The organism is Stenotrophomonas sp. 364 (genome assembly GCF_009832905.1).
GTDB classification, from domain to species: domain Bacteria; phylum Pseudomonadota; class Gammaproteobacteria; order Xanthomonadales; family Xanthomonadaceae; genus Stenotrophomonas; species Stenotrophomonas maltophilia_AP.
The window spans coordinates 4,253,003-4,345,000 of the sequence record NZ_CP047135.1; the positions used below are offsets into that span (position 1 = coordinate 4,253,003).

Sequence of the window (91,998 nt, forward strand, 5' to 3'; positions counted from 1 at the left end):
GTGCATCAGGCCCACGTGGCTGGCGAAGCTGAGCTGGACCAGCCGGCGGGCCAGCGTGCGGCGCCGGACCGGGTTGCGGACCAGGAACAGCAACGGGAACAGCACCCCGCCCAGCACCAGCCCGCCGATGCCGAACACGGCAAAGCTGAGCCCGGTGCCGAACACCCGCCAGGCATGGTTGAGACGGCCCGGCCGGGTCTCAGCCATGGCGGCGCCAGGTCCACTGCTGGCCGTCGGCGGCCAGCGTCAGGGCCGGATCGCCGGCCAGCAGGAAGCGCAGCGCGTCCAGCCCGTGCGGCAGGGCGCCGGCCGGGCTGTCGGACCCAGCCGCTCCCCAGCCCAGCGAGAGCCGGGTGCCGGGGCGATCGGCCCGGGCCAGCCGCCAGCACCAGGCGTAAAAGGGATCGGGCTCGTCGGCAAACCCGGCATACACCGGCGGCAATTGCGATTCATACACGATCACCCGCACCTCGGCGGCGCCATCGGCCAACAGCCCGTAGGCCTCCACGCAGGCGGTCTCGACCGTGGCGCGGCCGGCGGCCAGGGCCAGGTAGTTGCCGCGGTGGCCGCGGGCAATCGAATACAGCGCGGCCACCGCGTTGTGCACCGACAGGCCAAACGCGGTAGGGGACATGCCGTGGTCGGCGCACAGGCTGTCGAGCAGTTCCATCGACCGGGCCACGTCGCCATGGCGCGAGGCGAAAACCAGCGGCACCTGGCCGACGTCGTCGGGTTGTTCACACCAGCAGGCGGCCTGGATGGCCATGCGCCCCAGCCGCTCGATGCGGCGTCGCTGCATGGCCGGCACCTCGGCCAGCGCCGGGGTGTCATCGCCCTGCGGCAACGCGGGGGCCTGTGCCCAGGCCTGCCACTGTTCTTTCGACGTCAGTCCCGGTGCCCAGGCCGACCAATCCACCACGGAGAACTCGATCATTCACGCCAACATGTTGATGGGCACCAAGGCATCGCAGCGCACCGCCGTAAAAAGGAGCGCACGCTATCATGACACCCTTGGCACTGGCAGCTTTCACAATCTGAAATGAGCAGCACGATCCACGACGCAACGGCCCCGGCGGTCGCTTCCCCCCCAGGTGCGGCGGTGTTCAGCGCCGCCTACCTGCCGGCAGAACTGCGCGATGCGGCCCTGGCCGACCCATGCACCTTGGCGGTGTTCGGGTTTGGCGCGCCTGCGCCCTCCCCGGGCAACGATCCGCGCTGGCTGCAGGTGCCCCTGGCCGAACACGGCCCGGCGCAGGTGGAAGTGTGGCGGGGGTCGACCCCGGTGCAGTCGGGCGTTACCGACGGCGTGCGCTGGTCGCACAATGCCACGCTGCTGTTCGGGGTGCTGGAGATCGACGAAGCCGAGGGCGACATCGAGACGGCTGCCGCCGACGCCTATGCGCGGATGAGCAGCTTCCTGGCGCACTGCGGGTTTCCGCACCTGCTGCGGACCTGGAACTACCTGGACGCGGTGACCGAAGGCGACGGCGACCAGGAGCGCTACCGGCGCTTCTGCGTGGGCCGGGTACGTGGGCTGCGCGAGCTGGACGAAGCGGCCCTGCCGGCCGCGACCTGCATCGGCCGCTTCGACGGGCGCCGACGCCTGCAGGTGTACTGGCTGGCCGGTCGCGAACCCGGCCTGCCCCTGGAAAACCCACGCCAGGTCAGCGCGTTCCGCTACCCGCGCCAGTACGGCCCGCAGTCGCCCAGCTTTTCGCGGGCGCTGCTGGCGCCGGCAGCCACCGGGCTGCCGTTGCTGCAGTCGGGCACGGCGGCGATCGTGGGCCATGTGTCCCAGCACTCCGGTGCCGTGGAGGAACAGCTGCGCGAAACGCTGACCAACCTGCAGAGCCTGGTGGATGCCGCCCGGCGAGAGCGGCCGTCGCTGGCCGCCCAGCTCGGCGCCGGGTCGGTACTTAAAGTGTATGTGCGGCGTGCCGAGGACATGCCGGCGGTGGCCGCCCAGATGGCCGCATTACCCGGTCCACCGGCCTACGTGGTGCTGCATGCCGAAGTCTGCCGCGCCGAACTGCTGGTCGAAATCGAAGGCCTGCACGCGTAACGCGGGGCGCTGCCCCGCTGCCCCGCTGCCCCTTTACCCCGCTGCCGGGCAGAGCCCGGCACTACGGTTGCGGTCGTGCCCCTCAGTGATACCCCGCATCCGCCCGCACCTTGCCGCGGAACACCCGGTACGACCATGCCGTGTAGCCCAGGATCACCGGCAGCAGCACCACCAGCCCGACCAGGCTGAAGCCCAGTGACGACGCCGGGGCGGCCGCCTCCCACAGCGTCATGCTCGGCGGCAGCAGATAGGGCCACATGCCCAGCACCAGGCCGATGAAGCCCAGGATGAACAACGCCAGGGTCAACAGGAACGGCGGCAGGTCGCGGCGCGGGTGCATCGCACTGCGCCACAGCGCCACCGCCACGCCCAGCGTCAGCAGCGGCACCGGCGACAACCACCAGAAGTTGCCATCGCTGAACCAGCGCGCCATCAGGCGCGAATCCAGGAACGGCAGCCAGGTGCTCACCAGTCCCATGAACACGATCACCGCCACCACCAGCGGCCGCGTCAGCGTGCGCGCGAACGCCTGCTCACGGCCCTCGGTCTTCAGGATCAACCAGGTGCTGCCCAGCAGCGCGTAGCCGAACACCACCGCTGCACCGGTCAGCATCGAGAACGGACTGAACCAGCTGAACGCCCCACCGGCATAACGGCCATCCACGATCTGCAGGCCTTCCACCAGCGCCCCGAGAATCACCCCCTGCGCGAACGCGGCCAGCAGCGAGCCCAGCCCGAACGCCACGCTCCACAACCGCCGCGAACGGTGCGCCTTGAAGCGGAATTCGAACGCCACCCCGCGGAACACCAGTGCCACCACCAGCAGCAGCACCGGCAGGTACAGCGCCGACAGCAGCGCCGCGTAGGCCTTGGGGAAGGCCGCCATCAGCCCGGCCCCGCCCAGCACCAGCCAGGTTTCGTTGCCGTCCCAGATCGGCGCGGCGGTGTTCATCATGATGTCCAGCTGTTCTTCGTCCTCGGCCATCGGCGCCAGGATGCCGATGCCCAGCACGAAACCGTCCAGCACCACGTACATCAGCACGCCAAAGCCGATCACCGCAAACCATGCCACCGGCAGCCAGGTTGTCATCTCCATGTCAGCGCTCCTCCAGCGGTTCGTCGGCACCGGACAGCGGCCGCGCCGGGGTATGGCTGCCCGCGTCCAGCGCCGGCGCCGGTTCGTGCGGCTTGGGCCCGGTGCGGATGATCTTCACCAGGTACCAGATGCCCCAGCCGAACACGAACGCATAGCCCACGATGTAGACGCCCAGCGACAACGCGGTCATCCACGCGCTCTGCGGGCCCACCGCGTCGGCGGTGCGCAGCACCCCGTACACCACCCACGGCTGGCGCCCCATCTCGGTCACGAACCAGCCCGATACCAGCGCGATGAAGCCGCTGGGCAGCATCCAGTTCCAGCCGCGCACCAGCCAGCGCGACTGCAGCAGCTTGCCGCGCCACCACTGGAACGCCGACACCCAGGCCAGCAGCAGCATCAGCGTACCCAGCCCGACCATGATCCGGAACGCGAAGAACACCGGCACCACCGGGGGCCGATCGCTGGCCGGTACCGAGGTGAGCGGATCGAACGTACCCTCCAGCGAATGGGTCAGGATCAGGCTGCCCAGCCGGGGAATGGCGATTTCATAATCGTTGCGCTCGGCTTTTTCGTTGGGCACTGCGAATACCACCAGCGGCACGCCCTCGCCCTGCCCTTCGGAATGCCAGTGCGCTTCCATCGCGGCAATCTTCATCGGCTGGTGCTTGAGCGTGTTCAAGCCATGCATGTCGCCCACGAAGATCTGCACCGGCACGGTCAGCGCGGCGAACGCCACGGCTGCCAGCAGCATCGTGCGCCCGGCTTCCACGTGCGTGCCCTTGCGCAGGTACCAGGCGCCCACGCCACCGATCACGAAGCAGGTGGTGATGAACGAGCCCAGCGCCATGTGTGCCAGGCGGTACGGGAAGGAGGGGTTGAACACCACCTGCCACCAGTCCTGCGGGTGCACGATGCCGTCGATCAGCGCGTAGCCGGCCGGTGTCTGCAGCCAGCTGTTGGAGGACAGGATCCAGAACGTGGAGAACAGCGTGCCCAGCGCCACCATGCAGGTGGAGAAGAAATGCAGCCGCGGCGATACGCGGCCCCAGCCGAACATCATCACGCCCAGGAAGCTGGCCTCCAGGAAGAAGGCGGTGAGGACTTCATAGGTGAGCAGCGGCCCGATCACGCTGCCGGCCACCTCGCTGAGACGCGGCCAGTTGGTGCCGAACTGGAAGGCCATGACGATGCCGCTGACCACGCCCATGCCGAAGGACACCGCGAAGATCTTCTGCCAGAAGAAATACAGCTCGCGCCAGACCGGGTTGCCGGTGCGCAGCCAGCGTGACTCCACGAAGGCCAGCCAACTGGCGGTGCCGATGGTGAAGGCGGGGAACAGCACATGGAAACTGATGACGAACCCGAACTGGATCCGCGACAACAACAACGCGTCCACGTGACGCCTCCGACTGGTTTCTGAAATCCGCACCAGTCTGGGCCGGTATCCGTGAAAGGCACATGCGACCCGGTGACGCGCTGCTTCACTTTGTCGCAGGTGGAGCCCGGTTCTGGGGTGGTGGGTGGTTCGGTGGGCGTGGCCCTTCGGCCGGGGCTACCGCGAGCGTGAGGGCCCCTTAGCGGCCGGTAGGGGACGCCTGGCTTTTCGGGCCCTGTCGGTGGGTCGGGCGCTGGGACCCCATACCCTTGGAGGCGAAATAAAGGGGGAGGCGGCGGCCGCAGGCCGACGCCGGAGGACATTCGCCGGAAAGGGTATGGGGTCCCAGCGCCCGGCCCACCGACCACCGCTTGCCTCCCGCGCGAGCACACGCCCATGACCTGTGGCCCCTTCCTGCCGCCCTGGCGGCTGCTACGCTTGCCGGGTTTTCTACTACGGTGCCGCCCGCAATGCCCAGAACGCTGCCCTTGTCCCTGCTGCTGCTCGCCGCCCTCGGCGGAACCGCCCACGCGGCGCCGACGCCGATCACCATCGAGCAGGCCATGGCCGACCCCGACTGGATCGGCCCGCCGGTCGAAAGCGCGTGGTGGTCCTGGAACAGCCAGCAGGTCGAGTACCAGCTCAAGCGCACCGGCAGCCCCGTCCGCGACACCTTCCGCCAGCCGGTCAGCGGTGGCGTGGCCACCCAGGTGGCCGATGACCAGCGCAGCAGCCTGGACGTCGACAGCCCGGTGTACGACACCACCCGCCAGCGCGCGGTCTTCGTGCGCAACGGCGACGTGTTCCTGCGGGACCTGCGCAGCGGCGCGCTGACCCAGCTGACCCGCAGCAGCGAAAAGGCCAGTGCGTTCAACTTCGCCCGCGACGGCGGGGTGATCTGGCAGACCGGCCAGACCTGGTTCCACTGGACCGCCACCGGTGGCGTCCAGCAGGTGGCCAGCCTGAAGGCCGAAAAGAACCCCGACGATGCCCCCAAGGCCGACGTCCTTCGCGACCAGCAGCTACGCACCCTCGCCACCCTGCGCAATGATCGTGCCCAGCGCGACGCGCTCAAGGCGCAGGAAGCCAGCTGGCGCCGCGCCGACGCCACCCGTGCACCCGGCCCGGTTTACCTCGGCGCCGACGTGGAGATCGTCGGCAGCGCCCTCTCGCCCGACACCCGCAGCCTGATCGTGGTGACCAAGCCGAAGAGCTTCGACGAAGGCCGCGGCGGCAAGATGCCCAAGTACGTGACCGAATCGGGCTACGAAGAGTTCGAGGACACCCGCACCCGCGTGGGCCGCAACGATCCCGAACCGCATGCCCTGTGGCTGGTCGATGCGGTCACCGGCACGGTCAAGCCGCTCTCGCTGGACAACCTGCCCGGCATCGGCACCGACCCGCTGGCCGCGCTGCGCAAGGCCGCTGGCAAGGACGCGCTCAAGGGCAACCGCCCACTGGAAGTGCTGGCCGGCCCCGGCAACCCCGGCATCCGCTGGAGCGCCGACGGCCAGCAGGCCGCGATCATGCTGCGCGCCAACGACAACAAGGACCGCTGGATTGCCAGCGTCAGCCCGGCCAGCGGCAAGCTGGAAAACCGCCACCGCCTGACCGACAGCGCCTGGATCAACTGGGGCTTCAACGACTTTGGCTGGTCCAACGACAACCGCACGCTGTGGCTGCTGTCCGAGGAATCGGGCTACGCGCACCTGTACACCCAGCAGGGCACCGCCAAGCCGCAGGCACTGACCGGCGGCAAGTGGGAAACCTCGATGCCGGTGCCCAGCGCCGACGGCCGCGGCTTCTACTTCCTCTGCAACCAGCAGAGCCCGGGCGACTACGAGGTCTGCGCGGTCGACACCGCCAGCAGGCAGGTGCGTGAAGTGACCGCGCTCAATGGCGTGGAAGACTTCTCGCTGTCCCCGGATGGCCAGCAGCTGCTGGTGCGTTACTCCGGCGCCTACCTGCCGGCGCAGCTGGCCGTGGTGCCCACCACCGGCGGCCAGGCCAAGTTGCTCACCGACACGCGCACCGCTGCCTACAAGGCCCGCGAGTGGGTGCAGCCCAAGCTGGTGCAGGTGCCGTCCAAGCATGGCGCGGGCGTGGTCTGGGCCAAGTACTACGGCCCGGAGAACCCCGAGCCGGGCAAGCAGTACCCGATCGCCATGTTCGTGCACGGTGCCGGCTACCTGCAGAACGTCCACCAGCGCTACCCGGCCTACTTCCGCGAGCAGATGTTCCACAACCTGCTGGTGCAGCAGGGCTACATCGTGCTGGACATGGATTACCGCGGCAGCGAAGGCTACGGCCGCAACTGGCGCACCGCGATCTACCGCAACATGGGCCACCCGGAACTGGAGGACTACAAGGACGGCCTGGACTGGCTGGTGGACACCAAGCAGGGTGACCGCGCCAAGGCCGGCATCTACGGCGGCTCCTACGGTGGCTTCATGACCTTCATGGCGCTGTTCCGCTCGCCGGGCACGTTCAAGGCCGGTGCCGCGCTGCGCCCGGTGGTCGACTGGCACCAGTACAACCACGGCTACACCGCCAACATCCTCAACACCCCGGACATCGACCCGGAGGCGTACCGCACCTCGTCGCCGATCGAATACGCCGACGGCCTGCAGGACCACCTGCTGATCGCACACGGGATGATGGACGACAACGTGTTCTTCCAGGATTCGGTCAACCTCACCCAGAAGCTGATCGAGCTGCACAAGGACAACTGGTCCATCGCGCCGTACCCGCTGGAACGCCACGGCTACGTGCGTCCGGATTCGTGGCTGGACCAGTACAAGCGCATCCTCAAGCTGTTCAACGACAACCTGAAGTAAGTGGCGGCGCAGGCCAGCCACGCCGCGGCGCCGATCGAGATCGTCGCCGCGGTCATCCTGGACGCCGCCGGCCAGGTACTGGTGGTGCGCAAGCAGGGCTCGGAAACCTTCATCCAGCCCGGGGGCAAACCCGAGCCGGGTGAGGCCCCGCTGCAGGCGCTGGCGCGTGAGCTGCAGGAGGAACTGGGCGTGCACATGGACCCCGGCAGCGCCCAGCCAGTGGGCCGTTTCGAGGCCTGGGCGGTGCATGAACACGGCCGCCGGGTGCACGCGCAGGTGTGGCGGGTGCAGGTCACCGGCACACCGCAGGCGCAGGCGGAAATCGCCGAGTTGGCCTGGGTTCCCCTGCAGCCGCCGCATGGGCGGCGCTTGGCAGCCTTGAGCGAAGACCATATCCTGCCCGCGGCCGCACGCGCGGTGGCCGCGGGCTGATGCCCGTGGTCGACTCCCACAGGACACCGGATGTCATCGCCCCCGCAGTTGCCCCATGCCCAGCCGCCCGTAGACCCGCTGGCGCCCCCGAAATTCCTGTCGCCGATGACCAAGTCGGTGCTGCTGGTATGCGTGGCCTCCGCCGTGGGCTGGGCCATTGCGGCGCTGGTCGCCGGCCCGCTGTCGATCGGCGCCTTCCTGCAGGAACAGGTAGACACCCGCGATGTGGCCTGGCTGTCACCGCCGCTGCAGTGGCTGACGACACACGCGCTGGGCATCTGCGTGGCCATGCTGCTCACCTGCCTGGTGGGCGTGGTGGCGTGCGTGGGCATGCTGCGCCGCGAACAATGGGCGCTGTGGTTGTTCATCGTGCTGCTGGTGGTGACCGCGCTGATGAACTTCGTCGCCGCCTGGGCGGTGGATGATGGACTCGCGCACCTGTCGCAGTATCTGACGCGGCACGGCGACAACCCCGACATGCGCCAGCTGCGCCACGACCTGCAGCTGCAGCGCATCGTTCTGAGCGGCATGCTGGTGCTCACCGCCGTGGGCTTTGCCGGCCTGCATGGCTGGTTGGCGGTGCGCCTGCTGCGTGCCGACGTACGCACCTGGATGCAGCGCTGACCCCTGCCCCGGCCGGTCCCTGCGCCCGTGCCGGCGCTCCCCGATTTCCACCCAAGGATGCTGTTGTGACTTCTGTTGTTTCCGCGCGCCGCCGCGTCATCGGCTGGCGTGCCCTGGCCGTCCTCGTCCTGGCCGCCGCCAGCCTTCCCGCCGCTGCCCAGTCCATGGCCTGCGGCACGTACAAGCAGGACGATGGCAACGCCACCCTGATCCTGGAAAGCGAGGGCCACGGCTTCCTGACGTCGGCCCACTCGCCCACCGAGGAACTGCGCATCGCACGCAGCGAGGATGTGTTGGGCATGGTCAACCTGGCCACCGGGCGCATGGAGAACTGGACCTTCGGCGACGGCGACCGCACCCTCACCGGCGGGTACCATGATTTCGTGCGCGAGAAGGCCGCGGCCTGCAAGCCGTTCTACCCCGTCGAAGAAGGCAGCTGCCGCGCCGATCCGGTGGGCTGCCTGGAGCACTACCTCGAAGCCGAACCGGTGCAGCTGCGCCAGTGGTGCAGCGAAGACGTGCCGGTGGCCTGCAAGCGCCTGGTGGAGCTGTACGAGCGCCAGGCCAATGAAGCGGCCCCGAAAGAGCCGCCGCCCTTCCCCCTGCCGACGCAGTGCGATGAAGCCGCCAAGGGCCACGATCCGGCGGTCTGCATGCGCCTGCTTGAAACAATGGCGGGCGAGGTCATGGGCAAGGCGATCATGGGGCTGAGCCACGCGCCGCAGGCCGTCCTGCCCCCGGAACAGCTGGTCGAACTGGCGAGCCTGTGCCAGCAGCACCCGCGCGAGGAATTCTGCCAGCGCGTGGCCGAGGCACAGTGGAACGCCGGCCGGTTGCTGGAGGCCCGCGACGCGCTACATCACGCCTGCAGCACGCGCGCCGACGCCTATGCCTGCACACTGGTCGCCCCACTGGTCGGGTTGCCGCCGGCGGCGTTGTCGCCGGTACCCACCACCGCCCTGCCCTGTGGCCTCTATGTGGCCGAGCACGGTCTCTTCTCGGACCTGCAGTTCGGCGATGCCGGCGTGGTCCAGGTGAGTGGCTACGCGGCGCGCCTGCGTGCCCGCGTAGAGGACGGGCGCGTCCACCTGCGCCGCGACATCGGCGACGATATCGTGCTGCAGACCGTGCGCGACGGCAGCCTGGTGGGCATGGACGGCACCACCCGTTTTGCCCATTACACGCGCCAATCGGGCGCCGCCGGTGGCTGCAGCGCACCACTGAGCTTCACCGAGATTCCGCAGCCGCTGGACTGCCCCACGCTGGACCGCGAAGGCGGCCCGGAGGCCTGCTGCAAGGCCGGCCAGCTGCTGGGCTGCAAGCTGGCCGCCAGCGCGCGTGCACGTGACGAGGACTGGAAAAGCACGCCGCCGTACTACGCCGCGCTGTGCACCGCCGGCGTGCGCGATGGCTGCGTAGGCCTGGCCGAGGTCTATGAACACACCGGGGACGAGGCGCTGCCGACCCTGCTGGCGGCCATCTGCGCCAAGGGCGGCGCTACCCACATTGCCTGCGACGTGGACGCCACCCGCGACTGGCCGGCGCTGCGCGCGATGGTGCGTGCGATCGCGGAGGACCCTGCACCCCGCGAGTGACAGAAGCGCTGATGGCATGCCGCCAGCGGCTGGACGCGACGCATCCCATTGCCAGCGCCGGCCGCCCCGCTATCCTGCAGCCCTTCACAGATGGCGCCGGCGTCCTTGTACGACCGGTGCCGTCCTTCGCGGCCTGCGACCGGACAGGTCGCGTCAAGGATCGAACATGCTGCCCTGCCATTCACGCTTCCCACTCCGCGCCGCAACGGCGGCACTGCTGCTCGCGCTGGCGCCCACCGCCGTCGCCCAGCCGCTCACCTGCGGGCGCTTCATCAACGACACCGACAGCGCCGAGCTGGTCCTGGAGGGCCCCGACCGCGGCTACCAGATCGACTACAGCGGGGAGCGCAGCGATTTTCTCGTGCAGCTGCAGGAGGGGCAGCCGCAGGTGATCGATCTCGGATCGGGCAGCATCGAGACGCTGAAAGCGAGCCAGCGGGGGCGCGTCCTTGAACTGGGCTGGAACCGCTTCGTACTGCGTACGCCCGCCCAATGCAGCGCGCCGGTGCCCCATGCCGACGGCAGCTGCCTGGCCGATCCGCTGCATTGCCTGGCCGATCGCTACGACAAGGACACCGCCGCGCTTGAAGCAGGCTGCAGTGACGGCATGCCGGCCCTGTGCCGGGACCTGCCCGGTCGCTATCGGAAGGATGCGCAGGCCCGCCAGCAACGCGACGGCGACGATGACACCGGCTTCTCCGAAAAGCAGCGGGTCGCCATGCGCGCGTACATGGAAAAGGCCTTCGACGAGATGGACCTTCCCGCCCTGTGCCGCGAAGACAGCGCTGTGTTCGATGAGGCGGCGTGCAGGAATACGCTGGCGTCCCGGCCGGAGCTGGGCGAGAAAATCGCCGATGCCCTGCAGGGCGCTGCGTTGGCGGCTGGGATGGTCGAGGTGTTCGCCCCCGAACCGGAGCGCCCGCTGCCGGAGACGGACCGGATGAAGCTGCAGGGGTACTGCCAGGCACGTCCGCATGGTTGGTTCTGCACCGAGGTCGCCGAGCAGCAGTGGGACGCCGGCGACCTGCAGCACGCGACGGCGGCGCTGGCGCTGGCCTGCACGGCAGGCGACGCGCGCGCGTGCGCATTTGCGCCCCCGTTGCAGCAGCTGGGTGCGGACCTCGCCCCGCAGGCCGCGGCAACGCTGCCGTGCGGCGCGTACGTCTCCCAGGCTGCCTTGATGGACTCCCTTCGTTTTGGTGACCGTGGCCTGGTCGACATGGGCATGGGCCAGCTGCGCGCCCGCCTTGAAAATGGCGCCATCCGGATCCGTCACGAACAGGGCGGCGACTTCGTACTGAAATCCCTGCCCAACGGCGACCTGCTCGGCATGGATCAGTGGACGCGCTTCCAGCGCTTCCAGCGCACGCCGGCTGACGGGGATCCGGCCCATTGCGCGCCACCGGTGCAGTTCACCGAGGTACCGCTGCCGGAGGATTGCCCCAAGGCGCTGGTAGACGGCGGGGCGGAAGCCTGCTGCGCCCGCGGCAGCATGCAGGGCTGCAACGTGCTGGGCACGCGGCTGGGCTTGAAGGGGCAGTGGGAGCAGGCCAGCGTGCATTACCTGCAGGTGTGCCGTGCAGGCATCCGCGAAGGCTGCGAAAACCTGGCCACCGCACAGGAAAGAAACGGTGACGTGGATGCGCATGGCATGCTCCAGGCGCTGTGCCAGGCCGATGCGAGCGGGCGCCACGTTGCCTGCGACCTGCTGGACACGCGCAACTGGGCCATGATGTCGGCCGGGCATGCGCTTGAGCAGGCACTGCAGAACAGCGGCGACGATGCCGATGAGGACATCCCGCCGGCACGGCGCACCCCCAATCACAAACGGTGATCCGCTGCAGCTGCGTCCACGGCCCGGCTATCCGGCCTGCGGTAAAGTAGCGCCATGAACGAATTCGAGCGCGTACGCAGCTACCTGACCGACCTGCAGGACCGCATCTGTGCGGCCATCGAGGCCGCCGACGGCCAGGCCCGGTTCGTCGAGGACCAGTGGCAGCGCGCTGAAGGTGGCGGCGGCCGCACCCGCATCCTGCGCAATGGCGCGGTCTTCGAGCAGGCCGGCATCGGCTTCTCCGACGTGGCGGGCACCCGCCTGCCGCCGTCGGCGTCGGCCAACCGGCCGGAACTGGCCGGTGCCTCGTGGCGCGCCACCGGGGTATCGCTGGTGTTCCACCCGGCCAACCCGTACCTGCCCACCACCCATGCCAACGTGCGCTATTTCCGCGCCGAGCGCGATGGCGTGGAAGTGGCGTCGTGGTTCGGCGGCGGCTTCGACCTGACCCCGTTCTATCCGTTCGACGAGGACGTGCAGCAGTGGCATCGCGTGGCGCACGACCTGTGCGCGCCGTTTGGCGAAGCACGTTACGCCGACCACAAGCGCTGGTGCGACGAGTACTTCTTCCTGCGCCACCGCAATGAAACCCGGGGCGTGGGCGGGTTGTTCTTCGACGACCTGCACGGTGACTTTGAACGCGACTTTGCCTACCTGCGCGCGGTCGGCGATGGCTTCCTCGACGCGTACCTGCCGATCGTGGCGCGTCGCAAGGACATGCCGTTCGGCGAGCGTGAGCGCGAGTTCCAGCTGTACCGCCGCGGGCGCTACGTGGAATTCAACCTGGTCTACGACCGCGGCACGCTGTTCGGCCTGCAGAGCGGCGGGCGCAGCGAGAGCATCCTGATGAGCCTGCCGCCGCGGGTGCGCTGGGAATACGGTTTCCAGCCCGAGGCCGGCAGCGACGAAGCCCGCCTGGCCCACTACCTGGTGCCGCGCGACTGGGTGTAACCCAACGCGGCACCGCGTGGGCCGGCATCCATTTCGCATGCGGCTGATGGTCGCCCCGGCGGAGGGTAGAGCCACCCCATGGGTGGCGCTACCCCTTCTTCGGCACGATGGTGATGTGGCCGTTGATTTCCAGCACCGCCAGCGCGACGTCGTCGATCGACAGGCAGCCTTGTTGGCGCAGCGCCGCATCGAAATCGGCCGAGGTGACCATTTCGCGCCGCAGCACCGAATCCAGCAGTTTGCCGTCGCGCGCGATCAGCACCGGCTCGCCTTCGACCAGGCGTTCTACACGCCGGCTGCGCGTGCTCAACCACCCCACCCCGTAGTTGAGCAGGATCAGCGTGGCCGCCAGCAGCAGCCCGCCGCCCAGCGAGGTGTCCTTGCCCAGCAACGCGTTCTGCACCGCATTGCCCAGCAGCACGATCAGCAGCACGTCGAACGGGGTGATCTGGCCCAGCGCGCGCTTGCCCGACAACCGCACCATGCCCAGCACCAGCACGTACACCACCACCGCGCGCAGGATGAATTCCCACCACGGCATGGCCAATGCAAACAGATCGCTCATGCGGTTCTCCCCGGGTCCAGCCCACAGCATGGGCCGCGCGCAGGGCAAACGGCAATTGGCAGCGCGGGGTATGTCATCGGGCGGGCGGCACCGGGTTTACGGCGGCCCAAATAAAAAGCCCCGCCGACCAGGGGGAGGTCAGCGGGGCCGGGGAACGGGCGCTTGGGGAGGAGCCCCCGTTCCGAGATCTGCTCCAGGGGATGGGAGAGATCCACAACAGGCGTTGCGCCTGTCGAGGTCTATAAAAGCACCCCGAACATTGATAGTTCGTGAAGGGGCCCAATTAATGAAAGGCGCTTAGGGGAAACATTCATCCGACAGTCAGTTTTTCAGGCAGCTATGAACCAATTCAGCTGTTTGAGCGTGATTTACGTCTCAGTGCGCCTCATCCCAGTTATCACCCACGCCCGCATCCACGACCAACGGCACCCGCAACTGGGCTGAAGACGACATCAGTTCCACCACCTTCAAACGCAAGGTGTCGAGAAACTCACTTTCGGTTTCGAATACCAATTCATCGTGCACCTGCATGATCATGCGGGCCTGGTCGCCCTGGCCCTGCAGCCACCCGTCCACTCTCACCATCGCCCGCTTGATGATGTCGGCCGCGGTGCCCTGCATCGGCGCGTTGATCGCCGCCCGTTCAGCCCCGGCACGCAGGCCTTGGTTGCGGGCGTGAATGTCGTTCAGGTACAGCCGGCGGCCTTCCAGGGTTTCCACGTAGCCCTGGTCGCGGGCCTGCTGGCGCATGCGCTCCATGAAGTCGCGCACGCCCGGGTAGCGGCTGAAGTACAGCGCCACGTAATCCTGGGCCTGGCCACGGTCGACGCCCAGGTTGCGGGCCAGCCCGAACGCGCTCATGCCGTACATCAGGCCGAAGTTGATGGCCTTGGCCGCGCGGCGCTCGTTCGGGGTGACCTCGTCCAGCGCGCGCCCGAACACCTCGGCCGCGGTGGCCCGGTGCACGTCCACGCCCTGCTCGAAGGCGCGCACCAGGCCCGGGTCTTCGGACAGGTGGGCCATGATCCGCAGCTCGATCTGCGAGTAATCGCAGGCCAGGATCTTGCGCCCGGGCGGGGCGACGAAGGCGCGGCGGATGCGGCGGCCGTCGTCGGTGCGGATCGGGATGTTCTGCAGGTTGGGGTCGGAGGAGGACAGCCGGCCGGTGGCCGCGCCGGACTGGTGGTAGCTGGTGTGGACCCGGCCGGTGTCCGGGTTGACCATCTCCGGCAGCTTGTCGGTGTAGGTGCTGCGCAGCTTGGCCAGCCCGCGGTACTCCAGGATCACCCGCGGCAGCTCGTGCTGCTCGGCGATGGCCTCCAGCGCCTCTTCATTGGTGCTGGGCTGGCCCTTGGGGGTCTTCACCAGCGCCGGCAGCTTCAGTTCGTCGAACAGCACCGCCTGCAGCTGCTTGGGCGAATCCAGGTTGAAGGTGTGGCCGGCCAGCTCGGTGGCCTTCTGCTGGGCGGCCAGCATGCGCACGCTCAGGTCCTGGCTCTGGCGGCGGAGTTCGGCCATGTCGATGTGCACGCCGTTGGCTTCGATCCGGGCCAGCACCGGCACCAGCGGCATTTCGATGTCGCGGTACACGCCGTCCAGCGACGGCACGGCCAGCAGCTGCGGCTGCAGCACGCGGTGCAGGCGCAGGGTGATGTCGGCGTCTTCGGCGGCGTAGCGGCCGGCCTCGTCCAGGCCCACCTGCGAGAACGGGATCTGCTTGGCACCCTTGCCGGCCACGTCCTCGAACTTGATCGTGGTGTAGCCCAGGTAGCGCATCGCCAGCGAATCCATGTCGTGGCGGGTGGCGGTGGAATTGAGCACGAAGCTCTCCAGCATGGTGTCGTCGTGGTAGCCCTGCACGTTGATGCCATGCCGGCGCAGCACGTGCAGGTCGTACTTGCCGTGCTGGCCGAGCTTCTTCTTGCTCGGGTTTTCCAGTACCGGGCGCAGCGCGGCCAGCACCTGCTCGGCGCCCAGCTGGGCCGGCGCGCCGGGGTAGGTGTGGCCCACCGGGATGTAGGCGGCCCGGCCCGGCTCGACCGCCAGGCTGATGCCCACCAGGTTGGCGCGCATCGCATCGAGCGCGTCGGTTTCGGTGTCGAAGGCGATCAGGTCGGCCGCCTCGGCGCGCTGCACCCACGCGTCCAGCTGCTCGGTGGTCAGCACGGTCTCGTAGTCGCCAGGCGCGGACAGCGCCGGATCGACCTCGGCCGCCGTTTCCGCCGGCGCGCTGCGTGCGTACCCGGCGGCAGTGCCACGCAGGCTCACCGTGGCGTCGCTGGCAGCCACCGCAGCCGCAGCCGGGCCACCGAGCTCCTTCAGCGCCTGGGTGAAGCCGTAGCGCAGGTACAGCTCGCCCAGGGTGGGCACGTCCGGGTCGCGCAGTGCCAGCGTGCGCGGGCTGGCGTCCAGCGGCACATCGGTGCGGATGGTGACCAGTTCGCGGTTGAGCGGCAGGCGCTCCAGCGCCGCGCGCAGGTTCTCGCCGATCTTGCCCTTCATGCCCGGTGCGGCGGCCATCACCCCGTCCAGGTTCTGGTACTCGGCCAGCCACTTGGCGGCGGTCTTGGGGCCGCACTTCTCCACGCCGGGCACGTTGTCCACGGTGTCGCCCATCAGCGCCAGCAGGTCCACGATCTGGTCGGCGCGCACGCCGAACTTGTCCATCACCGCCGCATCCGAATCCATCCGGCTGCCGGTCATGGTGTTGACCAGTTCGATGCCCGGGCGGACCAGCTGGGCGAAGTCCTTGTCGCCGGTGGAGATGGTCACCTGCAGGCCGTCCTGCTGGCCCTGCAGGGCCAGCGTGCCGATCACATCATCGGCTTCCACGCCGGAAATGCGCAGGATGCTCAGGCCGAGTGCTTCGACGATGCGGCACATCGGCTCGATCTGCGGACGCAGGTCGTCGGGCATCGGCGGGCGGTTGGCCTTGTAGTCGGCATACAGGTCGTCGCGGAAGGTCTTGCCGGGCGCATCGACCACGAACGCCACGTATTCCGGGCGCTCCTTCAGGGTGGCGCGCAGCATGTTGACCACACCAAACAATGCGCCGGTGGGCTCACCGTGGGCGTTGGTCAGCGGCGGAAGCGCGTGGAACGCGCGGTACAGGTAACTGGACCCGTCAATCAGGACTAATCGGCTCATGCGACGATTCTACGCGCCCGCCCGCGCCGACCCCAGACACGCCGACGACGACGCGTGGGGCATAATCGACCCTCACTTGTACAAGGACCACGGCCCATGAAGACCCTGTTGCTGGTTGGCCTGCTCGCGCTGGCCGGTTGTGCCACCACGGGCGGCGGCGGTACGCCCCCGGTCGATGTGAGCGGTGCCGATGTGTCCAGCAAGACCCTGGCCAACGGCGACACCGTGCAGGAATACCGCGTGAGTGGCCAGCTGCGGATGGTCAAGGTGACGCCGGCGCAGGGTCCGGCGTTCTACATGTACGACCGCAACGGCGATGGCCGCATGGACAGCGACAAGGACGGCGTGTCGCCGGTGTATTGGAAGCTCTACAGCTGGTGAGGGCAGGCATACCTTCCGCCCCGGGGTTGGAACGCCGCTTGCATCGCCAGGTCACCCGGACTTTGCCTTGTTTCAGTAAATGAATACGCCCGAACGCCGCCAGCCGCCCGACCCCGCCCAGCTGCGGGCCGGACTCACCGCCGAGCAACGCCAGGCCGTGGACACGCTGGAACATTTCGGCTGGCAGCTGCGCTTCGTGCGCCGCCCGCTGTTCCGCGACCCGATCCCGGTGCTGTTCGACCGCAGCGGCGAACGCTACGTGGTGCTGCAGCCCGACGGCAGCCTGGATGAGTCGCAGACCCTGAAGCTGCGGCCGTAGGCCCCGCGGCGGGTCCACCGCTGTGTGCGTTGCTGCCGCTGGCCGGCGTCTCGGGAAACCCTACCAACACGGTAGTGGCGGCCGCTGGCCGGCACTACCGGTCCCTGTGTGCGGGGCTACGCAGCGGCGGCGCGCTCCCTCAACGGATCACAAGCACCGGCACGGTGCTGCGCGCCAGCACTTCGGCGGTCTGGCTGCCCAGCAGCACGCGGGTGACGCCACGGCGGCCATGTGAGGTCATCACGATCAGGTCGCTGTTGCGCTCCACCGCCGTGTCGATGATGCCGTCGGCCGCATAGCGGTCCAGCACATGCACCACGTTGGCATGCAGGCCCTGCGCCTCGGCGGTCGCCCTGGCCGGCGCCAGTACCTTCTGCGCGGTCTCTTCGCGGTCGGCCTTGTACTCGGGGCTGTTCATGTAGCCCACGCTCCAGCCCATCGCGTCGTACATGCCCACCGCCCACGGCTCGGACACGGTCACGATGTCGACCTCGGCATTGAGATCCTTGGCCAGTTCCAGGCCTTTGAGCAGGCCCTTTTCAGACAGTTCCGAGCCGTCGGTGGCAATCAGGATTCGCTTGTACATGGCAGGGCTCCTTGCGGTGCAGTGTGGTGGCCACCATTGCACACCCGGCGTGGAGGCCGCGCCTTGAGCCGGATCAATCGCGCGGTGGCACCACGCGTGCGGGGTTGCCCACCACGGTGGCACCGGCCGCCACGTCGCGGGTAACCACGCTGCCAGCGCCCACCACCGCATCGTCGCCGATGCTCACCCCCGGCAGCAGGATGGCGCCACCGCCGATCCATACATTGCGCCCGATCCGCACCGGTCGTGCCAGCTCCAACCCCTCGGCCCGCGCCTGCGGGTCACGCGGGTGGTCGGCCGCATAGATCTGCACCGCCGGACCGATCTGGGTGCCATCGCCGATGCGCACCTCGGCCACGTCCAGAATCACGCAGTTGTAGTTGAGGAACACGCCGGTGCCCAGGTGGATGTGGCTGCCGTAATCACAATGGAACGGCGGGCGGATCACCGTGCCGTCGCCGACCGCACCGAGTCGCTCGCGCAGCAGCGCACGGCGGACATCCGGGGCTTCGGCAAGGGCGGCGTTGTAGCGCACCATCCAGGCCTTGGCCGCCGCCATCTCGGCCTGCAGCTGCGGGTCGCCGGGCCGGTAGGGGTGGCCAGACAGCATCTTGTCCTTCTCGCTCAGCGCCATGGTTGATCCTGCAATACGGCTGCTGATGATGCCGCTTCTGCGCGATGCCGGTAAGCCCGCGACCCGCGCGGTTCAGCGCAGGCCCAGCAGGCGACGCGGTCCGTGCGTGGCCACCAGCGTAGCTACCGCCAACGCAACCGCGGTGGCCCAGAACGGCCAGGACGCCAGCAACGCGCACAGGCCATCCGGGCGCGGTTCGCAGCGCAGCCGGACCAGGTCCAGGCCGCCGCCGTGCTGCAGGCAGGCGTAGGCATGCTCGAACAGGGCCAGCACCGGTGCCACCCAGCCCGCCGACAGCGTCAGCGCAACCAGGACAGCCAACAGGTACGGAGTTCCCTTGTTCATTTGCGCGCTCCCAGCGGACAGCGCCAGACTCTGGGCGCGGTGCCGGACGGCTACAAGCGGCACGCGACGAAGCGGCTGAAATGCGGGATGAGTGCCGGGCCATGGCCGACGAGTGCGGGTGACTGTGGCGGGGCCGGACGTCACTGCGCCGTCCTACCGTCCGTCGGCGCGTGACTTCCGGCAGTCACCGCGGACCCACCCGCCCCGTACGGTGACGGCAACCGGTCCTTCCACACCGGTATCCGGAGCGGCACGATGGCAACGCAGCAGCGGACCGGTCGCCTGGCCGGCGTGGTGTACCTGGTGGTGATCGCCACCCGCATCTTCAGCCTGGCCTATGTGCCCTCCCGGATCAGCGTGGGTGACGATCCCGCCGCCACCCTGGCCAACGTGGTCGCGCATGCCGACCTGTTTCGTGCCGGCGTCGCCGCCTTCGCCCTGGAGCAGATCGCCTTCCTGCTGCTGCCGCTGCTGTTGTATCGCGTGTTCGCTGCGGCGCATCGCCCGGCCGCCACGCTGATGGTGGCCCTGGCGGTCACCGGTGTTCCGATCGCGCTGGCCGCACTGGCCCACCGGCTGGAGGCGGTAACCCTGCTCACCGACCCGGCGCTGGCGCGGGCGCTGTCGGGCGGGCAGCTGCAGATGCTGGCGATGGGCGCACTGAAGAGCTGGAGCAGCCACGTTTTCCTGGCCAGCCTGTTCTGGGGCCTGTGGCTGCTGCCATTCGGCTGGCTGGTGTGGCGCACGCGCGCCATACCGCGTGCACTCGGCGTGCTGCTGATGCTCGGCGGCATCGGCTACCTGCTCAACGTGTTCGGCGAGCTGCTGATCCCCGGCTACGCCACAACCGCACTGTCCCACTACGCCACGCTGCCCGCTTCGCTCGGTGAGATCGGCAGCGGCCTGTGGCTGACTGTGTTCGGGGCGCGCGCCCCCGACCTTGTCCCGCCCCGGGTGGCGCGCGCGGTCAACGGCTGACCGTCACCCGCCACCCACCCGCATGCGGCTGCCAGTCGAACTCGACCGGCAGGAATTTCTCGATCAGGCGCGCGTTGCTGACCAGATGCTCGCTGATCGCCGCGGTGGTGAAGCTGCCGGCACCGGCCAGCGCCATCGGCAGCAGCAGCTGGTCGGACAGGTGCTCGCCCACGCAACCGCTGCCCTGCAGATACTGCTGCACCTGCCCGGCCAGGCGCGCGCCGACCTGTTCGGCCGACACGCCGCGCTCGCCGTGCCCGCTGAACACTTCGACGTGGGCGTCATGACGCACATGCACCAGCGCCACGTTGCCCGGGCCCAGCGCCGGGCGTACCGAGCGCACGTGGCGTGGATGCGGATCCACGCCCAGGATGTCGGCCAGCACCTGCAGCTCGCGCAGGCCGATGCTGCTGGACAGGCCGGACATCAACACCGTGGCTTCCATCGACGCCAACGTGCCGCGGTCCTGGAAGTCGCAGGCCTGCAAGGCCGCGCACGGCGCGACCTCGACCTGCAACACCCCGCCACCGGCCGGATGGAAGCCATGCTGCTGCAGTTCCAGCGATGCCTGCACCCCCATTCTGGCCAGCGCGGGCAGGTAAGCATCGGCGATGAAATCGGCGCTGGGTGCCAACGGGTTATGGGTACCGCCTTCCAACCGCACCCGTGACGGCGCTGCGGCCTGCCACAGCGCCGGCAGCACGGTCTGCAGCACCAGCGTGGCGGAGCCGGCGCTGCCGGTGGCGAACTGGTAATCGCCCGCGCACACCGGGCCGGGCTCGAAGCGTAGCGAGGTGGCGCCGAGTTGCACGCCCTGCGTGCAGGCGTTGCCCACCCGCGCCGCGGCCGTGACCGCGGTGAGATGCTGGCGCATCAGGCCGGGGCGACGGCGTTGCGCGCGGATGTCGTGCATCGTGAAGCCAATGCCGGTGCACAGGCTCAAGGTCAACGCCGAGCGCAGCAGCTGCCCGCCGCCCTGGCTGCCATCCAGTTCCATCATGTCCATGTGTGTCGTCCTCCTTGCCGGCGCGCGGCGCAGTGTACGCCGCGCGGCCGGCGGTTCATCCCTTTACGCACACCACCTGGCGCAGCGTATGCACGATCTCGACCAGGTCGCGCTGGGCCTCCATCACCGCTTCGATCGGCTTGTAGGCCGCCGGTGACTCGTCCACCACCTCCACGTCCTTGCGGCATTCCACGTGCGCGGTGGCTTTGGCGTGGTCGTCCACGCTGATCAGCTTGCGCGCCTGGGTACGGCTCATCACGCGGCCGGCGCCGTGGCTGCAGCTGTGGAAGCTGTCCTCGTTGCCCAGCCCGCGCACGATGAAGCTCTTGGCCCCCATGCTGCCCGGGATGATGCCCATCTCGCCCTTGCGCGCACTCACCGCGCCCTTGCGGGTGAGCATCACGTCCTTGCCGAAGTGGTGCTCGCGGCTCACGTAATTGTGGTGGCAGTTGACCGCCTCGGCCTGCGCCTCGAACGGCTTGGTGATCACCGTGCGCACCGCGGCCACCACGTTGCGCATCATGATCTCGCGGTTCATGCGGGCGAAGCGCTGCGCCCAGTCCACGGCGAACACGTAGTCGCCGTAGTGGGTGCTGCCCTCGGGCAGGTAGGCCAGGTCCTGGTCGGGCAGGTTGATCATCCAGCGACGCATTTCCTGCTTGGCCAGCTCGATGAAGTAGGTGCCGATGGCATTGCCCACGCCGCGGGAGCCGGAGTGCAGCATGAACCACACGCGCTGGTCTTCATCCAGGCAGATTTCCACGAAGTGGTTGCCGGTGCCCAACGTGCCCAGGTGCTTGAGGTTGTTGGTGTTCTTCAGCTTGGGGTGGCGCTCGCAGATCAACGCGAAGTCATCCACCAGCTGGGTCCAGCCGTCCACCGCCAGTTCCGGCGGCGTCTCCCAGCTGCCCTTGTCGCGGCCACGGCCCACGCTGCGGCCGTGCGGCACCGCGCGCTCGATCGCGCTGCGCACCGCCGACAGGTTGTCGGGCAGGTCGCTGGCGGTCAGCGTGGTGCGGGTGGCGATCATGCCGCAGCCGATGTCCACGCCCACGGCCGCCGGGATGATCGCGCCGATGGTGGGCACCACCGAACCGATGGTGGCGCCCTTGCCCAGGTGCACGTCGGGCATCACCGAGATCCAGCGGTGGATGAAGGGCAGGCGCGCGATGTTCTGCAGCTGCTCGCGCGCCGCATCTTCCAGCGGCACGCCGCGGGTCCACAGCTTGATCGGAACAGCGCCGGGCTGCTGGATGACGTCGTAGGTGATGCTCATGGTTCGTTTCCTTGTTCGATATGCCGGAAGGCGGCGCGGTACAGCGTCCGGCCCGGCCCGGCTGGCCCCATTGCCAGCCGGGCATTGCCCATGCCGCATCCCTGCGGCGTGCACCTGCGCTGCGATGGGGCCGGTGGGCGGCCCGCATCGCGTCCTGCCAGGGATAGAGCAATCGGCGTGCCAACCTTTGCAGAAGACGCCCAAGCATATGTTTTCAAACACTTTTAGTTGCAATCACGGCCACCTCTGCTTCTACCGCACGGGAGATTTCTGTATATTGACAGCGCGCCTCTTATAAGGATGGATATGGCCAAGCGACAGGTGGTGTTCGGCATGCTCGGGATCCAGCTTGATGCCGGGACCGGTCCAGGCCGCTGGCAGAAGTGGCGGCCGACGGTCGCGCTCGGCATGCATGAGGACTTCGTGCCTGACCGCATCGAACTACTGGTGGACGCACGCCGCTTCGGCACGCTGACCGCGCTGGTGCGCGAGGACCTGGCGCTGACCGCGCCGGACACCGCGGTGCACATCCACGACACCTACATGGCCGACCCGTGGGAGTTCGAGGGGGTCTACGCGTGCCTGCACGATTTCCTGGCCGACTATGCGTTCCAGCCGGACGAGGAGGACTACTACATCCACATCACCACCGGCACGCACGTCAGCCAGATCTGCTGGTTCCTGCTGACCGAGAGCCGGCACTTCCCCGGCCGGCTGCTGCAGACCTCACCGCCGCGCAAGCAGCACGTGGGCGACCCGGGCACCTACGCGGTGATCGACCTGGACCTGTCGCGCTACGACCACATCGCCCAGCGCTTTGCCCAGCAGCAACTGCAGGACCGCGACCTGCTCAAGGGCGGCATCGCCACCCGCAACCCGGCGTTCAACCGGATGATCGAGCAGATCGAAACCGTGGCCACCCGCTCGCGCGCGCCGATGCTGCTGATGGGGCCCACGGGCGCGGGCAAGAGCCAGCTGGCCAGGCGGGTGTTCGACCTGAAGAAGCTCAAGCATCAGTTGCCGGGGCGGTTTGTCGAAGTGAACTGCGCCACCCTGCGCGGCGACGGTGCGATGAGCACGCTGTTCGGCCATACCAAGGGCGCCTACACCGGGGCGGTCAGTGACCGCGCCGGCCTGCTGCGGTCGGCCGACAAAGGCCTGCTGTTCCTGGACGAGATCGGCGAGCTGGGCCAGGACGAACAGGCGATGCTGCTGCGTGCGCTGGAAGAGAAGCGCTTCCTGCCGGTGGGCAGCGACCGCGAGGTGGAGAGCGATTTCCAGCTGATCGCCGGCACCAACCGCGACCTGCAACAGGCCGTGCGCGCGGGCCGCTTCCGCGAGGACCTGCTGGCCCGGCTCAACCTGTGGACCTACCCGTTGCCCGGCCTGGCCGAGCGCCGCGAAGACATCGAACCCAACCTGGACTTCGAGCTGGAACGCTGGTCGCGCGAGCAGCACGAGCGGGTGCGCTTCAATGCCGAGGCGCGCAGCCGTTACCTGGCCTTCGCCACCAGCCCCGACGCCACCTGGCGGGGCAACTTCCGCGACCTGGGCGCGTCGCTGATGCGGCTGGCCACGCTGGCCAACGCCGGGCGCATCCAGACCGATGGGGTGGAGGAAGAGATCGCGCGATTGCGCGCGCAGTGGCATGGCAGTGCAGATGCGTCGCCGTTGGACGCGCTGCTGGGCGAGGCCGCCGCGGAACTGGATCGCTTCGACCGTGTGCAGCTGGAGGACGTGGTGCGGGTCTGCGCCCGCTCCGCATCGCTGTCAGCCGCCGGCCGCGAGCTGTTCGCGGTGTCGCGCACGCAGCGGGCCAGCACCAATGATGCGGACCGGCTGCGCAAGTACCTGGCCCGGTTTGGATTGGACTGGGAGCAGGTGCGCGCAGTGTCGCGCGGGGGTGTTGCGCCGTAGACGTCGGGGGGCCGACGTGGGGCCGCCTGGTTACGTGCAGCCGACCAACGGTCGGCTCTACCGGGTTGGCGGCCTTCCAACGGTCTGCGGCTCGGTAGAGCCGACCGTTGGTCGGCTGAACTGGGAGCAGGTGCACGCGGTGTCGCGCGCGGGTGTTGCGCCGTAAACGCCGGGGGGCCGACGTGGGGCCGCCGGGTTGCGTGCAGCCGACCAACGGTCGGCTCTACCGGGTTGGCGGCCTGCCCACGGTCTGGGGCTCGGTAGAGCCGACCGTTGGTCGGCTCCTCGCACATCCGGCACCGTTACACGGTGATCAGGCGATCTTCACCACGCGCGCGCCCTGGCACAGCGGGTAGGTGGCGACCAGGTCGGCGATGCGCTCGCTCAGCGTCTCGAACGATACGCCGTACAAATACAGCGCGGTCTCGGTCGGGCCCTGCCACCAGCTGCAGATTTCGCCCACGCCTTCGATGCGCTCGACGATCTGCTCGAACACGTAATTCGAGTCGCACTGCTCGTAGACCTCATCGGGCAGGTCGGTGCCGTTGAGGTACAGCGCCAGGCCTTCGGTGACACCGAACGGCTGGTCTGGTTCGCCTGCACGCTGGATCAGCGAGCCCTTCGGCGCGCCCAGCTGTTCCAGCAGTTCGATCACGCCCGGCAGCGAGGCTGGATCGGTCAGGGCAATCTCGATATCGCCATAGTCCACTTCGCCCTCGTCGGTCAGCGCGGTGCCGCCGCCGGTAAGCTGGCCCAGCTCAGCGCTTTCCAGCAGCGCATCGAGCGGATCCTCGAACAGCTCATGCCGATGCTCGGGTTGCAGCCTGGCATTCAATTTTACGGTGACGTGCAGCGGGGAATCGGTCATCGGGGTGGCCTGTGCCAACGGGATACGCACCATTGTAGTGCCGGCGGCTGGCCGGCTCCCGGTAACAACCGAGCGAAGAGCAGCCGGCCAGCGGCCGGCACTACCGCGGCAGGGCCACCCGCGCCGGCTGCAAGACCCGGCGCGTCATCCGTGGCGCGCCGGGCTCAGAGCACGGTGAGGTTGGCGTAGGCCATCACCAGCCACTTGCTGCCGGCGTCGGCGAACTCCACCTGCACGCGCGCGTGCTGGCCGTTGCCTTCGTAGTCGGTGACCATGCCTTCGCCGAACTTCGGGTGGTTGACCAGCGCGCCCAGCTTCAGCGGCGGTGCTTCCAGCGCGGCGTGGCCCATCACCCGGTTGGCACCGAGCGAGGCGGTGCGCGAGACCTGCACCTTGGGCCGCACTTCGTTGAGCAGTTCACGCGGGATCTCGCGCAGGAAGCGCGACGGCACGTTGTAGTTTTCCTGGCCGTGGATGCGCCGCGATTCGGCGTAGCTGAGCACCAGCTTCTGGCGCGCGCGGGTGATGCCCACGTACGCCAGGCGGCGCTCTTCCTCCAACCGCCCGCTTTCTTCCAGCGAGCGTGCGCTCGGGAACAGGCCATCTTCCATGCCGGCCAGGAACACGATCGGGAATTCCAGGCCCTTGGCCGAGTGCAGCGTCATCAGCTGCACGCCCTCCTCGCCCGCCTGGGCCTGGCCTTCGCCGGCCTCCAGCGAGGCGTAGGACAGGAACGCGACCAGCTCACTCATGGTCTCGCCGGTCTCTTCGATGTCGTCCTCGCGGCGCACGAACCGCGAAGCCACCGACACCAGTTCGTCCAGGTTGTCCGCGCGCGATTCGGAATCCAGCGCGTTGCGGCTTTCCTTGGACCAGTGTTCGCGCAGGCCCGAACGCACCAGCACGTGGTCGATGCGCTCGGCCAGGGTCATCTCGCCGGCTTCGCCATGCAACTGGTTGACCAGGGTCAGGAAACCGGCCAGCGCGTTGCGTGCGCGCGCCGCCAGTTCGTTGCCCTGGGTGGTGAGCATGGTGGCCTCCCACAGCGAAATCGCGTGGCTGCGCGCCAACCGCCGCACTTCATCCAGGGTGCGGTCGCCGATGCCACGCGTGGGCGTGTTGACCGCGCGCTCGAAGGCGGCGTCATCGTTGCGGTTGGTCATCAGCCGCAGGTAGGCCAGCGCGTCCTTGATTTCGGCACGCTCGAAGAAGCGCATGCCGCCATACACGCGGTACGGCACCTGCTCGGAGATCAGGGCTTCTTCAAACGCACGCGACTGCGCGTTGCTGCGGTAAAGCACCGCGGCATCGCCATAGCTGCCGCCGTCGCGCACCCATTGGCGCGCGCGCTCGACCACATAGCGCGCCTCGTCCATTTCGTTGTAGGCCGCGTACAGGTCGATCGGATCCCCGTCGCCGCTGTCGGTCCACAGTTCCTTGCCGATGCGGTCGGGGTTGTGCGCGATCACCGCGTTGGCCGCGCCCAGGATGTTGGCGCTGGAGCGGTAGTTCTGCTCCAGGCGCACGGTCTGTGCGCCGGGGAAGTCCTTCAGGAAGCGCTGGACGTTCTCGACCTTGGCGCCGCGCCAGCCGTAGATGGCCTGGTCATCGTCGCCGACCACGAACACGTGGCCGCTGTCGCCGGCCAGCACGCGCACGAACGCGTACTGGATGGCGTTGGTGTCCTGGAACTCGTCCACCAGGATTTCGCGGAAGCGCGAGCGGTAATGGGCCAGCAACGCCGGGTTGTCGCGCAGCAGCTCATGCGCGCGCAGCAGCAACTCGGCGAAGTCGACCAGACCGGCGCGATCGCAGCGTTCCTGGTAGGCCGCGTAGGCCTGGCGCATGGTTTCCAGCCACGCGTCGTGCGGCTCGGGCTGGATGTGCTGCGGGCGGCGGCCCTCGTCCTTCTGCTCGTTGATCCACCACGCGATCTGCTTGGGCGGGTGCTTGCTGTCGTCGATCTCCAGCTGCTGCACCACGCGCTTGACCAGCCGCAGCTGGTCGTCCGAATCGAGCACCTGGAAGCTGTCGGGCAGCTTGGCGTCCTGGTAATGCAGGCGCAGCAGGCGGTGGGCCAGCCCGTGGAAGGTGCCGATCCACGCGCCGCGGCTGCCCTGCGGCAGCTGCAGGTCGATGCGGTGGCGCATCTCGCCGGCGGCCTTGTTGGTGAAGGTCACCGCAAAAATGCCATGGGTAGGCACGCCGCAGACTTCATTCAGCCAGGCGATGCGGTGGATAAGTACGCGGGTCTTGCCGGAACCGGCACCGGCAAGCACCAGATGGTGGCCGGGCGGGGCGGACACAGCTTCGCGCTGGGCGGGGTTGAGCCCGTCGAGCAAGTGGGAGACATCCATGCCGCCATTTTACGCCCTCCGCGTCCTCCCTGCGTCAGGGTTTGCGGCCGGCGGCCTCCTCCTTCAGGCGAGCGTCCAGCTGGGCACGTCCGTTCTGCGCGTAACGCTGGCAGGCCCCCGCGTCCACCAGCGGCGGCGTCCCATCGCCTGCCAGGCGGGCGAACAGATCGCTGCCCAGCGGATGCGGTGTCACGTGGATGTCGCAGGGCAGCGCGGCCAGCGTGTCCAGGCCGTGGCGGAAGGCGGCCACCCCCTGCGGATGATCCAGGTAGCGGTACTGCGCATCGGAGATGGCGCTGACGCTGTCGGTGTAGGCGATGTCCAGACAGCGTGCGCCCTCGCAGGAACGCCATGTCCAGCTGGTGCCGCCCGGCGTGTGGCCCGGCGTGGCATGGGCGGTCAGCGCCAGGGGGCCAACGCGGACCGTCTCGCCGTCGGCGATCACCACCACGTTGGCCACGGGCGGGAAGGTCCCACCGGGTTCGAGGTACTGCGGGTCGCTGCGATCGCTCTTCCCCCTGCGCAGCGTGGCTACCGCCGGCGCACGCGCCAGCAGCGGCGCCCCGGTGGCCGCTTGCAGGTGGGCCAGGCCGCCGGCATGGTCGGAATGCTCGTGCGAGTTGAGCAGGTACTTCACTGCGTGCGGATCGAAACCCAGCGCGCGGATGTTGGCCGCGATCAGGGGACCGGCCGCCACGGTGCCACCGTCGATCAGCACATGCCCCTGGTCGGAGGTCACCAGCACCGCCGACAGCCCGCAGGTGCCCACATACCACGTGTTGCCGAAGATGCGGCGCGGCGGTGCGCGATCGTTCCAGCCGTCCATGACGCTGGCACCGGCCGGGCAGGCCGGCATGTGATCGACTGCGCTGGCAGCGGGCAGTGCGGCGCCGGCCGGTGCGGCGGGTGTGGCGGCATCGGCACTGACGTCGGGCTGGCAGGCAGACAGCAGCATGCCGATGCCCAGTACGGCGATTACGCGGCCCATCACGGCCGGGGCAACAGGGCCGCGCGGGGCGGTCGGGTCTGAGGTAGGCGTCATGTGCATTCCCGGTCTGAAAGGCAGCAGCCTAGAGCGGTAGGCGCACCGTCACCAATGCGAAGATCAAGACAGAGGCATGAGCCTTTTCGATACCTCGCGTCAGCCGTTGCCGCGCGGTGTCACAGCTGGCCCACCCACACAGGGCGTCAGCCCAGCGCGCGTGCTGCGGCCTGCTGCGCCTGCACCCGCAGCTCGGGAATGGCCAGGCTTTCCCACAGCGTGCCGATGCGCAGGCTGCCCACCACCTGTACACCGGGATGCGGCTGGCCGTTGGCGGCGAGCAGCCCGGCATGCGCCACCGAGGTATCCAACCCCAGGCCGTGCGGCCCTGGCCTGGCGTGGCCGTCGGCCAGCAACTGCTGCACCAGCGGATTGCGCATCGCGGTGGCGCGGGTCTCCACGCCGGTGGCATTGATCAGCGCGCCCACGCGCAACGGCGGCAGGCCACCGCCGGCGCCGTGCGCATGTATCTGCAGGGTGCCGTCGAGCACCAGTACGGTATCGAGCCGGGCGCGATGACGCTGCAGCTGGCCCGACTGCTCCAGCGCGGCGACCTGCGCCTCGACGCTTTCGGCAATGCGGTGGCGGTGCACGTCCCAGTACCGCACCACGTGGCGCAGGAAGCGGCGCTGGTCGGCGGCCTCCAGACCACGCCACAGTGCCTGGCCCAGCGGACGGATGCGATCCATCACGCTCTGCCAGGGCAGGCCCTGGGCGACAGCGTCGCGGGCGTGGCCGCGCAGCGCGCGCAGCGCCTGCCGCAGCGGCAGGCCCGGCAGCGGGCCCGGATCGAAACTGGCCGTGCCGCCATGCGCGTGTGGCAACGGCAGCAGTGCATGCCGGGACAGCACGTGGATGCGGCCGCGGTGCCCTGCATTGGCCAGCGCCACCACGCTGTCGGCCATGCTCAACCCCGAGCCGATGATGGCCAGATCGCCGTCGCCGGCCAGCAGCCGCACACCGTCGTAATCCCAGGCGTCGACCACTTTGCCCGGGGGCAGCGCGTCGGCGCCGGTAACCGGCAACGGGCGCATGCTGTTGCCACAGGCCAGCACCACCTGGCGCGCCTGCCAGGTGTCGCCATCGGCCAGCGTCAGCTGCTGCATGGCGATGCCAGGCTGCAACGCGGTGACTGCCTCATGCACCACGCTGAGCTGCGCGGGGCTGGTGGCCTGGGCCTGCTCCAGGCGGGCCTGCAGGTAGGCGGCATAGCAGCGGCGCGGCGCGTATTCGGCGGCAACTGCGTCGCGCGGCATGCCGGGAAACGCGTCCACCTGCAGCAGGTAATCGAGGAAATCGTCGGGCGCATCGGGCAACGCGCTCATCCTGCCGGCCGGCACGTTGAGCAGGTGCTCGGGCCATGGCGTGGCGTAGGCGATGCCCTGGGCCAGCGCCGAGGCCGGCTCGAACACCACGACATGGAGCGCGGCGGTTGCCGTGCGCAGCGCATGCAACGCCACCAGCACGCCTGCCGCACCGCCGCCGACGATGGCCAGGTCACACTGGCGAGGGGATTGGGTTGCGGTCATGCCCCGATTGTAGGCGATGCCGGCGATGGCCCCGTGTCGGCCGTCACCGCAGCACTACATCAGCGCATCGGCCAGGCGCGCGATGCCTTCGCGGCTGCGCCGCCAGGTCGGGCGCTTGCGCCAGCTTTTCAGGTCCAGCTGGCGCGACCGCAGCAGGTAATCGTTCTCGATCTGCAGCAGCTGGGTGACGATGCCGCGGTCATAGCAGAGCATGCCGATTTCCGCGTTGAGCGCGAACGAGCGGATGTCCAGGTTGATCGAGCCGACCAGCGCGATGTCCTCGTCCACGGTGAGGTGCTTGGCGTGCAGGAAGCACGGTTCGTACAACGCGATACGCACGCCACTGCGCAGAAGTTCGTCGTAATAGGCCTCCTGCGCCCACGCAGTGAGCCGCTGGTTGCTGCTGGCCGACAGGATCAGCTGCACCTGCACGCCGGACAGCGCGGCGATGCGCAGCGCGCTGAGGGTGGCCTCGTCGGGCACGAAGTACGGGGTGACCAGCACGATGCGGCGGCGTGCCAGGTGGATCAGCGCGTTGACCGCGTCGCGCGCGTTGCTGAAGGGATACGCCGGGCCGCTGGGCAGGAGCTGGGTGGCCACGTCGGCCGAGCACACCGGCACGGCGGTCATCACGTCCAGGCGCTGCCCGGTTTCCATGTACCAGTCGCTGGCGAACACCGCTTCCAGGTGCGCCACGCCGGGACCGCGCACGCGCGCCACCAGTTCCTTGTTTGGAAAGCCGGGCACGAACTCCGGCTGGGCCAGGTTCTGCGAACCGATGTAGCCCACCCGGTTGTCGATCACCGCGATCTTGCGATGGTTGCGCAGGTCCATCCGCCCGCTGCGGCGCCAGCGCAGGCCGCCGGGCAACATCGCGCGCACGTCCACGCCCAGCGCCTGCAGGCGGTGCCGGTAGTGGCGCAGGCCGCGCTTGGCGCCCACCGCGTCCAGCAGCAGGCGGCAGTGCACACCGCGCGCGGCGGCACGCTGCAGCGCCTGCACGATGGACTCGCCCACGGCGTCGTCGAACATCAGGTAGTACAGCAGGTGCACGCGCTCGCGGGCCTGGTCGATGTCGGCGATCAGCGCCTGCAGCGAGGCGTCGTAGTCCACCAGCAGCTCTACCGCATTGCCATGGATGGGCATGAAGTCGCCCTGCCGCTCGATCAGCGGCACGATCTCCGCCGTGGCGGTGTCGGGCATCGGCGTCCAGCGCAGCGGCGGCTGCAACGCCTGTTCCTCGCGGATGACCTGGGAGGCTTCGGCCTGGCGCTGCACGCGCTGGCGCGACAGCCACGGGTGGCCGAACAGCAGGTACAGCGGCAAGCCCAGCAGCGGCACGAAGCCGACCAGCAGCAGCCAGCTGCGCGCGGCACCGGGCGTGGTGCGGGTGGGAATCCAGAACAGCGCGGCCAGCCGGATCAGCCAATCCAGCATCAACAACCAGGAACCCAGCAGCCACTCGAACAGCATCGCGTCGCCCGTCGGGAGGTAGGCCGGCATTCTGACATGGCCGGTGCATGCACCCGGTAGTGCCGGCCGCTGGCCGGCTCTGCGTCGATTCGCAGGAGAGCCATCGCGCCTGCCATCGAAAACGATTCTTCTCCCAATGGAGGGACGTCCCTTGTTTCGAGGGGGCGTAGCAGATTGCGTAGGGCGCTGCGCGCGTGCACGGGTGTGCAGGTGCCGTTTGGATCGGCGAGCGTCTCCGCTCAGGTCTGTTGCGCGCGTGGGGGCCCCGCAGCGGCCGGTAGGCCCCTGGTGCGAATGTCCCCCGGCGTCGGCCTGCGGCCGCCACCTCCTCCTTTGTTTCGCCTCCAAGGGCATGGGGGGCCAGCGCCCAACCCACCCACAGGCCGCGCCTGAAAAGGTGCACAGCGCGCTTGGTGCTCGCAAAGCGGACGAGAGAAAGAACCAAAAAAAAACCCGCCACAAGGGCGGGTTTTTTCTGGGGAAGCTCAAGCATCCTTGCGGATTACTTGATCTTGCCTTCCTTGTACAGGACGTGCTTGCGCACGACCGGATCGTACTTCAGGAATTCCATCTTCCCGGGGGTGTTCTTCTTGTTCTTGTCCGTCGTGTAGAAGTGGCCAGTGTTGGCCGTCGAAATCAGACGGATCTTATCGCGCTTGCCTGCCATGATCGTTTACTCCTCAGACCTTTTCGCCGCGCGCACGCAGCTCAGCCAGAACGGAATCGATACCGTTCTTGTCGATGGTGCGCAGGGCATGCGCGGAAACACGAAGCTTGACCCAGCGGTTTTCGCTGGCAACCCAGAAGCGGCGCTCGTGCAGGTTGGGCAGGAAACGACGACGGGTCTTGTTGTTGGCGTGCGAGACGTTGTTACCCGTCTGCACTCGCTTGCCGGAAACTTGGCATACGCGGGACATTGCGCACCTCGATGAAAGTAATTGTCAGCCCATAGCCCGGGCGACGGCGGCCTCGACGGTTTCCCGCCACACGTCATGAGAATCAAAGGGTTACGCTGTCAAGGGCGGGCCGGATGACGTGTTCCCGGCCGCCGATCCAGAGATTTCCGGACACAGCGAGCCGCGCATTATGCCGCAGGCCGTGGGCGGGCGCAAGTTGTCCACAGGGCCTTGCCGGCCTGCCGGAGCCGGGCGCGCACCCCGTGTTCGCATGGCCACCCGCGGGCGGCGGCGATACTGGCCACCCTGTTCACCCTGGACCCCCACGATGCGGCTGCTGGCGATCACCTACGGCACCGAGGGCGACACCCGCCCGCTGGTCATGCTCTGCCACGGCCTGATGGCCGCCGGACACGAGGTGATGCTGCTGGCCGAAGGCGGCACCCTGGGCAGCGCGAGCGCCCTGGGTGTGCCGCACGCCGCGCTGGAAGGCGACATCCATGATGAGGTGGTGGCGCTGGTGTCGCGCGGCAACAACACGCTGGCCGCCTCGCGCGGACTGGCCAGGATGGCGCGCCGGCACGTGCCGGCGTGGACGCGACAGGCCGATGCGGCCGCCGCCGGGTGCGATGCGGTGCTGACCGGCGGGCTGGCCGCCTTCGTCGGCATGACCGTGGCCGAGCACCATGGCCTGCCCGCGATCGGGCTGGGCATGATTCCGCTGACGCCCACCGCCGACTTCCCCTCCCCGTTCCTGCCCCGACTGCGCCTGCCCGGTGCGCTGAATCGGCTCAGCTACGGGCTGGTCAACCAGGCCGTCTGGCGCACCTTCCGGGAGCCGATCAACCAGGCCCGGCACGCACTGGGCATGCCACCGCGACGCAGCCTTTGGCGCGATCTACCGATGCTCTACGGCATCTCGCCCAGCCTGCTGCCGCAACCGGCGGACTGGCCCGCCAACCACCGCATCTGCGGCCAATGGCGCCTGCCGGACAGCCCGTGGCAAGCGCCGTCGGACCTGCAGGCCTTCCTTGAAGCCGGCCCGGCCCCGGTGTACCTGGGCTTTGGCAGCATGACCGGCTTCGATCGCGACCGCGTGCTGCCGGCACTGCTGGACGCGTTGGCCCCGCGCCGGGTGCTGCTGTTCCCCGGCTGGGCGGGCGTGCCCAGCACGCCCCTGCCCGCCGACGTGTTCGTGGTTGGCCCCACCCCGCACGAGGCGCTGTTCCCGCGCTGCGCGCTGGTGATCCACCACGGCGGCAGCGGCACCACGCATTCGGCCTGCCGGGCCGGGGTGCCATCGCTGGTGATGCCGTTCGCGGCCGACCAGTTTTTCTGGGCGGCGCGCTTGCAGGCGTTGGGCGTGGCACCGGCGGCGTTGTCGCCGAAGCGGTTGGATGCCAACACGCTGGCGCGGGCCATTGGCTTCGCCGAACACGCAGGAACGCGTGAACGGGCTGCTGCTCTGGGAAGGGCGATGGGCATGGAAACCGGCGTGGCCAAAGCAACCGATCTGATCCAGCAATGGCTGGCAGGAAATCGATAAACGCCAAGTGGATGAGGCGGCCTCAAGGTGTGACCCCGTCATTTGACTGCCATGGCAACGGACTGTTGTAATGGCCCCACGACCCCGCCCTCGCCGTCGTCATTCAGTTGGCTAAACGGCCTGGGACGAAAAAACCGCCGAAAGGCGGTTTTTTCATGCCCGAAGGAACGTGCGCATGACTGAAACCACCGCCGTCTACGTGGATGGCTACAACTTTTACTATGGTCGGATCCGGGGGACGCCCTACAAATGGATCGATGTTGTCAGACTGTTCGAACGCCTGGTGCATGAGCAGACGCCGTCGTCACAGTTGACGTTGGTCAGGTACTTCAGCGCGTTTTGGCTCGCCCGCTTTTCTACCCACGGCAATGCGTCCACGATCGCGCAGGACAGCTTTCTACGTGGGCACGAAATACGTCACGGAACCCGTTTCCAGAAAACAATGGGAACCCACACGCATGATCGCAGCGGTACGAAGATGCCGCGGTATGTCGATGGGCAGCCCTTCAACCGAGCCGATAGGGTGAGGGTCTGGAAGCTTGAAGAGAAACAGACGGATGTGAACATTGCGTTGGCAATGTACCGCGATGCCGCGTCAGGACGATTCTCACAGCTGGTGGTGTGTTCCAACGACAGTGATGTGGAACCGGTGCTGCGCGCCATCAGAGAGGACTTTCCAGGTATCCGCCTTGGAGTGATCACCCCAAGGCGGCCTCCCGAGGAAGGTGCGGTTGCCCACCGCAACATGATGTCCTCCCTGTCAGCGAATGCGGATTGGGCGCGCAGCCATATCCACGATGAAGAGTTGGCGTGCTGCCAGTTGCCTGACCGCATCCAGACCGGGAAGAAGCCCATCGACAAGCCAGCGCATTGGTGAGGCAGCCAGGTCCGCACGTGGCATCACGCGCGGACCCACCCTTCATACCGCGTCAGGCCCCTTACGGTGCAACCACCGGTACAACACCGGCAGCACCAGCAACGTCAGCAGCGTGGACGACACGATGCCGCCGATCACCACCGTGGCCAGCGGGCGCTGTACTTCCGAACCGGCACCCACGTTGAAGGCCATCGGCACGAAGCCCAGCGAGGCCACCAGTGCAGTCATCAGCACAGGGCGCAGCCGACCCAGTGCCCCGTCGCGCACGGCGTCGGCCAGCGGCAAGCCGCCCTCGCGCAGGCTGCGCACGAAGCTGATCATCACCAGCCCGTTGAGCACGGCCACGCCGGACAACGCGATGAAGCCGACACCGGCCGAGATCGACAACGGAATGCCGCGCGCGGCCAGCGCCAGCACGCCGCCGGTGAGCGCCAGCGGCACGCCACTGAACACGATCGCCGCGTCCTTGACCGAGCCGAACGCCCAGAACAGCAGCGCGAAGATGATCGCCAGCGTCACCGGCACCACGATCGACAGGCGCTGGCTGGCCGAAATCAGCTGCTCGAAGCTGCCGCCGTACTCGATCCAGTACCCGTTGGGCACCTGCACGTCGCGCCCGATCGCCTGCTGCAGGTCGGCCACGAAACTGCCGAGGTCGCGGTCACGCACGTTGGCGGTGACCACGATGCGGCGCTTGCCGTTTTCGCGGTTGATCTGGTTCGGCCCCTCGCTGTTGCCCAGCGTGGCCAGTTCGCGCAGCGGCACGGTGCGGGCGCTGCCGCTGGTCCAGCTGCCAACACGGCTGGACTCGTCGGCGTCATCGCCGGCCAGCGCCGGGGCCAGCGATACTGGCAAGTCGGCCAGCGCCGCCGGGTCCTGGCGCAGCGCTTCGGGCAGGCGCACCACGATGTCGAAGCGGCGGTCGCCTTCGAACAGCTGTCCGGCCACCTGCCCGCCCACCGCAGTGGCCACGGTGGACTGCACCTGGCCGGGATTGAGTCCGTAGCCGGCCAGCGCGGTGCGGTTGGGGGTGATGGTCAGCAGCGGCAGCCCGCTGGTTTCCTCCACGCGCACGTCGGCCGCACCCGGCACCGTGCCGGCCACGCTGGCGATGCGCTTGCCCACACTCAGCAGCGTGTCCAGGTCGTCACCGAACAGCATCACCGCCACGTCTGCCCGCACGCCGGAAATCAGCTCGTTGGTGCGCATCTGGATCGGCTGGGTGAACTCGTAGTTGTTGCCCGGCAACTGCTCCACCGCTGCTTCCAGTTCCCCCAACAATGCCGCCCGTGACTTGCGCGGGTCCGGCCAGTCCTTGCGCGGTTTCATCATGATGAAGGTGTCGGCCACCGACGGCGGCATCGGGTCGGACGCCACTTCCGGCGTGCCGATCTTGGAGAACACCTTGTCGACCTCGGCGAACTGCACCAGCCGTTTCTCGATCTGCAGCTGCATCTGGATCGACTGGGTCAGGCTGGTGCCGGGGATGCGCATGGCATGCATGGCCACGTCGCCCTCGTCCAGGTTGGGCACGAATTCACTGCCCAGGCGCGTGGCCAGCAGGCCGCAGCCCACCACCAGCACCAGCGCGCCGGCCACCATCCAGCGCCCGCGCCGCAGCGAGAAGGCCAGCAACGGCGCATAGCGGCGGCGCACCCACGCCATCAGCCGGTTTTCCTTTTCGTGCACGCGGCCGCCGAGGAACAACGCGATCGCCGCCGGCACGAAGGTGAGTGCCAGCAGCATCGCACCGGTCAGCGCGAGCACCACGGTGATCGCCATCGGATGGAACATTTTTCCTTCCACGCCGGACAGCGCGAAGATCGGCAGGTACACCGCGGTGATGATGCCCAGCCCGAACAGGCTGGGGCGGATCACCTCGGCGGTGGCGCTGGCGGTTTCGGCGAAGCGTTCGGCGGCGGTCATGTCACGGCCCAGCACGTGCTGGCGTTCGCCGAACCGGCGCAGGCAGTTCTCGATGATGATCACCGCACCGTCGACGATCAGGCCGAAGTCGAGCGCGCCCAGGCTCATCAGGTTGGCCGACACCCCACCGCGCGCCATGCCGGTCAGGGTGAACAGCATCGCCAGCGGAATCACCGCGGCGGTGATCAGCGCCGCGCGGAAATTGCCGAGCAGCGCGAACAGCACCACGATCACCAGCAACGCCCCCTCGATGAGGTTCTTGGCCACGGTGTCGATGGTGCGGTCCACCAGCGCGGTGCGGTCGTAGCTGGCGGTCACGGTAACGCCCTTGGGCAGGCTGGCCTGCGCCTGCTGCAGCCGTGCGGCCGCGGCCTGGGCCACGTCGCGGCTGTTGGCACCGATCAGCATCACCACCGTGCCCATCACCACTTCGTGGCCGTTCTGGGTGGCCGCGCCGCTGCGCAGCTCCGGGCCGTCCTGCACCTGCGCCACGTCGTGCACGTGGATCGGCACGCCTTCGCGCCGGGCCAGCACGATGTTGCCGATCTCCTCCAGGTTGGCCACCTGGCCGGGAATGCGCACCAGGAACTGCTGGCCGTTGCGCTCAATGTAGCCGGCGCCCACGTTCTGGTTGTTGGCTTCCACCGCCTGCGCCACGTCTTCCAGGGTGAAGCCCAGCGCGCGCAGGCGTGCCGGGTCCGGGGTGATGTGCACCTGGCGCTGGAAGCCGCCGATCGTGTTGACCTCGGTCACCCCCGGCACGTTGCGCAGCTGCGGGCGGATCACCCAGTCCTGCAGGGTGCGCAGGTCGGTGGCGGTGTAGGCACTGCCATCGGATTTGCGCGCCTTGGGATCGGCGTCGATGGTGTACATGAAGATCTCACCGAGGCCGGTGGAGATCGGACCCAGCTGCGGGTCAAGGCCGTCGGGAATCTGCGATTTGACCTGCTGCAGGCGTTCGGCCACCTGCTGGCGGGCGAAGTAGATGTCGGTGCCGTCCTCGAACACCACGGTGACCTGCGACAACCCGTAGCGCGACAGCGAGCGTGCCTGTTCCATGCGCGGCAGGCCGGCCATCACCGTTTCCACCGGGTAGGTGATGCGTTGTTCGGTCTCCAGCGGCGAGTAGCCGGGGGCCGCCGTGTTGATCTGCACCTGGACGTTGGTGATGTCCGGGGTGGCGTCGATAGGCAGCTTGGTGAAGCTCCAGATGCCCACCGCCACCAGCACCAGGGTCAGGCTCATCATCAGCCAGCGGTGGGCGATGGACGTACCGATGGTGCGTTCCAGCACGCCGGCGCGTTCAATGCTCATGCGACGCCCCCGCCTTGCCGATGTCGGCCTTCACCACGTAACTCTGCTCGACCACGACCTGCTCGCCGGGGGTCAGCCCGTCCAGCACTTCAACCTTGCCCGCATCGCGCGCGCCCAGGCGGACCGGGCGCGCGGTGTAGGTGTCGCCGCTGCGCACGAACACCACGTCCTTGCCGTCCATGCTCTGCAGCGCGCTCAGGGGTACTACCTGCGCGGCCGCCTGGGTGGCCACCACGATGCGGGCCTTCACCGCCGCACCGGGCCGCCACAGGCCATCGTCATTGCGCAGCGAGGCGCGGGCCACGGTGCTCTGGCTGGCGGTGGCGGTACCGGGCAGCACGCGTTCGAGCGTGGTGGTCTGGCTGACCCCATCGGTCATGCGCGCCACCGTGACCGGCACGCCGGCGGTGATGTGCTGGGTGTCGTTGCCGAAGATGTGCAGGTCCACCCACAAGGTGGACAGGTCGCCGATCTCGAACAACGGCGTGCCCTCGCCCGCCACGCCACCCACCTGGGCTTGGCGCGCCAGCACCACGCCACTGATCGGCGCGGTGACGGTGTAGGTGGTCAGGCTGAGATTGCTTTCAATGCTGGCCAGCACCTGGCCGGCCGCGACGCGGTCGCCGACGTTGGCGCGCAGCGAGCGGATCGGCCCGGGGAAGCGCGCCATTACCTGCGCCACGCGGCCATCGACGGGGGTCAGCAGGCCCTGCACGTCATGCTCGTCGGCGATGGTGCCCGCTGCGACCGGGGCGACGCGGATGCCGGCCTGTTCGGCCATCGCAGCGGTGATGGTGGTGGTTTCCGGCGCGCTTTCGTCATGCGCGTCCTCGGCGTGCGCCGCCTCGTCGCTGTGCCCGGCCTCGCCGTGGCCCGGATCGGCGGCGGACGGGGTGCCGGCCTCCTTCGCGCAGCCGGCCAGGGCCAGCAGGGTGAGCAGCAGGCCGGCAGTGAGCGCGGTGCGCGGGCAGAAAGTGGTCATCGGCGGTCCTCCGTGGACACGGCGGCAGTGGCGGGGGTGTCGCCGGCGGCGAGCATGCTCTGCCCGGTGAGACGCTGGATTTCGATCAGTGCGGTCTGCGCAGCGATGGCCGCGTCCAGCTGGCGCTGGCGGGCTTCGATGCGCATGGCCTGCAGCTGTGCCCATTCCATGTAGCTGATGGCACCGGCGCGCCAGGCCTTCTCGGCGGCGTTCTCGGCACGCGTGAGCTGCGGCAGCACGTCGCGCGCCATGCGCGTGACTTCCAGCCGCGAGGTCAGGTAGCGGCCATGTGCTTCGGCCAGGGTGGCGTACAGCTGCAGCGCGCGCGCATCGCGTTCCACCGCGTTGAGCGCCAGTTCCGCTTCGGCCGCGCGGATCTCCGGCGCGACGCGGGCAACGCTGCCCAGCGGCACGCTGAAGCCGGCCACGAAGGCGCTGTCACGGCTCTCACGGTTGTTGCGAACGCCCACCTGCCAGCTGACATCCGGCCGCGCGGCAGTGCGGGCCAGCTGCACCTGCGCCTCGCGGATGCGGCGCTCGCCGGCCAGCATGGCCAGTTCGGGAGTGCGCTGCAGTGTGTCGGCCAGCACGGCGAAGTCCTGCAGCGCCGGCAGCTGCATCGGGTCGCCGGTGACGACGTCGAAGCCCGGCTCGCGCTGCCGCCACAACGCCGACAACGCGGCACGCGCGGACTGGTCGGCCTGGGCGGCGCGGTCGCGGTCCAGCTCGGCCTGGGCCAACATCGCCTGGGCGGTCAGCAGCACCGATTCGGGCGACGCTCCGGCCTGCAGGCGCAGGCGCGCGGCCGCCACCGCGCGCTTGCGCTGATCAATGTCGGTCTGGGCGATCGCCAGCTGCTGGCGGGCGTCGGTGACCGCCAGATAGCGGCGCGCCACCTCGGCCATCAGGTCCAGCCGGGCGGTTTCGCGCTGGGGAGCCAGGCTGTCCAAGTTGGCCTGGGCCACGGCACGGCGGGCGTCCAGCTTGCCGCCGCGTTCGAGCATGCCGGCCAGGGTGACGGTCAGCTCGGCGCTGCGCAGGCCGCTGGCATCGCCGCTGCCCAGCGCGTTTTCCAGGTCCACGCCCACGCTCAGCGGCGGGCGCAGTCCGGCCGCGTCACGGCGTGCTTCCCAGATCGGGCGCTGCGCCTCGGCCAGGCGGAGGTCGGGGTGGTACTGGGCGACGCGCGCGATGGCGTCGTCGAGGGTCAACGGATCAGGCGTTTTCGTGCCCTGCGCATACACGCACGGCACGAACGCGAGGACAGCCAAGGCTGCCAGGCGCATCCACATGGGGAATCTCCAGATAACGGTTCAGATGGACAACGGCGGCGCGGGGCCGCGTGGCATCAGGACGCTATCGGGGGGCGCAGCAGGCTCTCCGGCGGTTGGGTACGCAACTGCGCGACCAGCCCGGCCGGCACGCTGTGCGCGGGCGCGGCGGGCAGGACCCACGGCAGTGACGCCATCGGCAGCACGCCGCCGTGACCGTGGCAGTGGCCGCAATGCACCAGTGCGTGCAGCAGGTCGCCGTCGGTCGGATCGGGTTCGGCATCGCCGGGCAGCGCGGTGTCGGCCGGGGCCGCGTCGCTGTGCAGGCTGATATGGATGTCGGCCAGCGCCGACGCCGTGGCCGTGCCGAACACGCCCAGGCCCACCGCCACCAGCATCAGCAGGCGCAGCAGCAGGGACGGACGGGGGCGGGCGTGGCGGAACATGCCGGCAGGGTAGCGGGCGGCTTGCCCGTTACACAATCGCAGCGCGGCGCGATGGTTCACGTTGACGGGATCGGCCGGGTCGCGGCCGATCCCGGTGCGGTCAGCTGGCAGCCTTGCGCTGGGCGATATACGCCTGGATCTGCTGCTCCAGCACCGGCAGCGGCACCGAGCCCTGCTTGAGCACCGCGTCGTGGAAGGACTTCACGTCGAACCGGTCGCCCAGTTCCTGCTCGGCCTGCGCGCGCAGGCGCACGATGGCGATCTCGCCCAGCTTGTAGCTCAGCGCCTGGCCCGGCCAGGAGATGTAGCGGTCCACTTCGGTGGTCACTTCATGCTCGCTCAGCGCGGTGTGGTCGCGCAGGTAGGCAATGGCCTGCGCGCGGGTCCAGCCCTTGTGGTGCACGCCGGTGTCGATCACCAGGCGCGCGGCACGCCACATCTCGTAGGTCAGGCGGCCGAAATCCTCGTAGGGGGTTTCGTAGATGCCCATCTCCACGCCGAGCTTTTCGCAGTACAGGCCCCAGCCTTCGCCATAGGCGGAGATGTAGGCGTTGCGGCGGAACTCGGGCTGCTCGCCCTGCTCGGCCGCCAGTGCGCCCTGCAGCGCGTGGCCGGGGTCGGATTCGTGCAGGGTCAGGGCCGGCAGGTTGTACAGCGGGCGCGCCGGCAGGTTGTAGGTGTTGAGCCAGTAGGTACCCATGCCGCCGCGGCCGGCGGTCCAGAACGGGGCGATGTCCGGCGGTACCGGCACGATGGTGAAGCGTGCGCGCGGCAGGGTCATGTACTTGCCGATCACCCCGTCCACGCGCTTGGAGATCCACGCGGCGCGGTGCAGCAGTTCGTCGGGGGTCTTGGCGTAGAACTGCGGATCGGTACGCAGGAAGGTCAGGAACTGCGCGAAGCTGCCCTTGAATTCCACCTGCTTGATGATGCCGTTCATTTCCGCCTGGATGCGCGCCACTTCCTTCAGGCCGATCTCGTGGATCTGCTGCGGGGTCAGGTCCAGCGTGGTGTATTCGTGGATCTGCTGCTTGTAGTACGCCTTGCCGTCGGGCATGGCTTCGGCGGCCAGGGTGGTGCGCGCTTGCGGCACGTACTCGCTGACAAAGAAGGTGCGCAGCTTGGCGAACGCCGGCACCACACTGCCCCCGATGGCCTGCCGCGCCTGCTCCCGCAGCTGCGCCTGCTCGGCGGCGGGGATGCTGGCGGGCAGCTTCTTGAAGGGCGCGTACAGCGGCGAGGCGGTCGGGTCCTTCAGTTCGGACACGGTGGCGATGGACACTTCGCGCCCGTCCAGCACCGCGCGCGGCACGCTGAAGCCGCGCTTGAGGCCGGCCCGCATGTTCTCGGTCTGCTGGTCGAAGTAGCGCGGCACGTCGTTGAGGCGGGCGATGTAGTTGCGGTAGTCCTTGGCGGTCTTCATTTCGCGGCGCGCCATGAAGGACAGGTTGGACCAGAACGAGGAGTCGGCATTGAACGGCATTTCATAGCCGCGCAGGCGTACCTCGGCGGCCAGGTTGAAGACCTGGTCGCGGTAGATGGCGTAGTTGATCTGGGTGTCGGCCGAGAGCGTCTTCGGGTCGATCGTGCCGAGCTTGGCCAGCACTTCGTCCCAGACCTTCAGCCGGGCCTGCTGGGCCGCCGCGCCCACGTCGGGCATGCGGGTGGCGTTGGCCGGGCCGTCGCCGTCTTCGCTGGCTTCACCACCGCCGTCCTGGCGCCACTTCCATTCGGTTTCGTAGATGCTGCGGAACTGCGCATCGGCGGGGCTTTCCGAGGCCAGGTTGGCCGGTGCGGCCGCCGGTGCAGCGGACGGTGCGGCCAGGACGGCGCCGGCAGGAAGGGCCAGGGCGAGCAGCAGCGCGGTGACGAGGGGCGATTTCACGATCAGCGGTTCCCGGTGGACGGCAAACCCCGATCATGGCACCCGGCGAAGGGGCCGCGCATGGATCAAAGGTCCTGCCTGCTCCGTGGGCAGCGCCGAAGGCGCGCGGTAGCCACCAACCGTTGGTCGGTGGGCCCGTCCTCAATGCGGCGCCTTGTCCCGCTTCCACCCACGATGGTCGATATCCAGCTTCAGGCTGTACAGCGCGGTAAACGCCGGGAACAGGTTCTGCAGTACGCCCACCGAGTCCTGCTTGGCCGAAAACAGGAAGTAGCTCAGCGTCATCAGGCTGCCGACCACGCTCATATACCAGAACAGCCGCGGGATCACCGGCTTGCCAGCGCGCCGGGAGGCCACGAACTGGACCAGCCAGCGGCCGCCGAACATCAGCGCGCCGGTGTACCCGATCAGCTTCCAGCCGGTCACGTGCAGGCCGGTCCAGTACAGCCAGGTCAACGGTTGGTCGAGCCAGTGCAGCTCCATCAGCGTTCTTCCACGGCGGTGCGCTTGCTGCGCGTGATCAGCCAGGCCACCCCACGCAGGTCGCGGATGCCGACCAGCGCGCGGCCCAGGTTGGTGTATTTGGACACGCCCGCCGTGCGATGCCGGTGATTGACCGGCACGCTGATGGTCTGCCAGCCCGCACGCTGCATCAGCGCCGGCAGGTAGCGGTGCATGTGGTCGAAGTACGGCAGGTCCAGGAACGCCTCGCGCTCGAACAGCTTGATGCCGCAGCCGGTGTCGGGGGTGTCGTCGCGCAGCATGCGCGCGCGGATGGCATTGGCCCACTTGCTGGCCCAGCGCTTGCTGCCCGAGTCCTGGCGGTGGACCCGCCAGCCGGCGAACAGCTTTACCTGCGGCGCAGCCGCGGCGCGCGCCGCCAGCAGCTTGGGAATATCGGCCGGGTCGTTCTGGCCGTCGCCGTCCAGGGTGGCGATCCAGGGGGCGCGGGCCTGCTTGACGCCGGTGCGCACCGCCGTGCTCTGCCCGCTCTGACTGACGTGGTGCAGCACCCGCAGCTCGGGGTGGACGGCCTTGAGCCCCTGCAGCACCGCCAGGGTGTCATCGCGCGAATGGTCGTCGACGTAGACGATCTCGAACGCGACCTGCCCGCGCAGCGCGGCGACGATCTCCTCGATCAGGGGGGTAACGTTGTCGCGTTCATTGAAGACGGGAACAACGACCGACAGCTGGGGTTGGCTCATGGTCGGGCTCTGCGGAGGGCCAGGATCGAAAACGAGCGCGCATTTTCCGCACCCAAGGTTATCCAAAGATGAATCCGCAGATGTGTGTCAGGCGTGAGTACCGAAATAATCGCGGCACCAGGCCACCACCGGGGGCAGGCCCTGCTCGATCGGCGTGGCCGGCTCATAGCCGAATGCGTCACGGGCGAGCGTGGTGTCGGCCATGGTGCGGACCATGTCGCCGGGCTGCATCGGCTTGTACACCTTGTGCGCCGGGCGCCCGGCCGCCGCTTCGATGACCCCGATGAAGTGCTCCAGCTCGATCGGCGTGTGGTTGCCCAGGTTGAAGACACGGTGCGGAACATCCTCGCTGGACGGATGCGCCAGCGCGCCGAGGATACCGGCCACGATGTCGGAAACATGTGTGAAGTCGCGCTGCATTTTTCCGTCGTTGAACACGTCGATCGGGCGCCCGGCCAGAACCGCGCGCGAGAACAGCAGCGGTGCCATGTCCGGGCGGCCCCAGGGGCCGTACACGGTGAAGAAGCGCAGGCCGGTGGCATGCAGGCCGTACAGCTGCGCGTAGGTGTAGGCCATCAGCTCGTTGGCGGCCTTGGTAGCCGCGTACAGCGAGCGCGGTTTGTCGATGCGCTGGTCCTCGGAGAACGGCGGGGTGGCCGAATCGCCGTACACCGAACTGCTGGACGCGTACACCAGGTGCGCCACGCCACGGTGGCGGCACAGCTCGAGCATGTTGACGAAGCCGACCAGGTTGCTGTCCACGTAGGCGTGCGGGTTCTCGATCGAGTAACGCACGCCGGCCTGCGCGGCCAGGTGGATCACCCGGGTCGGCTGCACCTCCTCGAACAGCGCGGCCAGGCCGTCGCGGTCGGTCAGGTCGAGCGAGCGGATGTCGGCGTCCGGGCACAGCGCGGCCACGCGGTCGCGCTTGATCTGCGGGTCGTAGTAGTCGTTGTAGTTGTCCAGCCCGACCACCGTTTCACCGGCATCGAGCAGCGCGCGGACCGTGTTGGCCCCAATGAAGCCGGCAGCGCCGGTGACGAGGATGGTCATCGCAGTAATCCTGGAAATACGGGGAACAGCATAGCGGTGCGGTATGTCACTCAGAACAGGCCGAAGCGCTTCCTGGCAACGTTGACCCGGCCCGGTTCGATGATGTCGCTGACGCCCTTGGCATCGAAGCGATCCAGCAGGGCATCGCTGCCCTTCTTCAGCTTCAGCGCCATTTCTTCGGGGTAAAGCGGCACCAGCGACATGAACACGATGGTCTTTTCAGCGTCGATCACCAGCTGGCCGAAGTCTTCCGGGGCGTTTACCGGCGGCAGCACGATTACGCCGTCGAAGCCGACGCCCGGCGCGTAGGGCGCGGGAGGATCGAAGTTGGGAATGGTGTGGCCAAACCCCAGCCAGGTGTCGAACTTGTGCGGCAGCCGCGCCATCATCTTCAGCAGGCGGATCGGCCAGTAGTGGCGCTCGTCCTCGAGGTCGGCCTGCTGCAGCGGCCAGTCGGCCGGCAGGGTCACCATCAGTTCCATGTAGCGCGGCGCATCGACGTCGTCGGACAGGGTCATCGGCAGGTCACTCATGCCCGATGTCACCAGCCGCAGATGCGGGAACGTATCGGTGGCCGGCACCACGTGCACGTCGATGTGCACGGCGTCGGACACGATTTCATGGAACACGCTCGAGACCGGGCCAAGATGCCGCTCGATATGCGCGCTGATCTGCTCGATGCACACCTCACCGGCCGCCGGCGCGAAGTCGCGGGGCCGGGTGTGGGTCAACATCGGACTGCCGCCCGGGCTGACATCGTCGTAGGTATCGCTCATCCGTCACTCCTTGTGGGCCGCCACCGGCTGCCCGGAAGCCGTCACCACAACGTGAGCGGCGCTTCCTTGGCCAGCGTGGCCTTGCGTTCCTTGCTGAAATTCCACCACGGGCGCGGTGCTTCGCCCTGCATGAAGCGCACGACCGACAGGAACACATCGATCACGCACGGGTCATGCATCACGCCGGTGCGCAGGCATAGCTGCGCATACATGTCGTAGGCATCGCGGCCACGCAGGTGCGCGGGTACACGGATGCCGATCAGACGCAGATCTTTCTCACAGGCCGGCCCGACATTCGGCAGGTCGGTCAGACGCAACAGATGGTTGCGGTCGACCTTGGCAGGGTTCATTGCGGGGGGATGATCCTCGTGCGCCGGTGGGGGACTCAGCCCTTCTGTGCGCGAAGTCGTTCGAGCACGCCATCCAGCGTGTCCAGGTCGGTGTAATGGATGATCAGCTTGCCCTTGCCGCCGCGGCCGTGGTTGATCGCCACGCGGGCGCCCAGCGATTCGGACAACTCGGTTTCCAGCGAGGCGATGTCGGCCTGCGGCGCGCTGGCCGCCGGCTTCTTGCGCAGCGAACCGGGCACCTTGCCGGCCGCGAACTGCTGCGCACGGTGTTCCACTTCGCGCACCGACCAGCCCTGGTCGGCCGCTTCCTGGGCCAGCTTGCTGGCCAGTTCCGGGGCCAGGGTGAGCAGCGCACGCGCGTGGCCCATTTCCAGCCGACGGGTTTCCAGCAGCAGGCGGATGGCGATCGGCAGCTCGAGCAGGCGCAGCAGGTTGGACACCGCCGCGCGCGAGCGGCCGACGGCCTGGGCGGCCTCGGCGTGGGTGAGCGCGAACTCGCTGATCAGGCGCTGCAGCGCTTCGGCTTCTTCAAGCGGGTTGAGGTCTTCGCGCTGGATGTTTTCGATCAGCGCCATCGCGATGACGGTGCGGTCTTCCAGCTCGCGCACCACCACCGGCACTTCGTCCAGACCGGCCAGCTGCGAGGCGCGCCAGCGGCGTTCGCCGGCGACGATTTCGAAACTGTCCGGGCCGAGCTGGCGGACCAGGATCGGCTGGATCACGCCCTGCGCCTTGATGGATTCGGCCAGCTCGGCGAGCTTGGTTTCGTCCATGTCGCGGCGCGGCTGGTACTTGCCCGGCTGCAGCTGGCCTACCGGCAGCTTGCGCAGCACTTCACCCGGCATGGGCTCGATCACCGCGGCCGCCTGTACCTGGGTCACCGCACCCTTGGGCCCCAGCAACGCATCGAGGCCGCGGCCGAGGCCGCGTTTCTTGCCGAGGGCGGGCTTGGTGCTCATCAGGCGGTCTCCAGGGCTTTATCGGCCGTGTTGCGTTGTTGGTGGCGGCGGATGATCTCGCCGGCCAGGCCGAGGTAGGCAACGCCGCCCCGCGAGGCGCGGTCGTAACCGACGATGCTCTGCCCGTGGCTGGGTGCTTCGGCCAGGCGCACGTTGCGCGGCACGATGGTGCGGAACACGCGGTCGCCGAAGTGCTCGGTGAGCTCGGCCGACACCGCGTTGGCCAGGTTGTTGCGCACGTCGAACATGGTGCGCAGCACGCCCTCGATCTCCAGGCTGGGATTGAGGTTGGCGCGCAGCGCTTCGATGGTTTCCACCAGCGCGCTCAGCCCTTCCAGCGCGTAGTACTCGCACTGCATCGGCACGATTACCGAATCGGCGGCGGCCAGGGCGTTCAGGGTCAGCAGCGACAGCGCCGGCGGGCAGTCGATCAGGATGAAGTCGTACTCGTCACGGACCGGGGCCAGGGCGCGCTTGAGGCGCTGCTCGCGCTCGCCCTGGTCCATCAGCTGGATCTCGGCGGCGGTCAGGTCGATGTTGCCCGGGAGCAGGTCGAAGCCTTCCGGGGTGGTGACCCGCACTTCGGCGGCGGTGGCTTCGCCCAGCAGCAGGTCGCAGGTGGACGCGGCGACTTCACGCTTGTCCACGCCGCTGCCCATGGTCGCATTGCCTTGGGAATCCAGGTCGACCAGGAGCACGCGCTTGGGTGCAGCAGCCAGGGAGGCGGCCAGATTGACGGCGGTCGTGGTCTTGCCGACGCCACCTTTCTGGTTGGCGATGGCGATGATGCGGGCCATGCGTGTGAGCCTCATCGGCAGGGAGTGGGACTGGTCATTATGCGTATATGGGGCGTGTCATGCACTGTGAGATGCGCGCCGACAGGCGCCCGCGACCTCGATGGGGCACCTCGCGTGCGCCCGGTGGACACCGCAGCGGCAGCTGTGGCGGGCGTTGCCGCCGATATCGGGGCGCACCCGCAGCAGCAGGCTGGCGCGCGCCCGGGACCGGTCAGGGACCGGCCACCACCACCAGATGGCGCTCGCCAGTCAGGCCGGGCACGTGCAGCGGCAGCACCTGCTCCACCGTCCAGCCGGCCGGCAGCTGGGCAATTTCGTCGTGCGGGTGCACGCCTTTCATGGCCAGCAGGCGGCCGCCCGGGCGCAGCAGATGACCGCCAACGGCGATGATGCCGGCCAGGGTGTCCATGGCGCGGGCGGTCAGGTGGTCGTAGGCGCCGGGTTCGGCGAGCGCTTCGGCCCGCGATTCGGCCACGCGGGCGTTGGTCAGGCCGAGCTGGCGCACAGCCTCGCGCATGAAGCGCGCCTTCTTGCCGTTGCTTTCCACCAGGGTCACCTGCAGCTGCGGGCGGGCGATGGCCAGCGGGATGCCGGGCAGGCCGGGGCCGGTGCCCAGGTCGGCCAGGGTGCCGGCCTCCAGGTAGGGCTGCATGGCCAGCGAGTCGAGCAGATGGCGGGTGACCATCTCCAGCGGGTCGCGGATCGCGGTGAGGTTGTAGGTGCGGTTCCAGCGGTCAAGCAGGGTCAGGTAGGTCAGCAGCGGCGGCGCCAGCGCGGCGTCCAGCTGCATCGCGGCCAGGCCGCGCTCAAGCGCGTCGGACACGCCGGCAGGGAGGGTGTGTTCTTTCATGGCGCCATTATCGCACCCCGGTAGAGCCGACCGTTGGTCGGCTACGCATCCCTGGTAGAGCCGACCGTTGGTCGGCTACGCATCCCTGGTAGAGCCGACCGTTGGTCGGCTGCTCTACCAGGGACCCCACCCGTTGGCCCGGGCGACCCCGCTCACATCGCATGCCAGGCCAGCGCCGCGCGGAAATCCACCGCGGCCTGCCATTCGTGCAGGTGCCAGCGCGCCGCGTCACCCAGTTCCGGGTCGCACCAGGCCAGGCGAAGGCGGCCCGCAGCGTCCGGGGCCAGCTGAAGACGGTGCAGGCCAAAGGAAATGCCCTGTCCCTGTGCCTTGAGAATGGCTTCCTTGGCGCACCAGACCCGGAAGAACCACGGCGTGCGAGCCGCCTCGTCCAGCCCCAGCAGCCAGGCAACCTCGGCCGGATGGAAGAAGCGCTCGATGATTTCCACCATGCGCGGGCGCGGGCGCAGCGGCTCCAGGTCCACGCCCAGCCGGACCCGTTCGGCCATCGCCACCAGCAGCAGGCCATGGCTGTGGCTCCAGCCGGTGCCGATATGCGCCAGCGGGCCGTGCAGTTCCGGGCGGCCGCGGGCGTCGCGCTGCAGCGGCAGGGTGTCCGGCGTACCGCCCAGCTGGTCGGCCAGCAGGACCCGGGCCTGCGGCTCGCCCCGGGTGCCGTTGACGTGCGGCAGGCACCAGACCGTGACCGGGCCGAACTGCCACGGACCGCCCGAAACGATGGGCACGGTCATGCCACCACCCGGTGAGGACGACTGCACGGTGATTTCACGGGGGGTGCCGTCAACTGGCCCGGTCGTTCACGCAAACCGGGAGTCACCGCTATGGGCATCATCATCTGGCTGATCGTCGGCGGCATCGTGGGCTGGCTTGCCAGCATCATCATGAAGCGCGACGCGCAACAAGGCATCATCCTCAACATCGTGGTCGGCATCATCGGCGCCCTGCTGGCCGGCTGGCTGTTCGGCGGTGGCATCAACGAAGCAATCACGATCCGTACGTTCCTGTTCTCGTTGATCGGCGCGGTGATCCTGCTCGCGATCGTGAATCTGTTTACGCGTCGAAGCGTCCGGTAACCCACATACCTGCACCGCTTGATCAACAAGGCCCGGCACTGCCGGGCCTTGTTGTATGTGCGCTGGCCAGCGGCCGGCGCTATCCCAACTGCACCCACGCCGGGGCGTGGTCGCTGGGGCGGTCCCAGGTGCGCGGCTCGCGGTCGATGCCCGAGGCAACGGCACGCGCCCTGAGTGCGTCCGACACCAGCGTCAGGTCGATACGCAGGCCCAGGTTGCGGCGGAAACCGGCGGCGCGGTAGTCCCACCAGCTGAACACGCCTTCTTCCTCGCTGTGCAGGCGGAACGCATCGTGCAGGCCCAGCTTGAGCAGCTTGTTGAGGGCGCCGCGCTCGGCGGTGGAGGTCAGGATGTGGTTCTCGTTCCAGACCAGCGGGTCGTTCACATCCCGCGCGTCCGGGGCGATGTTGAAGTCGCCCATGACCACCAGCTCGGGGTACCGGGCCAGCTCGGCCTCGACCCAGGCATGCACGGCCTCGAGCCAACGCAGCTTGTAGGCGTACTTGTCGGTGCCCACGTCCTGGCCGTTGACCACGTACAGGTTGATGATGCGCACGCCATTGACGGTGCCGGCGATCACGCGCTTCTGCTCGTCCTCGAACCCGGGAATGCCGATCTGCACGTCCTGCGCCGGTTCGCGCGACAGCAGTGCCACGCCGTTGTAGGTCTTCTGTCCGGCAAACACGCTGCGGTAGCCCAGCCCGGCCAGCACCGCGTCGGGGAACTTGTGGTCCTCCATCTTGGTTTCCTGGATACCGACCACGTCCGGCGCGAACGCCGTGAGCCATTGTTCCAGGTGCGGCAGGCGCACGTTGAGCGAGTTGACGTTCCAGGAGGCGATTTTCATGGGCGCCATTCTACCGGGTAGCCACCGACCGGTGGTCGGTGGGGTAGTGTCGGCCGCTGGCCGGCAGCCCTGTGCAGCCAAGCATCGCGCACACGTGCACCGCCACTACCCACGTTAGGCTGTGCCCCCCGATCGCACGGAACCCCCATGAACGCAGATGCCTTCGTAGCCAAGTGGTACGCCGAAAAAGAACAGCTGTTGGCGGCCGCCTGGACCCCGGGGACGGAATTGGCCGCGCGGATCACCGCGATGGCACTGTCACCCATGCAGGCACAGCAGTTGCGGGACGTGCTTGATGTGTTGGCCACCGACGCCATGTACACCCTGCTTCTCGGGCTGGATGGCAGCGCGGCGCTGGGCGGCGACCAGCGCCACTACACCGTGCTGGACGAAGACGGTTCGGTGATCGCCGACGAAGGCGATCTGGAGGCGGCCGCCTACGCGTGGTTCCACGAAGGCCGGGCTGCGCGTTGACCTCCGTGCGCTGCGGGCGACGCTAGCGGCTGCGGGTCAGCGCACCAGCGCCTTGAGCATCCCGGCAATCTTCGAATACGGCGGTTTGAGCAGGTCGCTGGCCGCCCAGCGCGACTGCCACAGGATCGGCAGCTGCTTGCTCAACCCGTCGAAGCCGGCGCGGCCGTGATACGCGCCCATGCCGCTGGGGCCGACGCCACCGAACGGCAGGTCGTTGATGGCGAAGTGCAGCAGGGTGTCGTTGACGGTGATACCCCCGGCCACCACCTGCCCCAGCACGCGTTCGACCGTGCGGTTGTCCTGGCTGAAGACATACAGCGCCAGCGGCCGGTCGCGGCCCTGTACCTCGGCCAGCGCCGCGTCCAGGCTGGGATACGCGCAGACGGGCAGGATCGGGCCAAAGATCTCCTCCTGCATCAGGTCCAGGTCGGCCGGCGGGTCAAGCACGATGGTCGGCACGATCAGGCGTTCGCGCGCAGCGCGCTCGGGATCCACGGTGGCCAGCTCGATCACCGGCACGCCGCGTACCCGGGCCTGGTCGAGGTACCCGCGCAGGCGCTGGTACTGGCCCTCATGGATGATCCGCGTGTAGTCGGTGGCATCGCTGAAGTCACCGTAGCGCGTGCGCACCTGGGTCTGCAGCTGCTGCACCAGCTCGCGCTGGCGGGCGCCATCGATGAGCACGTAATCCGGGGCGATGCAGGTCTGGCCGGCGTTGAACCACTTGCCAGTGGCCAGGCGTGCGGCCGCCTTGTCCAGCGGGTAGTCGCTGCAGACGATGGCCGGTGACTTGCCGCCCAGTTCGAGGGTCAGCGGAGTGAGGTGCTGGGCCGCGGCGGCCATGACCTTGCGGCCGACGGCGGTGGAACCGGTGAACACCAGGTGGTCCAGCGGCGAGCCTGCCAGCGCACTCGCCAGCGCACCGTCGCCCTGCACCACCGCCACGCGGTCGGCGGGAAACACCTCGGCCAGCAGCACTTGCAGGAACGCGCTGGTGCGCGGGGTGTGTTCGGAGGGCTTGAGGATGACGTGGTTGCCAGCGGCGATCGCGGTGGCCAGCGGAATCAGCGCCAGGTTGACCGGGTAATTCCACGGCGAGATCACGCCAACCACGCCCAGCGGCACCGCGCGGGTCTGCGCGCGCGCCGGCCAGAACCGCCAGCCCACCCCGACCCGGCGCGGGCGCGCCCAGCGGCGCAGGTGCTTGAGCAGGTGGTCGATCTCACCGAGCACGGTCATGCCGTCGGCGATCATGGATTCGTGGGAGGAGCGGTGGCCGAAGTCGGCCGAGATGGCGTCGGTCATCTGCGGCAGGCGTGCCTTCAACGCTGCGCGCAGGCGCTGCAGGTCGTCGCGGCGCTGGTCCAACGATGGGCGGTTGGCCTGCCAGGCCGTACGCAGGGTGTGCAGGATCGCGGGCAGCGCGGCGGGATCGGTGTGGGCGTCGCTCATGGGCCGACTATAGCTGGACGCTGCGTGAGCGCGTGTCACCGATAGTGCCGGCCGCTGGCCGGCAACCTCGCACGTGTCTCCGAAAGCGCATGGAGAGCCGGCCAGCGGCCGGAACGACCGGAACGGAAAAGGGCCGCGATTCGCATCGCGGCCCTTCTTTCATACCGTGTGGCGCACCGTTACTTGGTGATATCCACCCCACGCGTTTCGCGCAGGAACAGGCCGCCCACCACGACCGTCATCAGCGCGATGATGATCGGGTACCACAGGCCGTAGTAGAGGTTGCCGGTACCGGCCACCAGCGCGAAGGAAATCGCCGGCAGGAAGCCACCGAACCAGCCGTTGCCGATGTGGTACGGCAGCGACATCGAGGTGTAGCGGATGCGGGTCGGGAACAGCTCGACCAGGTAGGCGGCGATCGGGCCGTAGACCATGGTCACGTACAGCACCAGCAGCCACAGCATGAAGATGGTGCCGGGGATGTTGACGCGTGCGTTGTCGGCCTTGGCCGGGTAACCGGCGGTGGTGAGCGCGGTCTTCAGTTCGGCCCCGAACGCATCGGCCTTGCCCTTGCCCTCTTCCTTGGTCAGCCCGGCCGCCTCGTAGGAGGTGACCGTGGCACTGCCCACGTTGATGACGGCCAGGGAGCCGGCGCCCGTCGGCTTCACTTCATACGGTACGCCAGCCTTGGTCAGCGCGGCAGTGGCCACGTCGCAGGAGCTGGTGAACTTGCGCATGCCAACCGGATCGAACTGGAACGAGCAGGTGTTCGGATCGGCCACGACCAGCGCCGGCGAGTTGGTGCGGGCTTCTTCGATGGCGGGGTTGGCGAAGTGGGTCAGGCCCTTGAAGATCGGGATGTAGGTGACGGCGGCCAGCAGGCAGCCGGCCAGGATGATCTTCTTGCGGCCGATACGGTCGGACAGCCAACCGAAGAAGATGAAGAACGGCACGCCGAGGGCAAGCGCGGCCGCGATCAGCAGGTAGGAGGTGGTGGCATCGACCTTGAGCATGCTGCTCAGGAAGAACAGCGCGTAGAACTGGCCGCCGTACCACACCACGGCCTGGCCGGCTGCGGCACCCAGCAGCACCAGCAGCATCAGCTTGAGGTTGCCGCCCTTGAGGCTGTCACGGAACGGGGTCTTGGAGCCCTTGCCTTCGGCCTTCATCTGCTGGAACAGCGGCGACTCGCTCAGCTGCAGGCGGATCCACACCGACACGCCCAGCAGCACGATGGACACCAGGAACGGAATGCGCCAGCCCCAGGCTTCAAAGGCTTCGTTGCCCAGGAAGTAGCGGCAGGCCAGGATGATCAGCAGCGACATGAACAGGCCCAGCGTCGCGGTGCACTGGATGAAGCTGGTGTACAGGCCACGCTTGTTGGCCGGTGCATGCTCGGCCACGTAGGTCGCCGCGCCACCGTACTCGCCGCCCATCGCCAGGCCCTGGGCCAGGCGCAGGATGATCAGGATGACCGGCGCGGCAAACCCGATCGACGCGTAGTTGGGCAGCACGCCGACCAGGAAGGTCGAGATGCCCATGATCAGGATCGTGACCAGGAAGGTGTATTTGCGACCGATGCGGTCGCCGAGGCTGCCGAAGAACGCCGCGCCGAACGGACGCACGAAGAAGCCGGCGGCGAAGGCCAGCAGGGCGAAGATCATGCCCGTGGTTTCGTTGACGCCACTGAAGAACTGCTTGGCGATGATCGCCGCGAGCGAGCCGTACAGGAAGAAGTCGTACCACTCGAAGACCGTCCCCAGGCTGGACGCGAAGATGACCTTCTTGTGTCCCTGGGTAAGCGTGGCTGGTGCGGGTGTCGTTGACATGGGAAGCATCCCCTCGGTAGTGCCGACCGTTGGCCGGCAATCGCAGTGTTGGTCGGGTGGTTTCTAATTGTCTGGGTGCCGACCGTGGGCCGGCACTCTTCTAGAAGCTGTACTTCGTGGTGAACTGCAGGCGGTTGATGTCGCCCTTGCGCCCGTCCTCGATCTCGCGCACGCCGTACATGTACTCGGCACCGATATCGACCTTGGGCATCGGCGTGTAGAAGACGTTGCCGCGGATGCTCTGCACGCTCTTGGTCACCAGCGGACCCAGGCTGCCGTCGTTGTCGTAGTCGCTGCGCGCGTAGATCAGGTTGGTGCGCAGCTTCGGGGTGAAGGCATGGCGCCAGCCCACGTAGCCGGCCAGTACGCCGGTCGGGTTGAGCTCGTCGCGGGCGATGTCGTAGGCGGTGTCGGCGGTAACGCCCAGGCCGACGTAGCGGGCGATGCCTTCGCCGCCACTGACCTGGTAATGCAGCGTGTCGCTGCTGCCCATCACCCACTTGCCGCCCAGGGTCAGGCCGCCGCCGATCTTGTCGGCTTTGGCGCCGGTGGTCTGGTTGTCAATCTGCAGCTGGCGCACCACGCCGCCCACGCCGAAGGTGCCCCAATCGCCCTTCCAGCCGTAACGCAGGGTCAGGTCGGGCAGCGCGCCGCGGTCGGAGTTGCTGGACACGTTCGTCCACGCCCCGGTGATCGGGTTGCGGGTGCCGGTGAGCACGGTGGTTTCCGGGTTTTCCAGCGCGACGCTGAAGCCGCCCTGCGTGTAGCGGATCTGCGCCTGGCGCACGAACAGCACGCCGTCGGTGGGTCCGACGAAGTCGGCAGCTTCCGGCAGCGACGCGGCGTCCATGAAGTTGGACCAGGTCTGGCCGGCCAGCCAGTTGTTCCAGTACATGTAGGCATGGCGCAGCGTCACGCCGTAGGTATTGGTGGCGGTCTGGTTGCCCAGCGAGTTGCCGAAGAAGTCCATCTCGAAGAACGCGCCGGCCTTGTTGCCGCCTTCGCTGACGTTGTCGATGCCGAGGTTGAAGCGCGAGAACTTGGCATGGGCGTTGTAATCCACGTCCGAGCGCTCGCCGCTGCCGCCGGCACCGGCCACCGGGGTCTGGCCCGGCAGGTACAGCGCGCGGCCGGTGGCGTCGTCGGCCAACTGGCCATCGCCGGTCTGGGTGGCCAGGAAGTCGGCCTTGATGAAGCCACCGATCTTGACCGTGGTACCCGGCGCGGCGCCCGGGGTGATGGTGGTGACCTGGATCGGCTGCTTGCCGGCCGGCACCTGCGCCGCCAGCGGCTGCTGGGCCTGCACGGTCTTCACTGCGGTGACGTCGGTCTGCGCCTGGCTGATCTGGGTCTGTTGCTGCTGGCTGGTATTGACCAGCATCTGCACCTGGCGCTCCAGCTCGGCGATGCGTGCTTCCAGCGCCTTCTCTTTGGCGGTATCGGCGAATGCGACGCCTGGTGCGATCAATGCAACGAACAGGGCGGCCGCCAACGGCCGGCGTGTCGTCTTCAACAAACGGTGGCTCATGTTGCCCTCTCTCCCGGGTGGCAATGCGAACGCCGCGCTGGGCACGGTCGAGCCGACAGTGGGGCCGCCCCGCCTGCGGGGGCTATTGGCCATTAGTCGTACTCGCCCGCCGGGCGAGCACGACCCGGGCGCCGCAGGCGACCGGCAGGTGCCGCAGGCACCTGGGTAGGTACCGACCGTTGGTCGGTACGCTCTTACTCACAGACAACGCTGCACCCCGTCACCACGGGCCCAAACACACCCGGCACCCACCGACCGCCACGCGCTGCCCACACCGCACGCCCGACTCTGACCCGTTCCCCACGCTCCTGCCGCGTTCGACCATGGTCTAAGCACCCAGTCACCGCGAAGGGGGGTGGATGCGGCAAACTGAGGGTGAGAGATCGCAGCTTATGTTGCGATCGCACAACCCAAGTCCTGTTGCAAGTGAGGGTGCCATGGCCGATCTTTACCCCGTCAAGGCGGATTTTTCCGCCAAGGCGCGCATTGACAAGAACACGTACGAAACGCTCTACCGTGAATCGATCGAGCACCCGGATGCTTTCTGGGGCAAGGCCGCGCAGCGCCTGGAATGGTTCAAGACGCCGACCACGATCAAGAACGTCAGCTACAACCTCGACGATTTCCGCATCAAATGGTTCGAGGACGGCGAGCTCAACGCCAGCGTCAACTGCCTGGACCGCCAGCTCGCGCAGCGCGGCGACAAGGTGGCGCTGCTGTTCGAACCGGACAGCCCGGATGCACCGTCGCAGGGCGTGACCTACCGCGAGCTGTACGAGCGCGTGTGCCGGCTGGGCAATGCACTGCGCAACCTGGGCGTGCAGAAGGGCGACCGGGTCACCATCTACCTGCCGATGATCGTCGACGCCGCGGTGGCCATGCTCGCCTGTGCGCGCATCGGCGCGGTGCATTCGGTGGTGTTTGGCGGCTTTGCGCCGAACTCGATCGCCGACCGCGTGATCGACTGCGCCAGCAAGCTGATCATCACGGCCGACGAAGGCTTGCGCGGTGGCCGCAGAATTCCGCTCAAGGCCAACGTGGATGCGGCGCTGAAGCTCCCCGGCACCACCACCGTGGAGACCGTGCTGGTGGTGCGCCACACCGGCGGCGCGGTGGACATGCAGGCCCCGCGCGACCGCTGGTTCCATGACGTGGTGGACGCGCAGCCGGCGCAGTGCGAACCGGAGCGGATGAACGCCGAAGACCCGCTGTTCATCCTTTACACCTCCGGGTCGACCGGCAAGCCCAAGGGCGTGCTGCACACCACCGCCGGCTACCTGCTGTATGCGTCCTACACCCATGAAGCGGTGTTCGACCTGCGCGAGGACGACATCTACTGGTGCACCGCCGACGTCGGCTGGGTCACCGGCCACAGCTACATCGTGTACGGGCCGCTGGCCAACGGCGCCACCTCGCTGATGTTCGAAGGCGTGCCGAACTTCCCGAACACCTCGCGGTTCTGGGAGGTGATCGACAAGCACCAGGTGACCATCTTCTACACCGCGCCCACCGCCATCCGCGCGTTGATGCGGGAGGGCGAAGCGCCGGTGAAGCGCACCTCGCGTGCATCGCTGCGCCTGCTGGGCAGTGTCGGCGAGCCGATCAATCCCGAAGCCTGGCGCTGGTACTACGAGGTGGTGGGCGACAGCCGCTGCCCGATCGTGGATACCTGGTGGCAGACCGAAACCGGCGGCATCCTGATTTCGCCGCTGCCCGGTGCGGTGGACCTCAAGCCGGGGTCGGCCACCCTGCCCTTCTTCGGCGTGCAGCCGGCGCTGGTCAATGCAGAGGGCGAGATCCAGGACGGCCCCACCGAAGGCAACCTGATCATCCGCGATTCGTGGCCGGGCCAGATGCGCAGCGTGTACGGCGACCACCAGCGCTTCATCGACACGTATTTCCGCACCTACCCGGGCAGCTACTTCACCGGCGACGGCTGCCGTCGCGATGAAGACGGCTACTACTGGATCACCGGCCGCGTGGACGATGTGATCAACGTGTCCGGCCACCGCATCGGCACCGCCGAAGTGGAGAGCGCGCTGGTCTCGCACCCGAAGGTGGCCGAGGCGGCCGTGGTCGGCTTCCCGCACGACATCAAGGGCCAGGGCATCTACGCCTATGTCACCCTGATCGCTGAAGAAACACCGAGCGATGAACTGCATAAGGAACTGATCGCCTGGGTGCGCAAGGAGATCGGCCCGATCGCCGCGCCCGACCACCTGCAATGGGCGCCCGGCCTGCCGAAGACGCGCTCGGGCAAGATCATGCGCCGCATCCTGCGCAAGATCGCCGAGAACGCGCCGGACCAGCTGGGCGACACCTCGACCCTGGCCGATCCGTCGGTGGTGGCGTCGCTGGTGGAAGAGCGCAAGGTGAAGTAAGGGTCGCCACATCGCATGGGCGCTGTCGTTCCCACGGTTCGCAAGCGGACCGTGGGCCCCTTCTCACCCTCACCCGCCCCCTGACTCAGGGGGTTGTCATCTCGATGCACTCGTTCCGTTACGTCGTGTCACCCCTTTCGCAACATGGCCCCCACCATGACAACCCTCCTGATTGCCGACGACCACCCGTTGTTCCGCGAAGCCCTTCGCGGGGCCGTGCAACGCGTCATTCCCGGCGTGCAGCTGTTCGAAGCCGACAGCGTGGAAGCGCTGTACCAGCTGGCCGACCAGCACACCGACGCCGACCTGGTCCTGATGGACCTCAACATGCCCGGTGCGCAGGGCTTCAACGCGCTGGTGCACATGCGCGCCCTGCACCCGCAGCTGCCGGTGGTGGTGGTGTCCGCGCGCGAAGAGCCCACCGTGATGCGGCGTGCGCTGGACCATGGCGCGTTCGGCTTCATTCCCAAGTCCGCCGATTCGGACACGATAGGCCATGCGCTGGGCACCATCCTCGATGGTGAAACCTGGGCCCCGCCGGAGGCGCACAACGTGCCGCCGACCGGGCGCGAGGAACGCGAAATCGGCCAACGCCTGCGCGAACTCACCCCGCAGCAGTTCCGCGTGCTGCAGATGCTGGGCGCCGGCCGGCTCAACAAGCAGATCGCCTATGACCTCAACGTGTCCGAGGCAACGATCAAGGCCCACGTCACCGCCATCCTGCGCAAGCTGGGTGTCACCAACCGCACCCAGGCGGTGCTGATGGCCGGCAAGCTGGCCATCGACGACGAACCGATCGTGTTGCCGCCGGAAGAGGAGTGAGGGGCGGGCGTTCGCAGGCAACGCATCCGACGCGATCAGCCAGTCCACCAACGGAAGGGCGTGTCGTGGTAATCGGCAATCCCCACCAGTTCGTAGCCCGACTCGACCTGACGGCACAGAAGACGCCAGCGCGAGCGTCCTGACAGCCCCTCGATGTTGGCGTCGGTGGCGATGAAGACGTGCCCGTCCTGCTTCACCACATGCCCCTGGATTCTGCCCGCGGCGAGATCCTGTTCGACCCGCTCGATGCGTTTGAGCGTGCTGCTGTCCGGCGGCAGGCGCGCGCATTGTTCCTTCAGGGTAGCGCCGCGCTGGACATCGACCGGCTGCGCACGTTTGGCGCGCCCAGAGGCGCCAAGGGTGGGCATCGTCGTCGGTCCAGCCTCTCGCCCCGTCGGCAGGCGGCGATGGCGCACTTGCACCACCGGCGCCGGCTGACGCATCCAGTCCTGCGACGGCAGTGCGGTGTCGGCGACCGACCGGGTGGGCGCAGCGTCCTTCGCGGTCAGCGGCACGGGGCGTGCGGGTCGCAGCTGCCATTGGCCGCCGTGGCGATCCACCGTCTGACCGCAGACACCTGGATCCGGGCCGGCCGGGTCCACGTGGAAGAACGTGGTACGCAGATTACGCAGGACCGCGCCCGGTGGCCGCCCCTCTCCATTGATTTCGCGCTGCAGCCGCTCCAGTTGGCTCGGCGCTACGGCCGCGATGTACCGGTGACCGGTTTCCTTGCAGGTGATCACGCAGGGCGGGCGGTCCACGCAAGCCTCCATGAAGAACGCCTTCAGGCCTGTTTCCAGCGCCGGCCCCACCGGCAGGCCTACGCTGGCCGCGTGCGCGCGGTAATCGTCGATCATCTGCTCCATAAGGCCGTGCAGATGGTCGTGGATGGTGCGCACGCGTGCGGCATCGGCGTGGTCCAGACCGAATTTCAGCGCCAGATCACGAAGCGCGGCGGTGGAGTGCAGCATGTCCCAGCGCTGCTGATGCGCCCGTTCACGTTCGGCGTCGTGGCGGGCGATGCGCAGGTAGGCTTCACCCAGGCACGCCCCGACAATCGCGCCGGTCAGCGGCGCGGTCGCATTGGCGATAGACATCAAACACCCGGTCAGGCCACCGGTGGCAAGGGCGACCACTCGGGCCTGCGGGGTCTCCACCGCCACGTTGGCAATGCCGCTGATGCGTGCGCCCAGATGGAGAGTCGGGAGTTGACGAGTAACGCTGCGCGAGGGCGGCAACGCGGGCGGACAGGTGGGAAGGGGCGATGGACTGGCCGCAGCGCGCGGAATGGGCATGGTGGCGGTCTGCAGTGGGAATCCTCGCCATGATGTACCGCACTGTGGGCAGGACCGGCAATCGGAATGGTTGCAATTGAGGCCAACTGCTTCCAGCGTCCACGTGGGCCGGTAGCTTGCAGCCACTTGCGTCGCGTAGGCACCGCCGCACCGGCCCGCACGTAAGACAGGCCCATGCCGTGGTCGCCGAGCGCTACTGAAAATGCGGTCACAAAGAGCGGGTGCGGGGCCGACGGCCAGACAACGCACCGCACGCCGAAGCAGATACGGGTAACCCAGCGACGTCTGGCTCTGCGATGAGAGGCCGCCGACCAACCGTCGGCTCTGCCCCCCCGGGCGTATAGCCGGGGCTATGAATGACAGCGTTGCCTGCGCAATTGCCGGCAAATGCTCGATCCGGCGGACCCGGTGCTAAGCTTCGCGTCCCCTTGGGGAGTAGCCGGATTCCTGCTGCAGGAATCGCCCGCATCAACATACTCGGCCAGTGCGCCGTGGTGCGGGTAGCCATCGTGGTTGGCGAGACCAGCGGTCCGCGTGCGCAACGACAGGTTGGGCGCGTTCGCGGTCCGTTGCTCGCAATCGCCCGACCTGCCGTGTACCCCAATGTCCCCCATCTCGATCCTGTTGATCGGCTTTGCCATGTCCACCGATGCCTTCGCTGCGGCGATCGGCAAAGGCGCGGCCATGCGCAAGCCACGCTTCCCCGATGCGCTGCGCGCCGGCCTCATTTTCGGTGTCATCGAAGGCATCACGCCGGTGATCGGCTGGTTGCTGGGCCGTGCCGCCCTGCAGTACGTCGAAGCGTTTGATCACTGGATCGCCTTCGGCCTGCTCGGTGCGCTGGGCGTGCACATGATCATCAACGGCATCCGCCCCGATGACGGTGCCGAGGACGAAGACACCAGCAAACACCACGGCTTCTGGCGCCTGGCGGTCACCGGCTTTGCCACCAGCATCGATGCGATGGCGGTCGGCATCGGCCTGGCCTTCCTGGATGTCCACATCGGCGTGATGGCGCTGGTGATCGGCCTGTGCACCTTCACCATGGTCACCGCCGGGGTCATGCTCGGCCGCGTGCTGGGCAACATGGTCGGCAAGCGCGCCGAGATCATCGGCGGCCTGATTCTGATCATCATCGGCTCGACCATCCTGTACGAACACCTCAGCGGCGCCATGGGCTGATGCGCCGTGCCCCACCGCCGCGCGGCTACATGTCCCCGCGCGGCGCGTGGAAGGCGGCCAGGAAGGCGCGCAGCGAGGCCGGCTTGATCGGCTTGGTCAGCAACCGGTAGCCGCGCTCGCGCGCCATCCGCTTCAACTCGTCGCGCCCGTCGGCGGTCAGCAACGCACCGGGAATCGCACGCCCTGCCTTGTCGCGCAGCGCCACCAGCGTGTCCAGGCCATCCAGCCGGTCGTGCAGGTGGTAATCCACCAGCATCACGTCCGGATGCAGGTGCACCTTCTCCAGCGCCTGGTCCACGGTGCTGGCGGTGATCACCTCCACTCCCCACCGTCCGAGCAGCGCGCGCATGCCGTCCAGGATTTCCTGGTCGTTGTCCACGCACAACACCCGCATGCCCGCCAGTGAATCGGTGCGGGTGGGGATCGGCGTCGGCGATGCGGCCGCGGACATCGGCAGCACCGGTGCCTGCACCTTGGGCAGCATGATCGAGAACATGCTGCCGGTACCCACCCGGCTGCGCGCGTTGAGCCGATGGTCGAGCAGGCGCGAGATGCGCTGGCAGATCGACAGGCCCAGCCCCAGCCCCTGCTCGCCCCAGTCGAAGGGCTGCTGGTAGCGGTGGAACTCGTCGAAGATCTGCTGCATGTGGTGCTCGGGAATGCCCGGCCCGGTATCCCAGACCTGCAGTTCCACTTCGTTGCCCCGGTGGCGCACCGCCAGCACGATCCGGCCCTGCCGCGTGTAGCGCAACGCGTTGGCCAGGAAGTTCTGCAGCACCCGGCGCAGCAGCCGGCGGTCGCTGCGGATCCACGCCGGGCGCGCGAACAGGTCCAGGCGCAGTCCGCGTCCTGCCGCCACCGGCGAGTACTGCGCGGCCAGCTCGCGCATCAGCACGCTCACGTCGAAATCGCCGATCACCGGGTGCAGCCCGCCCGCGTCCAGCCGCGACACGTCCAGCAGGCCGTCCAGCAGCTCCTCGGCGGCGCGCAGCGAGGCATCCACGCGCTCGGCCAGGTGGCGCTGCTCTTCGTTGTTGTGGTGGCTCTCGCGCAGCGCGGAGGCGAACAGTCGCGCCGCGTTCAGCGGCTGCAGCACGTCGTGGCTGATCGCCGCCAGGAAGCGCGTCTTGGACTGCTGCGCCACCTCGGCCTCGTGCGAGCGCTCGGCCACGCGCTGTTCCAGGGTTTCGTTGGCTTCCAGCAGCGCTTTTTCGGCGTGCTTGTAATCGGTGATGTCGTTGTAGCTGGTGACATAGCCGCCGCCGGGCAGTGCCTGGCCACGCATTTCGATCACCTTGCCGTCGCTGCGGGTGCGCTCGAAGATGTGCGGCGACCCGGCGCGCATGTAGCCGATGCGGCGGTTGATCTGCACGTCGATGTCGCCCTCGCCCAGCTCGCCGCGTTCGGCGTTGTAGCGGATCAGGTCGGCCACCGGGCGGCCCACGTAGAGCATGCCGTCGGGGTAGCCGAACATCTGCTGGTAGCGGCGGTTCCACGCGGTCAGGCGCATGTCCGGGTCGACCACGCTGACCCCGGCGCTGATGTTCTCCAGCGTGGTGGACAGGATCTCGCGGTTGAAGCGCAGCTCCTGGCCGGCTTCGTCCAGCACCGCCACCACTTCGCCCAGGTCCATGCCCGAACCCCGCAGCAGGCTGGTCAGCAGCAGCCGCGCCGAGGCCGCGCCGATCGAGGCGGCCAGCAGGCGCTCGGTGAACTGCACCCAGGCCCGGTCGGCCGGCGCGGACGCCTGCAGCTCGCGGCCCATCGACTGGGCCTGCTCGAAGAACGAGCGCCGGGCATGGCGGTCGCCGACCACGCGCGAGGCCAGGGCCAGCAGGTCCTCCACGTGCACATGGCCCGGCCACGCCCCGGCCACCGACGGCCGCTGTGCATACGGGTCCAGGAACGGCGCCGCACGCAGGCGTTCGTCCACGCCCGGGCGCCAGCGCACCGACACCAGCAGCATCGCCGCGGCATTGACCAGCAGCGACCAGAACGTGCCATGGGTCAGCGGGTCCCAGCCGCTCATGCCGAACAGACGCTGTGGCCGCAGCCAGTCGATGCCGAACGGCCCCTGCACCAGCCACGCCGCGTCCATCCAGCCGGCATGGGTCAGCGCCGGCAGCAGCAGCGTGTACACCCAGGTGGCAAAGCCGAGCAGCATGCCCACTTCCACGCCCCGGCGACTGGCTCCGCGCCAGTACAGGCCGCCGATCAGCCCGGGCGCGAACTGCGCCACCGCCGCGAACGCCATCAACCCGTACGAGGCCAGCGTGCTGTCATTGCTGCTGCCGCGGTAGTAGCTGTAGGCGGCCAGCGCCAGCAGCAGGATGGCGGTGCGCCGGATCCACAGCACCCGCGAGGCCACGTCGGCCGCTTCCTGGTGGTCGCCACTGCGGCGCAGCAGCACCGGCATCACCAGGTCGTTGCTGACCATGGTGGCCAGCGCGATGGAGGCCACGATGACCATGCCGGTGGCCGCCGAGAAGCCGCCCACGTAGGCCACCAGCGCCAGGAACTTGCGGCCCTCGGCCAGCGGCAGGGCCAGCACCATGCTGTCGTCGGCGACGCTGCCGCCGGTGCCGAACAGGGTCACGCCGGCGGTGGCGATCGGGATCACCATCGCCGAGATGATCACCAGATACGCACCGAACATCCAGCGCGCGCGGCGGATGTCGCGCACGTTACCGCACTCCACCACGGCCACGTGGAACTGGCGCGGCAGGCAGATGATGGCCAGGAAGCTGAGCAGGGTCTGCGAGATGAACCCGACCGGCGGCAACCCGGCAAACAGCGTATGCGCCGACTGCAGCACCGCGTCGGTGCGGTCGTTGAGCCACAGGTAGGCGAACAACCCCAGCGCCACCATCGCGATCAGCTTGATCAGCGACTCCAGCGCGATGGCCAGCATCATGCCGTGGTGATGCTCGGTGGCATCCACCTGGCGGGTGCCGAACAAGGTGGCAAACAGCGCCATCAGCAGCGCCACGTACAGCGCCGGATCAGTGAAGAAGCCGGTGGGCCCGACATTGCCGGTGAGCACCTGCAGGCTCATCGCCACGGCTTTGTACTGCAACGCCAGGTACGGCACGATGCCGATCAGCGCGATCACCGCCACCAGCGCGGCCAGCCGCCGCGAGCGCCCGAACCGCGAGGAGATGAAGTCGGCGATGGACACCACGTTCTGGCTGCGCGCGATCAGCGCCAGGCGCTCGATGATGCGCCAGCCGAACAGCCACAGCAGCAGCGGGCCCAGGTAGATCGGCAGGTAGCCGATGCCGTTGCGCACCGCCGTGCCCACCGCCCCGTAGAAGGTCCACGACGAGCAGTACACCGCCAGCGCCAGGCTGTAGACCACCGGCCGCAGCCACGGCCGGTTGGGGTACATCGGGCGACGGTCGCCCCACCACGCCACGCCGAACAACAGCGCGGCATAGGCCACCGATACCAACAGCAGGATCCAGCTGGAGACCACGGGGTGATTCCGTCAGGGTAAACAGCAGTAGATCACGACCATTGGTCGTGATGGAAACATCGCCGCCGGCACCCACCGGGGCGGTGACGCCCATCGCCCCGCCGGACCGATCACGCCCGCGCCCCACCGGTAGGTCACGACCATTGGCCGTGACCGCCGCGGGTCATTCCGCCGGAACGCCCATTTCCTTCAGCAGCTCGGGTGCCGGGTACACCTTGGCCAGCAACCAGCGCAGGTAGCGCATGTCCACGTGCACGGCGCGCTTGTAGCGCGGGTCGAACCACCAGCTGGCACTCACCGATTCCCAGTTGCTGTCGAAGTTCAGCCCGATCAGCTCGCCCTTGGCGTTGAGCACCGGCGAGCCGGAGTTGCCGCCGGTGGTGTCCAGGTTGGTCAGGAAGTTGACCGTCTGGGTCTTCAGCACCGGGTCGGCGGTGGAGCCGAAGTCGCCCTTGGCGATCGCGGCCAGCAGCGGCTTGGGCGCATCGAACGGGTAGGCGTTGGTGTTCTTCTCGACGATGCCGGCCACGGTGGTCACCGGGTCGAAATGCACCGCATCGCGCGGCGACAGCGCTTCCACCTTGCCGTAGCTGATGCGCAGCGTGCGGTTGGCATCGGGGTACACCGCGCGCCCCTGTTTGGCGCGCCAGGCAAACAGCGCCTGCATGTAGGCCGGGCGCAGGCGCAGCTGTTCACCGGCGCGTGCCTTGCTCTGGTCATCCAGGCGCAGCTGCGCGGCCACCAGCGGGCCGGCCAGGTCGATCAGCGGGTCGCGCGCGAGCGGCTTGCCGTCCTTTGCCGCGGCAAACCGCGACAGGCGCTGGGCTTCGTCACCCAGCGCGGTGCTGGCGTACAGCCCGTCCAGCGCCTTGGCCAGCGCTGCCGGGGTGCGTCCGAAGGCCGCGTCGAACTCGGGCACGCGCTGTGCCTCGGGCAGCTGCTGGTAGCGGGTCAGCAGCGTGGTCAGCAGCGCCTTTTCCACCTCGGGCGAATAGCGACGCTGCACCTGCTTCAAGGTGCCTTCGATCAGCGCCAGGTCGCGCTGCTGGTAGCCGCTCTCGCGCTCGGCGTCGGGCTTGGCCGATTCAATGCGCAGGCGCTCCAGGGTCAACGCCGAACGCAGCAACTGGCTCTGCGCCGACAGCAGGTCCAGCAGCAGGTCGCGTTCACCCACCGACGCGCCCTGCGACAACGAGCCCAGCAGCGCTTGGATGTCGCCCTGGAAACGGGCGTCGGTAGCCTTCAGCATCGCGCCTTCATCGCTGGCGCGCTGGGCCTTGGCATCGCTGCGCAGCAGGCCTTCCAGCTCGCCGGCGGCGCGCTTGCGGTTGTTCTTCAGCGACTGCAGCTGCGAGGCGTAACGGGTCCGCGCCTGCGCATCCTTGGCGGTGGCCGCTTCGATGGTGTCGATCATCTGCTGGAACACCGCCACCCGGCGCGGCAGCACCGCGTCGATCTGGCTGGCGAATTCGGCGGCGGTGCGGTGCCGGTAGGTGATGCCCGGGTAGCCGGCCAGCATCGCGTAATCGCCCGTCTTCGGCCCGTCGATGGCCATCTTCAGGTGCGCCGGCGGCTGGTAGGGCACGTTGTCCGGACTGTACGGGGCCGGCTTGCCGTCCTTGCCCACATAGGCACGCAGCAGGGTGAAGTCACCGGTGTGGCGTGGCCACATGAAGTTGTCGATCTCATCGCCGTAATTGCCGATCGCACGCGGCGGCGCGTACACCAGCCGCACGTCGCTCAGCTCCAGCTGGCGGATGCGGTAGAAGTCGGTGCCGTAGTACATGTCGGCCACGCTGCAGCGCACGTTGCCTTCCTTCTCGCAGTCGGCCACCAGCTGCTTGCTGGCGCGGTCGACCGCATCGAAATAGGCGCGCCCGGTCTTGCCACGCGCGTCGCGCAGCACCTCGTCGGTCACCTTGTCGAAGCCGGTGGTGACCAGCACGCGGAAATCCGGGTTGGCCGCGCGCTCGTCGCTGCGGCCCTGGGCGATGAAGCCGTTGTCGATCAGGTTGTGCTCGGGCGAGCTGTTGTACTGGATCACGCCCATCGCCACGTGGTGGTTGGTGAGCAGCAGGCCGTCGGCGGAAACGAACGAACCGGTACCGCCACCGGCACGCACCACCGCGCTCAGCGGCGGCGCGGTGACGTTGGCCAGGTCGGTCGGGTTGCCCTTGAAGCCGGCCGCCTTCAACGGCTTGGCCAGGTCCGGCAGCTGGGTCGGCATCCACATGCCTTCATCGGCGTGGGCGCCGGCGGCGAGGGTCAGGCCAAGGGCCAGGGCGGCAGTCAGGGGTTTGCGTGGCGACATGAGCACTTCCGGTACGTCAGAACAGCCCGGGACCATAGCCGCTGCGCCCGGCAGGGGCAACGGCCGATGGTCAGGATGCGCGGAGGCTGGCTAGAATCGGCGCTTCGCAAAGGGGATTGCAGATGATCGTAGGAATCGATCTGGGCACCACGCACTCGCTGATCGGGGTGCACCATGCCACCGGGGGGGAACTGTTTCCCAACGCACACGGCGACCTGCTGACACCGTCGGTGGTCAGCCTCGACGGCGACACCGTGCTGGTGGGCAAACCGGCCCAGGACCGGCTGGTCACCCATCCGGGGCTCAGCGTGGCCACCTTCAAGCGTCTGATGGGCACCGCCCACGAAAGGCGCCTGGGCGAACGCCGGTTCCGTCCCGAAGAGCTGTCCGCGCTGGTGCTGCGCTCGCTGCTGGCCGACGCGGAGGCCGCGTTGGGCGAGAAAGTGCGCGAAGCGGTGATCAGCGTGCCGGCCTACTTTACCGACGCCCAGCGCAAGGCCACCCGGGCGGCCGGCGAACTGGCCGGCATCCGCGTGGAGCGCCTGATCAACGAGCCCACGGCCGCCGCACTGGCCTATGGCCTTCGCGACCGTGCAGGCGAGGGCCGGGTGCTGGTGCTCGACCTGGGCGGCGGCACCTTCGACGTCTCGATCCTGGAGCTGTTCGATGGCGTGGTGGAAGTCCATGCCACCGCCGGAGACAACTACCTGGGCGGCGAGGATTTCCTCACGTTGCTGGTCAAGGCCTTCTACTCGCGCCACGGGATCGACCCGCGCCGCGTCGCGGCCGCCGATGCAGCGGTGGTGCGCCATCGCCTGGAGCAGTTCAAGCGCGACCTGACCGACGAACGCAGCGCCCAGCTGCAGCTCCGGCTGGGCGGTGAGGACCTGCGCTGGCAGCTGGAGGAAGCCGAGTTCGCCCAGCTTGCCGAGCCGCTGCTGCAGCGGATGCGCGCGCCGATCGAACGCGCCATGCGCGATGCGCGGCTCAAGCCGGCCGACCTGGACGACATCGTGCTGGTGGGCGGTGCGGTACGCATGCCGATGGTGGCCCGGCTGGTCACCCGCATGTTCGGCCGCCTGCCGCTGCGCCACATCCATCCCGACCAGGCCATCGCGCTGGGCGCCACCGTGGCGGCCGGCCTGAAAAGCCGCGATGCGTCGCTGGAGGAAGTGGTGCTCACCGACGTGTGCCCCTACACCCTGGGCACGCAGGTCGCCCACCGGGTGGGCCATCAGGTCCAGACCGGCTACTTCCATCCCATCATTCCGCGCAACGCAGTGGTGCCGGTGAGCCGGGAGGACGAGTTCTTCCCCATGCAGGACGAGCAGAAGCAGGTGCGCATCGACATCTACCAGGGCGAGAGCCCGATGGTGGACAAGAACATCAAGCTGGGCGAAATCAACGTACCGCTCACCGCCGGGAAGGGGAGCGCCGGGGTACGCGTGCGCTTCACCTACGATATCAACGGCCTGCTGCAGGTGGAGGTGACTGAGTCGGCCACCGGCCAGCGGCATGAACTGCTGATCGAACAGAACCCCGGCCTGCTCGACGACGCACAGATCCGTGAGCGCCTGGCAAAGCTTGACGCACTGAAGATCCATCCGCGCGAGCAGCAGCAGAACCTGGCCCTGTTGACCCGCGCCGAACGGCTGTACGAAGAACACGTCGCGCTGCGGTCGACCCTGCAGGAGTGGATCGCGCAGTTCCGCAGCCGGCTGGAAAGCCAGGACCTGGCCCTGATCGAACAGGATCGCCAGCGTTTTGCCACCGCCATGGACGACCTGGAAATCATGGCATGAGCATCGCCGCCGAGCTGTGGGCACTGGCGGCGGATGGCGACGAACGCGCGGTCAAGCGTGCCTATGCGCGCGCGCTCAAGCAGACCCGCCCGGACGAGGATGCGACGGCATTCCAGCAGCTGCACGACGCTTACCAGCACGCACTGGCGCGATGCCGCGCCTCGGCCGACAACGACGACCCGGACAGCAACTGGGCCGATGCGGAGGGCAGCAGTGCGCCCGGGCAGGCCGCGCCCGCGGTGGCCACGGTTGCCGCACCGATGGCCGCCGTCCCTGCCGCCGCCCATCGGGTGGACCTGCCCGTGCCAGCCCAGCCGCTGCCGACAGAAGCTGCGAATGCGCTGCTGCACGCCGCGGCCAGCTGTCCCCCGGAAGACTTCCCGGCATGGCTCAGGACCCAGGCACACAGCTGGTCGCTGGACACCCGCGATGACATCGCCGCCGAGGTGCTCAAGGCCCTGCGCGACGAACGCGCGCCGATGTCGCAGTACAACGTGGATGCGCTGTATCGCGCGTTCGGCTGGGACGACATCGCCAGCGGGCTGGACCCGCGCGAGCTGCAGTGGCGGCGGGAGCGGGCCGACCAGGCGTGGATGCTGCAACCGGCCCAGCGCCGGGCCCTGACCGCCTTGCTCACCGGCCGCATCCGCGGTTGGCTCACCCCCGAAGAAACCACGGCGCGGCTGACGCTGCTGCAACAGCCACGTACACCCCTGCGTAACCTGCTGTCGGCGCTGCTGCCGTCGCGGACCGAACACGTGGCCGCCCTCATGGCGGTGCTGGGCTGCCACCCCGGCGTTCCGCTGCCGATGGGCATCGACGCCGGCCAGACCACCTTCTGGTCGGCCATGACCGATGAATTCAGTCGCGTTGCCCTGCAGGCCCGGCTGCTGCGCGGCGTCGCGGTAGGGGGATTGCTGGCGCTGTGCCTATGCGGGGCGGTGTGGGCCGGCAGCGATGTGGTGGATTGGATACTCGCCGACGTGGACAGCCGCCTGCGCGCCCCCCTGGCGGTGCTGGGCACCCTGTTGGCCCCGGTGATCTTCCTTGCCGCCCGCACCGCCTACCGCTTCGTGCATGCCTGGCAGGGGGCGCCGGAAGATGCACCGGTTGCGCTGCCGTGGTTGCGTATTCTGGCCCTGCCCCTGCTGATCGGCGCGACCTTCGGCCTCTGGTGGCTGACCATCAATCGGCTGCAGGATCCCTTCTGGGGCATCGTCGGCTGTTGGTGGCTGACCTGGGTGGCGACGGGCCTGGCGCAGTGGCGCTATCACACGCGCCGTGGCCAGCTGGTGCCCTCGGGCGTATTCACCCTGATCGGCCGGGTCGTGGGCATGGCCACGGTGTTCCTGGGGCTGATGACGGCCATCGGCTACTGGGCCGCCGACCTGTTCAGCCACCGGGACCAGCTGCGCTGGCGCCGCCAGCGGGACCGGTAGCCCCGACCCCGCTGCGGCCCCCAGCCTGGCATGACCGCGCACGCGCGGTCATGCCAGGCTACTTTTCGCGCCGCCAGTTCAACGACCCCCGGTTTTCCACAGTGCTCGATTCCACTTCCACGTCGAAGCCGCGCCGCAGCAGGTACTTCAGGGTCAGCACCGAGCCGCTGCCGACCAGCGACACGCCGTAGCCGACATACAGCTTGGGCGAGATGTACTTGCCGACGCCGATCACCGAGCCCCCCAGCGCGCGCGACTGGCTCACCCCGGCATCGTCCAGGCCCAGCTTGGCACCCAGCTGCGAGGCCAGCAGGCCGCTGCCGGCCGAGATCGCCGCCGAGGCCGCGTTGACCTGCTGGGCCTGGTCGCTGCTGGCCCCGGTCAGGCTGCGTCCCAGCACCAGGTAGGCCAGCGCCTCGGACTGCGACATCGCCGGGGTCGACCACACATCCACCCGCGGCGACTGCGCGCGGCCGGTGACGTCGATACCGGCCACCACGTCGCCGATGGTGCGTTCGGCGCGGATGTTGATGCGCGGATCGGCCACCGCGTTGTAGTTCCAGCTGAGGTTGCCGCGGGTGATGGTCAGGTCCTGGCCATAGGCCTTGTAGCGCCCGCTGACCTCCAGCCCGCCGTTGGCGGTCATTTCGCGGCCCGGCCGCGACCACACCTGCATCTTGCCGCCCAGCGCGCCCTTCAGGCCGAAGCCGCTCATCTTGACCTTGTCGCCCAGGCTGACGGTGAGGTCCATGTCCAGCGGCGAGGTCGGGGTTTCTTCCGGATCCACCGGGTCCAGCACCACCACGTCCTCGGACACCGAGGTGCCGCGGTCCAGGCGTTCCAGGTCGAGGTCGGCCTCGGGCACGTGCACGCTGCCACGCAGCTGCATGGCGGTGCCGGCCAGGGTGAAGTCAAGGTTGGGGTTGGCGATCACCCGCAGTTCGGGGGTATTGGCCAGCAGCACGTTCTCGCCGTGGATGTGCAGCTGCAACGGCTGTGCATCACCGAACCACGACAGCCCGCCATCGACGAACAGCGTGCCCTGGCCCGAATTGGCCTGCGCGGTGATCTTGGCCGAACCATCGGGCTGTGCGGTGAAGCTGCCCTTGCCCTCGTCGAAGGTCAGTCCCAGCGCCGGGAATTCGCCCTTGAACTTGCTCAGCGTGGCCTCGCCACCCAGCGACGGGGTGCCGCGCGTGCCGCGCAGGCTGACGTGGCCTTCGATCAGGCCGGTCGGGCGCACGATGTCCGGCGAGAACAGCTCCAGCCAGTACAGCCGCGCGATGTTCATGTACAGCTCGCCGGTGAGCGGCGCATTGGCATCCCACCCGGTCTGCACCTTGGCGTCCACGAAGCCGTCGCCCTGGAAACCGACACCGAGCTTGGCGTTGATCTGCGCCTGGGTCATTTCCACGTCGGCGGAGAAGTGGTCGTAGCGCACCAGTTCACCGCGCGCGTTGTCGCCCAGGCGGATGCCGCCCTCCATCGAGGCCACCTTGAAGTTGCCTTCAAAGGCGTTGCCACGCGGGCGGATGCGGCCATCCAGGGTCAGTTCGCCGCGCAGGTACATGCGACGCCCCGACTGCGGCGGCAGCCACGGCTGCACCAGCGCCAGCGGCAGTGCATCACCGCGCACCAGCAGGCCTTCGCGCGGCCAGTTGGCGCTGGCGCACAGCGCCCCACCGGTAGCCGCGCCCAGGCACGCATCGCTCAGGGTGAAGGTGCTGCCCTGCACGCTGAAGGTGGCCGGCGCCCGCAGGCTCCACGCATCGCCCTTCATCGGGGCGATGCGCAGCGCGGTCAGGTCGCCACGCCACGCCTGGCCCTGCTGGCGCACGCCGCCGCTCAGGGCGACAGCGCCAAGCTCGTTCCTGGTCTGCGCATCCAGGCGCAGGTTGGACAGGCTGCCGCGCGCATCCACGTTCAGCGTGTCCAGCAGCATGCCCACCTGCACCTTGCGGCCCTGCACCGCCAGCGTGCCGCTGTCGCCCTGCCACGGCAGGCGGCCCTTGATGCTGATCGCCTCGGCGCTCCAGTCATTCCAGCGCAGGCCGTTGCCCACCAGGTCGGCACTGATGTCCGGCGCGGTGCGCGGCCCCTTCACCAGCACGTGGCCGCGCAGGCTGCCGGTACTGCCCGGCAGCAGGTCGTCCAGGTTCACCGGCTCCAGCTGCGCGTCGATATCCAGCCGGTCGCCCACCGCGCCCTTCGCGGTCAGGCGGCTGTTGCCCACCGCCAGTTTCACGTTGCCCTCGCCCTGCGTACCGCGCAGCGCGAACTTGCCCTGTGCATCCACCGTGCGCTTGCGCAGCATGCCCTTGATGCCAGGCACGTCCACGGTGGCTTCATACGCGCCTGCGGTACCGGCGGGGCTGCCGGCCGGCGGCGGCAACTGCCGCCCCTTGGAGGCCAGCGCGCCGGACAGCTTGCCATCCCAGCCCGGTGCGAAATAGCCCGGGTCGAACCCGGCCAGCTTGGCGGCCACGTCCCAGTCCAGCTGCGGCGCCCAGGCCACCTGGCCGGTCACGTCCAGCGACCCGCCCGGGGTACTGGCCAGCAGCTGCTTGATCGACGCGGCCTGGTCGTTGCCGCGCACATCGAAGGTCAGGTCGGCGGTCTGCTTTTCGCGCTCCACCGAGGCATTGCCCACCGCCGCCCAGTTCTTGAGCGTACCGGCCAGGCCCATCCGCGCCTCTTTGAGCGTCACCGGCACCGGCGCGGCGGCACCGGCGGTGGTGGTGTCGGCGGCCGGCACGAAGGTCAGGTCGTTGGCCACGATCGAGAAGCGCAGGCTGGCGTTCTCCTTGTCGGTGAAATCCGCCTTGCCCTGCAGGCGCGCCTGGCCACCGAAGGCTTTGACCTGCAGCGGCGCCACGGTCAGCACCTGGTCGGCCAGGCCCACCTTGGACGGTGCCAGTTCCACCGCGATGTCGCCCTGCTTGAAGCTGCCTTGCAGATTGGCTTGGCCGCCCTTGCCGTCGGCCTTGAAGTCCAGCGCCATCGGCGTGCTGGTGCCGGCATCCATGCCCGGTACCAGCAGCGACAGATCCAGCTCACGGGTACGTGCGCTGGCCGTCCACACCGGGTCGGTGCGGCCGTCGAACACCACGCTGGCCTGCAGCGGCGCCGGCGCGTTGCCGGCCACCGCCACTTCCATATGGCCCAGGTCGCCGCGTGCCACCAGGCCCAGCCGCGCGGGCGTGCGCCCCAGCGGCGCCGGCAGGCGCGCGCCGATGGTGATGTCGGTGTCGTAGTCGCTGCGTGGCAGGTAGCGCCCGTCCACGCGGAAGTAGCCCAGGTCGCTGTCGATCTTGAGCTGGCTGGCGCGGAATTCGCCGTTGGCGATTTCCACCCCGCCGCGCAGCGTGTCGATGGCGATCAGCGGCTGCTGCGCCTGGGTGATGCGGAAGCCATCGATGATGATGGTGTCGGCCTGGATCGCCAGCGGCATTTCAATCTGCGGCAGCGAGTCCGGCCACGACGGCAGTTCGAACGGCTCATCGCTCTTGGCCAGGTTCAGCGAGGCGTTCTTGAGCTGCAGCGCGTCCAGCTGCAGCTTGCGGCCGAGCAGCGGGCGGATGTCCGGATCGAGATAGGCGCGCTCGGCGGTGAAGTGGATGTCGTCGTAACGGAAATCCAGGTCGTGCAGCACCAAGGGCCCGGCAACGGGGCCATCGACCTTGCTCCAGGTCAGCGTGGCGCCCACGGGCAGCCGCGCCACCACCTGGGCCAGCAGCACGTCGCGACCGGCCACGGTCTGCAGCAGCCAGTACACCAGCAGCAGCGCCAGCAGCACCAGGCCCAGCACGGTGAAGCCCGACCACGCCCAGAAGCGGCGCTTGCGGTAGAAGCGCACGCGCGGCGGCGGCGTGGCGGGTGCGGACGGGGTCGGCGTGCTCACAGGTCCGCTCCGATGTTCAGGTACAGCTGGAACTGCGAGTCCGGGTTGTTCAGACCGTGCGCGACATCCACGCGCACCGGACCCACCGGGGATTTCCAGCGCACGCCAAAGCCCACACCGGTATGCAGGTCGATGGTGTTGTCGAACGCGCTGCCGGTGTCGACGAAGACCGCCGCACCCCACGGGCCGCCCTTGAAGTAATGCTCATACTCGGCCGAGCCGACCACCAGGTTCTTGGCACCCAGCGCGAACTTGTCCGGCGCCGGCGTACGCGGCCCGACTTCGCGGAACGCGTAGCCGCGGATGCTGCGGTCGCCACCGGCGAAGAAGCGCAGGCTGGGCGGCATCGCCACCAGGTCGCTGGTCCAGGTGGTGCCGCCTTCGCCGCGCAGGATCAGGCGGTCGCTGTCGCCGATCGGCACGTACCAGCGCAGCACCATGTTGGCCTGCACGAAACTGGTGTCCGAACCCACGCCTTCCACGCCACCGCGCAGCGTCGCGCTGCCGCTGATGCCGCTGCGCGGGAACAGCTCGTCGTCCACGTTGACGTAGTCGGCCACCAGCTGCGGGTAGACCAGGGTCGAGGTGTTGTAGAGCGCATCGTTGAACTCGGTGCCCGACGCGTAGCGCCAGCGCTCGCGGAGCGCGTTGATCGAGGCGATCGCCGTCCAGTGTTCGTTGATTTCACCGCTGCGGCTGGCCGACAGCTTGAAGTTGCGCAGGTCGATGTAGTCGGTCTGCTCATCGTAGGCACTGGCGGTGAAGGCATACCAGCCATCCAGCCAGGTGAAGGCCGGAATGCGGTAACTGGTGACCAGACTCTTGCGCTTCTGCGCATAGTCCAGCTGGGTATTCATCTTGTGGCCGCGGCTGTTCAGGAACCGCCGCTCCAGACCACCGCGCACACCGGCGCCGCTCTCGCTGCCGTAGCTCAGACCGGCGGTGTAGATCGAGCGCTTGGCGCGGGTCAGGTTGACGTCCACCGGCACATCACCGTTGGCATCGGCCTGGTCCGGGCGTGGCTGGATGTCGATCACGCTGAAGTAGTCCAGCTTGGTCAGCGATTCGCGCAGGCGGTCCAGCTTGCCTTCGTGGAAATAGCTGCCCTTTTCCCAGTACACCAGCGGGTCGAACAGCGTGTCGACGAAGTAATCCTGGTGGAAGCGGATGTCGCCCATGTTGTAGCGGCGGCCGCTGTCCCAGGTCAGGTCGATGTCGGCGGCATTCTCGGCGCGGGTGACCTGCACCTGGCGCTGGGTGTAGTCGGCATCGAAGTAGCCGCGTTCGGCCAGCCGCCGGGTCACGGTGATCTTGCTGGCTTCGTACTGGGTGTGTTCGAAACGCTGCCCCTTGCGCGGCTTGAACTTCTCCAGGTCTTCCTGCAGGTACTGGTCCAGCTGCGCCGGCCCGGTGATGTCGATGTGCTCGCGCCGGACCAGCGTGGGCGGGCCCTTGTCGACCTGGATCACCACGCGCAGGTTCTCGCCCTCGCGCGGGCTGTCCACCTTGATCACCGGGTTGTAGTAGCCGAACGGCTCCAGGGCTTCACGGGTCTGGCGCTCGGCCTGGGACAACAGATACTCCAGCCGCGACTCGCCCTGGGGCTTGCCGATGGTGTCGTACAGCGACAGCGAGACCTCGATGTTCTCGATCATCTCGGCGTCGTCGCCCTTGTCCAGTCCTTTGATTTCCACCTTGTCGATGGTCCCGCGTGCGTGTGCCACCGAGGCGGTGACCAGCGACAGGAACATCAGGGGAAGGGCGTAATTCTTTGGCTGCATGGGGACAGCATAACGGGCCATTGCGAGCATGCGAAATCGGCGGGGCTGTTTCAGAATGACGGTGAAGGCCCCGTTAAAATCGCGCAGAACATCGGCTACGTCGTTTTTCACCCGGTCGATGCCGACACCTCGCCGGACTGGTCCGTCCACACGCGTGCGCGGCAGTGCCAACGCGGCCGACATTCGCTCACATGACAGGCCTGAAACGCAGAAGGCGCGAGCGGCCGGGGCCGTCGCGCCTTCTGCGTTACCACCTGCGGGCAGGGCTGCCCGCCACGCCTCAGCTGGACAGGTGCTCGATCGCCGCCACGCTGCCCAGGCGGTCGCCCAGGCGCTTGAGCAGCGCCAGGCGGTTGCCACGCAGCGCCGGGTCTTCGGCATTGACCATCACCGCATCGAAGAACGCGTCCACCTGCGGGCGCAGGCGCGCCAGGCGGTTCAGCACGCTCACGTAGTCCTTGTGGTGCAGGCTGGCGTTGCTGTCGTCGATGGCCGCTTCCACCGCCTCGGCCAGTTCACTCTCGGCCGGTTCGGCCAGCAGCGCCGGGTCGACCATGCCGGGAATGTCACCCTCGGCCTTGCGCAGGATGTTGCGGATGCGCTTGTTGGCTGCGGCCAGCGCATCGGCTTCGGGCAGCGCCGCGAAGATGCCGATGGCGTCGATGCGGCGGTCCAGGTCATACAGCGACGCCGGCTTCAGCTCGGCCACCGCGTTGAAGTGCGTGGCCGGCACGCCCTTGTCGGCGTAGTAGCCGCGCAGGCGGTCCAGAATGAAGTCGTACAGCTCCTGCGGCAGCGCCTCGGTCTTGCGCTCGGCACTGGGCTGCACGGCGGCCGGCAGGCCGGCCAGGGCGCTGTCCACCAGCGCGCGCAGGTCCAGGTCGAACCCCGATTCGATGATCGTACGGGCCAGGCCCAGTGCATTGCGGCGCAGCGCGAACGGGTCCTTGTTGCCGGTCGGCTTCAGGCCTGCGGCGAAGCCACCGGCCAGCGTATCCAGCCGCTCGGCGATGGCCAGCACCTTGCCCAGCGCCGACAGCGCGATGTCATCGCCGCCAAAGCGGGGCTGGTAAGCCTCGTCGATGGCCAGCGCAACCTCGGGCGACTCGCCGCCGGTCAGCGCGTAGTGCCGGCCGGCGATGCCCTGCAGCTCCGGGAATTCGTTGACCATGCGCGACTGCAGGTCGTTCTTGGCCAGCAGCGCGGCGCGCTTGGCCAGCACCGGATCGGCGCCTACCTGCGGGGCGATCACCCCGGCCAGCGCCACCACCCGGCCCACCTTGTCGGCCACGCTGCCCAGCTTGGCCTGGTAGGTCACGGTCGTCAGGCCGTCGCCCATCGACTCCAGGCCCTGCTTGAGGTCCTCGTCGAAGAAGAACTTGGCGTCGGAGAAGCGCGGGCGGATCACCCGCTCGTAGCCCTTGGCGACCTCGTTCACGTCCTTCGATTCGATGTTGGCGATGCCGATGAATTTCTCGGTCAGCTTGCCGCCGGCATCGAGCACCGGGAAGAACTTCTGGTTGATCTCCATCGTCTCGATCAGCGCTTCCTGCGGCACCGCCAGGAATTCGCGCTCGAAACTGCACAGCACCGGTGCCGGCCATTCCACCAGGTTGACCACCTGGTCCAGGTTGTCATCGGTGATCCGCGCCTGGCCACCGGCCTTGGCCGCGGCGGCGTTGACCTGTTCGACGATGCGCGCACGGCGCACGTCGGCGTCCACCAGCACGAAGGCGGCCTGCAGCGAGCTGATGTAGTCCTCCGGCGAGGACAACCACACGGTCTTGTCGTGCATGAAGCGATGACCGCGGCTCATGCGGTCGGCCTTCAGGCCCAGCACCTCGGCCTCGATGATCTCGGTGCCGTGCAGCAGCACCAGCCAATGCACCGGGCGGGCGAACCCGTAGGCGTGGCTGCCCCAGCGCATCGGCTTGGGGATCGGCATCGCCGCGATCGCCTCGCGCAGGATCTCCGGCAGCAGCGCGGCGGTGCGCGCGCCCGGGGTGGTGGAACGGTGCACGAAGCGCTCGCCCTTGGCGTCGCTGGTGCGTTCCAGCGCGCTCCAGTCGATCCCGGCCTTGGCCGCGAAGCCCTGCAGCGCCTTGGTCGGCTGGCCCTGGGCATCCAGCGCGATGTTCAGGTACGGGCCCAGCACTTCGCTATGCTGTTCGGGCTGCTCCACGGCCACGCCGGGCAGCAGCACGGCCAGCCGGCGCGGGGTCGACAACGGCTTGGCATCGCCGCGTTCGACGGCCACGCCCCGCTTGGCCAGGCCATCGACCACGCCATCGAAGAACGCCTGGGCCAGGCCCGGCAGCGCCTTCACCGGCAGTTCTTCGGTGCCCAGTTCAATCAACAGCGGCTGCATCGTGCTCATGCCTGCACCTCCTTGGCGGCGACGGCTTCGAGGCGCTTGGCCTCGTACAGCTTGGCCACCGCCTGGGCCAGCGCGCGCACGCGCAGGATGTAGCGCTGGCGCTCGGTCACGCTGATCGCACGGCGCGCGTCCAGCAGGTTGAAGGCGTGGCTGGCCTTGCACACCTGCTCGTACGCCGGCAGCGGCAGGCCCACATCGACCAGCTTCTGGGCTTCCTTTTCGCAGGCGTCGAAGCGGTGGAACATTTCCTCCACGTCGGCGTATTCGAAGTTGTAGGTGCTCTGCTCGATCTCGTTCTGCAGGTACACATCGCCGTAGGTCACCGGCGTGCCGTCCGGCCCGTAGGTCCACACCAGGTCATAGACGTTGTCGCAGTTCTGCAGGTACATGCACAGGCGTTCAAGACCGTAGGTGATCTCGCCCAGCACCGGCTTGCACTCCAGGCCACCGGCCTGCTGGAAATAGGTGAACTGGGTGACTTCCATCCCGTTCAACCACACTTCCCAGCCCAGGCCCCAGGCGCCCAGCGTCGGCGATTCCCAGTTGTCCTCGACAAAGCGCAGGTCATGCACCAGCGGGTCGATGCCCAGCGCCTTGAGCGAATCCAGGTACAGCTGCTGGATGTTGTCCGGGCTCGGCTTCATCGCCACCTGGTACTGGTAATACCGCTGCAGGCGGTTCGGGTTCTCGCCGTAGCGGCCGTCGGTGGGACGGCGCGAGGGCTGCACGTACGCGGCATTCCAGCTTTCCGGACCGATCGAGCGCAGGAACGTGGCCGGGTGGAAGGTGCCCGCACCGACCTCCAGGTCGAGCGGCTGGATCAGCACGCAGCCCTGCTGCGCCCAATACTGGTTGAGGGTCTGGATCAGGCCCTGGAAAGTGATGGGAACGTTCGTGGTGACGGACATGCGGCGGATTCTTGCCTGCAGGAGGGGTGCGCTAGTATAGCCAGCGACCGCGTTGCCGCCTTCCGGACGGCCCACCCCATTACCGCGCGCCTGGCGCGCTTCGAGGACTTTGGCGGATGGATCAGCGCCCCCCGGTACCTTTCGCCCACGCCGCAGGCCCCGGGCCCGCCGCGCCGGTGCCGTTGCCGCCGGGCCGGCTCAGCTTCGACCAGGTGGCTGCCGCGCTGGTGGCCGATGGCCTGGTGGCCGCGACCGACCTGGAGCGCATCCGTTTTTCGGCCCAGGGCGCGCGCAACGCCAGTGAAGTGCACCCGCTGGTGCTGCTGGCCAACCTCAAGCTGGCCGCCGCCGCTGGCGGTGAACTCGGGCTGGAGCGGCTGACCGAATGGCTGGCCACCCGCACCGGCAGCCGCTACCTGCGCATCGACCCGACCCGCGTGGACGTGGCCTCGGTGACCGCCGTGGTGTCCCATGCCTACGCACGCCGCCACCGCTTCCTGCCGCTGGCGGTGGACAGCGAGCGGCTGCTGGTGGCCACCAGCGAGCCGCTGGTACAGGAATGGCTGAGCGACCTGCAGCACCTGACCCGGCGCCGCATCGAGCTGGCGATGGTCAACCCGCTCGACCTGCACCGCTACACCATGGAATTCTTCGGGGTCACCCGCTCGGTGCGTGGCGCGCGCGGCGACGTGCGCGGCGAAACCAACGGCACCCTGCCCAGCTTCGAGCAGCTGGTGGAACTGGGCCGCGCCGGCGACGTCAACGCCGACGACCAGCACATCGTGCACATCGTCGACTGGCTGCTGCAGTACGCCTACGAACAACGCGCCTCGGACATCCACCTGGAGCCACGCCGCGACATGGGCCGCATGCGCTTCCGCATCGACGGAGTGCTGCACAAGGTGTTTGAAGTGCCGCCGGCGGTGATGACCGCCGTGGTCAGCCGCATCAAGGTGCTCGGGCGCATGGACCTGGCCGAGCGCCGGCGCCCGCAGGACGGCCGCATCAAGACCCGCTCGCCGGGCGGCCGCGAGGTCGAAATGCGCCTGTCCACCATGCCCACCGCGTTCGGCGAGAAGTGCGTGATGCGCATCTTCGACCCGGATGCCGCGTTCAAGAGCATCGACCAGCTCGGCTTCAGCCCGCAGGAAGCGGCCGGCTGGACCGCCCTGGTCGAGCGTCCGCACGGCATCGTGCTGGTCACCGGCCCCACCGGCTCGGGCAAGACCACCACCCTGTATTCCACGCTCAAGCGGCTGGCCACCCCGGACGTCAACGTGTGCACGGTGGAAGACCCGATCGAGATGATCGCGCCGGAATTCAACCAGATGCAGGTGCAGACCAACATCGACCTGGATTTCGCCAGCGGCGTGCGCACCCTGCTGCGGCAGGACCCGGACATCATCATGATCGGCGAAATCCGCGACCTGGAAACGGCGCAGATGGCGGTGCAGGCCTCGCTCACGGGTCACCTGGTGCTCTCCACCCTGCACACCAACGACGCGCCCTCGGCGATCACCCGCCTGCTCGACCTGGGCGTGCCGCACTACCTGCTGGCCTCCACCCTCAACGGCATCCTGGCCCAGCGCCTGGTGCGTACCCTGTGTCCCAACTGCAAGGTGCCGCGCCCGCTCAGCGCGGCCCAGTGGGCCGTTCTGGCTGATGCCGATGAAGCATTACCTGAGTCACCCACGCCATATGCACCGGCCGGCTGCATCGACTGCCGGCGCACCGGTTACCTGGGCCGGGTAGGGCTGTATGAGTTGCTGCCATTGGGTTCGCGCCTGCGCAGCCTGATCCGCGCCGACATGGATCTGGCCGCTTTCAACCGTGCCGCGCGTGCTGAAGGGCTGCGAACCCTGCGCCGCGCGGGACTTGAAAAGGTGGCCGCAGGGCTGACTACAATCGAGGAAGTCCTGTCAGTGCTGCCGCCCCCGGATGAATTCCGCCCCGTTCCTGATTCTTGAAACCGGCCAACCCGTCGCCTCGCTGCGTCGGTACGGGCGTTTTCCGCATTGGATCCGCGTCGCCGCCGGGCTGGATGCCGACGAAACGGTGGTGGTGGACGTCGAACATGGCGGCGCCCTGCCCGACCACCGCCACTTCGCCGGGGTGATCGTCACCGGCTCGGCCGCCTACGTCACCGATCGTGCCGACTGGAGCGAGCGCAGCGCGCAGTGGCTGCGCGGCGCGGTCCACGACGACCGCCCGGTGTTTGGCATCTGCTACGGCCACCAGCTGCTGGCGCATGCCCTGGGCGGCGAGGTGGCGTACAACCCGGCTGGCCGCGAGTCCGGCACCATCGAGCTGGCCCTGGACCCGTCGGCCAGCAGCGACCCGCTGTTCGCCGGCCTGCCCGAGCGCTTCCCGGCCCACGCCACCCACATGCAGACGGTACTGCGCGCACCGGAGGGCGCGTCGATCCTGGCGCGCTCGGCGCAGGACAACTGCCACGCCTTCCGTTTCGGCCGCCAGGCCTGGGGCGTGCAGTTCCACCCGGAGTTCGCCACCCACCACATGCGCGGCTACGTACGCGCCCGCGCCGAGTGCATCCGCAGCCACGGCGGCTGCGCCCGCAGCGTGGCGCGCGGGGTCAGCGCGGCCCCATTGGCGCGGCAGCTGCTGCGCCGTTTCGTGCGCCAGGCCCGCAACGCCTGAGCCGCCTTCCGGGCACTGCGACGCAGCGTCCCGGCGGTGGGGCCCGGCCTTCAGGTGGCGCGTCCGGAAAACAGGGATAATCGAACGGATTCGGGGCGGCTGCGCCCCTCCCCCCTGCTTCCGGAATGGTATGAGCGAGATTCGCAAGCTGCCCGCATCGGCCGGCGCCCAATGGCTGCTGGACGCGTTTTCCCTGTATGCCCGCGCACCGATGCAACTGGCCGTGATCGGCGTGGTGTGGATGCTGACCACCTCGCTGATCCTGCTGCTGGCCCAGCTGCTGCCGGGCTGGTTGGGGCTGATGGTGCAGTTGTTGTCGCTGGCGGTGGGCCCGCTGATGTTCGGCGGCATGTTGTGGGCCGTAAGCGAGATCGACCAGGGCCGTCCCGGCCTGCCGACCCACCTGCTGCAGCCCATCCGCGACCGTCGCGTCACCCACCTGCTGGTGCCGCTGGCGATCCAGCTGATTGCCATCGTCGCCCTGGGCACGCTGCTGTTTGCGTTGATCGGCAGCGAGGGCTTCAGCGCCTTCAACGACCTGTTGCACCGCGCGCAGGAACTGCAGCAGTCCGGCAAGCAGCTCAGCAACGAAGAGACCCTGGCGTTGATGGCCAACGTGCCGGTCAAGCGCATCATGCTGTGGATCCTGATCGCCTTCGCCACCTTCGTGGCGCTGAGCATGGCCATGTTCGCGCAGCCGGCGCTGGTGGTGTTCGACCGCCAGAGTGGCATGCATGCGCTGCGCATGAGCCTGCAGGGCTGCATCGAAAACTTCCCGGCCATGGCCGTGTTCATGGTGCTGGGCCTGATCGCGGCGATGTGCATCTACTTCCTGGTGTTCGTGCTGATGCAGGTGGCGCTGCTGCTCGGCGGCATGGGAGCGGCCGCCTTCGTCATGCAGCTGTCGATGACCACCGTGATCATGCCGCTGTACGTCGGCGCGGTATACGCCGCCTGGAAGCAGATGTTCGCGCACCGCGGTCGCACGCCGCCGCCGGTGCCGGGCGGCCCCGGCAATGTGTTCGCCGCCTGATCGACCACAAAAAACCCCGGCAAATGCCGGGGTTTTTGTTCACGACACCCACCACCGCGCCGCGTGCGGGGCGTTGGTAGAGCCGACCGTTGGTCGGCTGCCGTTGCCCGGCTAACCGTGCGTCGGCGAACCACCGGCCGACTACCGCGTCCGATTACCCCGCCGGCTTCACCACCGACGAGGGCACCAGCCACCGCGCCGCGTGAATGCCCAGCTCGTACAGCACGCACATCGGGATGGCCAGCAGCAGCTGCGACACCACGTCCGGCGGCGTCAGCACCGCGGCCACCACGAAGATGCCCACCACCGCATAGCCGCGGCTTTCCTTGAACTGCTGCGGCGACACCCAACCCAGCAGCACCAGGATCACCATCGCCACCGGCAGCTCGAAACTGGTGCCGAAGGCGAAGAAGATCGCCAGCACGAAATCCAGATAGGCATTGGCATCCGGGGTAATCGCAATCACTTCGGGGCGGAAGGTGGTCAGGAAGTGGAAGACCGCCGGCAGCACCAGGAAGTAGGCGAACGCGCAGCCCAGGTAGAACAGCAGCACCGAAGATGCCAGCAGCGGCACCGCCAGGCGCTTTTCGCGCGCATACAGACCGGGCGCCACGAACGACCACAGCTGGTACAGCAGCCACGGCACGGCCACGAACAGGGCCACGAAGAAAGTCAGCTTCAACGGCGCGAAGAAGGCGCCGGCCGGGTTGGTCGCGATCATCGTCTGCCCGTTGGGCAGCTGCGAGATCAGCGGCTCGGCCAGCCACGTGTAGATCTTGCGCGAGAACGGCAGCAGCACCAGCAGTACCGCGAGCAGGCCGACGATCGCGCGGACCAGGCGCGCACGCAGCTCGATCAGGTGTTCCACCAGCGAGCTTTCCGGGTACTCGTGTTCGCTCATCGCGGTGCCTGCTCGTCGCGCGGCGGCGGCGCGTCCTGTGCGGTGTCGGGGTGGGGCGCGCCAACCGGCGCCGGTTCCACCGTATGGGCCGCACGCGGCGCAGTGCCATCGATGCCGGGCGGGGCCATCGCGTCACGCACCGGCTCGGCCACCTCGATGGGATCGTCCGCCACCACGTGCTGGGCAACGCTCGCCGGGGAGCCGGGCGCGGGGCCGGTCATCACCGGTTCGTCCGCCGCGGCGGCCACGTCATCGCCACGTCGGGCCACGTCCTGGCGCATCAGCTCGGCTTCGCGGCGCACCGCTTCACCGCTGGCGCGCAACTGCGCCTCGGTGTCCTGCACCGATGCCTGCACGTCGCGGAACTGCCGCTTGATCTCATCGGCGTGCAGTTCCCGCTCCAGTTCCTGCTTCACCGAATCCCACTGGGTGCGTGCACGCCGCACCCACAGCCCGGCAAAGCGCGCGGCCTTGGGCAGGCGCTCGGGACCGAGCACGACCAGGGCCACGACCGCGATGACCAGCAGTTCACTGAAACCGATATCGAACACGCCCGCCGGTCCCGATCAGCGCGGGTCGCGATCGTGCTCGGTCTGCGACGTGGTCGTCGAGTCCTGCGGGCGCGAGGCGTCGTTGAGCTGCGCCTTCGGCTTGTCCTCGTCGTGCATGCCCTTCTTGAATTCCTTGACGGCGCTGCCAAGGTCCTTGGCGCCGCTGGTCAGCTTCTTGGTGCCGAACACCAGCAGAACGATGACCAGCACGACCAACCAATGCCAGATGCTGAAACTGCCCATGAGCCGCTCGCGTTACGTAGTGATCAGACGGTTGAGCATAGCGCACCGGGTGTTAGCCGGCGCGCGTGACGAAAGTCAGTTGCCGTCCAGCGATTCGGTGCGTACTTCACCCTCGCCCACGGACTGGAAGCCCTGCTGGGCGGTGGGCTGGGCCGGGGTCGGCTGCAGCGGTGCCGTGGTCGCACCGGACGCCGGTGCCTGTTCAGCCATGGGTGCGGCGACCGGAGCGGCCTGGCGCGCGGCCGGGGCCGGTGCGCTGCCGGCGGTGCCACGCTTTTCGCGGGCGGTGTAGGTGGCTTCTTCCAGGCGGTCGCGGAAGGCGACCACGTCGATCGACGGCGGTTCGCCCATGCGGCCCTCGAACACCATGCGCGGCGTGGTGTTGCTGCCGTAGGCGTCCAGGTTGGCGGCATCGTCGATCTGCAGCACCGCGCCGTCCAGCGCAACCCCGGCAAACAGGCCGCGGGCACGCGACCACGACCAGATCTCGGCCTTCAGCTGGCCATCGGTAGCCGCCGCCGCGTTGCGCCCGACCGGGCCGGCCGCCACGCCGGCATCGGCGCCGAGGGTGAACTTGCCGTTGACCAGGTTGTCCAGGCTGCGGTCGTTGCGGAACACCAGCACCACGTCCGAGGACTGCACGCCGGCCTGGAAGCCGATGCTGCCGCCGGTGAGCTTCACGAAGACAGGGTTGGACCAGCTGCCATCGGCGTTCTTGACCGACATCAGGCCATGTCCGCGGCGCCCGCCGATGACCAGGCCGGCCTTGATCGTGTCGGGAATGACGACAATCGCGCGGCCTTCGTCCAGCAGCTTGTCGGGGATGCCCTGTTCGGGGATGTTCTGGATTTCATTGAGCACACGCACCGCATTGCGGGCGCGCTGGTCTTCCTGTGGTCCGGCCATTGCCTGGGTGGGCAGCAGCAGGCTGGCGGAGATCAGCAGTACAAGGCTGAGGCGGCGCATGGGTGGGCTCCAGAAGTCGATCACACAAGATAGCGGTAGGTAGGACCATTGGTCGATACGCTTCCCGACGTTAGAAGCCCGGCGATGAATCGGCAATGAGTGATGCCGTCTATTGATATACCCAGCGCATCACAACGATGGCGCGAATCCATCCCGCCAATCGCCCAGACCTGCGAGAATGGGCCCATGCTCGACGCACCCGACACCGCCGTGCTGGCGGTCAATCTAGGCACGCCCGAGACGCCAACCGCCCCGGCGGTGCGTCGCTACCTTGCTGAATTCCTCAGCGATCCGCGCGTGGTCGCGATCCCGGCGATACTGTGGAAACCCTTGCTGTACGGGCTTATCCTGCCCCTGCGCAGCGGTCGCTCGGCCGCCAAGTATGCCCAGGTGTGGCTGCCCGACGGCTCCCCGCTGATGGTCTACACGCGCCAGCTGGCGGAGGCCATGCAGGCGTTGATGCCCACCCTGCGGGTACGCCATGCGATGCGCTACGGCGCCCCCGCACTGACCGCCGAGTTGGACCGGCTGGCCGACGAAGGCATGCGCCGGATCGTGGTGCTGCCGCTGTATCCGCAGTACTCCACCACCACCACCGCCTCCATTGAAGACCAGGTGCGCGCGTGGCAGCCGCGCCACCCTGCCGTCACCGTCACCCTTGTGCGCGATTACGCGGTGGACCCGGACTGGGTGGCGGCCGTGGCCGGCAGCATCCAGCAGGCGTGGCAGCAGCACGGGCGCGGCGAGAAGCTGGTGTTTTCCTTCCACGGCATCCCGCAGCGCCTGGCCGACGCGGGCGATCCGTACCCGCAGCGCTGCGAAGCGAGCGCGCGCGCCATCGCCGACGCACTGGATCTGCCCGACGACGCCTGGCAGCTGACCTACCAGTCGCGCTTTGGCCGCGAGAAGTGGCTGCAGCCCTATGCCGAACCCACCATGTGGGCCATGGCCGAGAGTGGCGTGCGCCGCATCGACGTGGTCTGCCCCGGGTTCGCCACCGACTGCCTGGAAACCCTGGAGGAAGTGGCGCTGGGCTTCACCGAAACCCTCGCCGCGCGCGGCGCGCAGATGCGCTACATCCCCTGCCTCAATGCGGCGCCCGAACACGCCCTGGCGTTGTCGCGGCTGAGCATCGCCGCGCTCGCATGACCCTCCAGCCCTTCGCGCTGGAGGTGCAGGGCGTGCACGCCGCTGGGCTGCGTGCGCCACAGCGCGAGGGCACGCGGGTGCTGGCCCTGCACGGCTGGCTCGACAACGCTGCCAGCTTCGTACCGCTGGCAGCGCAGCTAACGGCGCTGGACCTGGTCGCCCTGGACCTGCCCGGCCACGGCCACAGCGCCCACCTGCCGCCGGGCACCCAATACAACACGCCCGGCGCGATCTGCCACGTGCTGGATGTCGCCGATGCGCTGGGCTGGGACCGCTTCACCCTGCTCGGCCATTCGATGGGTGCCGGCATCGCCAGCCTCACCGCCGCCGCCGCCCCCGAGCGGGTCGAGCGTCTGGTGGCGATCGAAGCGCTCGGCGGCCTGCGCGGTCCCGAGGATGAAACCGCGCAGCGGCTGCGCGACCACGTGCGCGCCGCCCGCGCGCTGCCGGGGAGGAACCTGCGGGTGTTTGTCGACCTGGCCGCGCCGATCCGCGCACGGATGATGGCCAACCAGCTCAGCGAGCCCTGCGCCCGGTTGCTGGTCGAGCGCGGGGTCAAACCGGTCGAGGGCGGCTACAGCTGGTGCAGCGACCCGCGCCTGATGCTGCCCACAGCGGTGCGCCTGAGCGAAGCGCAGATCGACAACCTGCTGGCGGCGATCGAGTGCCCTACCCAGGTGATCTACGCCACGCCCGCGCAGTCGTACTATCCCGAGCCCCTGCGCAGCCAGCGCATCGGCCTGCTGCGCGATGGCCGGCTGTCCGTGTTCCCCGGCACCCACCACCTGCACATGGAACACCCGCAGGTGGTGGCCGAGGTCATCAACGCCTTCCTTGCCGGCTGACGGCCCCATCGGTTGCGTGTCCCGCGTCGTACCGCGTCCAGCCCCTGCCGACTGCCCTGCGGCATCCTGACGCACTCAACTTCCCGGTCGCCCGGCCGATACCCGTAAGGCAGACCGGCACGTTCGGCCTGTGTCGCCGCTTGCTCCGCCGTAGCGAAGCCGCGCATCACTCCAAGGCTTCAGGGAAGGTCGTCGCAATGCCGTGTTGGCCGTGCCATCGCCCACAGGACCGGGCCATGCCGGCGGTGTTCCGCACCGTCGACGCGTCGGTATCGACCGCGCGCGGCATGCGGGCCTCTTCCCTCCTCGTCTTCCCCGCAGCGCCCACCGCATCGACGGTGACCGGCGCGCCATTGGCCTGTCCGCGTCCGCGCGCGACCGGCCGTCCCTGCTTCTGAATCCCGGAGTCGCCATGTCTGCCCTTCCGCTTGTTGCGCCGCGCCCACCCGACCGTGCCCGCGCGCCCCGTCCGCCTACCCTGTTGCCGCGCCTGGACGGCACCGTCGCGGTCGCCGCCGCCCTCCTGCTGGCCGCTGGTTGCAGCACGGCGCTGTGGCAGCGGCAATGGGGGGTAGCGCTGACCGTCCTTGTGGCCACGGTGCTGCTGGCCGTGCTGGCCCTGCGTACCCGCCGGCAGGCCCAGCGCTGGCAGCGCGACCTGCAGCAGGCCGACGCCGCCGCGCGCGCCCTCGCCGACCAGCAGCAGCATGCCGCCACCGTGCATGCCGAGGACGCGCAGATCCACCGTGCGCTGGATGTCTCGCGCACCGCGATGATGATCGCCGACAACGACCACGTGATCCGCTACGTGAACCGTTCGGTGGTGACGCTGTTGCGCAACCAGCAGGCCAGCCTGCGTGAGGCGTTCCCCGACTTCGACGTCGACACGCTGGTGGGCAGCAGCATCCATCGCTTCCACGTCAACCCCGATCGCATCCGCGCCATCCTCAACACGTTGCAGCAGGTGCACCACGGCCGCGTGCGGATCGGCCCGGTGCATTTCGCCCAGGTGGTGACGCCGGTGTTCGATGACCATGGCCAACGCCTCGGCTTTGCCGTGGAATGGCATGACCGCACGGCGGAACTGCAGCTGGAAACCGCCGTGGCCGACATCGTCGCCGCAGCCGCCAAGGGCGACCTGGACCGCCGCCTGCCGTCGACCGAGGGCACGGCCAGCTTCCTCGACGGCCTCACCGGCGGCATCAACCAACTGCTGCAGAGCGTGGGCGGCACCGTGGGCGAGGTGCGCCGCGTGCTGGCGGCGTTGGCCCGCGGTGATCTGGACCAGCGCATGCACGGCCAGTTCGAGGGCGCGTTCGCCGCCATGCAGCGTGATGCCAATGCCACCGCCGAACAGCTCACTGCCATGGTGCAGCGCATCCAGCAGTGCACCGGCGCGATCGCGCAGGCCGCCGGCGAGATTGCCAGCGGCAACAGCGACCTGTCCGAGCGCACCGAGCGCCAGGCCGCGCACCTGGAAGAAACCGCCGCCTCGATGGAGGAGCTGACCTCTACCGTGCGCCAGAACGCCGAGCATGCGCGCCAGGCCAGCACGCTGGCTCAGGGCGCCCAGGACGTGGCCGGCCGCGGCAGCGCGGTGGTTGGCCAGGTTGTCACCACCATGGAGGCGATCCAGACCGCATCGCGGCGGATCGGCGACATCACCCGCGTCATCGACGGGATCGCGTTCCAGACCAATATCCTGGCGTTGAACGCGGCCGTGGAAGCAGCACGTGCCGGCGAGCAGGGCCGTGGGTTCGCAGTGGTAGCCAGCGAAGTGCGCACCTTGGCGCAACGCTCGGCCGAGGCGGCCAAGGAGATCAAGGGCCTGATCGATGCCTCCGTGGAGCAGGTCGCCGACGGCGCGCACCTGGCGCAGGATGCGGGCAGGACCATGGCCGAGATCGTCGGCAGCGTCGCGGCGGTCAGCGGCATCATGGCCGAGATCTCATCGGCATCGCAGGAGCAGGCCAGCGGTATCGACCAGGTCAACCAGACGGTGGTTCAGATGGACGATGCTACCCAGCAGAATGCTGCCTTGGTTGAGGAGGCCAGCGCTGCAGCACGCCTGCTGGAAGAACAGGCGGCAGAGCTGAGCGAAGCAGTCGCGGTGTTCCGGCATGGACAGACCACGCAGACGGCAGCGCCGGTACGGCGTGCAATCGCCGCCGTAGCCTGAGGAGAGCCTCCCGGTTGGCCCGCGCATGGCACGGGCAGCAGGGTAGACAACAAAACGGCGCCCGTGAGGGCGCCGTTTTTGTTTGTGTGTGACCCTGGGGGTAGAGCCGACCGTTGGTCGGCTGCCCTGTGACACCTTCGGTGGTAGAGCCGACCGTTGGTCGGCTGCCCTGCGACACCTTCGGGGGCAGAGCCGGCCGTTGGTAGCCTCCACGGGTACTCAGAGCTCCCCCCATGCCTTCCGCTGAGAGGCGCACGCGTTCGTTAGGGCCCAGCGCTGTTCGGCAGGGATATTCCACGTACACCACAACGCCATTACCACGTGCAGCCGACCACCGGTCGGCTCTACCGGTAGGGTCGCGCGTTGCTCGGCAGGGATATTCCACGTGCACGCAACGCCATTACAGCGTGTAGCCGACCAACGGTCGGCTACACGGGGGCGCGAAACGCACAAAGAAAAAACCCCGCTGCGTGAGCAGCGGGGTTTTGGGGTATAAACCCTGGCGATGACCTACTCTCGCATGGCTTGAGCCACACTACCATCGGCGCAGCTGCGTTTCACTTCCGAGTTCGGGATGGGATCGGGTGGTTCCACAGCGCTAATTTCACCAGGGAGGCTTTTGGAGTGTCGCCGCAGAGCGTGTCTTTGCAGGGAGCGGGCACGGATGTGCCGGCTTTACAAAGAGACGCGTCTGGGCGCCTGCCTCTCGTTTGGTCTTGTGACGTAGCGTGCACTTGGATCTATCGACATGTCATGTCGGCCAAGGCAACTTGAGGTTATATGGTCAAGCCACACGGATCATTAGTATCAGTTAGCTCAATACATTGCTGTACTTACACACCTGACCTATCAACCACATAGTCTATATGGTTCCTTCAGGGGGCTTGTGCCCCGGGAGATCTCATCTTGAGGCGCGCTTCCCGCTTAGATGCTTTCAGCGGTTATCGCTTCCGAACATAGCTACCCGGCAATGCCACTGGCGTGACAACCGGAACACCAGAGGTTCGTCCACTCCGGTCCTCTCGTACTAGGAGCAGCCCCTCTCAAATCTCCAACGCCCATGGCAGATAGGGACCGAACTGTCTCACGACGTTCTGAACCCAGCTCGCGTACCACTTTAAATGGCGAACAGCCATACCCTTGGGACCGACTACAGCCCCAGGATGTGATGAGCCGACATCGAGGTGCCAAACACCGCCGTCGATATGAACTCTTGGGCGGTATCAGCCTGTTATCCCCGGAGTACCTTTTATCCGTTGAGCGATGGCCCTTCCATACAGAACCACCGGATCACTAAGTCCTAGTTTCCTACCTGCTTGATCCGTCGATCTTGCAGTCAAGCACGCTTATGCCTTTGCACACAGTGCGCGATGTCCGACCGCGCTGAGCGTACCTTCGAGCTCCTCCGTTACTCTTTAGGAGGAGACCGCCCCAGTCAAACTACCCACCATACACGGTCCCCGATCCAGATTATGGACCCAGGTTAGAACGTCAAGCACGACAGGGTGGTATTTCAAGGATGGCTCCACCACAGCTAGCGCCATGGTTTCATAGCCTCCCACCTATCCTACACAGACGAACTCAACGTTCAGTGTAAAGCTATAGTAAAGGTTCACGGGGTCTTTCCGTCTTGCCACGGGAACGCTGCATCTTCACAGCGATTTCAATTTCACTGAGTCTCGGGTGGAGACAGCGCCGCTGTCGTTACGCCATTCGTGCAGGTCGGAACTTACCCGACAAGGAATTTCGCTACCTTAGGACCGTTATAGTTACGGCCGCCGTTTACTGGGGCTTCGATCAAGAGCTTCGCCTTGCGGCTGACCCCATCAATTAACCTTCCAGCACCGGGCAGGCGTCACACCCTATACGTCCACTTTCGTGTTTGCAGAGTGCTGTGTTTTTGATAAACAGTCGCAGCGGCCTGGTTTCTGCGGCCCTCTTCAGCTATAGCTCGCATGAGCCACCAAAAAGGGCGCACCTTCTCCCGAAGTTACGGTGCCATGTTGCCTAGTTCCTTCACCCGAGTTCTCTCAAGCGCCTGAGAATTCTCATCCTACCCACCTGTGTCGGTTTACGGTACGGTCTGCGTAAGCTGAAGCTTAGGAGCTTTTCCTGGAAGCGTGGTATCAGTGACTTCGCCTTAAAGGCTCGTCTCGGTGCTCGGTCTTGAAGAATCCCGGATTTGCCAAAGATTCAAACCTACCTCCTTT

At 68.2% G+C, this 91,998-nt stretch carries 74 protein-coding genes and 2 rRNA genes (2 of these 76 only partly in view); 27 read left to right on the forward strand and 49 right to left on the reverse strand.

Translation table 11 applies throughout. The annotated features are described in order from the left end of the window. Together GQ674_RS18985 and GQ674_RS18990 are read right to left on the reverse strand one after the other, a co-directional pair. A protein-coding gene (locus GQ674_RS18985; RefSeq protein ID WP_159498407.1) for a lysophospholipid acyltransferase family protein crosses the window boundary here: on the reverse strand, window positions 1–207 show its beginning. It extends 597 nt beyond the left edge of the window; 207 of the gene's 804 nt are visible here — the first part of the coding sequence; the start codon lies at window positions 205–207; its stop codon lies off the left edge, out of view. Next, on the reverse strand, window positions 200–934 hold the full coding sequence (locus tag GQ674_RS18990) for a beta-ketoacyl synthase chain length factor (RefSeq protein WP_159498409.1): 735 nt from the start codon (window positions 932–934) through the stop codon (window positions 200–202). The genes GQ674_RS18985 and GQ674_RS18990 overlap by 8 nt, the downstream gene beginning before the upstream one ends. A 105-nt stretch (window positions 935–1,039) precedes the next feature. Here GQ674_RS18990 and GQ674_RS18995 point away from each other — a divergent pair, with 105 nt between their 5' ends. Then, window positions 1,040–2,062: a pteridine-dependent deoxygenase gene (locus GQ674_RS18995; RefSeq protein ID WP_201290183.1), complete on the forward strand. Its 1,023-nt coding sequence runs from the start codon at window positions 1,040–1,042 to the stop codon at window positions 2,060–2,062. 82 nt (window positions 2,063–2,144) lie between these two features. On the opposite strand, the gene cydB is transcribed toward GQ674_RS18995, so the two are convergent. Next, window positions 2,145–3,158 (reverse strand): cytochrome d ubiquinol oxidase subunit II, encoded by a 1,014-nt coding sequence (cydB, locus tag GQ674_RS19000; RefSeq protein ID WP_159498411.1) that lies wholly within the window; start codon window positions 3,156–3,158, stop codon window positions 2,145–2,147. 1 nt (window position 3,159) lies between these two features. Next, window positions 3,160–4,557, reverse strand: coding sequence for a cytochrome ubiquinol oxidase subunit I (locus tag GQ674_RS19005; RefSeq protein WP_159498413.1), 1,398 nt, complete (start codon window positions 4,555–4,557; stop codon window positions 3,160–3,162). Window positions 4,558–5,006: 449 nt separating this feature from the next. Between GQ674_RS19005 and GQ674_RS19010 the strand changes: the two genes are divergently transcribed. The 6 genes from GQ674_RS19010 to hemF all read left to right on the forward strand — a co-directional run bounded on the left by GQ674_RS19010 (window position 5,007) and on the right by hemF (window position 12,809). Then, on the forward strand, window positions 5,007–7,373 hold the full coding sequence (locus GQ674_RS19010; RefSeq protein WP_201290184.1) for a S9 family peptidase: 2,367 nt from the start codon (window positions 5,007–5,009) through the stop codon (window positions 7,371–7,373). Beyond that, entirely contained in the window at window positions 7,374–7,805 is a 432-nt protein-coding gene (locus tag GQ674_RS19015; RefSeq protein WP_159498415.1) for an NUDIX domain-containing protein, read from the forward strand. Window positions 7,806–7,835: 30 nt separating this feature from the next. Next, on the forward strand, window positions 7,836–8,429 hold the full coding sequence (locus GQ674_RS19020) for a tetraspanin family protein (RefSeq protein WP_159498417.1): 594 nt from the start codon (window positions 7,836–7,838) through the stop codon (window positions 8,427–8,429). Window positions 8,430–8,494: 65 nt separating this feature from the next. Beyond that, entirely contained in the window at window positions 8,495–10,024 is a 1,530-nt protein-coding gene (locus tag GQ674_RS19025; protein ID WP_159498419.1) for a hypothetical protein, read from the forward strand. A 166-nt stretch (window positions 10,025–10,190) separates the two neighbouring features. Beyond that, window positions 10,191–11,858: a hypothetical protein gene (locus GQ674_RS19030; RefSeq protein WP_159498421.1), complete on the forward strand. Its 1,668-nt coding sequence runs from the start codon at window positions 10,191–10,193 to the stop codon at window positions 11,856–11,858. Between the two features lie 54 nt (window positions 11,859–11,912). Continuing rightward, the gene (hemF, locus tag GQ674_RS19035; RefSeq protein ID WP_159498423.1) at window positions 11,913–12,809 is read left to right on the forward strand and encodes an oxygen-dependent coproporphyrinogen oxidase; all 897 of its coding nucleotides are present in this window, start codon (window positions 11,913–11,915) and stop codon (window positions 12,807–12,809) included. Between the two features lie 88 nt (window positions 12,810–12,897). Here the strand turns inward: hemF and GQ674_RS19040 are convergent, their stop codons facing one another. After that, on the reverse strand, window positions 12,898–13,374 hold the full coding sequence (locus GQ674_RS19040; RefSeq protein WP_159498425.1) for a YetF domain-containing protein: 477 nt from the start codon (window positions 13,372–13,374) through the stop codon (window positions 12,898–12,900). A 375-nt stretch (window positions 13,375–13,749) separates the two neighbouring features. Next, the gene (polA, locus tag GQ674_RS19045) at window positions 13,750–16,521 is read right to left on the reverse strand and encodes a DNA polymerase I (RefSeq protein ID WP_159498427.1); all 2,772 of its coding nucleotides are present in this window, start codon (window positions 16,519–16,521) and stop codon (window positions 13,750–13,752) included. 96 nt (window positions 16,522–16,617) lie between these two features. Here polA and GQ674_RS19050 point away from each other — a divergent pair, with 96 nt between their 5' ends. Both GQ674_RS19050 and GQ674_RS19055 read left to right on the forward strand, forming a co-directional pair. Beyond that, window positions 16,618–16,902: a DUF2782 domain-containing protein gene (locus GQ674_RS19050; RefSeq protein ID WP_128096713.1), complete on the forward strand. Its 285-nt coding sequence runs from the start codon at window positions 16,618–16,620 to the stop codon at window positions 16,900–16,902. A gap of 79 nt (window positions 16,903–16,981) precedes the next feature. Further along, window positions 16,982–17,221, forward strand: coding sequence for a hypothetical protein (locus GQ674_RS19055; RefSeq protein WP_128096712.1), 240 nt, complete (start codon window positions 16,982–16,984; stop codon window positions 17,219–17,221). A gap of 139 nt (window positions 17,222–17,360) precedes the next feature. Here the strand turns inward: GQ674_RS19055 and GQ674_RS19060 are convergent, their stop codons facing one another. The 3 genes from GQ674_RS19060 to GQ674_RS19070 all read right to left on the reverse strand — a co-directional run bounded on the left by GQ674_RS19060 (window position 17,361) and on the right by GQ674_RS19070 (window position 18,786). Next, window positions 17,361–17,807 (reverse strand): universal stress protein, encoded by a 447-nt coding sequence (locus GQ674_RS19060; protein WP_159498429.1) that lies wholly within the window; start codon window positions 17,805–17,807, stop codon window positions 17,361–17,363. Between the two features lie 73 nt (window positions 17,808–17,880). Then, window positions 17,881–18,441 carry a sugar O-acetyltransferase gene (locus GQ674_RS19065; RefSeq protein WP_159498431.1) on the reverse strand — a complete coding sequence of 187 codons (561 nt, stop codon included), beginning with the start codon at window positions 18,439–18,441 and terminating at the stop codon, window positions 17,881–17,883. Window positions 18,442–18,513: 72 nt separating this feature from the next. Continuing rightward, the gene (locus GQ674_RS19070) at window positions 18,514–18,786 is read right to left on the reverse strand and encodes a hypothetical protein (RefSeq protein WP_159498433.1); all 273 of its coding nucleotides are present in this window, start codon (window positions 18,784–18,786) and stop codon (window positions 18,514–18,516) included. Window positions 18,787–19,041: 255 nt separating this feature from the next. Here GQ674_RS19070 and GQ674_RS19075 point away from each other — a divergent pair, with 255 nt between their 5' ends. Then, the gene (locus GQ674_RS19075) at window positions 19,042–19,764 is read left to right on the forward strand and encodes a DUF4386 domain-containing protein (RefSeq protein WP_159498435.1); all 723 of its coding nucleotides are present in this window, start codon (window positions 19,042–19,044) and stop codon (window positions 19,762–19,764) included. Here the strand turns inward: GQ674_RS19075 and rtcA are convergent. Both rtcA and GQ674_RS19085 read right to left on the reverse strand, forming a co-directional pair. After that, a complete protein-coding gene (rtcA, locus tag GQ674_RS19080) occupies window positions 19,754–20,770 on the reverse strand; it encodes an RNA 3'-terminal phosphate cyclase (protein ID WP_159498437.1) in 1,017 nt (338 codons plus the stop codon). The genes GQ674_RS19075 and rtcA overlap by 11 nt on opposite strands. A gap of 55 nt (window positions 20,771–20,825) precedes the next feature. Continuing rightward, entirely contained in the window at window positions 20,826–22,046 is a 1,221-nt protein-coding gene (locus tag GQ674_RS19085) for an RtcB family protein (protein WP_137190800.1), read from the reverse strand. Between the two features lie 306 nt (window positions 22,047–22,352). Between GQ674_RS19085 and rtcR the strand changes: the two genes are divergently transcribed. After that, a complete protein-coding gene (gene rtcR / locus GQ674_RS19090) occupies window positions 22,353–23,963 on the forward strand; it encodes an RNA repair transcriptional activator RtcR (RefSeq protein ID WP_159498439.1) in 1,611 nt (536 codons plus the stop codon). 313 nt (window positions 23,964–24,276) lie between these two features. On the opposite strand, the gene GQ674_RS19095 is transcribed toward rtcR, so the two are convergent. The 7 genes from GQ674_RS19095 to rpmB all read right to left on the reverse strand — a co-directional run bounded on the left by GQ674_RS19095 (window position 24,277) and on the right by rpmB (window position 32,149). Then, window positions 24,277–24,831 (reverse strand): hypothetical protein, encoded by a 555-nt coding sequence (locus GQ674_RS19095; protein ID WP_159498441.1) that lies wholly within the window; start codon window positions 24,829–24,831, stop codon window positions 24,277–24,279. A gap of 164 nt (window positions 24,832–24,995) precedes the next feature. After that, a complete protein-coding gene (uvrD, locus tag GQ674_RS19100; protein WP_128096702.1) occupies window positions 24,996–27,188 on the reverse strand; it encodes a DNA helicase II in 2,193 nt (730 codons plus the stop codon). A 34-nt stretch (window positions 27,189–27,222) separates the two neighbouring features. Next, complete coding sequence (gene bla, locus GQ674_RS19105; RefSeq protein ID WP_236546129.1) at window positions 27,223–28,230, reverse strand: subclass B3 metallo-beta-lactamase; 1,008 nt, start codon at window positions 28,228–28,230, stop codon at window positions 27,223–27,225. A gap of 146 nt (window positions 28,231–28,376) precedes the next feature. Then, window positions 28,377–29,777: an FAD/NAD(P)-binding protein gene (locus GQ674_RS19110; RefSeq protein WP_201290288.1), complete on the reverse strand. Its 1,401-nt coding sequence runs from the start codon at window positions 29,775–29,777 to the stop codon at window positions 28,377–28,379. Between the two features lie 36 nt (window positions 29,778–29,813). Further along, entirely contained in the window at window positions 29,814–31,232 is a 1,419-nt protein-coding gene (gene cls, locus GQ674_RS19115; RefSeq protein WP_159499589.1) for a cardiolipin synthase, read from the reverse strand. A gap of 502 nt (window positions 31,233–31,734) precedes the next feature. Continuing rightward, complete coding sequence (gene rpmG / locus GQ674_RS19120; RefSeq protein WP_172407465.1) at window positions 31,735–31,902, reverse strand: 50S ribosomal protein L33; 168 nt, start codon at window positions 31,900–31,902, stop codon at window positions 31,735–31,737. A gap of 10 nt (window positions 31,903–31,912) precedes the next feature. Continuing rightward, window positions 31,913–32,149 carry a 50S ribosomal protein L28 gene (gene rpmB, locus GQ674_RS19125; protein ID WP_005411638.1) on the reverse strand — a complete coding sequence of 79 codons (237 nt, stop codon included), beginning with the start codon at window positions 32,147–32,149 and terminating at the stop codon, window positions 31,913–31,915. 307 nt (window positions 32,150–32,456) lie between these two features. Here rpmB and GQ674_RS19130 point away from each other — a divergent pair, with 307 nt between their 5' ends. Further along, window positions 32,457–33,674 carry a glycosyltransferase gene (locus tag GQ674_RS19130; protein WP_159498445.1) on the forward strand — a complete coding sequence of 406 codons (1,218 nt, stop codon included), beginning with the start codon at window positions 32,457–32,459 and terminating at the stop codon, window positions 33,672–33,674. A 175-nt stretch (window positions 33,675–33,849) separates the two neighbouring features. Continuing rightward, the gene (locus GQ674_RS19135; protein ID WP_236546130.1) at window positions 33,850–34,551 is read left to right on the forward strand and encodes an NYN domain-containing protein; all 702 of its coding nucleotides are present in this window, start codon (window positions 33,850–33,852) and stop codon (window positions 34,549–34,551) included. A gap of 42 nt (window positions 34,552–34,593) precedes the next feature. Here the strand turns inward: GQ674_RS19135 and GQ674_RS19140 are convergent, their stop codons facing one another. The 14 genes from GQ674_RS19140 to GQ674_RS19205 all read right to left on the reverse strand — a co-directional run bounded on the left by GQ674_RS19140 (window position 34,594) and on the right by GQ674_RS19205 (window position 49,117). Beyond that, entirely contained in the window at window positions 34,594–37,791 is a 3,198-nt protein-coding gene (locus GQ674_RS19140; protein WP_159498449.1) for a CusA/CzcA family heavy metal efflux RND transporter, read from the reverse strand. After that, window positions 37,781–38,773, reverse strand: a complete 993-nt coding sequence (locus GQ674_RS19145) for an efflux RND transporter periplasmic adaptor subunit (protein WP_159498451.1) — start codon at window positions 38,771–38,773, stop codon at window positions 37,781–37,783. The genes GQ674_RS19140 and GQ674_RS19145 overlap by 11 nt, the downstream gene beginning before the upstream one ends. After that, on the reverse strand, window positions 38,770–40,065 hold the full coding sequence (locus GQ674_RS19150; RefSeq protein ID WP_159498453.1) for a TolC family protein: 1,296 nt from the start codon (window positions 40,063–40,065) through the stop codon (window positions 38,770–38,772). Before GQ674_RS19150 ends, GQ674_RS19145 begins: the two co-directional genes overlap by 4 nt. A gap of 56 nt (window positions 40,066–40,121) precedes the next feature. Next, window positions 40,122–40,490 (reverse strand): DUF2946 family protein, encoded by a 369-nt coding sequence (locus tag GQ674_RS19155; protein ID WP_159498455.1) that lies wholly within the window; start codon window positions 40,488–40,490, stop codon window positions 40,122–40,124. A gap of 100 nt (window positions 40,491–40,590) precedes the next feature. Further along, entirely contained in the window at window positions 40,591–42,375 is a 1,785-nt protein-coding gene (locus GQ674_RS19160) for a DUF885 family protein (RefSeq protein WP_159498457.1), read from the reverse strand. Window positions 42,376–42,516: 141 nt separating this feature from the next. Beyond that, on the reverse strand, window positions 42,517–42,858 hold the full coding sequence (locus GQ674_RS19165) for a lipid-A-disaccharide synthase N-terminal domain-containing protein (RefSeq protein WP_128095875.1): 342 nt from the start codon (window positions 42,856–42,858) through the stop codon (window positions 42,517–42,519). Next, complete coding sequence (locus tag GQ674_RS19170) at window positions 42,858–43,580, reverse strand: glycosyltransferase family 2 protein (protein ID WP_159498459.1); 723 nt, start codon at window positions 43,578–43,580, stop codon at window positions 42,858–42,860. Before GQ674_RS19170 ends, GQ674_RS19165 begins: the two co-directional genes overlap by 1 nt. Window positions 43,581–43,667: 87 nt before the next feature. Then, complete coding sequence (locus GQ674_RS19175; RefSeq protein WP_159498461.1) at window positions 43,668–44,633, reverse strand: NAD-dependent epimerase/dehydratase family protein; 966 nt, start codon at window positions 44,631–44,633, stop codon at window positions 43,668–43,670. A 50-nt stretch (window positions 44,634–44,683) separates the two neighbouring features. Then, window positions 44,684–45,409, reverse strand: coding sequence for a suppressor of fused domain protein (locus GQ674_RS19180; RefSeq protein WP_159498463.1), 726 nt, complete (start codon window positions 45,407–45,409; stop codon window positions 44,684–44,686). Window positions 45,410–45,450: 41 nt separating this feature from the next. Continuing rightward, on the reverse strand, window positions 45,451–45,759 hold the full coding sequence (locus tag GQ674_RS19185; protein WP_128095871.1) for a helix-hairpin-helix domain-containing protein: 309 nt from the start codon (window positions 45,757–45,759) through the stop codon (window positions 45,451–45,453). Window positions 45,760–45,794: 35 nt separating this feature from the next. Next, window positions 45,795–46,718, reverse strand: coding sequence for a ParB/RepB/Spo0J family partition protein (locus tag GQ674_RS19190; protein WP_038685464.1), 924 nt, complete (start codon window positions 46,716–46,718; stop codon window positions 45,795–45,797). Continuing rightward, window positions 46,718–47,515, reverse strand: coding sequence for a ParA family protein (locus GQ674_RS19195; protein ID WP_038685462.1), 798 nt, complete (start codon window positions 47,513–47,515; stop codon window positions 46,718–46,720). Before GQ674_RS19195 ends, GQ674_RS19190 begins: the two co-directional genes overlap by 1 nt. 211 nt (window positions 47,516–47,726) lie before the next feature. After that, the gene (rsmG, locus tag GQ674_RS19200; RefSeq protein WP_159498465.1) at window positions 47,727–48,365 is read right to left on the reverse strand and encodes a 16S rRNA (guanine(527)-N(7))-methyltransferase RsmG; all 639 of its coding nucleotides are present in this window, start codon (window positions 48,363–48,365) and stop codon (window positions 47,727–47,729) included. Window positions 48,366–48,517: 152 nt separating this feature from the next. Continuing rightward, window positions 48,518–49,117: a 4'-phosphopantetheinyl transferase superfamily protein gene (locus GQ674_RS19205; RefSeq protein ID WP_159498467.1), complete on the reverse strand. Its 600-nt coding sequence runs from the start codon at window positions 49,115–49,117 to the stop codon at window positions 48,518–48,520. A gap of 90 nt (window positions 49,118–49,207) precedes the next feature. On the opposite strand from GQ674_RS19205, the gene GQ674_RS19210 reads away from it, so the two are divergent. After that, window positions 49,208–49,459: a GlsB/YeaQ/YmgE family stress response membrane protein gene (locus GQ674_RS19210; protein ID WP_038685456.1), complete on the forward strand. Its 252-nt coding sequence runs from the start codon at window positions 49,208–49,210 to the stop codon at window positions 49,457–49,459. A 79-nt stretch (window positions 49,460–49,538) separates the two neighbouring features. Here the strand turns inward: GQ674_RS19210 and xth are convergent, their stop codons facing one another. After that, window positions 49,539–50,306 carry an exodeoxyribonuclease III gene (xth, locus tag GQ674_RS19215; protein WP_159498469.1) on the reverse strand — a complete coding sequence of 256 codons (768 nt, stop codon included), beginning with the start codon at window positions 50,304–50,306 and terminating at the stop codon, window positions 49,539–49,541. Window positions 50,307–50,453: 147 nt separating this feature from the next. Here xth and GQ674_RS19220 point away from each other — a divergent pair, with 147 nt between their 5' ends. Further along, entirely contained in the window at window positions 50,454–50,780 is a 327-nt protein-coding gene (locus GQ674_RS19220; RefSeq protein ID WP_159498471.1) for a hypothetical protein, read from the forward strand. Between the two features lie 36 nt (window positions 50,781–50,816). Here GQ674_RS19220 and GQ674_RS19225 read toward each other — a convergent pair whose 3' ends face one another. The 3 genes from GQ674_RS19225 to GQ674_RS19235 all read right to left on the reverse strand — a co-directional run bounded on the left by GQ674_RS19225 (window position 50,817) and on the right by GQ674_RS19235 (window position 55,589). Next, entirely contained in the window at window positions 50,817–52,232 is a 1,416-nt protein-coding gene (locus tag GQ674_RS19225) for a coniferyl aldehyde dehydrogenase (RefSeq protein WP_159498473.1), read from the reverse strand. A 179-nt stretch (window positions 52,233–52,411) separates the two neighbouring features. Continuing rightward, entirely contained in the window at window positions 52,412–54,061 is a 1,650-nt protein-coding gene (locus tag GQ674_RS19230; RefSeq protein ID WP_159498475.1) for an MFS transporter, read from the reverse strand. A 100-nt stretch (window positions 54,062–54,161) separates the two neighbouring features. Further along, on the reverse strand, window positions 54,162–55,589 hold the full coding sequence (locus GQ674_RS19235; protein WP_159498477.1) for a DcaP family trimeric outer membrane transporter: 1,428 nt from the start codon (window positions 55,587–55,589) through the stop codon (window positions 54,162–54,164). Between the two features lie 437 nt (window positions 55,590–56,026). Here GQ674_RS19235 and acs point away from each other — a divergent pair, with 437 nt between their 5' ends. Continuing rightward, window positions 56,027–57,970, forward strand: coding sequence for an acetate--CoA ligase (gene acs / locus GQ674_RS19240; protein ID WP_159498479.1), 1,944 nt, complete (start codon window positions 56,027–56,029; stop codon window positions 57,968–57,970). Window positions 57,971–58,126: 156 nt separating this feature from the next. Next, on the forward strand, window positions 58,127–58,792 hold the full coding sequence (locus GQ674_RS19245) for a response regulator transcription factor (protein WP_159498481.1): 666 nt from the start codon (window positions 58,127–58,129) through the stop codon (window positions 58,790–58,792). Between the two features lie 35 nt (window positions 58,793–58,827). Here GQ674_RS19245 and GQ674_RS19250 read toward each other — a convergent pair whose 3' ends face one another. Further along, complete coding sequence (locus GQ674_RS19250; RefSeq protein ID WP_159498483.1) at window positions 58,828–59,889, reverse strand: hypothetical protein; 1,062 nt, start codon at window positions 59,887–59,889, stop codon at window positions 58,828–58,830. A gap of 801 nt (window positions 59,890–60,690) precedes the next feature. On the opposite strand from GQ674_RS19250, the gene GQ674_RS19255 reads away from it, so the two are divergent. Then, complete coding sequence (locus tag GQ674_RS19255) at window positions 60,691–61,269, forward strand: manganese efflux pump MntP family protein (RefSeq protein ID WP_159498485.1); 579 nt, start codon at window positions 60,691–60,693, stop codon at window positions 61,267–61,269. A 25-nt stretch (window positions 61,270–61,294) separates the two neighbouring features. Here the strand turns inward: GQ674_RS19255 and GQ674_RS19260 are convergent, their stop codons facing one another. After that, complete coding sequence (locus tag GQ674_RS19260; protein ID WP_159498487.1) at window positions 61,295–64,744, reverse strand: PAS domain-containing hybrid sensor histidine kinase/response regulator; 3,450 nt, start codon at window positions 64,742–64,744, stop codon at window positions 61,295–61,297. A gap of 163 nt (window positions 64,745–64,907) precedes the next feature. Further along, window positions 64,908–67,055: a S46 family peptidase gene (locus GQ674_RS19265; RefSeq protein WP_159498489.1), complete on the reverse strand. Its 2,148-nt coding sequence runs from the start codon at window positions 67,053–67,055 to the stop codon at window positions 64,908–64,910. 122 nt (window positions 67,056–67,177) lie between these two features. Here GQ674_RS19265 and GQ674_RS19270 point away from each other — a divergent pair, with 122 nt between their 5' ends. Continuing rightward, window positions 67,178–68,857, forward strand: coding sequence for a molecular chaperone HscC (locus tag GQ674_RS19270; RefSeq protein WP_159498491.1), 1,680 nt, complete (start codon window positions 67,178–67,180; stop codon window positions 68,855–68,857). Beyond that, window positions 68,854–70,296: a hypothetical protein gene (locus GQ674_RS19275; protein WP_159498493.1), complete on the forward strand. Its 1,443-nt coding sequence runs from the start codon at window positions 68,854–68,856 to the stop codon at window positions 70,294–70,296. The genes GQ674_RS19270 and GQ674_RS19275 overlap by 4 nt, the downstream gene beginning before the upstream one ends. Before the next feature lie 58 nt (window positions 70,297–70,354). Here the strand turns inward: GQ674_RS19275 and GQ674_RS19280 are convergent, their stop codons facing one another. From GQ674_RS19280 to glyQ, 4 genes are all read right to left on the reverse strand, one after another. Continuing rightward, on the reverse strand, window positions 70,355–74,197 hold the full coding sequence (locus tag GQ674_RS19280) for a translocation/assembly module TamB domain-containing protein (RefSeq protein ID WP_159498495.1): 3,843 nt from the start codon (window positions 74,195–74,197) through the stop codon (window positions 70,355–70,357). Next, a complete protein-coding gene (locus tag GQ674_RS19285; RefSeq protein WP_201290185.1) occupies window positions 74,194–75,978 on the reverse strand; it encodes an autotransporter assembly complex family protein in 1,785 nt (594 codons plus the stop codon). The genes GQ674_RS19280 and GQ674_RS19285 overlap by 4 nt, the downstream gene beginning before the upstream one ends. A gap of 280 nt (window positions 75,979–76,258) precedes the next feature. Further along, window positions 76,259–78,355, reverse strand: coding sequence for a glycine--tRNA ligase subunit beta (glyS, locus tag GQ674_RS19290; RefSeq protein WP_159498499.1), 2,097 nt, complete (start codon window positions 78,353–78,355; stop codon window positions 76,259–76,261). Beyond that, on the reverse strand, window positions 78,352–79,263 hold the full coding sequence (gene glyQ, locus GQ674_RS19295; protein ID WP_159498501.1) for a glycine--tRNA ligase subunit alpha: 912 nt from the start codon (window positions 79,261–79,263) through the stop codon (window positions 78,352–78,354). The genes glyS and glyQ overlap by 4 nt, the downstream gene beginning before the upstream one ends. Before the next feature lie 116 nt (window positions 79,264–79,379). Here glyQ and GQ674_RS19300 point away from each other — a divergent pair, with 116 nt between their 5' ends. The 3 genes from GQ674_RS19300 (at window position 79,380) to GQ674_RS19310 (ending at window position 82,954) form a co-directional block, all read left to right on the forward strand. Next, a complete protein-coding gene (locus GQ674_RS19300) occupies window positions 79,380–81,230 on the forward strand; it encodes a GspE/PulE family protein (protein WP_201290186.1) in 1,851 nt (616 codons plus the stop codon). Continuing rightward, window positions 81,202–81,921, forward strand: coding sequence for a glutamine amidotransferase (locus GQ674_RS19305; RefSeq protein WP_128098101.1), 720 nt, complete (start codon window positions 81,202–81,204; stop codon window positions 81,919–81,921). The genes GQ674_RS19300 and GQ674_RS19305 overlap by 29 nt, the downstream gene beginning before the upstream one ends. A gap of 130 nt (window positions 81,922–82,051) precedes the next feature. Continuing rightward, window positions 82,052–82,954: a BPSS1780 family membrane protein gene (locus GQ674_RS19310; protein ID WP_128098102.1), complete on the forward strand. Its 903-nt coding sequence runs from the start codon at window positions 82,052–82,054 to the stop codon at window positions 82,952–82,954. Window positions 82,955–83,108: 154 nt separating this feature from the next. Here the strand turns inward: GQ674_RS19310 and tatC are convergent, their stop codons facing one another. The 4 genes from tatC to GQ674_RS19330 form a co-directional block, all read right to left on the reverse strand. Continuing rightward, a complete protein-coding gene (gene tatC, locus GQ674_RS19315) occupies window positions 83,109–83,855 on the reverse strand; it encodes a twin-arginine translocase subunit TatC (protein ID WP_038685419.1) in 747 nt (248 codons plus the stop codon). Next, on the reverse strand, window positions 83,852–84,406 hold the full coding sequence (tatB, locus tag GQ674_RS19320) for a Sec-independent protein translocase protein TatB (protein ID WP_159498503.1): 555 nt from the start codon (window positions 84,404–84,406) through the stop codon (window positions 83,852–83,854). Before tatB ends, tatC begins: the two co-directional genes overlap by 4 nt. A 15-nt stretch (window positions 84,407–84,421) precedes the next feature. Beyond that, on the reverse strand, window positions 84,422–84,649 hold the full coding sequence (gene tatA, locus GQ674_RS19325) for a Sec-independent protein translocase subunit TatA (protein WP_038685414.1): 228 nt from the start codon (window positions 84,647–84,649) through the stop codon (window positions 84,422–84,424). A 75-nt stretch (window positions 84,650–84,724) separates the two neighbouring features. Further along, entirely contained in the window at window positions 84,725–85,615 is an 891-nt protein-coding gene (locus tag GQ674_RS19330) for a YSC84-related protein (RefSeq protein ID WP_159498505.1), read from the reverse strand. 186 nt (window positions 85,616–85,801) lie between these two features. Here GQ674_RS19330 and hemH point away from each other — a divergent pair, with 186 nt between their 5' ends. The 4 genes from hemH (at window position 85,802) to GQ674_RS19350 (ending at window position 89,788) form a co-directional block, all read left to right on the forward strand. Beyond that, window positions 85,802–86,764 (forward strand): ferrochelatase, encoded by a 963-nt coding sequence (gene hemH, locus GQ674_RS19335; RefSeq protein WP_159498507.1) that lies wholly within the window; start codon window positions 85,802–85,804, stop codon window positions 86,762–86,764. Continuing rightward, complete coding sequence (locus tag GQ674_RS19340; protein ID WP_159498509.1) at window positions 86,761–87,609, forward strand: alpha/beta hydrolase; 849 nt, start codon at window positions 86,761–86,763, stop codon at window positions 87,607–87,609. Before hemH ends, GQ674_RS19340 begins: the two co-directional genes overlap by 4 nt. A 236-nt stretch (window positions 87,610–87,845) precedes the next feature. Further along, a complete protein-coding gene (locus GQ674_RS19345) occupies window positions 87,846–88,007 on the forward strand; it encodes a hypothetical protein (RefSeq protein ID WP_159498511.1) in 162 nt (53 codons plus the stop codon). A gap of 14 nt (window positions 88,008–88,021) precedes the next feature. Next, the gene (locus tag GQ674_RS19350; RefSeq protein ID WP_159498513.1) at window positions 88,022–89,788 is read left to right on the forward strand and encodes a methyl-accepting chemotaxis protein; all 1,767 of its coding nucleotides are present in this window, start codon (window positions 88,022–88,024) and stop codon (window positions 89,786–89,788) included. 497 nt (window positions 89,789–90,285) lie between these two features. Here GQ674_RS19350 and rrf read toward each other — a convergent pair. Continuing rightward, window positions 90,286–90,400 (reverse strand): 5S ribosomal RNA (gene rrf / locus GQ674_RS19355). 168 nt (window positions 90,401–90,568) lie between these two features. Beyond that, a 23S ribosomal RNA gene (locus GQ674_RS19360) occupies window positions 90,569–91,998 on the reverse strand (it continues 1,449 nt past the right edge of the window).

Bases quoted from the DNA above. Each gene is read 5' to 3' on its own strand.
- GQ674_RS19275 (WP_159498493.1), top strand. From the start codon at position 68,854: ATGAGCATCGCCGCCGAGCTGTGGGCACTGGCGGCGGATGGCGACGAA.
- polA (WP_159498427.1), bottom strand. From the start codon at position 16,521: ATGAGCCGATTAGTCCTGATTGACGGGTCCAGTTACCTGTACCGCGCG.
- GQ674_RS19230 (WP_159498475.1), bottom strand. From the start codon at position 54,061: ATGTCAACGACACCCGCACCAGCCACGCTTACCCAGGGACACAAGAAG.
- glyS (WP_159498499.1), bottom strand. From the start codon at position 78,355: ATGAGCACGATGCAGCCGCTGTTGATTGAACTGGGCACCGAAGAACTG.
- GQ674_RS19020 (WP_159498417.1), top strand. From the start codon at position 7,836: ATGTCATCGCCCCCGCAGTTGCCCCATGCCCAGCCGCCCGTAGACCCG.
- tatA (WP_038685414.1), bottom strand. From the start codon at position 84,649: ATGGGCAGTTTCAGCATCTGGCATTGGTTGGTCGTGCTGGTCATCGTT.
- GQ674_RS19345 (WP_159498511.1), top strand. From the start codon at position 87,846: ATGCCGGCGGTGTTCCGCACCGTCGACGCGTCGGTATCGACCGCGCGC.
- GQ674_RS19150 (WP_159498453.1), bottom strand. From the start codon at position 40,065: ATGTGGATGCGCCTGGCAGCCTTGGCTGTCCTCGCGTTCGTGCCGTGC.
- acs (WP_159498479.1), top strand. From the start codon at position 56,027: ATGGCCGATCTTTACCCCGTCAAGGCGGATTTTTCCGCCAAGGCGCGC.
- GQ674_RS19130 (WP_159498445.1), top strand. From the start codon at position 32,457: ATGCGGCTGCTGGCGATCACCTACGGCACCGAGGGCGACACCCGCCCG.
- GQ674_RS19330 (WP_159498505.1), bottom strand. From the start codon at position 85,615: ATGCGCCGCCTCAGCCTTGTACTGCTGATCTCCGCCAGCCTGCTGCTG.
- uvrD (WP_128096702.1), bottom strand. From the start codon at position 27,188: ATGGATGTCTCCCACTTGCTCGACGGGCTCAACCCCGCCCAGCGCGAA.
- GQ674_RS19255 (WP_159498485.1), top strand. From the start codon at position 60,691: ATGTCCCCCATCTCGATCCTGTTGATCGGCTTTGCCATGTCCACCGAT.
- GQ674_RS19085 (WP_137190800.1), bottom strand. From the start codon at position 22,046: ATGAGCATCACCTACGACGTCATCCAGCAGCCCGGCGCTGTTCCGATC.
- GQ674_RS19265 (WP_159498489.1), bottom strand. From the start codon at position 67,055: ATGTCGCCACGCAAACCCCTGACTGCCGCCCTGGCCCTTGGCCTGACC.
- GQ674_RS19300 (WP_201290186.1), top strand. From the start codon at position 79,380: ATGGATCAGCGCCCCCCGGTACCTTTCGCCCACGCCGCAGGCCCCGGG.
- GQ674_RS19190 (WP_038685464.1), bottom strand. From the start codon at position 46,718: ATGAGCACCAAGCCCGCCCTCGGCAAGAAACGCGGCCTCGGCCGCGGC.
- GQ674_RS19340 (WP_159498509.1), top strand. From the start codon at position 86,761: ATGACCCTCCAGCCCTTCGCGCTGGAGGTGCAGGGCGTGCACGCCGCT.
- tatC (WP_038685419.1), bottom strand. From the start codon at position 83,855: ATGAGCGAACACGAGTACCCGGAAAGCTCGCTGGTGGAACACCTGATC.
- rtcA (WP_159498437.1), bottom strand. From the start codon at position 20,770: ATGGACATGATGGAACTGGATGGCAGCCAGGGCGGCGGGCAGCTGCTG.
- cydB (WP_159498411.1), bottom strand. From the start codon at position 3,158: ATGGAGATGACAACCTGGCTGCCGGTGGCATGGTTTGCGGTGATCGGC.
- GQ674_RS19175 (WP_159498461.1), bottom strand. From the start codon at position 44,633: ATGACCATCCTCGTCACCGGCGCTGCCGGCTTCATTGGGGCCAACACG.
- GQ674_RS19030 (WP_159498421.1), top strand. From the start codon at position 10,191: ATGCTGCCCTGCCATTCACGCTTCCCACTCCGCGCCGCAACGGCGGCA.
- GQ674_RS19195 (WP_038685462.1), bottom strand. From the start codon at position 47,515: ATGGCCCGCATCATCGCCATCGCCAACCAGAAAGGTGGCGTCGGCAAG.
- GQ674_RS19070 (WP_159498433.1), bottom strand. From the start codon at position 18,786: ATGAACAAGGGAACTCCGTACCTGTTGGCTGTCCTGGTTGCGCTGACG.
- GQ674_RS19310 (WP_128098102.1), top strand. From the start codon at position 82,052: ATGAGCGAGATTCGCAAGCTGCCCGCATCGGCCGGCGCCCAATGGCTG.
- GQ674_RS19010 (WP_201290184.1), top strand. From the start codon at position 5,007: ATGCCCAGAACGCTGCCCTTGTCCCTGCTGCTGCTCGCCGCCCTCGGC.
- GQ674_RS19050 (WP_128096713.1), top strand. From the start codon at position 16,618: ATGAAGACCCTGTTGCTGGTTGGCCTGCTCGCGCTGGCCGGTTGTGCC.
- GQ674_RS19285 (WP_201290185.1), bottom strand. From the start codon at position 75,978: ATGCAGCCAAAGAATTACGCCCTTCCCCTGATGTTCCTGTCGCTGGTC.
- GQ674_RS19095 (WP_159498441.1), bottom strand. From the start codon at position 24,831: ATGACCGATTCCCCGCTGCACGTCACCGTAAAATTGAATGCCAGGCTG.
- GQ674_RS19145 (WP_159498451.1), bottom strand. From the start codon at position 38,773: ATGACCACTTTCTGCCCGCGCACCGCGCTCACTGCCGGCCTGCTGCTC.
- GQ674_RS19040 (WP_159498425.1), bottom strand. From the start codon at position 13,374: ATGAGCGATCTGTTTGCATTGGCCATGCCGTGGTGGGAATTCATCCTG.
- bla (WP_236546129.1), bottom strand. From the start codon at position 28,230: ATGACGCCTACCTCAGACCCGACCGCCCCGCGCGGCCCTGTTGCCCCG.
- rpmB (WP_005411638.1), bottom strand. From the start codon at position 32,149: ATGTCCCGCGTATGCCAAGTTTCCGGCAAGCGAGTGCAGACGGGTAAC.
- glyQ (WP_159498501.1), bottom strand. From the start codon at position 79,263: ATGTCCGTCACCACGAACGTTCCCATCACTTTCCAGGGCCTGATCCAG.
- GQ674_RS19135 (WP_236546130.1), top strand. From the start codon at position 33,850: ATGACTGAAACCACCGCCGTCTACGTGGATGGCTACAACTTTTACTAT.
- GQ674_RS19350 (WP_159498513.1), top strand. From the start codon at position 88,022: ATGTCTGCCCTTCCGCTTGTTGCGCCGCGCCCACCCGACCGTGCCCGC.
- GQ674_RS19060 (WP_159498429.1), bottom strand. From the start codon at position 17,807: ATGTACAAGCGAATCCTGATTGCCACCGACGGCTCGGAACTGTCTGAA.
- GQ674_RS19140 (WP_159498449.1), bottom strand. From the start codon at position 37,791: ATGAGCATTGAACGCGCCGGCGTGCTGGAACGCACCATCGGTACGTCC.
- hemH (WP_159498507.1), top strand. From the start codon at position 85,802: ATGCTCGACGCACCCGACACCGCCGTGCTGGCGGTCAATCTAGGCACG.
- GQ674_RS19055 (WP_128096712.1), top strand. From the start codon at position 16,982: ATGAATACGCCCGAACGCCGCCAGCCGCCCGACCCCGCCCAGCTGCGG.
- GQ674_RS19225 (WP_159498473.1), bottom strand. From the start codon at position 52,232: ATGAGCGACGCCCACACCGATCCCGCCGCGCTGCCCGCGATCCTGCAC.
- GQ674_RS19065 (WP_159498431.1), bottom strand. From the start codon at position 18,441: ATGGCGCTGAGCGAGAAGGACAAGATGCTGTCTGGCCACCCCTACCGG.
- GQ674_RS19170 (WP_159498459.1), bottom strand. From the start codon at position 43,580: ATGAGCCAACCCCAGCTGTCGGTCGTTGTTCCCGTCTTCAATGAACGC.
- GQ674_RS19220 (WP_159498471.1), top strand. From the start codon at position 50,454: ATGAACGCAGATGCCTTCGTAGCCAAGTGGTACGCCGAAAAAGAACAG.
- xth (WP_159498469.1), bottom strand. From the start codon at position 50,306: ATGAAAATCGCCTCCTGGAACGTCAACTCGCTCAACGTGCGCCTGCCG.
- GQ674_RS18990 (WP_159498409.1), bottom strand. From the start codon at position 934: ATGATCGAGTTCTCCGTGGTGGATTGGTCGGCCTGGGCACCGGGACTG.
- GQ674_RS19305 (WP_128098101.1), top strand. From the start codon at position 81,202: ATGAATTCCGCCCCGTTCCTGATTCTTGAAACCGGCCAACCCGTCGCC.
- cls (WP_159499589.1), bottom strand. From the start codon at position 31,232: ATGCTGTTCGAGTGGCTGCTGGGTTCCTGGTTGTTGATGCTGGATTGG.
- GQ674_RS19075 (WP_159498435.1), top strand. From the start codon at position 19,042: ATGGCAACGCAGCAGCGGACCGGTCGCCTGGCCGGCGTGGTGTACCTG.
- GQ674_RS19185 (WP_128095871.1), bottom strand. From the start codon at position 45,759: ATGAACCCTGCCAAGGTCGACCGCAACCATCTGTTGCGTCTGACCGAC.
- rsmG (WP_159498465.1), bottom strand. From the start codon at position 48,365: ATGAAAGAACACACCCTCCCTGCCGGCGTGTCCGACGCGCTTGAGCGC.
- GQ674_RS19235 (WP_159498477.1), bottom strand. From the start codon at position 55,589: ATGAGCCACCGTTTGTTGAAGACGACACGCCGGCCGTTGGCGGCCGCC.
- GQ674_RS19245 (WP_159498481.1), top strand. From the start codon at position 58,127: ATGACAACCCTCCTGATTGCCGACGACCACCCGTTGTTCCGCGAAGCC.
- GQ674_RS19205 (WP_159498467.1), bottom strand. From the start codon at position 49,117: ATGACCGTGCCCATCGTTTCGGGCGGTCCGTGGCAGTTCGGCCCGGTC.
- hemF (WP_159498423.1), top strand. From the start codon at position 11,913: ATGAACGAATTCGAGCGCGTACGCAGCTACCTGACCGACCTGCAGGAC.
- GQ674_RS19250 (WP_159498483.1), bottom strand. From the start codon at position 59,889: ATGTCTATCGCCAATGCGACCGCGCCGCTGACCGGCGCGATTGTCGGG.
- GQ674_RS18995 (WP_201290183.1), top strand. From the start codon at position 1,040: ATGAGCAGCACGATCCACGACGCAACGGCCCCGGCGGTCGCTTCCCCC.
- GQ674_RS19210 (WP_038685456.1), top strand. From the start codon at position 49,208: ATGGGCATCATCATCTGGCTGATCGTCGGCGGCATCGTGGGCTGGCTT.
- GQ674_RS19180 (WP_159498463.1), bottom strand. From the start codon at position 45,409: ATGAGCGATACCTACGACGATGTCAGCCCGGGCGGCAGTCCGATGTTG.
- GQ674_RS19165 (WP_128095875.1), bottom strand. From the start codon at position 42,858: ATGGAGCTGCACTGGCTCGACCAACCGTTGACCTGGCTGTACTGGACC.
- GQ674_RS19270 (WP_159498491.1), top strand. From the start codon at position 67,178: ATGATCGTAGGAATCGATCTGGGCACCACGCACTCGCTGATCGGGGTG.
- GQ674_RS19155 (WP_159498455.1), bottom strand. From the start codon at position 40,490: ATGTTCCGCCACGCCCGCCCCCGTCCGTCCCTGCTGCTGCGCCTGCTG.
- rtcR (WP_159498439.1), top strand. From the start codon at position 22,353: ATGGCCAAGCGACAGGTGGTGTTCGGCATGCTCGGGATCCAGCTTGAT.